The organism is Nonomuraea typhae (assembly GCF_009760925.1).
Classification (GTDB): Bacteria; Actinomycetota; Actinomycetes; order Streptosporangiales; family Streptosporangiaceae; genus Nonomuraea; species Nonomuraea typhae.
The window spans coordinates 1-104,217 of record NZ_VRLV01000010.1; the positions used below are offsets into that span (position 1 = coordinate 1).

Annotated in this window: 154 protein-coding genes, 1 tRNA gene and 1 pseudogene; 99 read left to right on the plus strand and 57 right to left on the minus strand. The window is 69.1% G+C overall.

From position 1 onward, the window contains the following. Nucleotides 1–986 precede the first annotated feature (986 nt). Nucleotides 987–2,168, plus strand: a pseudogene (locus FVE25_RS32775) (site-specific integrase). Nucleotides 2,169–2,579: 411 nt separating this feature from the next. Here FVE25_RS32775 and FVE25_RS32780 read toward each other — a convergent pair. Continuing rightward, nucleotides 2,580–2,822 (minus strand): hypothetical protein, encoded by a 243-nt coding sequence (locus FVE25_RS32780; protein WP_157251012.1) that lies wholly within the window; start codon nt 2,820–2,822, stop codon nt 2,580–2,582. A 166-nt stretch (nt 2,823–2,988) separates the two neighbouring features. Between FVE25_RS32780 and FVE25_RS32785 the strand changes: the two genes are divergently transcribed. The 6 genes from FVE25_RS32785 (at nt 2,989) to FVE25_RS32810 (ending at nt 7,457) form a co-directional block, all read left to right on the plus strand. Further along, nucleotides 2,989–3,564, plus strand: a complete 576-nt coding sequence (locus FVE25_RS32785; protein WP_157251013.1) for a DUF6907 domain-containing protein — start codon at nt 2,989–2,991, stop codon at nt 3,562–3,564. Between the two features lie 152 nt (nt 3,565–3,716). Then, nucleotides 3,717–3,893, plus strand: coding sequence for a hypothetical protein (locus FVE25_RS32790; protein ID WP_157251014.1), 177 nt, complete (start codon nt 3,717–3,719; stop codon nt 3,891–3,893). 69 nt (nt 3,894–3,962) lie between these two features. Continuing rightward, nucleotides 3,963–4,877, plus strand: a complete 915-nt coding sequence (locus FVE25_RS32795; protein ID WP_157251015.1) for a hypothetical protein — start codon at nt 3,963–3,965, stop codon at nt 4,875–4,877. Further along, nucleotides 4,874–5,071, plus strand: a complete 198-nt coding sequence (locus FVE25_RS32800; RefSeq protein WP_157251016.1) for a hypothetical protein — start codon at nt 4,874–4,876, stop codon at nt 5,069–5,071. Before FVE25_RS32795 ends, FVE25_RS32800 begins: the two co-directional genes overlap by 4 nt. Further along, complete coding sequence (locus FVE25_RS32805; protein ID WP_157251017.1) at nt 5,068–5,451, plus strand: hypothetical protein; 384 nt, start codon at nt 5,068–5,070, stop codon at nt 5,449–5,451. Before FVE25_RS32800 ends, FVE25_RS32805 begins: the two co-directional genes overlap by 4 nt. Continuing rightward, the gene (locus FVE25_RS32810; protein ID WP_157251018.1) at nt 5,451–7,457 is read left to right on the plus strand and encodes a hypothetical protein; all 2,007 of its coding nucleotides are present in this window, start codon (nt 5,451–5,453) and stop codon (nt 7,455–7,457) included. The genes FVE25_RS32805 and FVE25_RS32810 overlap by 1 nt, the downstream gene beginning before the upstream one ends. Before the next feature lie 182 nt (nt 7,458–7,639). Here the strand turns inward: FVE25_RS32810 and FVE25_RS32815 are convergent, their stop codons facing one another. After that, on the minus strand, nt 7,640–8,899 hold the full coding sequence (locus FVE25_RS32815) for an NsdA family TPR-like regulatory protein (protein ID WP_157251019.1): 1,260 nt from the start codon (nt 8,897–8,899) through the stop codon (nt 7,640–7,642). 90 nt (nt 8,900–8,989) lie between these two features. Between FVE25_RS32815 and FVE25_RS32820 the strand changes: the two genes are divergently transcribed. The 4 genes from FVE25_RS32820 (at nt 8,990) to FVE25_RS32835 (ending at nt 11,192) form a co-directional block, all read left to right on the plus strand. Next, nucleotides 8,990–9,400 carry a hypothetical protein gene (locus FVE25_RS32820; RefSeq protein WP_157251020.1) on the plus strand — a complete coding sequence of 137 codons (411 nt, stop codon included), beginning with the start codon at nt 8,990–8,992 and terminating at the stop codon, nt 9,398–9,400. A gap of 159 nt (nt 9,401–9,559) precedes the next feature. Then, the gene (locus tag FVE25_RS32825; protein WP_157251021.1) at nt 9,560–9,760 is read left to right on the plus strand and encodes a hypothetical protein; all 201 of its coding nucleotides are present in this window, start codon (nt 9,560–9,562) and stop codon (nt 9,758–9,760) included. Between the two features lie 53 nt (nt 9,761–9,813). Then, nucleotides 9,814–10,299, plus strand: coding sequence for a glycine-rich domain-containing protein (locus tag FVE25_RS32830; RefSeq protein WP_157251022.1), 486 nt, complete (start codon nt 9,814–9,816; stop codon nt 10,297–10,299). Then, on the plus strand, nt 10,296–11,192 hold the full coding sequence (locus FVE25_RS32835) for an aminoglycoside phosphotransferase family protein (protein WP_157251023.1): 897 nt from the start codon (nt 10,296–10,298) through the stop codon (nt 11,190–11,192). The genes FVE25_RS32830 and FVE25_RS32835 overlap by 4 nt, the downstream gene beginning before the upstream one ends. A 173-nt stretch (nt 11,193–11,365) precedes the next feature. On the opposite strand, the gene FVE25_RS32840 is transcribed toward FVE25_RS32835, so the two are convergent. The 35 genes from FVE25_RS32840 to FVE25_RS57115 form a co-directional block, all read right to left on the minus strand. Then, nucleotides 11,366–11,608: a holin gene (locus FVE25_RS32840; RefSeq protein WP_157251024.1), complete on the minus strand. Its 243-nt coding sequence runs from the start codon at nt 11,606–11,608 to the stop codon at nt 11,366–11,368. Between the two features lie 44 nt (nt 11,609–11,652). After that, entirely contained in the window at nt 11,653–12,402 is a 750-nt protein-coding gene (locus tag FVE25_RS32845; protein ID WP_157251025.1) for a peptidoglycan recognition protein family protein, read from the minus strand. Beyond that, nucleotides 12,393–12,881: a hypothetical protein gene (locus FVE25_RS32850; RefSeq protein WP_157251026.1), complete on the minus strand. Its 489-nt coding sequence runs from the start codon at nt 12,879–12,881 to the stop codon at nt 12,393–12,395. The genes FVE25_RS32845 and FVE25_RS32850 overlap by 10 nt, the downstream gene beginning before the upstream one ends. Before the next feature lie 6 nt (nt 12,882–12,887). Beyond that, nucleotides 12,888–13,193, minus strand: a complete 306-nt coding sequence (locus tag FVE25_RS32855; RefSeq protein WP_157251027.1) for a hypothetical protein — start codon at nt 13,191–13,193, stop codon at nt 12,888–12,890. After that, on the minus strand, nt 13,190–13,561 hold the full coding sequence (locus tag FVE25_RS32860) for a hypothetical protein (protein ID WP_157251028.1): 372 nt from the start codon (nt 13,559–13,561) through the stop codon (nt 13,190–13,192). The genes FVE25_RS32855 and FVE25_RS32860 overlap by 4 nt, the downstream gene beginning before the upstream one ends. Next, nucleotides 13,558–14,076: a hypothetical protein gene (locus FVE25_RS32865; RefSeq protein ID WP_157251029.1), complete on the minus strand. Its 519-nt coding sequence runs from the start codon at nt 14,074–14,076 to the stop codon at nt 13,558–13,560. The genes FVE25_RS32860 and FVE25_RS32865 overlap by 4 nt, the downstream gene beginning before the upstream one ends. Further along, nucleotides 14,076–14,588 (minus strand): hypothetical protein, encoded by a 513-nt coding sequence (locus FVE25_RS32870; protein WP_157251030.1) that lies wholly within the window; start codon nt 14,586–14,588, stop codon nt 14,076–14,078. Before FVE25_RS32870 ends, FVE25_RS32865 begins: the two co-directional genes overlap by 1 nt. A 1-nt stretch (nt 14,589) precedes the next feature. Then, complete coding sequence (locus FVE25_RS32875; RefSeq protein WP_157251031.1) at nt 14,590–15,102, minus strand: hypothetical protein; 513 nt, start codon at nt 15,100–15,102, stop codon at nt 14,590–14,592. Continuing rightward, nucleotides 15,102–16,970: a hypothetical protein gene (locus FVE25_RS32880; protein ID WP_157251032.1), complete on the minus strand. Its 1,869-nt coding sequence runs from the start codon at nt 16,968–16,970 to the stop codon at nt 15,102–15,104. The genes FVE25_RS32875 and FVE25_RS32880 overlap by 1 nt, the downstream gene beginning before the upstream one ends. A 1-nt stretch (nt 16,971) precedes the next feature. After that, nucleotides 16,972–20,280: an NlpC/P60 family protein gene (locus FVE25_RS57110; RefSeq protein ID WP_157251033.1), complete on the minus strand. Its 3,309-nt coding sequence runs from the start codon at nt 20,278–20,280 to the stop codon at nt 16,972–16,974. Nucleotides 20,281–20,298: 18 nt separating this feature from the next. After that, nucleotides 20,299–20,511 (minus strand): hypothetical protein, encoded by a 213-nt coding sequence (locus FVE25_RS32890; RefSeq protein WP_157251034.1) that lies wholly within the window; start codon nt 20,509–20,511, stop codon nt 20,299–20,301. Between the two features lie 107 nt (nt 20,512–20,618). After that, on the minus strand, nt 20,619–20,912 hold the full coding sequence (locus FVE25_RS32895; protein ID WP_157251035.1) for a hypothetical protein: 294 nt from the start codon (nt 20,910–20,912) through the stop codon (nt 20,619–20,621). A gap of 71 nt (nt 20,913–20,983) precedes the next feature. Then, complete coding sequence (locus FVE25_RS32900) at nt 20,984–21,448, minus strand: hypothetical protein (protein ID WP_157251036.1); 465 nt, start codon at nt 21,446–21,448, stop codon at nt 20,984–20,986. After that, entirely contained in the window at nt 21,448–21,879 is a 432-nt protein-coding gene (locus tag FVE25_RS32905) for a hypothetical protein (protein ID WP_157251037.1), read from the minus strand. The genes FVE25_RS32900 and FVE25_RS32905 overlap by 1 nt, the downstream gene beginning before the upstream one ends. A gap of 64 nt (nt 21,880–21,943) precedes the next feature. Continuing rightward, entirely contained in the window at nt 21,944–22,660 is a 717-nt protein-coding gene (locus FVE25_RS32910) for a hypothetical protein (protein WP_157251038.1), read from the minus strand. After that, a complete protein-coding gene (locus FVE25_RS32915) occupies nt 22,617–22,811 on the minus strand; it encodes a hypothetical protein (protein ID WP_157251039.1) in 195 nt (64 codons plus the stop codon). Before FVE25_RS32915 ends, FVE25_RS32910 begins: the two co-directional genes overlap by 44 nt. Before the next feature lie 8 nt (nt 22,812–22,819). Next, complete coding sequence (locus FVE25_RS32920) at nt 22,820–23,239, minus strand: hypothetical protein (protein WP_157251040.1); 420 nt, start codon at nt 23,237–23,239, stop codon at nt 22,820–22,822. An 8-nt stretch (nt 23,240–23,247) separates the two neighbouring features. Then, a complete protein-coding gene (locus tag FVE25_RS32925; protein WP_157251041.1) occupies nt 23,248–23,838 on the minus strand; it encodes a head-tail connector protein in 591 nt (196 codons plus the stop codon). 6 nt (nt 23,839–23,844) lie between these two features. Beyond that, nucleotides 23,845–24,033 carry a hypothetical protein gene (locus FVE25_RS32930; RefSeq protein ID WP_157251042.1) on the minus strand — a complete coding sequence of 63 codons (189 nt, stop codon included), beginning with the start codon at nt 24,031–24,033 and terminating at the stop codon, nt 23,845–23,847. 58 nt (nt 24,034–24,091) lie between these two features. Continuing rightward, nucleotides 24,092–25,492, minus strand: coding sequence for a hypothetical protein (locus FVE25_RS32935; protein WP_157251043.1), 1,401 nt, complete (start codon nt 25,490–25,492; stop codon nt 24,092–24,094). A gap of 183 nt (nt 25,493–25,675) precedes the next feature. Beyond that, nucleotides 25,676–26,335 (minus strand): HK97 family phage prohead protease, encoded by a 660-nt coding sequence (locus FVE25_RS32940; RefSeq protein ID WP_157251044.1) that lies wholly within the window; start codon nt 26,333–26,335, stop codon nt 25,676–25,678. Further along, nucleotides 26,332–27,564, minus strand: coding sequence for a phage portal protein (locus tag FVE25_RS32945; RefSeq protein ID WP_157251045.1), 1,233 nt, complete (start codon nt 27,562–27,564; stop codon nt 26,332–26,334). The genes FVE25_RS32940 and FVE25_RS32945 overlap by 4 nt, the downstream gene beginning before the upstream one ends. Nucleotides 27,565–27,574: 10 nt before the next feature. Further along, nucleotides 27,575–29,053 (minus strand): terminase, encoded by a 1,479-nt coding sequence (locus FVE25_RS32950; protein WP_181019784.1) that lies wholly within the window; start codon nt 29,051–29,053, stop codon nt 27,575–27,577. Continuing rightward, complete coding sequence (locus tag FVE25_RS32955; RefSeq protein ID WP_157251047.1) at nt 29,019–29,264, minus strand: hypothetical protein; 246 nt, start codon at nt 29,262–29,264, stop codon at nt 29,019–29,021. The genes FVE25_RS32950 and FVE25_RS32955 overlap by 35 nt, the downstream gene beginning before the upstream one ends. Before the next feature lie 906 nt (nt 29,265–30,170). After that, entirely contained in the window at nt 30,171–30,947 is a 777-nt protein-coding gene (locus tag FVE25_RS32960) for a hypothetical protein (protein WP_157251048.1), read from the minus strand. A gap of 62 nt (nt 30,948–31,009) precedes the next feature. Next, on the minus strand, nt 31,010–31,468 hold the full coding sequence (locus FVE25_RS32965) for a hypothetical protein (RefSeq protein ID WP_157251049.1): 459 nt from the start codon (nt 31,466–31,468) through the stop codon (nt 31,010–31,012). Nucleotides 31,469–31,475: 7 nt separating this feature from the next. Continuing rightward, nucleotides 31,476–31,892: a hypothetical protein gene (locus FVE25_RS32970; RefSeq protein ID WP_157251050.1), complete on the minus strand. Its 417-nt coding sequence runs from the start codon at nt 31,890–31,892 to the stop codon at nt 31,476–31,478. Further along, nucleotides 31,889–32,290, minus strand: coding sequence for a hypothetical protein (locus FVE25_RS32975; protein ID WP_157251051.1), 402 nt, complete (start codon nt 32,288–32,290; stop codon nt 31,889–31,891). The genes FVE25_RS32970 and FVE25_RS32975 overlap by 4 nt, the downstream gene beginning before the upstream one ends. Before the next feature lie 51 nt (nt 32,291–32,341). Beyond that, nucleotides 32,342–32,872, minus strand: coding sequence for a ParB N-terminal domain-containing protein (locus FVE25_RS32980; protein ID WP_157251052.1), 531 nt, complete (start codon nt 32,870–32,872; stop codon nt 32,342–32,344). Between the two features lie 64 nt (nt 32,873–32,936). Further along, nucleotides 32,937–33,140 (minus strand): hypothetical protein, encoded by a 204-nt coding sequence (locus FVE25_RS32985; RefSeq protein ID WP_157251053.1) that lies wholly within the window; start codon nt 33,138–33,140, stop codon nt 32,937–32,939. A 140-nt stretch (nt 33,141–33,280) separates the two neighbouring features. Then, complete coding sequence (locus FVE25_RS32990; protein WP_157251054.1) at nt 33,281–33,538, minus strand: hypothetical protein; 258 nt, start codon at nt 33,536–33,538, stop codon at nt 33,281–33,283. Nucleotides 33,539–33,555: 17 nt separating this feature from the next. Beyond that, nucleotides 33,556–34,086 carry an HNH endonuclease signature motif containing protein gene (locus tag FVE25_RS32995; RefSeq protein ID WP_157251055.1) on the minus strand — a complete coding sequence of 177 codons (531 nt, stop codon included), beginning with the start codon at nt 34,084–34,086 and terminating at the stop codon, nt 33,556–33,558. A gap of 164 nt (nt 34,087–34,250) precedes the next feature. After that, nucleotides 34,251–35,618, minus strand: a complete 1,368-nt coding sequence (locus FVE25_RS33000) for a DNA primase family protein (protein ID WP_157251056.1) — start codon at nt 35,616–35,618, stop codon at nt 34,251–34,253. Beyond that, complete coding sequence (locus FVE25_RS33005) at nt 35,618–36,649, minus strand: bifunctional DNA primase/polymerase (RefSeq protein ID WP_157251057.1); 1,032 nt, start codon at nt 36,647–36,649, stop codon at nt 35,618–35,620. The genes FVE25_RS33000 and FVE25_RS33005 overlap by 1 nt, the downstream gene beginning before the upstream one ends. Nucleotides 36,650–36,706: 57 nt before the next feature. Further along, nucleotides 36,707–37,087 carry a helix-turn-helix transcriptional regulator gene (locus FVE25_RS57115; protein WP_425489517.1) on the minus strand — a complete coding sequence of 127 codons (381 nt, stop codon included), beginning with the start codon at nt 37,085–37,087 and terminating at the stop codon, nt 36,707–36,709. Between the two features lie 745 nt (nt 37,088–37,832). Here FVE25_RS57115 and FVE25_RS33015 point away from each other — a divergent pair. Both FVE25_RS33015 and FVE25_RS33020 read left to right on the plus strand, forming a co-directional pair. After that, complete coding sequence (locus FVE25_RS33015) at nt 37,833–38,402, plus strand: helix-turn-helix domain-containing protein (RefSeq protein ID WP_157251059.1); 570 nt, start codon at nt 37,833–37,835, stop codon at nt 38,400–38,402. A gap of 2 nt (nt 38,403–38,404) precedes the next feature. Next, entirely contained in the window at nt 38,405–39,709 is a 1,305-nt protein-coding gene (locus FVE25_RS33020; RefSeq protein ID WP_157251060.1) for a tyrosine-type recombinase/integrase, read from the plus strand. A gap of 100 nt (nt 39,710–39,809) precedes the next feature. Here the strand turns inward: FVE25_RS33020 and FVE25_RS33025 are convergent. Beyond that, nucleotides 39,810–39,883 (minus strand) — tRNA-Arg (locus FVE25_RS33025). 173 nt (nt 39,884–40,056) lie between these two features. Here FVE25_RS33025 and FVE25_RS33030 point away from each other — a divergent pair. From FVE25_RS33030 to FVE25_RS33040, 3 genes are all read left to right on the plus strand, one after another. Further along, nucleotides 40,057–40,551: a GIY-YIG nuclease family protein gene (locus FVE25_RS33030; protein WP_157251061.1), complete on the plus strand. Its 495-nt coding sequence runs from the start codon at nt 40,057–40,059 to the stop codon at nt 40,549–40,551. Beyond that, a complete protein-coding gene (locus FVE25_RS33035; RefSeq protein ID WP_246267862.1) occupies nt 40,551–41,552 on the plus strand; it encodes a tyrosine-type recombinase/integrase in 1,002 nt (333 codons plus the stop codon). The genes FVE25_RS33030 and FVE25_RS33035 overlap by 1 nt, the downstream gene beginning before the upstream one ends. Before the next feature lie 262 nt (nt 41,553–41,814). Beyond that, nucleotides 41,815–42,198, plus strand: coding sequence for a hypothetical protein (locus FVE25_RS33040; protein ID WP_157251063.1), 384 nt, complete (start codon nt 41,815–41,817; stop codon nt 42,196–42,198). A 22-nt stretch (nt 42,199–42,220) separates the two neighbouring features. On the opposite strand, the gene FVE25_RS33045 is transcribed toward FVE25_RS33040, so the two are convergent. After that, entirely contained in the window at nt 42,221–42,847 is a 627-nt protein-coding gene (locus tag FVE25_RS33045) for a helix-turn-helix domain-containing protein (RefSeq protein ID WP_157251064.1), read from the minus strand. Between the two features lie 169 nt (nt 42,848–43,016). On the opposite strand from FVE25_RS33045, the gene FVE25_RS33050 reads away from it, so the two are divergent. The 77 genes from FVE25_RS33050 (at nt 43,017) to FVE25_RS33430 (ending at nt 86,440) form a co-directional block, all read left to right on the plus strand. After that, on the plus strand, nt 43,017–43,271 hold the full coding sequence (locus FVE25_RS33050; protein WP_157251065.1) for a helix-turn-helix domain-containing protein: 255 nt from the start codon (nt 43,017–43,019) through the stop codon (nt 43,269–43,271). Next, entirely contained in the window at nt 43,268–43,558 is a 291-nt protein-coding gene (locus tag FVE25_RS33055; RefSeq protein ID WP_157251066.1) for a hypothetical protein, read from the plus strand. The genes FVE25_RS33050 and FVE25_RS33055 overlap by 4 nt, the downstream gene beginning before the upstream one ends. 72 nt (nt 43,559–43,630) lie before the next feature. Next, complete coding sequence (locus FVE25_RS33060) at nt 43,631–44,320, plus strand: hypothetical protein (protein WP_157251067.1); 690 nt, start codon at nt 43,631–43,633, stop codon at nt 44,318–44,320. After that, the gene (locus FVE25_RS33065) at nt 44,317–44,703 is read left to right on the plus strand and encodes a hypothetical protein (protein ID WP_157251068.1); all 387 of its coding nucleotides are present in this window, start codon (nt 44,317–44,319) and stop codon (nt 44,701–44,703) included. The genes FVE25_RS33060 and FVE25_RS33065 overlap by 4 nt, the downstream gene beginning before the upstream one ends. Continuing rightward, the gene (locus FVE25_RS33070) at nt 44,700–45,050 is read left to right on the plus strand and encodes a hypothetical protein (protein WP_157251069.1); all 351 of its coding nucleotides are present in this window, start codon (nt 44,700–44,702) and stop codon (nt 45,048–45,050) included. Before FVE25_RS33065 ends, FVE25_RS33070 begins: the two co-directional genes overlap by 4 nt. Beyond that, a complete protein-coding gene (locus FVE25_RS33075) occupies nt 45,043–45,423 on the plus strand; it encodes a hypothetical protein (protein WP_157251070.1) in 381 nt (126 codons plus the stop codon). The genes FVE25_RS33070 and FVE25_RS33075 overlap by 8 nt, the downstream gene beginning before the upstream one ends. Next, nucleotides 45,420–45,821 (plus strand): hypothetical protein, encoded by a 402-nt coding sequence (locus FVE25_RS33080; protein WP_157251071.1) that lies wholly within the window; start codon nt 45,420–45,422, stop codon nt 45,819–45,821. Before FVE25_RS33075 ends, FVE25_RS33080 begins: the two co-directional genes overlap by 4 nt. Further along, a complete protein-coding gene (locus tag FVE25_RS33085) occupies nt 45,821–46,837 on the plus strand; it encodes an AAA family ATPase (protein ID WP_157251072.1) in 1,017 nt (338 codons plus the stop codon). The genes FVE25_RS33080 and FVE25_RS33085 overlap by 1 nt, the downstream gene beginning before the upstream one ends. Beyond that, nucleotides 46,834–47,373 (plus strand): hypothetical protein, encoded by a 540-nt coding sequence (locus FVE25_RS33090; protein ID WP_157251073.1) that lies wholly within the window; start codon nt 46,834–46,836, stop codon nt 47,371–47,373. Before FVE25_RS33085 ends, FVE25_RS33090 begins: the two co-directional genes overlap by 4 nt. Further along, nucleotides 47,366–47,653: a hypothetical protein gene (locus tag FVE25_RS33095; protein ID WP_157251074.1), complete on the plus strand. Its 288-nt coding sequence runs from the start codon at nt 47,366–47,368 to the stop codon at nt 47,651–47,653. Before FVE25_RS33090 ends, FVE25_RS33095 begins: the two co-directional genes overlap by 8 nt. Further along, nucleotides 47,650–47,889, plus strand: a complete 240-nt coding sequence (locus FVE25_RS33100; protein ID WP_157251075.1) for a hypothetical protein — start codon at nt 47,650–47,652, stop codon at nt 47,887–47,889. Before FVE25_RS33095 ends, FVE25_RS33100 begins: the two co-directional genes overlap by 4 nt. Beyond that, nucleotides 47,882–48,022, plus strand: coding sequence for a MerR family DNA-binding transcriptional regulator (locus tag FVE25_RS33105; RefSeq protein WP_157251076.1), 141 nt, complete (start codon nt 47,882–47,884; stop codon nt 48,020–48,022). The genes FVE25_RS33100 and FVE25_RS33105 overlap by 8 nt, the downstream gene beginning before the upstream one ends. Before the next feature lie 15 nt (nt 48,023–48,037). Further along, a complete protein-coding gene (locus tag FVE25_RS33110) occupies nt 48,038–48,544 on the plus strand; it encodes a hypothetical protein (protein ID WP_157251077.1) in 507 nt (168 codons plus the stop codon). 2 nt (nt 48,545–48,546) lie between these two features. After that, a complete protein-coding gene (locus FVE25_RS33115; protein ID WP_157251078.1) occupies nt 48,547–48,882 on the plus strand; it encodes a hypothetical protein in 336 nt (111 codons plus the stop codon). Nucleotides 48,883–48,972: 90 nt separating this feature from the next. Next, entirely contained in the window at nt 48,973–49,263 is a 291-nt protein-coding gene (locus FVE25_RS33120; protein WP_157251079.1) for a hypothetical protein, read from the plus strand. Beyond that, nucleotides 49,260–49,628, plus strand: coding sequence for a hypothetical protein (locus FVE25_RS33125; RefSeq protein WP_157251080.1), 369 nt, complete (start codon nt 49,260–49,262; stop codon nt 49,626–49,628). Before FVE25_RS33120 ends, FVE25_RS33125 begins: the two co-directional genes overlap by 4 nt. Next, nucleotides 49,625–49,816, plus strand: coding sequence for a hypothetical protein (locus FVE25_RS33130; protein ID WP_157251081.1), 192 nt, complete (start codon nt 49,625–49,627; stop codon nt 49,814–49,816). The genes FVE25_RS33125 and FVE25_RS33130 overlap by 4 nt, the downstream gene beginning before the upstream one ends. Then, nucleotides 49,813–50,259, plus strand: a complete 447-nt coding sequence (locus FVE25_RS33135; RefSeq protein ID WP_157251082.1) for a hypothetical protein — start codon at nt 49,813–49,815, stop codon at nt 50,257–50,259. The genes FVE25_RS33130 and FVE25_RS33135 overlap by 4 nt, the downstream gene beginning before the upstream one ends. Next, the gene (locus FVE25_RS33140; RefSeq protein WP_157251083.1) at nt 50,252–50,695 is read left to right on the plus strand and encodes a helix-turn-helix domain-containing protein; all 444 of its coding nucleotides are present in this window, start codon (nt 50,252–50,254) and stop codon (nt 50,693–50,695) included. The genes FVE25_RS33135 and FVE25_RS33140 overlap by 8 nt, the downstream gene beginning before the upstream one ends. A gap of 157 nt (nt 50,696–50,852) precedes the next feature. Further along, nucleotides 50,853–51,260, plus strand: coding sequence for a hypothetical protein (locus FVE25_RS33145; protein WP_157251084.1), 408 nt, complete (start codon nt 50,853–50,855; stop codon nt 51,258–51,260). Then, nucleotides 51,260–51,754 (plus strand): hypothetical protein, encoded by a 495-nt coding sequence (locus FVE25_RS33150; protein WP_157251085.1) that lies wholly within the window; start codon nt 51,260–51,262, stop codon nt 51,752–51,754. The genes FVE25_RS33145 and FVE25_RS33150 overlap by 1 nt, the downstream gene beginning before the upstream one ends. A gap of 14 nt (nt 51,755–51,768) precedes the next feature. After that, a complete protein-coding gene (locus FVE25_RS33155) occupies nt 51,769–52,101 on the plus strand; it encodes a hypothetical protein (RefSeq protein WP_157251086.1) in 333 nt (110 codons plus the stop codon). Then, nucleotides 52,098–52,283, plus strand: a complete 186-nt coding sequence (locus tag FVE25_RS33160; protein WP_157251087.1) for a hypothetical protein — start codon at nt 52,098–52,100, stop codon at nt 52,281–52,283. Before FVE25_RS33155 ends, FVE25_RS33160 begins: the two co-directional genes overlap by 4 nt. Nucleotides 52,284–52,285: 2 nt before the next feature. Continuing rightward, nucleotides 52,286–52,708, plus strand: coding sequence for a hypothetical protein (locus FVE25_RS33165; protein ID WP_157251088.1), 423 nt, complete (start codon nt 52,286–52,288; stop codon nt 52,706–52,708). Then, nucleotides 52,708–53,154 carry a hypothetical protein gene (locus tag FVE25_RS33170; protein ID WP_157251089.1) on the plus strand — a complete coding sequence of 149 codons (447 nt, stop codon included), beginning with the start codon at nt 52,708–52,710 and terminating at the stop codon, nt 53,152–53,154. The genes FVE25_RS33165 and FVE25_RS33170 overlap by 1 nt, the downstream gene beginning before the upstream one ends. Beyond that, nucleotides 53,151–54,335 (plus strand): N-6 DNA methylase, encoded by a 1,185-nt coding sequence (locus tag FVE25_RS33175; protein WP_157251090.1) that lies wholly within the window; start codon nt 53,151–53,153, stop codon nt 54,333–54,335. The genes FVE25_RS33170 and FVE25_RS33175 overlap by 4 nt, the downstream gene beginning before the upstream one ends. Then, nucleotides 54,332–54,529: a hypothetical protein gene (locus tag FVE25_RS33180; protein WP_157251091.1), complete on the plus strand. Its 198-nt coding sequence runs from the start codon at nt 54,332–54,334 to the stop codon at nt 54,527–54,529. Before FVE25_RS33175 ends, FVE25_RS33180 begins: the two co-directional genes overlap by 4 nt. Nucleotides 54,530–54,569: 40 nt before the next feature. Further along, the gene (locus FVE25_RS33185) at nt 54,570–55,457 is read left to right on the plus strand and encodes a hypothetical protein (RefSeq protein WP_157251092.1); all 888 of its coding nucleotides are present in this window, start codon (nt 54,570–54,572) and stop codon (nt 55,455–55,457) included. After that, nucleotides 55,454–56,017, plus strand: coding sequence for a GIY-YIG nuclease family protein (locus FVE25_RS33190; protein ID WP_157251093.1), 564 nt, complete (start codon nt 55,454–55,456; stop codon nt 56,015–56,017). Before FVE25_RS33185 ends, FVE25_RS33190 begins: the two co-directional genes overlap by 4 nt. Beyond that, entirely contained in the window at nt 56,014–56,403 is a 390-nt protein-coding gene (locus FVE25_RS33195) for a hypothetical protein (protein ID WP_157251094.1), read from the plus strand. Before FVE25_RS33190 ends, FVE25_RS33195 begins: the two co-directional genes overlap by 4 nt. Then, a complete protein-coding gene (locus FVE25_RS33200) occupies nt 56,403–56,930 on the plus strand; it encodes an ASCH domain-containing protein (RefSeq protein WP_157251095.1) in 528 nt (175 codons plus the stop codon). The genes FVE25_RS33195 and FVE25_RS33200 overlap by 1 nt, the downstream gene beginning before the upstream one ends. Before the next feature lie 8 nt (nt 56,931–56,938). Further along, nucleotides 56,939–57,478 carry a hypothetical protein gene (locus FVE25_RS33205; protein ID WP_157251096.1) on the plus strand — a complete coding sequence of 180 codons (540 nt, stop codon included), beginning with the start codon at nt 56,939–56,941 and terminating at the stop codon, nt 57,476–57,478. Continuing rightward, entirely contained in the window at nt 57,475–57,744 is a 270-nt protein-coding gene (locus tag FVE25_RS33210) for a hypothetical protein (RefSeq protein WP_157251097.1), read from the plus strand. The genes FVE25_RS33205 and FVE25_RS33210 overlap by 4 nt, the downstream gene beginning before the upstream one ends. Then, on the plus strand, nt 57,741–57,992 hold the full coding sequence (locus tag FVE25_RS33215) for a hypothetical protein (RefSeq protein WP_157251098.1): 252 nt from the start codon (nt 57,741–57,743) through the stop codon (nt 57,990–57,992). Before FVE25_RS33210 ends, FVE25_RS33215 begins: the two co-directional genes overlap by 4 nt. A gap of 447 nt (nt 57,993–58,439) precedes the next feature. Further along, nucleotides 58,440–58,694: a hypothetical protein gene (locus FVE25_RS33220; protein ID WP_157251099.1), complete on the plus strand. Its 255-nt coding sequence runs from the start codon at nt 58,440–58,442 to the stop codon at nt 58,692–58,694. After that, nucleotides 58,691–58,873: a hypothetical protein gene (locus FVE25_RS33225; RefSeq protein WP_157251100.1), complete on the plus strand. Its 183-nt coding sequence runs from the start codon at nt 58,691–58,693 to the stop codon at nt 58,871–58,873. The genes FVE25_RS33220 and FVE25_RS33225 overlap by 4 nt, the downstream gene beginning before the upstream one ends. Before the next feature lie 111 nt (nt 58,874–58,984). Beyond that, nucleotides 58,985–59,464 carry a helix-turn-helix transcriptional regulator gene (locus FVE25_RS33230; RefSeq protein WP_157251101.1) on the plus strand — a complete coding sequence of 160 codons (480 nt, stop codon included), beginning with the start codon at nt 58,985–58,987 and terminating at the stop codon, nt 59,462–59,464. A 407-nt stretch (nt 59,465–59,871) separates the two neighbouring features. Beyond that, nucleotides 59,872–60,216 (plus strand): hypothetical protein, encoded by a 345-nt coding sequence (locus FVE25_RS33235; protein WP_157251102.1) that lies wholly within the window; start codon nt 59,872–59,874, stop codon nt 60,214–60,216. Further along, nucleotides 60,213–60,515, plus strand: a complete 303-nt coding sequence (locus tag FVE25_RS33240; RefSeq protein ID WP_157251103.1) for a hypothetical protein — start codon at nt 60,213–60,215, stop codon at nt 60,513–60,515. The genes FVE25_RS33235 and FVE25_RS33240 overlap by 4 nt, the downstream gene beginning before the upstream one ends. Before the next feature lie 50 nt (nt 60,516–60,565). Next, complete coding sequence (locus FVE25_RS33245) at nt 60,566–60,814, plus strand: hypothetical protein (protein WP_157251104.1); 249 nt, start codon at nt 60,566–60,568, stop codon at nt 60,812–60,814. A gap of 15 nt (nt 60,815–60,829) precedes the next feature. Continuing rightward, a complete protein-coding gene (locus tag FVE25_RS33250; protein WP_157251105.1) occupies nt 60,830–61,495 on the plus strand; it encodes a hypothetical protein in 666 nt (221 codons plus the stop codon). Further along, entirely contained in the window at nt 61,492–61,755 is a 264-nt protein-coding gene (locus tag FVE25_RS33255) for a helix-turn-helix domain-containing protein (RefSeq protein ID WP_157251106.1), read from the plus strand. Before FVE25_RS33250 ends, FVE25_RS33255 begins: the two co-directional genes overlap by 4 nt. A gap of 163 nt (nt 61,756–61,918) precedes the next feature. Further along, nucleotides 61,919–62,056, plus strand: a complete 138-nt coding sequence (locus FVE25_RS33260; RefSeq protein ID WP_157251107.1) for a hypothetical protein — start codon at nt 61,919–61,921, stop codon at nt 62,054–62,056. 614 nt (nt 62,057–62,670) lie between these two features. Beyond that, the gene (locus tag FVE25_RS33265; RefSeq protein ID WP_157251108.1) at nt 62,671–62,931 is read left to right on the plus strand and encodes a hypothetical protein; all 261 of its coding nucleotides are present in this window, start codon (nt 62,671–62,673) and stop codon (nt 62,929–62,931) included. After that, the gene (locus FVE25_RS33270; protein ID WP_219825742.1) at nt 62,855–64,285 is read left to right on the plus strand and encodes a hypothetical protein; all 1,431 of its coding nucleotides are present in this window, start codon (nt 62,855–62,857) and stop codon (nt 64,283–64,285) included. The genes FVE25_RS33265 and FVE25_RS33270 overlap by 77 nt, the downstream gene beginning before the upstream one ends. A gap of 3 nt (nt 64,286–64,288) precedes the next feature. After that, entirely contained in the window at nt 64,289–64,438 is a 150-nt protein-coding gene (locus FVE25_RS33275) for a hypothetical protein (RefSeq protein WP_157251109.1), read from the plus strand. A gap of 4 nt (nt 64,439–64,442) precedes the next feature. Continuing rightward, a complete protein-coding gene (locus FVE25_RS33280) occupies nt 64,443–65,747 on the plus strand; it encodes a phage portal protein (protein ID WP_157251110.1) in 1,305 nt (434 codons plus the stop codon). 8 nt (nt 65,748–65,755) lie between these two features. After that, nucleotides 65,756–66,553: an HK97 family phage prohead protease gene (locus FVE25_RS33285; protein WP_157251111.1), complete on the plus strand. Its 798-nt coding sequence runs from the start codon at nt 65,756–65,758 to the stop codon at nt 66,551–66,553. A 10-nt stretch (nt 66,554–66,563) separates the two neighbouring features. After that, a complete protein-coding gene (locus tag FVE25_RS33290) occupies nt 66,564–67,970 on the plus strand; it encodes a phage major capsid protein (RefSeq protein WP_157251112.1) in 1,407 nt (468 codons plus the stop codon). Between the two features lie 77 nt (nt 67,971–68,047). Further along, complete coding sequence (locus FVE25_RS33295; protein ID WP_157251113.1) at nt 68,048–68,305, plus strand: hypothetical protein; 258 nt, start codon at nt 68,048–68,050, stop codon at nt 68,303–68,305. Next, nucleotides 68,302–69,108: a hypothetical protein gene (locus FVE25_RS33300; RefSeq protein WP_157251114.1), complete on the plus strand. Its 807-nt coding sequence runs from the start codon at nt 68,302–68,304 to the stop codon at nt 69,106–69,108. The genes FVE25_RS33295 and FVE25_RS33300 overlap by 4 nt, the downstream gene beginning before the upstream one ends. After that, nucleotides 69,047–69,658: a head-tail connector protein gene (locus FVE25_RS33305; RefSeq protein ID WP_157251115.1), complete on the plus strand. Its 612-nt coding sequence runs from the start codon at nt 69,047–69,049 to the stop codon at nt 69,656–69,658. The genes FVE25_RS33300 and FVE25_RS33305 overlap by 62 nt, the downstream gene beginning before the upstream one ends. After that, nucleotides 69,658–70,077: a hypothetical protein gene (locus FVE25_RS33310; RefSeq protein ID WP_157251116.1), complete on the plus strand. Its 420-nt coding sequence runs from the start codon at nt 69,658–69,660 to the stop codon at nt 70,075–70,077. Before FVE25_RS33305 ends, FVE25_RS33310 begins: the two co-directional genes overlap by 1 nt. Before the next feature lie 11 nt (nt 70,078–70,088). Next, nucleotides 70,089–70,316 carry a hypothetical protein gene (locus tag FVE25_RS33315; RefSeq protein WP_157251117.1) on the plus strand — a complete coding sequence of 76 codons (228 nt, stop codon included), beginning with the start codon at nt 70,089–70,091 and terminating at the stop codon, nt 70,314–70,316. Then, nucleotides 70,316–70,552, plus strand: a complete 237-nt coding sequence (locus FVE25_RS33320) for a hypothetical protein (RefSeq protein ID WP_157251118.1) — start codon at nt 70,316–70,318, stop codon at nt 70,550–70,552. The genes FVE25_RS33315 and FVE25_RS33320 overlap by 1 nt, the downstream gene beginning before the upstream one ends. Nucleotides 70,553–70,555: 3 nt before the next feature. Beyond that, the gene (locus FVE25_RS33325) at nt 70,556–71,005 is read left to right on the plus strand and encodes a hypothetical protein (protein WP_157251119.1); all 450 of its coding nucleotides are present in this window, start codon (nt 70,556–70,558) and stop codon (nt 71,003–71,005) included. An 8-nt stretch (nt 71,006–71,013) separates the two neighbouring features. Continuing rightward, complete coding sequence (locus FVE25_RS33330; RefSeq protein WP_157251120.1) at nt 71,014–71,277, plus strand: hypothetical protein; 264 nt, start codon at nt 71,014–71,016, stop codon at nt 71,275–71,277. Beyond that, the gene (locus tag FVE25_RS33335; RefSeq protein WP_157251121.1) at nt 71,277–71,780 is read left to right on the plus strand and encodes a hypothetical protein; all 504 of its coding nucleotides are present in this window, start codon (nt 71,277–71,279) and stop codon (nt 71,778–71,780) included. Before FVE25_RS33330 ends, FVE25_RS33335 begins: the two co-directional genes overlap by 1 nt. 10 nt (nt 71,781–71,790) lie before the next feature. After that, on the plus strand, nt 71,791–74,232 hold the full coding sequence (locus FVE25_RS33340; protein WP_157251122.1) for a hypothetical protein: 2,442 nt from the start codon (nt 71,791–71,793) through the stop codon (nt 74,230–74,232). A gap of 15 nt (nt 74,233–74,247) precedes the next feature. Further along, nucleotides 74,248–74,592, plus strand: coding sequence for a hypothetical protein (locus FVE25_RS33345; protein WP_246267783.1), 345 nt, complete (start codon nt 74,248–74,250; stop codon nt 74,590–74,592). A 34-nt stretch (nt 74,593–74,626) separates the two neighbouring features. After that, complete coding sequence (locus FVE25_RS33350; RefSeq protein WP_157251123.1) at nt 74,627–74,809, plus strand: hypothetical protein; 183 nt, start codon at nt 74,627–74,629, stop codon at nt 74,807–74,809. Beyond that, nucleotides 74,806–75,534, plus strand: coding sequence for a hypothetical protein (locus tag FVE25_RS33355; protein ID WP_157251124.1), 729 nt, complete (start codon nt 74,806–74,808; stop codon nt 75,532–75,534). The genes FVE25_RS33350 and FVE25_RS33355 overlap by 4 nt, the downstream gene beginning before the upstream one ends. Nucleotides 75,535–75,594: 60 nt before the next feature. Continuing rightward, nucleotides 75,595–76,002 carry a radical SAM protein gene (locus tag FVE25_RS33360; RefSeq protein WP_157251125.1) on the plus strand — a complete coding sequence of 136 codons (408 nt, stop codon included), beginning with the start codon at nt 75,595–75,597 and terminating at the stop codon, nt 76,000–76,002. Beyond that, on the plus strand, nt 76,002–76,475 hold the full coding sequence (locus tag FVE25_RS33365) for a hypothetical protein (RefSeq protein ID WP_157251126.1): 474 nt from the start codon (nt 76,002–76,004) through the stop codon (nt 76,473–76,475). The genes FVE25_RS33360 and FVE25_RS33365 overlap by 1 nt, the downstream gene beginning before the upstream one ends. After that, nucleotides 76,472–76,834: a hypothetical protein gene (locus FVE25_RS33370; RefSeq protein ID WP_157251127.1), complete on the plus strand. Its 363-nt coding sequence runs from the start codon at nt 76,472–76,474 to the stop codon at nt 76,832–76,834. Before FVE25_RS33365 ends, FVE25_RS33370 begins: the two co-directional genes overlap by 4 nt. Nucleotides 76,835–76,842: 8 nt before the next feature. Next, nucleotides 76,843–76,980 carry a hypothetical protein gene (locus tag FVE25_RS33375; RefSeq protein ID WP_157251128.1) on the plus strand — a complete coding sequence of 46 codons (138 nt, stop codon included), beginning with the start codon at nt 76,843–76,845 and terminating at the stop codon, nt 76,978–76,980. A 1-nt stretch (nt 76,981) separates the two neighbouring features. Then, complete coding sequence (locus tag FVE25_RS33380; RefSeq protein ID WP_157251129.1) at nt 76,982–80,302, plus strand: phage tail tape measure protein; 3,321 nt, start codon at nt 76,982–76,984, stop codon at nt 80,300–80,302. A 1-nt stretch (nt 80,303) separates the two neighbouring features. After that, nucleotides 80,304–82,169, plus strand: coding sequence for a hypothetical protein (locus FVE25_RS33385; RefSeq protein WP_157251130.1), 1,866 nt, complete (start codon nt 80,304–80,306; stop codon nt 82,167–82,169). 1 nt (nt 82,170) lies between these two features. Then, on the plus strand, nt 82,171–82,683 hold the full coding sequence (locus FVE25_RS33390; protein WP_157251131.1) for a hypothetical protein: 513 nt from the start codon (nt 82,171–82,173) through the stop codon (nt 82,681–82,683). Nucleotides 82,684–82,690: 7 nt separating this feature from the next. Further along, complete coding sequence (locus FVE25_RS33395; RefSeq protein ID WP_157251132.1) at nt 82,691–83,203, plus strand: hypothetical protein; 513 nt, start codon at nt 82,691–82,693, stop codon at nt 83,201–83,203. Further along, entirely contained in the window at nt 83,203–83,721 is a 519-nt protein-coding gene (locus FVE25_RS33400) for a hypothetical protein (protein WP_157251133.1), read from the plus strand. The genes FVE25_RS33395 and FVE25_RS33400 overlap by 1 nt, the downstream gene beginning before the upstream one ends. Then, nucleotides 83,718–84,059: an SIR2 family protein gene (locus FVE25_RS33405; RefSeq protein WP_157251134.1), complete on the plus strand. Its 342-nt coding sequence runs from the start codon at nt 83,718–83,720 to the stop codon at nt 84,057–84,059. Before FVE25_RS33400 ends, FVE25_RS33405 begins: the two co-directional genes overlap by 4 nt. A 14-nt stretch (nt 84,060–84,073) precedes the next feature. Next, on the plus strand, nt 84,074–84,565 hold the full coding sequence (locus FVE25_RS33410; RefSeq protein ID WP_157251135.1) for a hypothetical protein: 492 nt from the start codon (nt 84,074–84,076) through the stop codon (nt 84,563–84,565). Next, nucleotides 84,562–84,990, plus strand: a complete 429-nt coding sequence (locus FVE25_RS33415; RefSeq protein ID WP_157251136.1) for a hypothetical protein — start codon at nt 84,562–84,564, stop codon at nt 84,988–84,990. Before FVE25_RS33410 ends, FVE25_RS33415 begins: the two co-directional genes overlap by 4 nt. After that, nucleotides 84,987–85,322 (plus strand): hypothetical protein, encoded by a 336-nt coding sequence (locus tag FVE25_RS33420; RefSeq protein WP_157251137.1) that lies wholly within the window; start codon nt 84,987–84,989, stop codon nt 85,320–85,322. Before FVE25_RS33415 ends, FVE25_RS33420 begins: the two co-directional genes overlap by 4 nt. Beyond that, nucleotides 85,319–86,068 carry a peptidoglycan recognition protein family protein gene (locus FVE25_RS33425; RefSeq protein ID WP_157251138.1) on the plus strand — a complete coding sequence of 250 codons (750 nt, stop codon included), beginning with the start codon at nt 85,319–85,321 and terminating at the stop codon, nt 86,066–86,068. The genes FVE25_RS33420 and FVE25_RS33425 overlap by 4 nt, the downstream gene beginning before the upstream one ends. A 120-nt stretch (nt 86,069–86,188) precedes the next feature. Next, nucleotides 86,189–86,440 carry a holin gene (locus tag FVE25_RS33430; RefSeq protein WP_157251139.1) on the plus strand — a complete coding sequence of 84 codons (252 nt, stop codon included), beginning with the start codon at nt 86,189–86,191 and terminating at the stop codon, nt 86,438–86,440. 104 nt (nt 86,441–86,544) lie between these two features. On the opposite strand, the gene FVE25_RS33435 is transcribed toward FVE25_RS33430, so the two are convergent. Together FVE25_RS33435 and FVE25_RS33440 are read right to left on the minus strand one after the other, a co-directional pair. Beyond that, nucleotides 86,545–86,988 (minus strand): cytidylate kinase family protein, encoded by a 444-nt coding sequence (locus FVE25_RS33435; protein ID WP_157251140.1) that lies wholly within the window; start codon nt 86,986–86,988, stop codon nt 86,545–86,547. After that, nucleotides 86,981–87,334, minus strand: a complete 354-nt coding sequence (locus tag FVE25_RS33440) for a hypothetical protein (RefSeq protein WP_157251141.1) — start codon at nt 87,332–87,334, stop codon at nt 86,981–86,983. The genes FVE25_RS33435 and FVE25_RS33440 overlap by 8 nt, the downstream gene beginning before the upstream one ends. 391 nt (nt 87,335–87,725) lie before the next feature. Here FVE25_RS33440 and FVE25_RS33445 point away from each other — a divergent pair, with 391 nt between their 5' ends. Next, entirely contained in the window at nt 87,726–88,004 is a 279-nt protein-coding gene (locus tag FVE25_RS33445) for a hypothetical protein (protein WP_157251142.1), read from the plus strand. Here the strand turns inward: FVE25_RS33445 and FVE25_RS33450 are convergent. The 15 genes from FVE25_RS33450 to FVE25_RS33520 form a co-directional block, all read right to left on the minus strand. Beyond that, entirely contained in the window at nt 88,001–88,483 is a 483-nt protein-coding gene (locus tag FVE25_RS33450; protein ID WP_157251143.1) for a hypothetical protein, read from the minus strand. The genes FVE25_RS33445 and FVE25_RS33450 overlap by 4 nt on opposite strands. Before the next feature lie 212 nt (nt 88,484–88,695). Continuing rightward, a complete protein-coding gene (locus FVE25_RS33455; protein WP_157251144.1) occupies nt 88,696–88,935 on the minus strand; it encodes a WhiB family transcriptional regulator in 240 nt (79 codons plus the stop codon). 204 nt (nt 88,936–89,139) lie between these two features. Next, nucleotides 89,140–91,194 carry a hypothetical protein gene (locus FVE25_RS33460; RefSeq protein WP_157251145.1) on the minus strand — a complete coding sequence of 685 codons (2,055 nt, stop codon included), beginning with the start codon at nt 91,192–91,194 and terminating at the stop codon, nt 89,140–89,142. A 7-nt stretch (nt 91,195–91,201) separates the two neighbouring features. Continuing rightward, nucleotides 91,202–91,645 (minus strand): hypothetical protein, encoded by a 444-nt coding sequence (locus FVE25_RS33465; protein ID WP_157251146.1) that lies wholly within the window; start codon nt 91,643–91,645, stop codon nt 91,202–91,204. Further along, on the minus strand, nt 91,642–91,860 hold the full coding sequence (locus tag FVE25_RS33470) for a hypothetical protein (protein WP_157251147.1): 219 nt from the start codon (nt 91,858–91,860) through the stop codon (nt 91,642–91,644). Before FVE25_RS33470 ends, FVE25_RS33465 begins: the two co-directional genes overlap by 4 nt. Continuing rightward, nucleotides 91,857–92,174: a hypothetical protein gene (locus FVE25_RS33475; protein ID WP_157251148.1), complete on the minus strand. Its 318-nt coding sequence runs from the start codon at nt 92,172–92,174 to the stop codon at nt 91,857–91,859. The genes FVE25_RS33470 and FVE25_RS33475 overlap by 4 nt, the downstream gene beginning before the upstream one ends. Next, on the minus strand, nt 92,171–93,295 hold the full coding sequence (locus tag FVE25_RS33480; protein WP_157251149.1) for a hypothetical protein: 1,125 nt from the start codon (nt 93,293–93,295) through the stop codon (nt 92,171–92,173). Before FVE25_RS33480 ends, FVE25_RS33475 begins: the two co-directional genes overlap by 4 nt. Before the next feature lie 73 nt (nt 93,296–93,368). After that, nucleotides 93,369–93,593 (minus strand): hypothetical protein, encoded by a 225-nt coding sequence (locus tag FVE25_RS33485; RefSeq protein ID WP_157251150.1) that lies wholly within the window; start codon nt 93,591–93,593, stop codon nt 93,369–93,371. 10 nt (nt 93,594–93,603) lie between these two features. Further along, complete coding sequence (locus FVE25_RS33490; RefSeq protein ID WP_157251151.1) at nt 93,604–94,098, minus strand: hypothetical protein; 495 nt, start codon at nt 94,096–94,098, stop codon at nt 93,604–93,606. 121 nt (nt 94,099–94,219) lie between these two features. Further along, nucleotides 94,220–94,702, minus strand: a complete 483-nt coding sequence (locus FVE25_RS33495) for an ATP-binding protein (protein ID WP_157251152.1) — start codon at nt 94,700–94,702, stop codon at nt 94,220–94,222. After that, a complete protein-coding gene (locus FVE25_RS33500; RefSeq protein ID WP_157251153.1) occupies nt 94,699–94,968 on the minus strand; it encodes a hypothetical protein in 270 nt (89 codons plus the stop codon). Before FVE25_RS33500 ends, FVE25_RS33495 begins: the two co-directional genes overlap by 4 nt. Nucleotides 94,969–95,028: 60 nt before the next feature. Beyond that, a complete protein-coding gene (locus FVE25_RS33505; RefSeq protein WP_181019785.1) occupies nt 95,029–96,258 on the minus strand; it encodes a helix-turn-helix domain-containing protein in 1,230 nt (409 codons plus the stop codon). Nucleotides 96,259–96,450: 192 nt separating this feature from the next. Then, nucleotides 96,451–97,086, minus strand: a complete 636-nt coding sequence (locus FVE25_RS33510) for an HAD family hydrolase (RefSeq protein WP_157251155.1) — start codon at nt 97,084–97,086, stop codon at nt 96,451–96,453. 25 nt (nt 97,087–97,111) lie between these two features. Further along, nucleotides 97,112–97,462: a hypothetical protein gene (locus tag FVE25_RS33515; protein ID WP_157251156.1), complete on the minus strand. Its 351-nt coding sequence runs from the start codon at nt 97,460–97,462 to the stop codon at nt 97,112–97,114. Nucleotides 97,463–97,480: 18 nt separating this feature from the next. After that, nucleotides 97,481–98,032 carry a hypothetical protein gene (locus FVE25_RS33520; protein ID WP_157251157.1) on the minus strand — a complete coding sequence of 184 codons (552 nt, stop codon included), beginning with the start codon at nt 98,030–98,032 and terminating at the stop codon, nt 97,481–97,483. 162 nt (nt 98,033–98,194) lie between these two features. Here FVE25_RS33520 and FVE25_RS33525 point away from each other — a divergent pair, with 162 nt between their 5' ends. Next, nucleotides 98,195–98,605 carry a GntR family transcriptional regulator gene (locus FVE25_RS33525; RefSeq protein ID WP_157251158.1) on the plus strand — a complete coding sequence of 137 codons (411 nt, stop codon included), beginning with the start codon at nt 98,195–98,197 and terminating at the stop codon, nt 98,603–98,605. A gap of 551 nt (nt 98,606–99,156) precedes the next feature. On the opposite strand, the gene FVE25_RS33530 is transcribed toward FVE25_RS33525, so the two are convergent. Further along, nucleotides 99,157–99,891, minus strand: coding sequence for a ZIP family metal transporter (locus tag FVE25_RS33530; RefSeq protein WP_157251159.1), 735 nt, complete (start codon nt 99,889–99,891; stop codon nt 99,157–99,159). A gap of 266 nt (nt 99,892–100,157) precedes the next feature. On the opposite strand from FVE25_RS33530, the gene FVE25_RS33535 reads away from it, so the two are divergent. The 4 genes from FVE25_RS33535 (at nt 100,158) to FVE25_RS33550 (ending at nt 104,213) form a co-directional block, all read left to right on the plus strand. Continuing rightward, the gene (locus tag FVE25_RS33535; protein ID WP_246267785.1) at nt 100,158–100,766 is read left to right on the plus strand and encodes a phosphotransferase; all 609 of its coding nucleotides are present in this window, start codon (nt 100,158–100,160) and stop codon (nt 100,764–100,766) included. Continuing rightward, nucleotides 100,741–101,742, plus strand: a complete 1,002-nt coding sequence (locus FVE25_RS33540) for a cobalamin biosynthesis protein (RefSeq protein WP_246267787.1) — start codon at nt 100,741–100,743, stop codon at nt 101,740–101,742. Before FVE25_RS33535 ends, FVE25_RS33540 begins: the two co-directional genes overlap by 26 nt. A 129-nt stretch (nt 101,743–101,871) precedes the next feature. Next, nucleotides 101,872–103,350: a cobyric acid synthase gene (locus FVE25_RS33545; protein ID WP_157251161.1), complete on the plus strand. Its 1,479-nt coding sequence runs from the start codon at nt 101,872–101,874 to the stop codon at nt 103,348–103,350. Between the two features lie 35 nt (nt 103,351–103,385). Further along, entirely contained in the window at nt 103,386–104,213 is an 828-nt protein-coding gene (locus FVE25_RS33550; protein WP_157251162.1) for a TIGR04222 domain-containing membrane protein, read from the plus strand. Nucleotides 104,214–104,217: the final 4 nt, after the last annotated feature.

Below are 104,217 nucleotides of genomic sequence, written 5' to 3' on the forward strand. Positions count from 1 at the left end.
CATCAACCGACTCAAACGCCACCGAGCCCTGGCCACCCGCTACGACAAGCTCGCGGTCCGCTACCAAGCCAGCGTGCACGTAGTCGCCATCAACGACTGGCTCACCCGACTTTGAAACACGTCCTAGGAGCGACAGGCGTGTCGCGTGCCCACTCAGGGTTCCTAGATCACCTGGCAAATCGCAGGCGGTCGCTTTGCGTCGCTTCGCGCGGATGCCTGCACATAGGGCTTCGCGCGTGCTCGCGGACGTCGACGGATTGACCAAACCTTGCCATGCGGGATGGTCCGATTTCGTGGCTGGCGGCAGGTATTTGGACTGGTGACAGGATCTTCGCCGTTGATCGCCGGATACCGGCAACGGTGTGCCGGTCCGGGCTGGGGTGGTGGTCGTGAAATTGCGGAACGGCGACAGGCGATCGGATTGGGCTTGACCGATGCCGTGCAGGTGGGCGTCGATACACCCCCGCCCAACAGGACATGCATCAGCCCCGGCGTTGGTCAGAACCGTGCTCGCCGCACGCCCGGCTGCGCCCGTGGCTGTGCTGTGCGTGGTTCATGCCCTGGGGCGGGAGAAGACAGCACAGGATGAGGGGAGAAAGGCGATGGCTGACGGCACCACCTACAAGCGGTGCTCCTGCACCGGAACCGACGGCAAAGCACTGGGGCAGAAATGCACCAAGCTACGGCGCCCCGGCGGCGGCTGGAGCCACCGGCACGGCATCTGGAGCTACCAGATCGAACTGCCCGCCACCGCGGAGGGAAAACGCCGGGGCCCGCTGCGGCGCAGCGGCTTCGCCACCCAGGACGCCGCCAACGACCAGCTGGCACAGGTACGCGAACTCCTCGCGCTGGCCGAGCCCAGCGAGCTGACCGTCCGCAATCAGATCGCGGATCTGATCAAGAGGACGCTGGCCGAGACCGACGTTCTGCCCAGCGTGGAGGTGACCCGCCGCAAGATCCGCACCCGCCAAGACCTGACCCAGGAGATGACGGTCGCACAATGGCTGGAGGAGTTCCTCAAGCGCAAGCGGAAGATCGAAGAAACGACCCGGCGCTCCTACGAAGGTCACATCAGGCTGTATCTGACCCCCTATCTGGGCCATATCCGGCTGGATCGGCTCAAGGTCGGGGACGTGGCCGGGATGTTCGAGCAGATCGAGGAGTTCAACGACGTCATCGCCGAGCGGCGCGCCAGCGCGGAGCGTGAGGTGCGGGCCAGCGTCAAGTATCGGCGGCCGGTCAGCACGGCCACCATGCACAGCATCCGGGCGACGCTCCGGCATGCGCTGAACCTGGCCATCCGCCAGGATCGGCTGATCGACTTCAACCCCGCCGCCGTGCTGGAGATGCCGGCCAAGACCCGGCCCAAGGCGCTGGTGTGGACCCGGGAGCGGGTCGAGGAATGGCACCGCGCCTTCCGCGACTACCGCACAGCCGAGAGAGCGCGCCGTGGCGGACGGCGCATCGATCCGATCGACGCCTACATCCGGGTGCCGCGCCCATCAGCGGTCATGGTGTGGACGCCGGAGCAGACCCGGCTGTTTCTCGAAGAAGCCGGCCGGCACCGGCTGTTCGCCCTGTACAAGCTGATCACCCTTCGAGGGCTACGACGCGGCGAGGCATGCGGGCTGCGCTGGAAAGACCTCGACCTCGACGCCGGAACCGCGCACATCGCCTGGCAACTGGTGCAACTGGCCGGGCGCGTACACGAGGGCAGGCCCAAAACCGACGCCTCCATGCGCACCATCGCCCTGGACGCCGGAACCATCGCGACCTTGCGCGCCCACCAGCGCCGTCAACACGAGGAACGGCTCGCAGCAGGAGAAGCGTGGAAAGGCACCGGCTTCGTCTTCACCCAATCCGACGGCGATCGCCTCCACCCGCAGCACGTGTCCGACCAATTCCTGTGGCTGGCCTACCTGGCCGGACTGCCACCCATCTGACTCCATGACCTACGGCACGGCGCGGCGTCGTTGATGCTGGCGGCGGGCGTGGAGATCAAAGTGGTGCAGGAGACGCTCGGGCACACCTCCAGCGCCTTCACCGCCGACACCTACACCTCCGTCTTCCCCCAAGTGGCCAAGGCCGCGGCGGAGAAAACCGCCGCGCTGCTGCTCGGCGACGACGACCAGCAAGAACAGGGCACACTGCTGCAGCTCCACATCTGACCGACGCGAGCATGTCTGACCGGATGGAAGAACGGCCTCGTCTCGCCGCAAGCACGGCGGAACGGGGCCGTTCCTCTGCCCACTGCCCCGGCGTACAGCACGCCGGAGGGCATGTTGATCATGGTGTGTACGCGGTTGGTACGGGCGAGCACCGCGCGAGCACGGATGCCCTAGAACTGTGTTCCACAGAGGGCAAGCGATGCGCGTTTCCGCAGGTCAACGGCATGATCAAAGCGCGCCCTGCAGGATTCGAACCTGCGACCGTCGGATTAGAAGTTCTAGGCGTGGGGTTCCTGGAGGGCCCCCCAGAGCCGCTTCGCTGTTCACCGAACCTCCAGGACCCTCCAGGCACCTAGGGGACTACCCGGCCGTTGCTACACCCGTTGCTGCACAGGACGGCCACTCCCCCGGCTACTTCTTCTTCGGCACACCACCCCTCGGAGCAGGCTCGATGCCGTTGTCCCGAGCGAGCTTTCTTACGTGCGCAGCAGTGAAGGGTGAGTGCTCCACCACGTCGGTGGGGCGCTTGCCGGCCTTTAGGGCGGCGACGACGTCGTCCACGACTTCCTGTTGCGCCTCGTCGTGCGCGGCCTTGGTGTCGCGGTATCGGCGGGTGCTCTCGTCGAGCTTGTCGAGTGGGTCCATCTGGGCCATGCCAAACAGGCTAGCGCAAGTCTCTTGCGATTCCTACTGGCGTTCTCTACTCTGGAGTCAAGAGCAATCGCCACATAGAAGCGATTGCGGTAAGCGGTTAGACGGCCCCCGCCGTGCGACTCCACCGCAGGACGAGGGCCTGGACCGGGAAGAGAGCTCCCAGCTTATGAACGATCGTACGACCCTCAATGACGAGGCCGCCCGCACCACCGGCCGTGCCGATGCCGAGACGGCGCAGCCGCGCGCGAAGTACGACCGCACCCGTTACGCAGACGGGTACGGCCCGCAGGTCCCCGAGGCGTGGGAAGACAAGGCGTACCGCGAGGGCTTCGCTGCGGCGAACAAGGTCCGCTTCCAGTACGTGGGCATGGCGAAAGCGCGCGAGAACGAGCGCGACGACGAGGCCGCCTACTGGTTGGAGAGCCACCCGTGCCCGGAGTGGTGCTCCCGTGCCCTGCACCTGGGCAGTGACCACCCCACCGACCGCATGCATGACAGCGCCATCGGGTTCGTCTCGCTGAACACGATGGAGCCCGAGGTGTACCCCGACCCGGACCGGTTCGGCGCTCCGCAGGTGAACTTCCAGCTGACCCAGCACTACCGCGAGGTCGAGCCGCGCATCTACGTCAGCAACAGCGCCCAGGACTTGAACCTGTACGCCTCGCTCGACGAGGCGGAGCAGTTCGCGAACGCCCTGCTGACCCTCGTCGCCCGTGGGCGCGGAGAGGGCAGCCCCACATAGCCGAACGGCCCTCAGCCGGTGCGTCAACACCGGCTGAGGGCCTGGACCAATCCACCTGACGTAACCAGGGGAGAGATCGTGACCACGAAGGTACAGCAGTTCGCCACGCCGGATGAGCGGCGGCAGGTGTACGCCGGAACGGAGGCGTACGCGTGACCGCGCACAACTACCCCTTGCGCCTCGATGGCGATGACCCGCGTTTCAACTTCGGGCTTCTCTACGACATGTCCCTGTTGCTGGAGAGCGCCGGGTACCCGCGCCTGACGGGCGACGACGTCGTGTCCCTGAGACAGGCCCTCTACGGGTTCCTGTACGGCCCCCGCACCTGATGAGCCGGTCCCCGGCCTGGCGACCCTACCGCCGGCCGGGGACCTCAACCGATCCCAAGGAGATCGATCGTGAACGAATGCTCCCATGACCTCCTTGCCCTCAACGAGGGCAAGGAGGTCGAGCCCATCCCGACCGCGAGCCCGCCCGGCCGTATCTGGGCGATCGGGGTGCTGGTGCTGTCGGCGCTTGTGTCGATGAGCATGAACACCTGGCACGCATGGAATGCCACCAGCCTGCCCAAGCCCCTCGCCGTCCTGTACGGCGTCGCACCCGTGGCGCTGGCCGCGATGCAGTCTCATGCCGTCGCGCTTCGAGCGCTGCGCAAGGAAGAGGTCGGCGCGTTCCGGAAGGGCCTCACGTTCGCCCTGGTGCTCGGCGGTCTCGGGCTGTCGTTCCTGGGGATCTACGACCTGTTGCGGCATGCCGTACCTGACCCGATCCCGGCCGTACCTCTGCACGAGCCCGCGGTGTTCTTCTCGATCGTGCTCGACGTGATGGCGCTGGCCGCTCTGCACGAGCTGCTGCGTGAGTCTCCGGCGTTCGCGAGTGCCGCGCTGGCCACCGTCCCGGCTGTACCTGCACCCGTGGCAGTCTCGCCCACGGTTGAGGGTGAGAGGGCCACCGAGACACCCGCCATCACTTCGGCATCTCCCGAAGTGATGGCGCCGGAAGCACCGTCCGCGCCCGCTGTACCTGACCCGATCGAGGGTGTACCTGCGCAGGTCAGCCACCAAGTAGCTATCAGCAACTCGGTACCTGCTGTCGCGGCTGCCGACCCTCTGTTTAGCCACCAGGAACGGCCCGGTACAGAGTCCGTGTACGACGACCCGCTTCGCGGAGAGGCGCTCAAGCAGTACCTTCCCGATCTCCTGCAAGGTGGTCTTCCCACCGTCCGGACGATCAAGGATCAGATGTCGGTAGGTACAGATCGCGCCCGCGGCCTGCAGGCTTACCTCGGGCGGCTCGTGGAGGCATCCCAGTGAACCGTCTCAGACTGATCCTCTTCCGCGCGGCGCTGCTCGTCCTCCTCACGCTGGCCGTGTTCGGGCATGTGCTCGTGCTGGTGCTCGGGGCGCTCGACGCGCTCGTCACCGCGTTCGTGGGTGTGCCGCGCCTGTCGTACGCCTCGGGCCGCCTCGTGCGGGTCGTGGCCGCCACTTGGAAGGAGAGCCTGTGAGCGAGCGGCCGGGCCGGGCTCGTATCCCGGAGCTGTCATCGATTCCCTGGGAAGGGCCCAAGTCGATCACGCAGTACGCGCGCAACGGCCGGGACCTGTGCCGGGACCTCACGCAGGAGTTCGAGCTGGGCGCCGATGAGCTGTACGCGGTGCTGGTGCGCTCGTTCAAGGGGCACGCTTTGCTGGCCATCGTCGGCGCTCCGGACGTGCGGCTGCGCGCCAGGCGGGTGGTGAAGCGGCTGAAGCGCGCCGCCGAGCTGCAAAAGGGCGCCGGGGTGGAGCTGGTGAAGTTCCACGCCCAGTTCCGCAAGGAGTTCGTGGACATCCTGCCGCAGGCCAAGCCGGACAAGCGTAGGACCGCCTGGAAGTGGGAGGACTGATGGCCAGCAAGGAGCTGGTGCCGGTACAGGAGGAGTCCTCCCTGGCCAAGGTGACGGCCAGGGAGGTGTCCAAGCTCGTGTCCCTGACCACCCCATGGATGGTCGGGGCGTTCGCGTTCGGCCTCGCCACCGCACTCCACTTCATCCTCTACAGCCCGGACACGATCGCGGGCTGGTCGAGCCTCACCACGATCTGCGTGCTCGTGCTGACCGGCGTGACCTACGGGCAGTCGCACGCCCGCGGCCCATGGGGGAAGACGCACACCACGCTGTCCACGTTCCTGGCCGGGATGTGGACGGTGTCCATCGTCATCTCCGGCCCCGGCCATCCCATCCTGTGGAGGCTCGGCGTCCTGGGCGGCATCACCATGGCCCTGTCGTGGAACATCCGGACGGTCATCAGGATCAAGGGCTGGGATCAGCCGGGGGCGATCACCGACCCGCTGTCGTTTCTGTTCGGGCAGGGTGCCGAGAAGGCGGGCATGCGGAACGTCGAGGCCAAGACGGTCAAGGCGACCGCGCACAAGGTCGAGGGTGAGGTGCAGCTCGACGACGGCCGCCAGATCGCCGAGGACCTGCAGAAGAAGGTCGCCTACGTCGAGTCGGGGATCGGGCTGCCGCCCGGCTCCATCGTGGCCAGCATCGACCCCGACCGCGCCGACAAGGCAAAGGTGGTCATCTCCGATCCGCGCGTGATGAAGCACCCCATCGCGTGGGACGGGTCGTCCCGGCCGGGCCTGTCGATCGCGGACCCGCTACGGATCGGGCTGTGGCAGGACCTCGACGAGATCGAGTACGTCATCGTCGGCCACCACCTGCAGATCATGGGACAGTCCGGCGCGGGCAAGAGCATCGGCGGGGCGTGGAACATCCTGGCCGAGGTCGTCACCCGCTACGACGTCGCGGTGTTCGCCGGCGACATCACCAAGGGTAAGCAGACGCTCGGCCCGCTGGAGGAGGCGCTGCACCGGTTCGAGACGACCAAGGCCGGAGTCAAGCAGATGATCCGGGACCTGCAGTCGAAGGTGAAGGAGCGTACCGACTACCTGGCGTCGAAGAACCTCACCAAGTGGAAGAAGGGGTGCGGGCTCACCTACTGGCTGATCTGGTTCGAGGAGTTCCCCGACATCTTCGACTGCCTGTCAGACAAGGAGCAGGAACTCTTCCTCAGCATGCTGAAGGCGGTTCGGTCGGCGGGCGGCACGATCGTCATGAGTCTGCAGCGCTCCGACTACACGCAGATGCCCACGCTTGCCCGAGGTCAGCTCGCGAAGATGTGCTTCGGCGTCGAGAGCGCCCAGGACGCCGGGTTCGGCCTGTCGGAGCGGCAGCAGGACGCCGAGTGCCGTCCGGAGGTGTGGGCCAACGGCCAGCCCGGCATGGCCTACCTGGACGCCCCCACTCTGCCGGAGGGCCGGTTCGCGATGCCCGGCCGAACCTACGCGTGGGGCATCGACGCGCGAGGAGAGTTCGACGACGAGGCGGCGGTGGCGGCGATGCGGGCGCACGCCGCCGACTGGCCCGCCAGCGCCAAGCCGGTGGATGCCACCACAGCGGAGGTGTCTCGGCTGTCGTCTGGCGCAGCGCTGGCCGCCCCGGCGTCCGCGCTGGAGGCCGACAGCGACGACGAAGACGATGAAGAGGTGAAGAACGTGGCCAGCGAGTACCTGGAGACCGACGACCCTGACCCCGAGGTGACCGCAGACATCGACGACGAGATCCCCGACCTGGAGGAGGGAGACCCGCCACTGTCGTTCGCCCCGCCGGAGAAAACCATGACACCCGAGGAGCGCGGCGCGGTCCTCATCGCACGCCTGCAAGAGCTGTGGGACAACGGGGCTCGAACGGTCAGCACGGGCGACTTTAAAGCCCTGTGGGAGACCACGGATATCTCACGGGCATGGTTCCAAAAGCACCTCAAGAAGCTCGCTGAGGCGGGCGTCGTCGGGGCCTATGACGAGGACCGGCAGTGCTACGCGCTGGAGGAGCGGCCGAACCTTTCTTGATCCCGTGGCCCCTCGCCGGGCCGGGGCGGGGGGCTGGGGGAGGGTGTTACAGGTCGAGGAGGGGGCCACGGACGCGTGGCCCCTCGTGGCCCCCATGCGTGGCTCCCCACTGTGGCCCCCGCGTGGCCCCTTCCGTGCAAGATCAAAAAGTGGAGTGCGTGTAACCCACGCGCAGCCGCGCGTCATGCCCCCAATGGGAAGTCGTCCAGCAGTTCCCGGACCTCGGGCACGGTGGTGTACGGTTCGAGACGGTTGAGGACCACGAGCGCCCTCTCATGGGTTCGGTCGCTGGCCACATCCGCCGAGAGCTGCAGCATCCGCCGTGCCTGCGTCGCCGCTTCCTCCGGCTCGTTGGCGTCCGCGAGCGCCACGGCCAGCCACGACAGATAGAGCGCGAACTCGCGTGTGTGGGTGGTGTCGTAGCGGGAGAGCACGTCCGTCAGCAGCGGGACAGCCCGAAGCGGGCGACGCAACTCGGTGTACACGCGAGCCTCCATCACTTGGAGTTCGCCCGCGCTGACCCAGTACAGGTAATCCGGTCCGGGCTGGCCTCGATCTGATGCCAGGGCTTCGCCTGCTTCACCCAGGGCCCGCATCGCCGACTGTGCGTCGTTCTCGCTGGCGTGGGCCCAAGCCAGCCGATCCCATGCCAGGGCGCGGGCTCGCCCCGGGCCGTGTGTGCCCGCGGCCCTCACGGCGGCTTCGGCCAGCGAAACGGCGTGGGACGTGTCGCCGGTGTTGGCCAACTGGTAGGCGAGGGACCCGACGAGGTTGGACTTCAGGACGCTGTCCCCCGCCTCCTGTGCCGCGCTGATACCCAGCCCGTACGTCTGGGCTGCCTGCTCGTGCTGGCCAGCATCGGATGCCACCCAACCGGCGATCTGGGCGAACTCGCCGATGACGGCTAGAAGCTTCCTGCCGGTGTCCTCGGTGTGCGTGGACTCGCGGTAGATGCGCACGGCGGCGTCCAGCTCGCGGAAGGCCGGTCCGATCAGGTCCTCCCCGCCGAGGACATCATCGGCCAGGCGCAGGCCGTGCACCTGTGCGGCCAGGTCCTCGATGGTGCTTGCGCCGACGCGGCGGCCCGTTCTGGTGGCGAGCGGCGCGAGAGGGTTACTGGCGGGCAGGATCGTCTTGAGCACCTCGTCAGGGCTCTTGCGGGGAGGCTTGAGCGGGTCGGAGAACAAGCTCTTCTCTTCCAGGTTGAACGCGATGGCGTATAGCCGCCGATAGACGCTGCTCGGCTTCCAGCGCCCGGCTTCCCAGTCCCGGATCTGGCGGATGAGGGAGCTGCGGGTGGGGAGCTGCGCTTGGAGCTCTGGTGGTGCGGCGTCGTAGAGCTGTTTGGCCATCTCCTTCTGCGACCAGAAGCGCGCCTCCCGCTCGTTCTTCAAACGTGTGGCCCAGGCTGGAGGCGGCCTGCGTGTGCGCTCGTTGCCCATGACGGAACCTCACGGGGGCTGGGGGACTCTCCGCTTCTCTCCTCTATCCTCTCCTGTTCGCCCCCCGCTACGCAGCGTTGTGATGGGTTCGTGGATGAGACTCCTGCCGCCGGACAGCCCGCGATCGACGTCAACATCTCGACGTGTCGCGAAGCCTTGGGGTACACGCTCGCCGAGCAGTTCGACCGCTGGCGTCGGCTCACGTGCTCACAGCTTCATGATCGTGACGTCACCTTCCGTCTGGCTGAGGTGGCGTGGGTGTCGGCGATGCACCAGACCACCTACAGCTACTCGATGACGTCGGCGACTCGGGCCCTGCTGCAGAAGGCGCCGGTGTCCTCGGTCGTGGCCGCGCTCGGCGTGGTCGATGTTGAGGCGCTGGTGAGGATGTGGCAGCCGTGGGCGTCTGGGCAGGCGGTGCTGTTCGTTCAGGGCTACGGCGTGGTGTCTCCACAAGATTGCGCGCGGGTCGGCCGACTGCTGGCCAAGGAGCGGCTATGACCGCGCGCCTCGATCCCCCCGGCCTGTCGCTGCCGATGCTGTCGGCGGGGCGGGGCTTCAACACCCGGAACTGCCCGGCTCGTGGGGGCCGGGCTGAAGACGGGCACGGCGGTGACCCCGTACAGGCAGGCCCCGCCGCGCCCACGAAAGCGAACCGTCATGAGCGCATGGGAACCGCATCGCCCGCGAACGCCGAAGACGCGCGTGCTGGAGACCTCTCCCTGTGGCACCTACGAGTGGTGCGAAGAGGGCGGCCAGTACCTCATCCTGCGCCGATCCGGCACCCACTACGACGAGACCGGCCGCGGCCTGCACGCCGAGGCCAGGGAGGTGTGGAAGGCGCTCACCGGAAGGAAGTGATCTCCACCAGTTCGGCAAGGTCCGCACCAAGCAGTCCGATGGGAGTAACCATCATGACCACGTTGACGCCGGATCAGCCTCGACAGGCTGGCGTCGTCGAACCCCGCACGCTGATCAGCGACGAGTTGTTCGGGCGGCTGACCGCCCGCATCGAAGCCGACCACTACCTGCCTGCCGAACAGGCCGAGGCCATCATGGAACAGGCACTCGGCTTCCTGTACACCTGCGCCCGCAACCCCGGCGTGGCGCTGACGCCGTCCCCGCAGGTGGATCTCGGCTGGCACGCGTTCCTGACCTATACCCGCGAGTACGCCGCCTTCTGCGAGAAGGTGGCCGGGTGGTTCATCCACCACCAGCCCGACGAGCCCGGCACCGCCAGCCGCGACACTGGGACCGCCCGGCTCGGCCAGACCATGACCGCCATGCGCGCCGCCGGCGTCACCCTGCAGCCCGAGTTGTGGCTGCTGCCCGCCGAATGCAGCCAGTGCTACGCCGGATGCACTGACGATCCGAGCCCGATCGAAGGAGCCGACCGATGACCCGTCCGCAGTGGGAAGACCTCCCGGCCGCCGTCCGCGATGCCGTACAGGAACACAGTGGACCGGTCGTCAAGGCCGAGACCGCGGTCGGCGGCATCATGCCGGGGATGGCCACGATCCTGCACACCGAGCCCGGCGACAGGTTCTTCCTCAAGGCCATCGAGATCAGCGACCCGGGCGCCATCCTGCATCAGCGGGAACGCTGGGCGGGCCTGCACCTGCCCGAGCAGGTCCCGGCACCGTGGATGGTGTGGAATGCCAGCTTCGACGGCTGGCACGTCGCGCTGTGGGACTACGTCGCCGACGCCCATCACGCCGACCTCTCGCCGGGATCACCAGACCTGCCCAAGATCGTGGACACCGTCGGGAGACTCGGCGCATGGCTCACCCCACCTCCGGCCGGCGCGAGGCTCGTCCAGAGCAACATCGAACCCCTACAGGCCAAGGCCAAGGCTATGCTCGCCAAACCGTCCGGCGAACTGGCCGACCGGGACGACTACGAGCGAGCGCTGGACGGGTTCGACGTCGCCGCGCTGCGCGGTAACACGCTCCTGCACTACGACCTCAGCGCCGGCAACCTGCTCATCACCACCAAGCAGGTCTACGTGATCGACTGGGCGTTCGCGGCCCAGGGCGCGTCCTGGATCGACGCCGCGATGCTCGCCCCGCGCCTCATCCAGGCAGGGCACACGCCCGAGCAGGCCGACACGCTGTTGTCCGGCCTGGTCGCCTGGGGTGCGGCGCCTCACCGTGCGGTGACCGGCCTCGCAGCGTTGTGGACCCTGTTCCGCCTCTATAAGGCCCAGCATGGGCCGGTGGAGGTCAGAGACGATCGTGCCCGCGCCGCCGAGGCGGGCAAGGCGTGGATGGGGTACTGGCTCTCCAAGAGCTAACAGGGAACGCCCGGTAGCCGCCCCACGCCCTGCCGGGTCAGGCCCCGCCCGTCCGGGTGGGCGGGGCCTGCAGCTTCTAGACACGACGAAAGGCCCCCACCCTGACCCGATTTAGGTGCCCTATGTGGAGGGCACCTAAATCGGGAGGCGGGTGGGGGCCTTCTCGGTCGAGGTCAGCGGGTGTCGGTGGTGAAGCCTGCGGTGGCCGGGTCGCCGCCCGTGCCCGCCACGATGGATGTGAGCAGGGACACCACGGCGGCGAGACCGGCGACCGAAGCGACCGCGCTCCAGGGCACGGCGAGGATGCCGACCATGTCGGCTCCGATGGTGGCCAGGGCGCTGGATGCGGCGGCGCGGATCATGCGCTCGGCGGCGTCCATCCAGAACAGGCCCGTGAGGAGTCGGCGCTGGGACATGAGGATCTCCCCTCAGATCGGGTGCGGGATCTATAAGAGCTTGATCATTTTGCGGGTGGAGTGACGGTGACAGCCCAGGTCAGAGCGCCGACGATCCCGTCGTCGTCGAGGTTGGCGGCGCGCTGGATGTGGCGGCAGACGGTCCGGGAGTCCGGCCCATAGGCGCCGTCCGCGTCGAGGTGGTAGCCGAGGGCCTTTGCGGCGGTCTGCCAGCGGCGCACGTCGTCGCCGCGCATGACGGGCGGATACTTGAGCAGGCGACCAGGCCACGCGTCGGGGTCAGGTGGGGGGCCGCCGGGGCGCGGGCATCCGCGCCGCACCCAGCCATACAGCGCATCGCCAGGACAATCCGTCGAGTACCCGTCGCGGTGTCCCTTGATCTCCCGACCGGCGCCGCCACGCTGGCGCAGCAGTTCGATCGCGTCGAGGATGCCGATGAGCATCTCGTCCGAAGGCTCCGCCAGGCCGGTGGAGCCCAGCATGCCGAGAACGGCGTAGTGGTCCTCGTTGAGACCGGACCCGTTGGCCGCGACCAGGACGCCGGGGCCGCGGCCTTCGAGGATGTCGCCGTGCGGACAGACCCCGTACGAGTAGGCAAAGTCCACCCACCCGTTGCCGTCCATGTGCCAGCCCTGAATGTCTCGCATCAGGTCCAGGCACAGCTCATGGTCAGTCTGGAGGTTCGGGTTCACGCGCTGCCCGACGTAGTGGACCTTCACCCCTCGCGTCCTGGTGACCTTGGTGACGCTGCGGGGTCTGCGGGCGCCCCACTGTCTGCGGGTGATCACGGGCATGGGGGTTCACCATCCCTGTGGTAGGAGAGCTTGAACTCGGCGAGTGTGAGCTTCACCGGGCCGGGTGCGTTGTGTTTGACCATGAGCGCGATCGAGGTTTCGGGATGGACGAACATTCCCCACGTCTTCGCTATGTACTGGCCGCCTGGGGTGATGGCCCGGTCCTCGGTGCATGTCGAGTCGTAGCCGGTGCTCAACCCGAGCGGGTCTCGGACGAAGCGGTCGCGCAGTTCGGTGTAGTTGTCGGCTTCCCAGTACATGAGCGCGTGCAGGGTGGCCCACGCGTCATGTTTCGGCCAGATCAGGCCCGAGCGCGGGTCCGGGTAGGCAGATGTCACTCCGTCCGGCTGGGCCGGGTCGTGCATGCCGTGCGCGTCGTAGGACTCGGTCCCGAAGGGGAAGCGCACGATGTAGTAGTCGGCGCCGGTTACGGGGATGGTCTGGGTGTTGGCCAGCAGGCTGCACACGTAGTCAGGCATGGCGCGTCAGTCCTCCAGGTTCTCCAGGTGGGTGGTGAGCTTCTCCTCGACCCGCCTGACCGCGTCCTTCAGGCTGGAGCCGTCATTGGTCTGGACCTCGTGCTCGATGACCTCCAGGCGTTCCATCACACCCGGCTGGGGCGGATGGCCGGGCCGGGCTGGCTGGCCGCGCCAGTCATCCAAAAAGTCGTCAACACCCTGGAAGATCCGCCACAGGCGCCGCCCGATCCTGCCGAGGACGAACAGCAGGCCCAGCCCGGCCGCGATGATGCCCGCGACCACGAACACGTCGAGCAGGTAGTTGCCGGTCATCCAGCCTCCTCGGCGGCGCCGTGCACGCTCTTGAGGCCCTCCAGTTCCTTCTCCAGCTCGCGAACGCGCTGTCGGCGTAGCTCGCCCGGGTCGGCTGGTTTCGGGCGTGCGGGCAGCGTGAGACCGCGCCGGGCGAATAGATCTGTCTTCCTCGCCTCCATCAGCGCCTCGTCGTCGCCCTCGACTCGAAGCACCCGGTCCTCGGTCTTGAGTGGTGCCGAGCAGCCGGGGCAGAGGTCCGGGTCTTTTCCGGTCTCGGTGAAGTAGGCCGCTCCGAAGGTGTGCTTGCCCTGGCAGGCCGGGCAGAAGTAGATGGCGGACACCAGGTCGGCGGGCAGGTTGAGCTTCGCGGGCAGTGGTGTCGTCATGAGATCCTCGTCAAGATCAGCAGGGAGTTCGCTCGGACGAACGTCGCGTTGGCGCTGGAGGTCTGCTGCGCCCAGGTCAAGGTCAGGTTTCCCGCCGTTCCCGCAACGCGCAGGATGCCCTTGTGGAGGGCGACCAGGAGCGTCGAGTTGTTGGTGATGCCGCCGTGTGAGGGTGTGCCGGACACGGACTGCGCGGTACGGCTCACCTGGTCCACGGTCGCCGTGGCGGACTGGGTGATGGCGTCGGCGACCCAATCGAACGTGGCCCCCGCCGGGGCGTCCCAGTCGGTTTTGATGTCCGCGGCCGGGTCCGCCGAGTAGATCAAGAAGACTTCGACGAAGTAGTCCGTGTTCGCCGAGACCGCCATCACCAGCTCGTTGTCCGCCTGCAAGACCGTGCTGCTGGTCACGGACTCGTCGGCGGCCTTGATGATGACGGCCTGCTGGGCGAAGTACTGCGTCATCTCGGAGGCGTCGAGGACCTCGAACGGGGTGAACGTCTTGAACCCTGGCATCAGGCGATCACTCTCGTACAGCGCAGGAATGAGTTCACGAACACGCGGGTCGCGGTTCCGCTCGACGTGCCTTGCGCCCATTGGAGCTTGAACGTGCCGCCTGAGGCGGCGGTGCGGATGATGCCGGCGACGTGCACGATGCTGCTCGTGCCGGCGGCGATCGTGCCCATGACCGTGGTCGTGGCGCCCACCTTCCAGTTGCGGTCCACGTCCGTGACGGTGCCGGTGGCGCCGGAGACCGGGCCGTTGGCCAGCCACCGGACCGTGCCGCTGGGGACGACGAACTGGAGGCGGAAGTCTCCGGCCAGCGCGCCGTCCGTGATGAGGATGCCGTCGAGCCAGTAGGTGGTGTTGGCGTTCAACGTCATCGACAGATGGTCGTCGTCTTGCACGGTGGTGGACGAGGTCACGGACTCGGTGGCGGTCTTGCGCGCTACCTGCTGCTGGGTGAAGTAGGCGTTGACGTCCGCGGTCAGCGGGTACTCGTTGACGCTGAAGGTCTTGAACGCCATGTCACACCAGCTTCGTGACGATGAGACAGGACAGCGCCTTGACCTTCGTCGCGGTCGCCGAGCTGGACGATTGCGCCCACCGGAAGCCGAACACTCCGGCGGTTGCCCCGACCTTGAGCAAGCCCACGGCCGGGACGATGAGGAAGCTTCCGGCGCCGTTGGTCTGCATGTCCGGGACGCTGCCGATGGTCTGCCGGGTACGGGACACCGGGCCGAACCCGTCCGCGTCGTCGCCCAACGCGTCCGAGCACCAATCGAAGGTCGCCCCGCTTGGCCCGTACCAGCCGAGTTGGATGCCGCCGCCTGTGTCCGCCCCGTCGATCATGAGGTACGACTTGATCCAGTAGTTCGTGGTCGCGACCGCGTTGAACTTCAGGTGGTTGTCGTTCTGCATCGTCGTGGACGACGCCACGCTCTCATCGGAGGGTTTGTCCACGAGCAGGCATTGGACGATCTTCGTGTTGGCGTCGGTGGCGCCCCACTGCGCGCCGTCTACCCAGGTGCCGAACGCCATCAGAACCCCAACGGGTTGAGGTCGAGGCGGCCTCTGGTCGCGTGGCCGATGATGAAGAACGAGCCGCCGGCCGCGGTGGATTGCAGGGTCCAGCGGGTGACCCACGCCTGTCCGGGGACAGCTTGGTGTTCGATGCCGCGGATGAAGTAGTCCTGCTCGGTCATGCTGCCGCCCCCTGGTGGCCGCCGCCGGATGGTGATCCGGTCGCCGATGAGCCGGTTGAACGCCTGGGGGAAGAGGTCCGCTTCGCTTCTTCCGGGCTTGATCTCGATGGACTCGAATCGCTGCTCTGGCTGGGCCGACAGGCTCAGAACCCACTGCGCCATGTTGAGCGCGGAGGAGTCGTTGTTGAACAGCAGGTTGTCCCTGGTGTAGCTGCGGACGAGGTACTCAGCCTGGCTGGCCAGGTCCTCGGCCACCTGCTGCGTTCCGCCGGCCCGGGTGATGATGACCCGGTTGACGAGCTGGGTGTCGTCGTTGGCCAGCGCCAGATCGGTGTAGGGCAGTTCGGCGCCGCCGCCATCGCCGAACGTCGCCTGCGAGGTGGTCGAGCGAGAGTCATTGTTGATCGCCGCCCGGTTCCTGAAGAACACCTTCCCGTCAGCGGTGACGTACAGCTCGCCGACCTCGGTCTCGTTGGTGAGCAGCAGCTCGTCCATCAGGTTGCCGTCGAGTGTGGTCGCCTGCAGGGTGACGTCCCCGGTCGCGATGCTGCGCAGCGAGGCCGGCCAGCTGGCGTTATCGAGGATGCGGTTGATCCTCGCGCTGGTCAGCTCGGAGGGGGCCGCGACCGAGTCGGAGGCCCGCCGGTCGAAGCTACTGAAGATCTTGAAGGCGTCGGTGCACGGCACGACGCACGTGGACTTGTTCGGCCCCTCCCACGTGACCTTCCACAGATCGGCGTAGCCGCGGAACAGGTCGTAGGTGACGCTGTTCCAGATCGCCCTGATGCGAACCGGGCGCATCGCCTTGACCAGCGTGCCGCCCGACCCGCTCGACAAGCCCGCGAGCGACTTGTGCGCCATCGAGCCGGTGGTGAAGTTGCCCGACTGCGCGTCCTCGGCCTCGGTGTACGGGCCCTCGGTCGCCGACCAGTCCCAGCTCGCACCAGGCCCACCGCCCACGGCGGAGACGAACCGCAACTCGTAGTCGGCCGTGCCTGCCGGGGTGATGGACGGCGTGTCAAAGAACGCCGTGCCGTCGTTGTCCGTGCTCGCGAACGTGGGCGTGCCTGACGCGTCGCGCACGGCAGCGATGATGACGACCCCATCCGAGGCGCTGGCCTGCGTGAAGCCGTAAGTGGACGGCTCGCTCCCACCGGCCACCTTCCACCACACCTTGGAGTGCAGCGCGTTCTCGCCGGCGTCGCGCGAGGTGAGCAACTGCCACGTCGTACCACCGGTCGGCGTGGCCATGGCCGAGGCCGTACCCCAGTCGCCCGCCTGAAAGGCCACCAGGACGTCGCCGCTCACCACGCCGGACGGCTTGGCACACGTGTAAGAGGTGGACGTCGAGGTGGCCACGGTCGAATCCCGCAGGCTGGCCTCGATCGTCTCCGGATCAGTGCTGGCCACCGCCACCGTGAAGCCGTGCCCGAGCACCTGCACAATGGCGCAGGCGGCCTGCTGGATGCCCGAGGCCACGGAACCGGACGGCAGCGTGTACGGCCCGGTCAGGTGGGTGGGGTCGAACCTCCTGTCGCTGTTGTTCAACTGCAGTTCGCAGGTTCCCGCCTCATACCGGATCACCGGGGACTCGACCCGGCTGGAACCGCGCTTGATGGTCAGCTTCTGCAAGAAGGCGGAGATGTCGATCCAGGTGCCGTTGTTCTCGAAGTCGCAGGCCACGTTGATGATCGGGAATGCCATGTCACCCCCGGATCTTCAAGGCGATGCCGCCGCGGTCCTTGGCGTACCGCTGGAGCTTCTGGACGAAGTCGGCGACGTCCTGGACGCCGTGGAAGTGGGCGTTCTGGATGATCAGGTCGCCGCCGCGCATCTTGTCCACGTTGGCCAGCGGCTCGGGGGCGCCGGTGCCGTTGTAGACCATGGACCACTCGGGCGGGAGCATGCCGCCGTCGTCGAACTTCAAGCCGTACCGGCGGGAGAACAGATCGTTGCTGGCGCCGCGTGCTGCCGGGCCGACGACGACGCCGCGGCTTCCGCGGGACTCGACGTTGGTCCCGCCGAGCGTGCCGGCCATGTGGCCGACGCCGGCGTCGGTGACGCCGACCATGAAGCCGCTCTGCCGGTTCCGGATGAAGCCGTCCGGGCCGCCGCGGGTGCCGAACGAGTGGGTGGTGTGGCGTCTGCTGTAGGGGCTCCGGCCCTGGATCACGTTCGTGATCGCAGAGGTGAAGCCGGAGCAGTCGTAGCCGTAGGGGCCGACGCCGCCCCAGATGTACGGCTTGCCCGCCTGCGCACGAGCCCACGTCAGCGCGTTCTGTACGCCGGGACCGCCGAGCCAGACCTTGTTGTAGGCGCCTGAGACGGCCTTGCCCATCTGAGAGGCCCACGAGCCGTACAGGGCGTTCGCCTTGGCGGCCATGGCCTGCACCGACGACAGGCCGCTGATGGAGTGCTTGGCGATGATGCCGCCCGAGGCGTACCCGACGCCTTCGCCGCCCATCCGGGGAGCCCAGCGTGGACCGACACCCATCGCCTTGGCGACCGCGGACGCGCCGCCGTGGCGGGCGATGGCGTTCATGGTGTGGACGTAGCCGCTGCCAACGGCGCGGGTCCACTCCGGCCTCATGACGGCTTCACCGCCGGACAGCCCGATTTTGCCGCGCCCGTCTGGGGAGTAGAAGAAGTGGTTGTCCTTGCCGGGGCTGTAGCCGGGCAGGATGTCCGGCATGACGCCGCCGGTGGCGTTCAGCACGGTGCCGGTTGAGCCGCCGACGTTGACGCGGAAGCCGACGAGCTTGCCGCCGGCCTTGACCTCGATCATCACGCGCCGGTTCTTGATCTTGTCGGTGGCGCCGTTGATCTGCGATGGGAGTTTGAGGTACCGGGCGACGAGCTTGTCTATCTCGGCGCGCGACAGGCCGGACTGAACGAGCACGCCGCGCAGCCGGGAGATCTCGGTGGCGAAAACCTTGTTGGCTCTGTCGACGCTGTTGGTCTGGTCGTTGACCTTCTTGGAGTGCTCGACTGCGGCGTTGATCGAGCCGATCAGCACGCGGGTGGCTTCGCGACCGGCCTTGCTGTTGATGTCGATCTTGCCGGTACGTTCGTCGATCTTGACGTTGTTCTTCCGGAACGCCTCGGTGAGTTCGTCCAGCGAGTCGCGGAACGCGATACCGGCGAGGTCGGCGTCGCCCGTCTTGTTCTTGTACTTCGCCAGCTCTGCTGTCAGCCCGGCGACCTGGACCTTGGCGTCCTTCGCCGAGGAGCCCACCGAGGACATGCTGTCCGCGACGTTCTTCGACGCCGCCGACGTGCTCGGCGCACCCGCGACAATGCGCTGATAGCGCCCGGTCGCGTCCGAGATGGCTTGGTTTTGGCCGGTGATCGCGTTGCTGAGTAGGAGCGCATCGCCGGTCAGCTGCTTCTGCGCCGTCCGGAACTGGCCGACCCTGCCGCCTGCGGCGTTGACCGTGGTGGCGTGAGTCTGCAACTGGGCGGTCAGCTCGGCGAGCGTCTCCTTCTCGCCGAGCGCCGCGTCGGTCACCTTCTGCAGGTTGATGCCCAGCCGTTCGGCGGCCTTGTACACGCCCTGGGTTTCCAGCGCGGACTGGATGCTCTTGACCGAGGCGTCGTCCAACGCGCCGTTGTTGGCGATGAGCGCGTCGGTCAGGTTCTTGACGTGCTGCTCCGCCTCGTCGTTGCGGCTGGAGAAGATGAGCAGACCGGCCGCGGCGGCCGTGATGGCGAGCCCCCACGGGCCGCCGAGGAACCCGGCGAAGCCGCCGAGAGCGACCCTCGACTTCCCTGCGGCACCGCTCGCCGAGGAGAGGTTCTCCCGGAACTTCGACACCGGCCCGTCTGCCGCGCGGAACGCAGCCGCAGCCGTTCCGACCACGGCCAGGAGCGGACGCAGACGGGATGTCACCGTACCGATGACCACGCTGAACGCGAGGAACTGTACGACACCGTTGCGTAGCGGCTCGGGCAGGCCGTTGATCAGCTTGACGACGCTGGCGAGCGGACCCAGCAGGATGGGCAGCACATCGGCCACTGCGACCGCCGTGTCCTTGAGCAGGCCGAACACCTCGGCGGCCTGCTTCTGCCCTTCGACGCTTCGCGACCAGGCGGCGAAGCGGGCGGTCCCGGCCTCCAGGGTGTCGAGCAGCCCATCGCCGGTGCTCTTGGCCTGGCTGAACATGCCGACCAGGCCCTTGATCGCGTTGCCGCCGATCCGGCCGAGCTGGGCGAGGGTGTCGCCCGCCTTGACCGCGCCACGCTGCAGCATCGCGGCACCGCGCTCGGAGGAGACGAACGCGTCAGCGGCCTTGGCCCCGTTGACCGCCCACCCGGCCATCCGCTGCGCCAAGGTGAAGCTGGGACCGACGAGCCCGGACACCGTGCGCAGCAGCGGCTGAACGGCGCCGGTCACGGTGCCCATGATCCGGCTCGTTCCGGCGAACACCCGGTTGACCGTGCCTCGGGCGAGGTCCGTCTTGCCGAACGCGGTCACTTCCCTGGCGCCGGTGTTGAAGGCGCCGGCCACGGCGAGCATGCCGGTGCGGGTCTCCGGCAGGAGGTTCACGGCGACCGGCCGTAGCTCGTTCGCCAAGCCCGCGAAGATCTTGTCTTGGACGGCCTGCTGGATGGGGTCGAACGACCTCTTCAGCCCGGCGACCTCGCGGACGAACCGGCGGGCGTTGGGAGAGAGCTTCTCCAACGCTTCGTCGAGCTTGGCCGCGTCGTCTTCGGCGACCGCGCTCATGGCGTCGCCGACCCCGATCAAACCGACCTTCAGGGTGGCGCTGGCCGCCTTCGTGGCCAGCAGCACCGCGGGCATCGCACCCACTGCGGCCACCGCGGGCAGGACCGCTTGGGTGAGCGCCACCGCTCCGCCCGCCGCCGCGGCCAGGCCGACGCCGGTCCGCGCGGTGGACTGCACCTTCTGCATCCGCGCTTCGAGCACGTCGATGTCGTGCGCGACGGACTTGAACACCTTCGACGCGCGTTCACGCGCGAAGATGGTGAACCCAAGGGCGGTCTGGTTGGCCACAGCTCACCCCCAGATCAGTCAGCGGAACGGGCGCGGGAAAAGCTCGGGAGGAGCAGGAGGCGGCGCGCTGCCCCGGGTGGCGGACCGGAACAGGTAGTTCGCCTCAGCCAGCAGGTCACGCGTCTGCGCGAGCAGCTCCATCTGGGTGCTCCACGGGCCGAGGTCGGCGGTGACCGTGGCAGAGTCGCGCGGCAGACGGGACACCAGCACCAGCAGCCGGCGGACGCTCATCCGGCCGGCCCAGAACTCTTCGAGCTGGTCGGCGTCACGCGGGTAGCGCCACGCCAGGTCCGCCTCGATGTCCTCCTCGTGGGCGACCAGCAGACGGCACAGCGCGGTCAGATTTTTGGGTCAGCGTCGGAGAGCGCGTCAAACAGCTTGATCTGCAGGTCCGCCCACTCGCCGGCGGAGAACTCGATCTCGACGAACGCGGCCATCTCCTCCGCCGTGAACATCGAGTCGAGGGCGCCGACGAAGTCGTCTTGGGCGAAGCAGCGGGCGAGCTTGCCCCGCTTGATCCGCTGGGGGATGACGAAAGTGACCTTCTGCCCGACCTCGCCGGTCCACTCGAACACGCGCCCCTCGTCGGCCTCCCTGACCGGCTTCGGGCTGTTCTCGTTCCTGGTTGCCATGGCGTTCTCCTTCGTGCGGTTCTGCGGTTGGTGACGGGGCGGCTGGACCGCAGCAGCCAGCCGCCCCGCGTCTAATCGGTGATCTGTTCCGCCACGCGCTCCATCGCGGCCCGCATCTCCTCGCGGGCTTGGGGCGCGGTCTTGGCGATCGTCGAGCGGAACCACGGATGGCCGGGCTGCTGAACCCAGCGCTCCCGGTTGCCGTACACGGGGTGGCGCCAGCCTTTGGGTGTGTCGAACCCTCTGGGGAGCATCTCCATCCCGGCGGGCATCCGGGTGACGATCCGCACCCGGCGGGCGTCCGCTTGGATGCCGACGCCGCGGGCGATCCGCCGGCGCAGCCCTCGCGAGCGCGGCCCCTTCGCAGGGATGGTGCGGGCGGCGATCTTGGCGGCATCGCGGCCGGGTCTGGCCGCCTCACGCACGGCCTTGCGCAGCTCCTTCTGCAGGCCCTTCTCTCCGGCCAGGCGGAGACGGCGGTTGACCTCTTTCCACTCCCGCCCAAACTGGAAGGCGACCTCCCACTGGGAGGGCATCAGGCGTAGGTACCGCGCGTGACCACGCCGTCCACTTGGAACTCCGCGGAGAAGCTCACCTTGTCGGAGACGCTCGACTCGGCGGTGTAAGAGGTGATCCAGCACTCACCGCTGTACTTGATCTTGCCGGTGGTGGAGCCCTCCGGCCCGTACTCGAACGTGGCCGTGGCCGTCTGCCCCGACAGCAGGCCGCCCAGGACGACGTCCGGTCCGGTCGTCGCCGTGGAGTCGAAGTGACCGGAGACCGAGAACGTCGAGTTGACCAATCCGGGAATGTTCTTCACGCCCTGGTCGCCAAACGCCGTCACCTCCGACAGGTCCCGGCTGCCGGGCAGGCCGGACACGTTGTCGACGTACTGGGAGAGAGTCCGCAGCGTGCCACCGGTGTCATCCACCGCGAAGACACTGCCCTTGCCGTGCACGAAAGCCATCTCGCCCTCCGGGCATAAGAAGACCCGGCGACATGGCCGGGCAGATCGAAGAGGAAGAAGGAGGTCAGCGGCGAGCGAACGCCGCCGCGTACGTGAAGGACGGGGTGGTGCCGGAGATCGTGTGCTGCTCGCGCACGTACCGGTTGACCGTGCCGGTGACCGTCTTGCGCTCGGACGTCGCGGCTGTGGCGGCCGTGAACGTGATCAGGTCCACGAACGACACGTTGTCGGCGCTGTGCTGCACCTTCACCGTCAGCGACGGGGTGGTGCCCGTGACGGCGGTGACGTGCAGGGCCGCGACCCCGCCGTTGGTCGACGACGCGCCGTTGTCCACCGACGTGCTGTTGCCGGTCGTCGTCTCCGCAGTGTGGGCGTGGATGACCCGGCCGTGGTCGACGCCGTCGTCCGGGGTGGACTCGATGGTCAGGGAGACGGTCTCCGACACCGACGACTCGATGCTGTAGGACGACAGGTTCGAGGTGGTGATGAACGCCGGCTTGCCGATCGTGAAGCCGTCCGGGAGCACGCTGGCCAGCAGCCCGTTCTGGACGCCGTCGGTGGCTCGGATCATCTCGTCGATGTCGCCAGCCGCGCCGTCGAACAGGCCGTTGAGGCTGATGCTGCCGGAGCGCAGGCCGGGCAGGAACCGCGCCCCGATGTCCAGCAGGGTGGTGGTCTCGCCGAGGCCGCGTTCACCGCTCACCGTCCATCCGGTGATCCGCCCCGACAGGTGGGTGCTATTCACCATCACCCGGCTGTTCTTGCTGTGTGCGAACGCCATCGCCTCTCACCTCCTCCACCGCTCCCTGCTCGATCAGCCAGCCCACGCTTTCTCTGGGCAGATCGCTGACCACGTCGCCCGGCTCGGCTCGCTTCAGCCCGCCCTTGCCGGGATAGTCCAGGCCGCACAGGACCCGGTAGTTCTTGGCCATCCGCCCTCCTACGCGGTGATCTCGATGCCGAAGTCCACGCCGACGTAACGGGTTCCGCCGCTGCCGCCCCACTCGGTCGGGCCGTAGTTTCGGGCCTCGCGGACCCGGACGAAATCGGCTGTGCCACCGAGCGACGCGTCGGTCTCCAGGACTTGCTTGATGGAGCGTGAACCTGATCCCTCCAGGTAGGCGTCCAGCTCCACCTGTGAGGAGGTGTCGTCGCTCGCCTGCACGTACACCGACACCGTGAACAGGAACTCGTCGCTACCTCGCGCCATGGTCGAGTCGAAGCGGACACAGGGTTCGCCCTCGAAGCCGGGCATGATGACGGCGGCCGGCGGGTGGATGTTGTCCGGCACCTGCGTGTGCACGGTCAGGACAGGGATCGTCTTCAACCGCGTGGCCAGCGCCGCGCGAATGGCGCTCAAGCTGGCCATCAGGCGAACCCGGGAAGCATGAACGGCTCGATCAGGGCCCGCACGTCAGGGTCGAGGTGAGGCACGCGCATCAACCCCCAGTCGGCCGAACCTGCGACGCCTTCCGGCGTGTCCTTGCGCTTGTACAGGCGGCTCGCCTGTAGCAGAGTCGCCTGCTCGATCTCGTCGGGGACGGCCGGCCAGCCCCACCGGGCGGTGACCCGCACCCGGCTGGTTCGCGTGCCCCAGGTGCCGGTGGCCAGCAGCAGCCCGGTCACCGGGCGGCCGTCGAGCAGCGCGTTGTCCGGCGTCGTCTCGTAGCCCGTTACGGCCGACCAGGAGCCGCCGCTTCCGGTCTCGATCACCAGGCCGGACGCGCTCCCGATGTCGTCCACAAGCAGCAGCTCGCCGCGCTCGTCCCGGACGACCCGCCCGTACGGGTTGAACGTCCGCTGAACCACGCTGCCGTCCAGCCAGAAGCGGCGGCCCGTCTTCTTGTCGATCGCCCTCGATGCCGCCGCGATGGCGTTGAACAGAACGTTGTCGCGGGCGTTGTCGGTGATGGCGAGGTACTCCTTGAGGTCGGCCAGGGTCGCGTACTCGTTGGCCATGGCCGCCTACGTGGTGTCCTTGCGAGGCGCCCGACGACTCTTCGGTGCCTCGGTACGGGCCTGGTCTCCCGGAGTGGTCTCGTGGCCGCGCAGCCTGAGTTGCTCGTCCACTTGTGCCACCCGCTCGTCCATACCGCGCTGCACGTAGCCTTCCCGCTCCCGCAGCAGGGCGGCGATCATCGCATCATCTGTCATCGTCACTCCTGGAAAGGGCGCTGGGGCCCGCCGCACCGCAGGCCCCAGCAGTCGAGGACTAGGCGAACGTCGGGGTCACCAGGCCGGTCCCGGAGACCTTCCGGGAGTGCGCGTACCGGGTGAACGTGTACGCGATGTAGCCGTAGACCACGAGCAGCACGCCGAGGTTGGCGGCCTTGGGCTGCTCGGCCCGGATGAACATGGGCGCGCTGGAGTCCTCCCACAGGTGGCATTCCAGGCGGTCCACCAGGTAAATCTCGTCTTCATTTGTGCCCGCGCCGAGGTTGGTCGCGACGTTGTTATCGACGATCACGGGTGTCCCGTTGGGGAGTACACCGCGCACGCCCCGGCCGTAGGTCTCCCCGAAGTTCGCGCCGAGGGTCTGGACGACGATGCCCGGCTGAGTGATCATCGGCCACGTGCTGCCCATGGCTGCCTGCAGCCAGTACCAGCGGCGCGAGTGCATGATCGCGATGTTGTCGCCGGACGCCTGGTCGAGCATCGCGGCTTCCACCTCGGAAAGACCCTGGATGATCTTCGGGTATGCCTCAGCGGCGGTCGGGCTCGCGTCGGTGTAGGTCACCGCCGTGGCCGCAGCCGACAGGCCGGTGGTGGCCTGGTTCAGCAGAGTGGAGTCCAGCGTGGTCGCGTACCGGCGGAACAGGTCATCCAGGACAACCGCCTCAATACCCGTGCCACGCTCGATCGACTGCCGAGACAGGGTCTGCTGACCAGCGATGGTCTGCACGCTGATCGTCAGCAGCGTGTCGTCCATGTTCGTCTCGGACACGGCGTCGTTCTCGTTGGCCTGCAGCGCCGTGGACGATCCCGTGGTAATCCGGGAGATGTTCACCGTCATGCCGTCCGGCGGGAGCTGGTGGCCACGGCAGGCGTCGGCAAACGGCCGCATCGCCTGCGCCGCCGGCGCGTACATATCCGTGAGGTACTGCGGCACGACCAGGCCGGAGAAGGCACCGGTGCCGACCGCGCGCTGCTGCTGGCCTCGGTCGAGCTGGTCGCCGCGCTCCACCCGCTCCTCACGCATGTGCTGCGCCAGGCGGGCCTGCGCCTCGTAGTCGCCGAGGAATGCGGCAGCGACATCCCGCTCGAAGCCCTGGCCGCGCGGGTCCAAGTCGCGCCGATAGGTACGCTCCTCCATGCTGATGCGGGCGGACCGCTCGATCCCACCAGCGCGCACGCCCGTGGGCTGGATGCGCTGGGACAGGGCGGCGATCTCCTCCTCGCGGGCCTGCTCGGCGAGCAGCTCGTCCAGGACCGCCTGACGACGGGTCACCTCGGCGTCGGCTGCGTCCCGGGCGGTGACTCGCTCGGTCACGGCCTCCTCGGTCAGGTTCGGGTCCTCCCGCAGCGCGATCAGGGCGTCCTGCTCCTGGCGCCGGTTGTTGATCGCGGCGGTGAGCGCTTCTCGCGCCTGCGCGATCAGGTTGTCGAGCGTCATGGCTCGTCACTCCTTGCTTGTGATGGAATCCAGACGCCCCGGTCCAGGTCAGACGGCCATCCGAGGCGGTTGCGCCGGATGGGCTCGTGCGCGTGAGCGCAGGGCAATGCACCCGCCAGAGGGCGGGAAGCTCAAGGGGGTACTCACTAGTGAGGGGGGTACACGCTGTCGTGTATCCGGAGATCAGCGGGCGAGCGCGAGTTCCAGCAGCGCACGAGCCCGGCTGGACGTCGCGGGCTTCTCCCGCAGCGCCGCCTCCGTCGCCGGGTTGGCGCCGTAGCCGACGATCGCCACGTCGCCCCGGTGGATGTCGTAGCGGGTGATCCGGTACTCGGTGTAGTCCGGCGACCATTGGCCGGCGTCGATACGGAAGGCGAAGCTCATCTCGTCAATGAGTCCGGCGCGCAGCTTGGGGACGATGTACGCCACGTCGTAGTCGGCGGGGTCGAGGGACGGCGCTCGGACAGAAAGGCCGCTATCGTCCTCCACCAGCTCAAGCGTGCCCGTAGTGGTGCGGGCCAGGCGGCGGAGCTGGTCGTGGCCGAGGACGAGCGGCACGTCGAGGTCGGCGCGAGCGAGCGAGTCGGCGCCGGCCCCGGCGGACACGATCTCGGTGTACGGCCCCCACATGTCCCACATCTCATATCCGCGCTCGTAGATGGTGGCGCGGCCGAGGAACTCCAGTGAACCGCCGTCGCCCTGCTCGCGCAGGTCGATCGCGGCGGGCACCCGGGCGAGCGCGCGGGAGCCGGCATGCTCGCCGCTGCGCCGCTGTGACGGCCGGTCGCTGCGTTGCCGTACGTGCTGGGCGCGCTCGGCGGCGGCAGCAGCTCGATCATTCATGAGGTCGGTCCTCCTGCCGAGGCGGTGACGGGTTGCGTGCGCGGGCTGCCGAACAACGTCTCGAACTCCGCGAGCTGCTCAGGCGTAAACGGCGGCAGGTCCTCCAGCGCGCGGGCCTCGGAAGGCGCCAGCGTGCGCGAGGTGATCCTGGTCATGATGGTGCGGGCGCGGGCCTCGGGGTCCATGGCCAGCAGGGCGCTGCGGTTCAGCTTCACGTACCTGGGACGTGGCACCAGGCGGCGGGACAGAGCATCCTCTCGACGGGAAACAGCGGGCCCCAGATGGAAGATCAAGAATTGCAAGTTGCGCTGCGTGATCGAGGCGTAGGTGACCGAGCCTGTCGAGACGGCGGCGTCGATGAGGTCCGCCGGGCAGCCGAAGAAGCGGGAGATGTCCGTCAGCCCGAACTCGCGTGACTCGATGAAGGCCGACTGCTGCGCAACCGCCTGAATCGGCCTGTACTCCCAGTCGTTGCCGTGCACGAACAGGTCGCCGTCCGCGACGGACGCCCGGAAGTGCTCCTTGGCGACCTTGGCCTCGGCCTTGTTGATGGTCTTCGCCTTGTTCACCAGCTCGGCCAGCGGAATGGCTCCGCCGGCGAACCAGTCACGGGCGAACTGCTGGGCGTTCAGCGACTCCTCGATACCCCACGCCGCGTAGGCGACCGGAGACAGGCCCAACGGCATCCCGGCCACGGTGAACTGCCGCTCGTGCCATACCTCGTGCGGCTCGTACTCGGCGCCGGCGATGACGTACTTCGTGATCTCGGCGCCGGTCGCGCGCACGGTGACGTCCGACAGCGCGACGAGGTCGATGCGTGCGGGAAGGCCGCGTCCGTCCGGGCCGAGCACGCCCGATCGCTCGGTGATCAGCCCGAAGCAGTTGCCCGCCCGGTCCAGGTCGAACTGAGTGGAGTAGAGCCACTCCATCATTCCGACCTGTTGACCTCCCGGGTCCACCAGGACGGGAGGCTTGGCCACCTCGATCTGGACGCCGTTCACCCGCCGGTAGACGTCCACCGGCATGACGGACACGAGATCGGCCCGCACCCGCAGGCAAGCCCACACGGCGCTTTGCCGCAGCGCGCTTTCATTGGTGACCAGGACGCCGCCCGTGCCCGTACGCCGATCGCGCGCCATCGCGAGCAGTTCCTCAGGGGTGGTGATCTCGGCGTGGCGAGACTCCCCCGGGGAGGACAGCCAGCCCCGCACCGTCGACAAGATGCCCATGACCCTCCCCTCAGCCGAACGAGTCCGCGACGTCGTAGTCCTCTTCAAGCAGGTGCATGCGCATCTCGTACGCCCAGCGCGCGATCGTGACCGACACCACCGGGCTGATGTCCGTGGACGACACCCGCCGCCCCCACGCCCACGCCTCACCCAGAGGCCGCGTCTTCACCCCGCGCACAGCGGAGTCGAGGACCTCCTGGCCAATGTGCCGAAGCGTGCCCTGCCGTACCGCATCAGCGAACTGGCCACAGGCCGCCCCCACCTCCTGCACGCTCGGGATCGCCAGATCCCCGCGTCTCGGGTGCTCGGCATCCTCGGGCGAGGTGATGCCCGCCTTCTCCAAGGGGACCAGCAATGAGCCGGCCGGGCCCTTCACATCCAGGCCGATCGCGACCGGATCCCAGCGCTCCCTCAGCGCCACCAGCCGATCCACCACCCAGTCCGTTCCCGGCCGATGGTCGGCGACCTCCACATGACCGAGCCCATCACTGCGCAGCCCATACACGGAGATGCAGGACGAGTCCCGCGACGGGGTGACATCCACGGCGAACGCCACATCACCCTGCCGGCGCGACTCCGGGTCGGTCAGCTTCAGCCACGCCTCGACACTCAACTCGCTCGCGCCGTCGCTGGCCCGTGGCAGCCACGCGCCCAGCCGCTCGACGGAGAACTTGTCGCCGAGACCGGACGGCTTGGCCTCGTCCTCGACGAACTCCTCGGTGATCCGGATGCCCAAGCTTGGGTTGCACGCGTACCACAAGTCGCGGTCCCGGGCAGCTCGCCGCCGGTCGGCCTCGTTCGTGACATCCAGGTCGGCGCCCCAGTCGAAGTGCGCGATACGGTCAGCGCCCGCTTCGCCATCCGCGCGCAGGCCGTACGCCCACGCCGCCGGGTCATCAGGTGGGGTGCCGAAGAACCACTCCTGCGGGTTCGGCTGAGCCGACAGGGTCGGCAGCATGGCCGCCCGTTGTTGGGCGGTCAGCTCTTGCGCCTCGTCGAGCACGTTCTTGCCGCCCGAGAAGCCGCGACCCGACGTCCGGCTGCGGGCCACGAACCTCAACCGTGCGCCGCCGGCCGACTTCGTCAGCTCGATGCCCTGCTCTCCATTCGCCTGCCAGTAGCGGTTGACGCGCCGGTCCAGGTCCGGGGTCTGCTCGCACAGGCCCTTGATCCGCAGGTAAGCCTCTTGGGCAGTTTTGTACTCGTGCGCGCTGTGCAGGATCAGCTTCTCGCCGAGCAGGAACAGCCAGCCGAGTTCCAGCGCCTCGATGATGCCGCCCTTGCCGTTCTGCCTGGGCACCCAGCACGAACACTTCGTGGCCGCCCACCGCCCGTCAGGGCGTTCGCCCAGGCCATGCGTCAGCACGAACTGCTGCCAAGGATCGAGCACCAGCCCCGCGGACTCGGCCAGGTCGATGAACTCCGGAGCCGCACTCACGGCGTAGCCAGGCCACCTACCCACCCGCGGCGTTTGCGCGCCGATCCGCACGTCTGGAAGCAAGCTCGTCAAGGCGACTCACCTCCTTGCCGCCGGGCAGGCTCTCCAACTCCGCGATGGTCGAGCGCAGCTCTTTCGCGAGGGCGGCTGTGTCGCGGCCGGACGCATCGCGCAGCTCGGCGGCGAGCTTGTCCCGGATGGCTTCCAGCGAGGCCCGGCGGTCGCCGCTCAGCACGGCCGAGGCAAGATCAAGCTCACTCATGATCACCGCCTAGGGTTTCGCGGGGAGAGAAAAACGGACGCCTAGTCGCGGGGTCATCCAGACCCTTGGTCAAAAGTCCCTGACCTGCGGAAACGCGGAAGCTACCAGTCTTGCGAGGTTCGCAGGGGTGTGCTGGTCAGGAGCTTGTCGCCCTTCTCCTGGTTGCATTTGCGACCACACACGGGGCATGGGGCGTTGGCTCCGTGGCTTGGCCGCATGGCGTGGGGGTCTACGGGCTGGTGTGGGTCCAGGCTGATGGGGATGAGGTGGTCGGCTTCGCCTGCTCCGTGGTGTCCGCAGATCCAGCAGTCCGTGCCGTAGATGAGGAACATCTGCTTGCGTGCTCTGCGGTAGGGGCGTCCGCTGCGGTGCCTGACGTTGCGCTGTCTACTCGTGGTCACCGTTGTGGCCTGGGGGTTGAGGGCACCAGCGGTACGGGTCGGGTGGGTTGAGCAGGACACCGCACTCGGTGGCTGGTGAGGCGACGGGGCTGTGGTCACCGTGGTGGTTGGCAGGTTCACGGCACCACTGCTGTTCGTTGCGTGGGTCCACGGTTCCGCATTCGCCTGGTCTGGCGTCGCCGTGTCGGCGTTCTCCGGTGGCGAGGTAGGTGAGGACTTGGGAGGCGGTCATGCCGTGTGGTGTGCCGACTGCTGAGGCTATCTCGGTGAGAGCGTCCGTCATTGCGTCACCTGCTCTCTGGTGTTGGGGAGGTGAGGCCCGCACGCTCGGGGGTACGTGGGGCCTCACCTCGTGCCGTGCGGGGCACCCTCGGGCCTGCACGGCTGGCGCAGCCGGGTCCCCCTCCGGCGTGCGCGGCTTCTGGTCTGGGTACGGGAGAAGCCCCAGCTCACGGGGAGCTGGGGCTTCTGGACAACCGTGACCACGCTATCGATTCACAGCATGTCACCTGGTGGTTGCGTGCGCAACTTTATGGCGCATGAGGGTGGCGATGTCGGTCAGCCGGTAGAGGTTGCGGCCCTTGTCGTCTACGCCTGCGGGGGTGAGTTTGCCGCGTGCGGCCCACGTGCGGATGAGGTCGGGCTTGATCGGTCGGATGAGGATGGACAAGGTGAACGCTGCCTCGGGTGGGGCCATCATCGACACCTGGAGGGTGGCGAGCATGGCCTGCTTGCTGGCTTCTACGTCGTGGTGAAGGTGTTCTCCTTCGGCGTCTACGCAGGTCTGGCAGTAGGCGAACTCGGCTCCCTGCTTGGCGTACAGCGCGGTCCCGCAGACGGTGCACTGTCCGGCGTAGATCCTGGGGACGGGCCGGTCGATGACGTGGCGTACGGCGCGTACGGCGTCGCGGATCTCGGTGACGGCGTCGGGGCCGGCGGGGTGGTGGCGGAGCCACTCAAGGTGTTCGAGTAGCCATCGACTGAGGGGTGCGAGGCCGTCGAGCGGTTGGGGGAGGCCGCGCTGGTCGGCGATGAGCGTGCACCAGGAGGCGAGGAGCGCCTTGAGCGCGCGGCCTCGTGCCTCGGCGTCGAAGTTGGCGGGCATCTCGATTCGGGTGGGTCCGCCTCCGCCGAGGCTCGTTTGCTTCGAGAGGGCGATGTCGAGTTCGTGGTCGAGGCCGGGGACGTCTTCGAGATCTCGGCGTAGCGCGTGGGTGCAGCGCGTGCAGACGTTGGCCAGGTCGGCGACCTCGGCGCCGCAGAGCTGACAGGTTACGGTCATCGGTCCCCCTGAAGTCGAAGCCAGCCCTGCACGACTTGGGAGCCGTGCAGGGCTGCGGAAGGCTATCGGCCCATGACCTGGGCGACGGCGGTCAGCATGCCTTCGTCGAAGGGCATGGTCGGGTTCATGAGGAATGCACGGTCGGGGAACCACCATTCGGAGATGTCGCCGCCGTAGTCCTGGTGGAAGGCGCCGCTGAGGGTCTTGCCGTCCTTGACCGCGTAGCGGGGGCCGAACTTGCGCTCGTGTGCTCCGTCGCGGCTGTTCATCGTCATGAGGAAGCCGGGGAACTTGGCGGCGTCGAGATAGACGGCGGCGCCCACCTCATAGTTGGGTCCGCCTTTCAGGTTGCTACGGGCGATGTCGGCCAGCTCTTCGGCTTCGACAACGGGTGCGCCGACCACGAACCAGGTGAGGGCAGCGCCGTACCCGGCGTGGAACTCGCTGGTGTACGAGCGGTCGATGACGCTGAAGTCGACGAAGGGTCCGCGGTGGATGCGCCGAATGGGTGTGGGCTCCATGGCTGCCTCAAAGGTTGACGGCGATGTAGACGCCCTGCATGACGCCTTGCCAGAACGCGGATTCGGAGTGGAAATACCAAGTGCGTTCCCACGGGATGTCGCTTTTCCAGGCGTTGCCGAGTTCGGCTTTGCGCTGGGCGGTGTAGGTGGGCCCATGGAGGACTTCGACGCCTTGCCCGGCCTGTTCGAGGTAGGCGAGGAACGTCGGATAGAGGCTGGCGTCGAGCCAGTACGTGGACCAGTCGCCGTCTTCTCCGGCCCGGATCTCCATGTGGATGTCGGCGAGTCGCTGTGCCTCCTGCTGTGTGGGATGGGTCTTCACCCAGCCGAGGGCGGTTTGGAGGCCGACGTTGAACTCGGTGATGTAGTCGTGGGCTTCCTTGCCCACGTTGAGGATTGTGGTCCTGATGGGTGTGATGGTCATTGCGCGGCCTCCTTTACGGCGTGCTCCTTGATCCGGTTGAGCCCGGCGAACGTATGGATGACCTTGTGGGCTTCAGCTCGGAGGGCGCGGAACTGGGCGGCGAGACACACCATCGCGGTGTCGATATCACTCGCGCTGAGCTTGCTCGTAGGGATCATGACATGGGCGCCGTCGTCGCGGATGACGTCTACGCACCCGGCCATGGCGATCGTCTGGTCGCGGAGGTTGAGCGCTTCGTCCATGAGGGCGGTGTGTTCTTCGAGGATGTCGGCGGCGGTCATCTCGGGAGAGGTGTCCTCGAACCCGAAGGCGTAGTCGACGCGGCTTTCCGCTGACCAGGTGGTCATGAGGGTCTTGGCGTAGTGCTCGGCCAGAGCGGCGAGCTGGTTGTTGGTCATACGATGCTCCTGACTGGCCGGGCCCGATGTGAGCGGGCCCGGCCGTAGTTGTTAGCTGGTGGGAACGTGCTCCGGCGCGCAGTCGAGATCCGTGCAGGCGTAGGACGGGCGCAGCAGGTGGAAGTCTCCGTAGATGCCGTTCCGTAGGTCGTGAACCGTCCACTCGGTGGCCGCGGTGGCGGTGCCGCTGGTGTTGTCCACGGCGATCAGGCCGTGGTGTGTGTCGATGTGGACGGCAGTGAGCCCAGAGAGGTGGATGGTGAGGACACCTTCTGTCAGCGCCATCTCGTGGGCGTGCTCGTGCTGGCGGCGCCTGAGATTCGCCGAGGTGATGAAGTCCTTGAACATGTCGTCGGTGTAGCGGGCAGGCAGCCTCTCGAACACTGGGTCACAGGTCGCGGCTTCGCAGGCCAGGAAGCGGTTGCGGCCGTCGATGAGGACGGTCCCGTCGTAGTTGAGCGTGATGGGCTGGCGCAGACCTTGCCGCTTGATGTCGGCGACGAGCGCCTCGAAGTCTGCTCCTTCCATAAGAGGGAAGGCTGCGAGCGCCGGGTGGATGGTGAACGGGCCGAGCTGGTTCATGGTGATCTTCCTGTCTCGTGAGAGGGTGATCGGGGCCGTGCCCGCCGTAATCGGGCACGGCCTCCTACTTCGTGGCCTGCTCGGTGACGGCCCGGTAGATGGCCGTCGTCAGGGCGGGGTCGTGGCTGGGGCAGCGCGGACCGATGCCCTGGTGGAGGCGCACCTTGTGGGTGGTACCGCAGTACGACTGCGTGGAGGCCGACCAGTACGAGCAGTGCCGGACCGTGAGAACGACAGGGGTCTCCTCCTTGTAATCCCTCTCGTTCACCCGGAGCTTCTGCAGTTCGCGGAGGGTATGGCCCTCGCCGCCCATGTAGCTGCAGCGTGGGCAGCAGTGGGGGCGCGGTCGGCCGGGAAAGGGGTCCTCCGGCTTCACTCCGGGCGCCGGGATTTGGTTTGCGGACAAGGTCAGTCCTCCTTGGGGCCGGTGTAGGAGCTGTTCAGGTTGCGGAGGCGTTCGGTCATTTCGTTGACTCGAACGGTGTTGCGCTGCAGGTCGGCCAGCCGCTCCTCGTGGAGCTTCCGGTTGCGCTCCCACGCCTCGTTCCGGTCGGCGCGCGCCTGCTTAAGGGACTCCTTGAGTCCCCTCCGGTCGGAGATCAGGACTCCGATCAAGATGGCGGCGGCCATCACCACGTAGATGAGGATGATCACTGCGGTTTGCATGGCGGTCTTGCCTTTCGTTAAGCCGCGGTCGCGGCGTTAGTGAAGCGGGTACGGGGAGTGCCCGAGTAGCCGGGCAGATTGGCGATGCGCCACTCGTGGGCGACCTCAGCGGCCTTCTCCTTGTCGGCGAAGGTGCCGAGGTAGAGCGAGCGGCCGTTGAGCTTGGCCTGGGCCACCCACTTGTTGCCGGCGCGGACGACACCGCGCATACCGGTGGAGGAGAGGGCTCGGCGGTTCCCGGCGTTGGACTGGTGGGTGGCCCAGCGGAGGTTGCTGAGCCGGTTGTCGAGCGGGTCGCCGTTGACGTGGTCGACGAGGCGTCCGTCACCGCGGCGGGCGTTCATCAGCCAGCGGTGGAGGGGCGTGTCCTGCTGCTCCACTCTCAGTGCGGCGTAGCCGTGGCTCCCGAGGTGGAGCCGCCGCTTGCCGAGACGTTCGGCGCCCTCGGGGCACAGCCACACGATCACGGGGCCGTTCCGGGTGGAGGCGGGGACGGCGACGGCTGAGGGGTCTTCGAGGTGGAGCGGAGGTTGGAAGTTGGCTGACATCGGATTCCCTACTTTCCGTGTCGGATGGCCGGTGTATGGCTAGCCATGTGTCGGCGCAGGTCAGACCGGGTGTGTAGGGATGTGCATGGTTTTCCGTAACTCGCTACGCGCGCACACGCATGAGAGATTCCGGGAAACCCTTCACAGCCCTACACTCCTGCAGGTCAGCGGCCCTCTTCCTCGTCGTCGCCTTGACGCTCGACAGTGAGAACGAGCCCGCGGTAGATGAACCCGCCGCTGGTCCGGACCTTCTCGAAACCGCGCTTGGCCATGGACTCGGCGAACATGACCTCGCTGCTGGGGACTTCGCCGCTGGCGAGACACCAGCTCGACCAAGCGGCGTAGAGTTCACGGGCCTTCTCGCGGCCCGCGTTCGTGGAGTGCGTACGTTCGGATAGGAACCGCGCCATGACGTCGCTGGTGGCTTGGTACTTCTGGGTGCGGACTCGTACTGCTTCGGGTGGATCGAGGCCCTTGTCCTGGTAGTCCCGCCACCCTTGATAGGCCCACGCGAGTACAGCGGGAGCAGCGGCTTTGAGCCTGTCGGGCAGGTCGCTGTCTCGCTCGTCCTCGGGGATGACGACGTCGAAGGGGACCACCAGGATTCGCCGCCACACGGCCGGGTCGTCGCCGCTGACGATCGGGAGGAAGTTCGTCAGCATGATCAGGGTGTGGGACGGATCGAACGTGATCGGGTTCTTGTGCATGAGGTTGGCCTCGATGGGGTCGCCACCGACGAGCCGCTTCATGGTCGCTTCAGCGAACCGGCGTCCCTTCTCCGTCTCTGAGCAGAAGACGAGGCGGGCACCCCGAAGGCGCATCTTGAACGCGCCATGCCGTTCGTGCTTGGACTCCATCAAGATGGCCGGGTCCACTTCAATGGCGTAGTCGCCGAAGGCGGCCATCAGGGCATCCCTGAGGGTGCCCTTGCCGTTGGCACCTGTCCCCGTCCAGATGGGCATGACGTGCTCGGTGACCTTGCCCAGCATGGAGTAGCCGACAAGCCTCTGAACGAAGGCGCGAACGTCTTCGTCCGGCAGGATCTTCAGGAGAAAGGAGTCCCACTCGGCGTTCTCGTCTGAGTGGAGATTCCCGCCCGCGACCTTGGTGATCAGATCATTCCGGTCGTTTGGCCCACTGGACCCGGTTCGCAGGTCGAGCGTGCCGAAGGGTGTGTTGAACAGGAAGGCGTTGGCGTCGAGCTGGTCCGATGCGATCGCGAGGGGCTTGATGTTCGCAGCGATGCGGAGGACGCCCTCCAGCCCGGAAGCGGACTCGCATCTCCCTGCATCCTCTAGGAGCGCCTTCTTGGCGTCCTTGTTGAGCCGCGCGGCCTGGTTGCGGGCATCCTTCACGGTCTTGATGGCGCAGCGGTGCGCCCCGCCGTCCTTGTCCTCGGCCCACCGGGTGTTATCCCAGCGGTACCAGCCAAGCCCGTGGACGTAGCGGAGGGCGTCAGCGTGCTGGCTGGTGAACCGTTCTGCGATCCGGAGTTGCCCCCTGTGCTGTTCCTGGACCGTGTTGCTTCGCACTAGCGGACCCCCTGCAGGCGGCGCGGGTGGCGCATGCCGGCGGTCAGGCCGGACCTGATGGTTCTCGTGATCTGGGAAGGCCCGCAGTTGGGATCAACGTCGAGGCCGACGCCGTACGCGGCGTCAGTGAGGGCGCGCTCGGCGGCGGCCTGGTCGAGGGCGCCCGCGCCCACGAGGGTCCCGAGGATGAACGCGCTCTTGTTGAGCTGGTCGCATCTGCCCGGCCGACCCTTGCCGCCCTTGGGGGCATCCATGATCGCCTGGACCTCACCAGCTACGGCGGCCGAGACATACCGGTCGCGAAGCTGAGGAAGGTCAGGAGCCCGGCGGGCCTTCTCTGGAAGAGGCTTCTCGCGCAGGTAGTCCGCGAGCCGATGGTGAAGCGGCGTCAGGGGGAGGCGGATCGTGTCCCGGTCCCACCTGTACGCCTGGCCGGTCTTGCTGCTGACGGACGGCGCGGTGACGAAGTAGCCCCCGTCCGCCTTGACATCGAGTCCGCGGCCCAGCCGGTTGGAGCCACCCTTGATCCGTCCGCCGGGGTGGGCGTACAGGAGGTGCATGCCGCCAGACGGGGTGCGCTGCACGACGGTGTCCGGGAGGTAGCCCGCTTTCCGTCCGCGCTCGGCAGCGGCGTAACCGTCGACGCCGTGCCCGGCCATGCTGTCGATGTCGAGGACGACGAGCCCGGACGGTGCCCCTGTCCGGATGGCGACAAGCCCACGCGGGATCAGCCCGGCCATCTCCCGCAGCCTCTCGGGGTCGCTGGTGGCTGCGTAGAAGCCATGGCACGTGACGTGTGTGCACGCCTCGCGCTGGTCGTTGGTGAGGTGGTGCTTGTCGCAGTAGTCGCAGTTCTTGGTCGGAACCTTGCCGGAACTGAGGAGGAACGGCTTCCAGCCACACGCTGCGTAGGCGAGCAGCGCCTCATACGCCGAGGTTTCCGGCGTGATGCTGATCGTCGCGGGTGTCGCCGCGAGCTGGTAGTAGGAAATGGTCGTAGCGCCGTTGGCGGCGCCGGAAATTGGCGTCACCACGGTCCCCCGGGTTCTTAGTTCTGGTTGTACGTCGGGGGAAGAAGGGGACCGTGGCTAGCCAACAGCGAGGGCGTCGTCGTGCGACGCCTCAGCCTTCATCCACTCGATCCACGCAGCGAAGCACTCCACCGGAATACGGCGGGAGCGCGGCGTGGGCTTGACGCTCTTGAGACGCCCGGACTGAATTGCCCTGCGGATCGTGCCCTTGGACAGGGACGACTCCTGCTCAACACGGCGAGGAGTCATGAGCCGCGGGAGGTGCGCGTACGCGCTGAGGTCGATCTCGATCGGGTGGTTCGTGGACGACTTGCGCAGAGGGCGCTTCGGGGCAGCATCCGACAAGGGGGTTCCGACGTGCGTCTGTGCACACGTAGAATCAAGGCCGACTTGGCCCATGGTGGTTCTCCTTGTTCCTGGAAGTTCAAGCGGGGTCATGCTGGGTTAAGTTGTCGGCCCCCTCAGTGGGATCGTGCGGTAGCAGGAGTTGCACCTCCTGTTACCTGCACCCCGCTGGGGGGCTTTGTGCTTTGCGGACACCAAGAGTCTCCGGGATTCCCCCAGACCCCTCCTTGGTCCACTACATAAGCTAACGGGTCCGATGGTGGTTCACAACTCGCCTCGACCCTTGCAGCTTGCGCAAGGCGCAGGACGGGAGCCCAAGGACTTATGCGCATCCGCATAGCGCGACACAGAACGGCGTGTTCGAATCCTTCTGGGCACGTTGCTACTCGTTGCTACTCGTTGCCACTCGTTGCAGGAGACGAGGCTGATCGAGAGCGAAGCAATGTAACGCAGGACAACGCAAGCAGATGACTGAAGATGCATGAAGATCAGAGATAGTCAGAGATCGCCTGGTAGCAAGGCAGTCCTGGGCAGTTTTAGGCACCCGGACGGTGCGAAGGCTCCTCTGAACTGGTAGGGAACAGTAGGGAACAGAAGGAATCGTGTCGGCCTGGGGTTTCATGACAGCCCGCCATTCCTAAGCAGTGATCTCCGATGTGCACTTCTTCGCACACCCCAGGCAGTCCAGGAGATCCATGGGAGTCCCTAGAGTCTGTATAGGTCTGTAGAAGACTTGCGGCCATGCATGATGAAAGCTACCTTCTCATGCATGAGCTGTCCGCGATGTGCGCACCCTTGGCGCGTTCTGGACGCTCCTAACCCCACTCTGGAGATGCTCTTGACCGAGTTCGCCGACTGGCTCAGCACGACCGCGAGGGGCCTCGGCTACCGCACGGACGCCCAGCTCGCTGCCGCCCTTGAAGTGCAGCAATCCACTGTCACGCGGTGGCGCAAGGGCAACCAGCCGCAGATCAAGCACCTGATCGAGATGGCCCGCCTCTTCCAGATGCCGGTGGCTCCCCTGCTTGTCCTGGCAGGCCACGTGCCGGCGGACCTCTTGGGGGGTGTAGAGCCTGCTGGGCTGCCAATGACGGAAAGTGTGCGACGGATTCGTGATGCGCCGCTGACTGACCTGCAGAAGAAGGCGTTGACCGTCTACTGGGACAAACGTCTCGCTGACGAGCGCCAGAAGTTGTCATATCTCATCGACTGGATCGCGGCCGGTGACAGCACGTCTCGGCAAGAGGCAGGTGACTCGCTGTTGGACCTGATCACGCAGGGGGTCCGATCGCAGGCAGCCACTCACCTCATGGAACTGATCGAGACCCTTGTCGCAATCGAAGCGACGCCGCGAAAGCGACGCCGCCGCACAGTCCGCCAGGACTCCCCCGACGACATACCGGAGTAGCCATGGCCGAGAGGAAGCCACGGACCCGAGGAAACCGCGAAGGCCGCCCCTACCAGCGCGCCTCTGACGGTCTATGGGTAGCGACCGTCTACCTACCGAACGGCCGAAGGAAACCCATCTACGGCAAGACCCGCGCGGAAGCAGTCAGCAAGAAGAAGACGGCCGAGAAGGAGATCGCTGCGGGCCAGCCGGTCACTGCGGGGCGTACGGACACCCTCGCCCACTACCTGCTGAAGACCTGGGTGGGCGTGACCCTCCCACAGCGCGTCGCCGCCGGCCGACTGGCACCGAGCACACTCGACAGCTACCGCGAGAAGGTCGACCTGCACATCGTCCCGCACCTGGGCAAGGTCAAGCTGGTCGATCTTTCCACGAGACACATCCGGACCTGGTTACTGGAGTTGGCCGACAAGCCCAGCGGCAACCGGCGCCGCAAGCTCCGGCCGGGCGAGAAGAAGCTCCCCGAGCCCGAGAAGCTGTCGGCCCGGACTATCGCCTACTGTCACGCCGTGCTGCGCAAGGCGCTCGCCGACGCGGTGGATGACGAGATCATCGGGAAGAACGTGCTCACTCTGGTGGACGCGCCCTCGGTGGACAAGAAGGAGTTCAAGCCCCTCACCAAGGAGGAGGCTGCACGCTTCCTGGTCGAGGCCGCGCATGACCGGCTGTGGGTGTACTGGCTAGTGCTTCTGGCCTTGGGCCTGCGCCGCGGCGAGGGACTCGGAATGCGGTGGTCGCACATCGACCTCGACGCGGGCTCCGTACGCCTGGAGAAGTCAGTTCAGCGGCTGCGCGGCGAGAAGAACGAAGCAACGGGCAGACGGAGCGGCCAACTGGTCGAGAAGCGGCTGAAGACCGTCGCAAGCAAGGCGACCGTGGCCATCCCCTCGACTGCTCTCCAAGCGTTGAAGGACCTGCATGAGACGCAGGAGGCCGACCGCGAGGGAGCCGACGTATGGATTGATCCCGACCTCGTCTTCTGTACCAGCCTCGGCACCCCCCTGGAGCCTCGCAACGTCAACCGGGCCTGGTACGCGCTGTGCAAGCGCGCAGACCTGCGTCAGGGGGATGACGAGGACGGGCTGAGGGTGCATGACCTCCGGCACGCCTGTGCCAGCTTCTTGTTCGCGAAGGGCAACGACATCAAGACGATCCAGAGTGTGCTGCGTCATGCCCGCCAGTCGACCACCAGCGATCTTTACGTGCACATCTTCGACGAGGTGAAGCGGAAGGCCGCCAAGACCATGGACAGCGTGCTGGTGGATCTCACGCAACAGCGCGCGAAGCGCAGGAAGGCGGCCTCATGAATCGCCTCGTCCAAGATCAAACGCACGCGTTGCTACACACGTTGCTACATACGCGATCTTGGCATTCTGCGCGATCAAGGAAGTGCCTGGTCAGTACAAGCGCGCCCTGCAGGATTCGAACCTGCGACCGTCGGATTAGAAGTCCGATGCTCTATCCAGCTGAGCTAAGGGCGCCAGAAATGCAACGTTGACCAGCAATGTCGCCGGTCCCATGAGAGAGTAACGCATCCGCACACTGCGCCAACAGCATCGGATTCCGACTCCGAAAATGATCTTGGAGACGCCCTCTCATGGACCGACGCCGAAACTCTACCCCGCTTTATGCCCGTACCACCCTTAAGATCGCCGTGCTCGAGGCCGCGTCCCGTGGGGAGTTGGACAACCCCGAGGCCGTCATCGAATCCCTCATGCCGGCGGCCGACGCATTCGAGGCCGACGCACGAGAGCAGCTGCGCGCGCTTCACTCCCGGCTCGCCGAGCAGCAGGCGGCACACGAGGCGGAACGTGAACGCTGGGCCGACGAGAAGGCGCGCCTGATCAGGCAGTGCCAGCGTGCGGAGCGTGACCTGGTGGCAATCTCCGGCTGCCCGCAGAACGGCCCGCTGGAGGATCCGCATGGGTTCTACGTCTACTACCTCTGGGATCACCTTCAGCGAATCCTCTACATCGGCCGCTCGGCCAACATCTTCCGCCGCCTCGGCGAGCACGTTCTCAAGCGGGGCATCGGCATCTACCGAATTACGACGGTGCAGTGTCCCGATGCCGCCACCATGGAGCGCCTGGAGATGCAGGCGATCGCCGAGCATCAGCCGGAGTGGAACGTTCAGGGGGTGTCGGCGTGATGGCCCGGCGCCCGGCCAAGGCCGCCAGATCCCCCAGACTCGCCGCACTCCTCGACTCGTGGGTGCTGGCGCTGGAGTCGGCCAACCGCTCCCCCGGCACCATCACCAGCTACCGCCACACGGTCACCCTGCTCACGACCTACCTGAGCCGGCACGAGCTGCCCGACACGGTCGCGGGCGTCGGGGCCGCGGAGATCCGCGCCTTCCAGCTCGCCACCCTGACCGGCTGCCGGGCCGGCGACGAGGCCGGCGGCGAAGGCGCGCCCTGCCCGTGCGGCGTTCGGCGGAGCAGCGCCGGCAATGCCGACAAACACCATCGCAATCTGAAGGCGTTCTTCAACTGGCTGATCGCCGACGGCGAGCTGGCCGGCCCGCATCCCATGACGACCGTCGCCCGCCCCACCGTGCCCGACGAGGCCGAGCCGGTCCTCACCGACGACGAACTACGCGACGTCCTCAATGAGTGTTCCGGCACCTCGTTCGAGGAGCGCCGCGACACGGCCATTCTTAGGATCTTCATGGACACCGGCGCACGCCTGGACTCCCTCGGCGGCCTGCGCTACAGCTCCGACCCCGAGGAGTCCGACGTCAACCTCGGCAAGAAGCTCTTGCGCATCCGGAAGAAGGGCGGCGACGTGATCTATGTGCCGCTCGGTAAAAAGGCGGCTCGCGACCTTGACCGTTACCTGCGCATCCGTGCCCTTCACCCGGACGCCGACAGCGAGTGGCTGTGGCTCGGCAAGCGCGGACGCCTGCAGAACTCCGGCATCCAGCAGATGCTCAAGCGCCGCGGCACCCGGGCCGGGGTGAACAACCTCCACGCCCACCGCTTCCGGCACCGCTTCGCCGACGACTGGCTGTCCGCGGGCGGTAACGCGCAGGACTTGATGCGGATCGCGGGATGGTCCAGCATCCAGATGGTGGGCCGGTACGGCAGGGCGGCGGCGGACCGGCGGGCGTGGCAGGCGCATGCTCGCCTGTCACCTGGTGACCGGATTTAGCCCTTACCTGAAGGCAATACCGCCGTAGCCTTTCTCTTTAAGTTTTAACTACGCAATTCGGCGCGAATTCCACAATTCGGCGCGACCGTTGTCACGCTCGGCGATGCCATCGTCCGGGATCGTGAGGATTGACAGGTAACTGTAAGGAACGGTCCGTTCACAGAGGGCGCGGCGAGGCGTAGTCTCATCCAATCGCGTCTCGCTGTGGGAATCGAGATCGGTGATCGGGAATCTCGGGGGTCCCGGCCGGAAGGCAGGAGCAGTGACCCAGAAGCACCACCCTCGGCGCATCCTCAACTGCGCCGCAGCCGTCACGATTGGGGCCCTCATCGTCGAGCTGTACGTAGGCGTTCTCACACACCGGACCTTTCTGGTCCTCCTGGCGGGGGCAGCCACGATCGTCATCGTGATCGCCCTGCAGTGCCACGCCGATCGCGTCGAGGCCGTCACCCGGGAGCAGGCCACGACGATCAAGAAGTACTCGCTCACCCTCGATCGAGTGCTCGACGTGGGCCTGCATGGCGTCGCGTCGGCCCAGGCCGAGGCGCGCGGGTTCTACGACAGCCCGGGCGTGCACGTCTCCGACAGCCCGATTGATGTGCGGTCGGACACTGGACCGTTCCAGATGCACAACGGGCGCAACTGACGACACGGTGCCGGCCGGGTGTTCACTCGCCCGGCTGGCGCCTTTCCCGATCCCGGCGTCGCCGCTCGGCGCGGAGGCGTTCGGCCTCGAAGATCTCGGCCCGGCGCTCCAGATACTTCTTGATCAGACGCTGCTTGACCTCGTCGGGGATGTCCTCAGCCTCGATCGCCGCGATGTGCCTGTCCTTCGGCAACGCGTCGGGAATGACCAGATCGCCCTCGTCCGCCAGGCCGGCCTCAAGGAGCAGCTGAGCCAGCGAGCGACTTTCAACGCGCGCCAATTCTTTGAGGTCGGCGACCGCCTGGCGCGCCTCGTTCGGCACCAGAGGTAGGGCAACTTCGGCCGAGTCTTGGCGTAGAAGATCTCTCAGGAAATCGGCGGCGTCCGTTCTTCCGGCTTCGGCAAGTTCCTCGGGCGTGAGCTTCGCAGCTCTCGCCATGTGAGCCAGAGTCGAGGCTGGCGCGATCACCTCTCGTGGAGGCTGGTCCTTGCCCATCGACTGGTACCCGCGCTCGATGTGGCCCCAATAGTCGGCAGTGATGCCTGCTTGCTCGGCCGCGTCACCCATGGAGAGTTTGGGCCGCAGGCGCTGACGTGCTACTCGCAGCAGAGCGCCTTCCTTGGTGGACGGCGTGTGCTCGCGGGCCATGCCCGTCCCCTCATCAGACTTATACAGACCTATATCCGCAGCATAGTGCACTGATGCAGCTCGCCAGACAACCCCCTACACCGCCATTCATTCATCACTACAGATCACTACTGAAAAATGCAGGCGAGGTCTGTTGTAGAAGTCTGTATAAGTCTGTAGTGTTCTTCTCATGACGACGATTCCCCGTCCTCCCAAGCTGCGGAGCCCTGGTCGCCCCCGCTACGCCAACGGCCTGGCCGTCCGCGAGAAGCGCGTGAAGGCCAAGCTCACTCAGGTTCAGCTCGCCGAGCTCGCCAACATCACCCAGCCGCACGTGTCCGCTATCGAACTCGGGCGTTCCAGCCCTGGCGTCGAGGTCCTCCACCGACTGGCCGACATTTTCAAGTGCGAGGTCGGCGAGCTGATGATCAAGGCGGAAAGTTGACCGCCCAGTCGGAGCGCTCGAACCTCGCGAGCATCGCCGCCAACGAGCGCTGGGCCCGCGAGCGCGACCGGACCGCGGCCACGGCCGCCATGCGCGCCAAGAGCCCCGCTTCGATCGAGTACTGGCTCAAGAAGGTCAACCCCGACGGCCAGCTGCCGCACGCCGAAGCGATCAAGCTCGCCGAGAACGCGCAGAAGGCGCACTTCAAACGGCTCGCACTCGCCAGCCGCCGTGCAAAGGCCGCCAAGCGCAAGGCGGCCCAGGCCACCGCAGGCGACCCCTCCTAACGAAGTGCGGGCCCCAGCAACGCCAGCAGCCGGGACCCGCGACCGCAACCTCCCATCCCGAAAGGTGCGGCCATGCCGACCATCCTTCCATCCACACCCGAACAGAGGCTCGCGCAGCTGCGCAACCTCGGCCGCAAGCTCGACCTGTACCGCAGCGAGCTGCGCAAGCAGGGCGGCTACGTCCCGGCGCCCATCATCGCCGGCCACCGCATGGTGGCATCGGTGGTCCGCGAGCTGGCCGACGTCATCGGCGGCACCCCCGGCAACCAGCTGGCCAACGACCTCCGCAAGGCCCTGGCCAGCGACGAGGGAGTCAGGGACGAGCTGACCAGGCTGCACGACGCCAGCGACACCGACTACCGCCACCACGCCGCGCTGCTGCGCGACTCCGCCCTACAGCAGGCCGAACACGCGAGGGCCGCGCTCAACGACGCCGCCATCGCCATCCGCGCCGAGCGGGGCGACGCCCTCGCGGGCGCGATCGACCGCATCCTGGCCACCCTCGCCACCTACACGGACAAGCACGGCACCGACAAGGGCGGCCACCACCAGCGCAGCATGCTCGTCGCCGCCATGCTCACCGCCCGGCACGATGTGCCCCCGCAGGAAGCAGTCGAGCTGGCCCGTCACGGCTTGGGCGACGAGCGCGTGGACGCCAGCTACCAGGAGAGCCGCGACCTGCTGGAGCGGGCCGAACGCATCCGCCAGGACGCCGAGAACCTCTCGGCCGCAACGCAGGTCCCGGCGGGTGAGACCCGATGACGACCACCGACGCGGCCACGGACCAGCGACACCGGCAGCAGCTCGCCGTCGCAGCCCTCGCCCACCTGCTCACCCTGCCCGCACCCGACTGCTTGACGTGGGACATCCGAGGCGACGGGACGATCCACGGGCAGCTGCCCGCCGGGTCGCCGGACGCGACCCGAGTCCGGCTCGCCCAGTGGGCCGCCATTCTCGAAGAACCCCAGTGGAGCTACCGCGTCTACACGGTCGCCCCGGACCACGCGCACCTGTCGGTGGCCGGCACCTTCCTCGGCCGCCACGTCGAGATCTGGGACGGGATCGACGCAGTCCCCGAGGACCAGGTGGCCGAGCTCACCACGCCGCCGCAGCCCGCCGGGCAGGACGAGGCGGTGACGGCATGACGACCTCATCCACCCCCGCCCTCTACACCCGCACCGAGGTGGCCGCCGTCCTTCGCGCCACCGCCGACCGCTTCGACCAGCTCACCTACGACCGCGTCGGCCTCCTCGACATCAGCCACGAGAGCCGCATCATCACCACCCGGCGACACGGCAGGCCCGCCGAGTACTGGCTGCGCCTGGAGACCCTCAACCACCTGGAGGCGTGGCTGCGCGCGACCCGGCAGCCGCACAGGTGGCTGACCACCTACACCGTGCTCGTCGGCCGCCAGGAGGTCGCCGCCCACATGCGCGCCTGCGCCGACGCCATCGAGACCGCCCAGAGCGGCGAGGCGGTGCCCCATGGCTGACCTCCTGGCCCGCATCGCGCTCGCCACCGGCCTGCGCAAGCTCGCCGACGCCTACGTCACCCACGAGCTCCCCCTGCCGTGGGACGGTCTCGGCCGGCACGTGAAGATCTTTTTCCACGAGGGTGATCTGGCGAAGATGGCCGCTCTCACGGCCGTCCTGGATGACCCGATCGTGAAGATCGAGGAAAGCAACACGACCTGGCTGGAGGTCCGCGGCAGCCTCGCCGGTCTGCGCATCTGTCTGGCCGGGCCCGCTGACGAGCTTTGTGAGCGCAGGGTTTCCGGCGTCCACAAGGCGTCGGACGGCAGCCTCCACGAGATCACCGAGTGGGTCATCCCGGCCGCCCTAATTCGGGCGGGTGAGGCCCGATGATGCACGACCAGCCCCACCCCCTCGCCGGCCCCACCCCCGCCCAGGTGCTGCGCGACGCCGCCAATGCGGTCGAGCAGTACCCGCGTGTGGAGGCCCTCGACGCGATCACGATGGCCGCCGCCGTACTCACCAGCACCCACCACGCCGCCCGGCCGCTCGCCCAGGACGCCCGGGCCGCGCTCGCCCGCCAGCTGTGCTACGCCGCCGACCGCGACCACGCCGCCGACCTGGCCGCCTGGGACAAGACCACGCCGCGCGAGGAGATCGCGGCCGCCATGCGAGAGGCCGCCGACCAGGCCGAACGCAGCGTGCCGGTCCGCGGCGGACCCGCGCTCGACCCCACCACCGAAGACGACTACCGCGCCGAGCAGCGCGACTACGACGGCGGAGGCGCCTGATGGCCATCCGATCACGCAAGCCCACCGGCCGCGCCCCCTGGCCCCTCATCCTCATCGAAGGCCCCGAAAAGTGCGGCAAGAGCTGGGCCGCCGCCCAGCTCAGCGCCAGCGACAAGGTCGGCCAGACCTACTGGCTCGACCTCGACGAAGGCGCCGGCGACGAGTACGGCGCCATCCCCGGGGCGCGCTACGAGGTGCTGGAGCACGACGGCACCTGGGCGTCGATCATGTCCCAGGTCTCCGACGTCCGCGACGAAGCCGCCCGCGCCCAGACGGCCGGCGAGCCGCCCGTCGTCCTAGTCATCGACAGCATGACCGCCGAGTGGGAACTGCTGAAGAACTGGGCCGCCAACCGCGCCAAGAACTCCACCAGCAACCAGAAGCGGCTCCAGGCCGACCCGCACGCCGAGGTCCAGGTCACGTTCAACCTGTGGAACGACGCCACCGCCCGCCACCGGCGGCTGATGACGATGCTGATGACGTTCAGCGGCATCGTCGTCATGACCGCCCGCGGCAAAGAGGTGGCGGCCATGGACGCCGCCGGCCGCCCGGTCGAGGGGTCGAAGGAGTACAAGGTCGAGGGACACAAGACCCTGGCCTTCGACGCCTCTCTGTGGCTGCGGCTGTCCCGCGAGCACGCGCCCATGGTCATCGGCGCCCGCTCAGTGCACGCCGGTATCCGGCCCGGCATCGACAAGCCGCAGCCCATGAACGACTTCACCCTGGAGGCGCTGATCTTCGAGGCGCTGCGCTGCGGCGTGGGCAAGTCCCAGGCACGCCAGATCACGCCAACCCAGGCGGGCACCGAAGCCCCCGACATGGACGAATTGTCAGAGGTCGCCCGCGAGATCCTCAGCCTGGCCGAAGACGCCTCAACCGTCGATGAGCTGACCACCTGCTGGAAGGCGACCGGCGCCGCGCTGAAGGCCGGGCAGATCAACCAGGCCGAGGCCGACTTCATCGCCCGCCGGATCAAGGCGCTCGGCGCCGAGCTCGGGGCCGGTGAGGCCGCGTGAGCCCGAAGGAGCAGGCGCTGCGCCTGGCCGTCGTCCGCGTCCTGAAAGACCTGCTCGCGGCGGCCGACGCCGGCGACCGCGAGCAGGTAGCCGCCGAGTGGCTGCCCGGCGACCGGCTCGGCGGCGCCATCAACCGGCAGGCGGTCGGCCACGTCCAGCTGAAGAACGGCACCAAGACCGCTTCCGTCACCGATCCGAAAGCGTTCGAGAACTGGGTGACCCTCAACCGGCCGGAGGAGTGGGAGACGATCACCACCACCCGGGTACGGCCCGCCTACCTGTCAGCCGTACTGGACGCCGCCAAGAAGACCGGCGACGCCGTCACCTCCGACGGCGAGCCGATCCCCGGCATCACCGTGAAGACGGGTGACCCGACGGTCGCGGTCACCCTGGCCAACGACGCCCACCAGGTGGTGCGGCAGGCGTGGGAGTCGGGCGAGCTGTGGGAGCTGATCGGCTCCGTCCTGCCCGCCCTCGACCCCACGCCCGGCCCGGCCGAGCCCGTCGACGAGCCCGCGGCGGCCGGCGATGGGTGACCTGCGCTCCGCCGCGCTGGCGTACGTGCGCGCGGGCCAGGTCCGCGCGCACACCGTCGCCACCCCGCCCGGCGCCCCCGCCCCGGTCCTGGTCGTGGCGACGGTCCACGGCCACAACGGCCGCTACCAGATCGTCTACGACGCCACCCGCCCGCCCGAGGACCGCTGGTCATGCCCGTGCCGTCACAGCGACCTGTGCCCGCACATCGCCGCCGTCGGCCTGTGGGCCGGACACCCGGGCCTTGCCGCCCGCACCATTCCCGAGAGGACCCGCCTGTGACCAGCCGAGGCCGCCACAGCCCGGTTCCCGCCCCGCCGAGGCCGAGCCAGCACACCACCCAGATCCGCGTCATCGGCCCAGCCCACGCCGTCGAGGCCGTCAAAAGCCTGCTCGCCATGGCCGACGACTCGCTACCCGGCTTCAAGGTCCTCAAGGTCTCCCGCGACCAGAGCGCCGAACGCGCCGGCCACGTCCGCATCTACATCGACGTCCGGGTGGAGAAGGCCGATGGCTGACCAGCCCACCATGCCGCGGCTGCTCACCAGAGTCGAGGTCGCCGCCCGCTTCGGGGTGGACCCGCACACGGTGACCCGCTGGCCGCCGACCGTCCTGCCCTACACCCACACGCCCGGCGGCCACCGCCCCTAAACCAAGGAGAGCCTGATGCCCACCAGCCGTGAGACCCGGATCGCAGAGGGGACCGTCTCCGCGATCGACTTCTTCTCCCGCCTGATCGGCGCCATCGAGTCCGGCAACTGGCACTACGCCGACGACAAACTCAGCCAGCTCGGCCGCACGCTCGGCGAGCTCGACCAGCAGCTGACCCGGACCGACCAGCCCGCGTCCGGCCAGCCGGTGGCCGCCTACGTCGCCGAGCACTCCCAGCACTACCGCATCGGCCGCGCCCTGTACGGCACCCCCAAGGAGCGGGCCACCGAGCCGGAGATCCGGCCGGAGGTCGCCGCGCACGTACTCCACCACTTCGGCTGCGACAGCGGAGTGCCGACCTCCGGGTTCAAGACCGCGCTCATGGCGGCCATCGCCCAGGCCGACGCGCCCAACCGCGAGCACCTGGCCAAGGCGTTCCCCGACTATGTGGCCGCCTTCAACCTCGCCCAGACCACAAGCCACGGCACCGCCGCCCTGCAGAAGCTCGCTTCCCGGGACTGATCATGAGCGACGAGCCCAACGACCGCGTCCCCAGCCAGGACGCCATCGCCGAGGAAGGCGAGCACGAGCAACAGCCGGCCTGCGAGTGCGGCCCGGACGACTCCTGTACGGCGTGCGTGCCCTGCGACGTCTGCCGCGAAGACGAGGAGGAGTGCGGCTGCGACGGCGACGGCTGCTACTCGTGCGACGGCTCCGGCTACCGGATCCCCGAGCACTGCTGCGACTGCGGCGGCTCCCCCTACTGCGTGAAGTGCCACACGTGCGGCGTCGAGTGCATCGGCGAGTGCCGGTGCCCGGTGACCGTCCAGCTCTCGGACGGCGGCCGGCTCGTCCTGTAAAGCCCGGTGGGTTCCCGCCGCTCGGGGTTCGGCGGGAACCCACCACCCTCCCGAACAGCACAGCCAGCTCAGCCGGAAGGAACGACCCCCATGAACCACCCTACGTCCGCCAACGCCGTCGGATACCCGGTGTTCGACGTCGCCGGCCGCCTCAACCTCGAGGGCCACGCCGAGTTCCTCGGCGTCAAGCTCCACACCGACCGGCCGCCCACCAGCGCCCTACGCGTGATGGGCGTGGACATCGAATTCAGCGACCCGGCCGAGGCCGACCGCTTCGCCCACGTCGCGAAGGTCATGGCCGACCAGCTGCACCTGGCCTACGAGCGCGGCATCGCCCGCGAGCCCATCACCGCCGACACCGCCCCCCGGAGCGACACATGACCAGCCACCCGCCGTACCAGCCCGCCACGCCCGCCGAGCGGGTCGGCCCGCAGGCAAAGCGCACCCTGCTCACCGACGCCCGGCACCAGCTGGCCAGGCTCGACCAGCAGATCCGCGACCTCGACCAGAGCATCGCCGACCTGCAGGCCGACCGCGCCGAGGTGGCCGACGCCCGCAGCCTGGCAGCTGAGACGGTCGCGCACTACCAGAAGAAGATCTCCGACGCTCCCGAGTGGACCGGCCCGCAGACCGGAGCGATCAACCTCCCTCCGGCCACGGCCAACGCCGACGAGATCCTCGGACTGCCCCGCGCATCGAAGGCCCGCCAGCTCGTCAACCCGCAAACGCCTGAGGCGGGGTCGTGAACCGCCTCCGCGAGCTCTGGCGGCGGCTGACCCGCCAGCGCCGCCCCGGCCGCCACCGCACCCCTGAGCAGGCCACTCACGCCATCACCGCGCTGGCCGAATCGTGTGAGTTCTTCGGCCGCGCCTTCGCCCGCAACGAGCCCCGGCGCCCGCGGGTGATCCCTCTCGACCCCGGGGGCCGCACGTGATCACCGTGGACCTGCAAACGCTGGCCGGCATCGTCGTGATCATCGGCTCGATCATCACGCTGACCGCGGTCATCTGGCGGCTGCCCGAGAGCCTGACCGGCAACGCGGAAGCCCGCCGCCGCCACCCGTGCAACCGGCCACTCGCCGACCGGCTGGATGCCGACGACACGGTGTGTACGCCAGCGGGCCACCCGGAGCCGTGGTCGGACCGACCGGAGGCCATCGACGCGGCGCTGGCCGAGCTGCACAACCGGCTGTGGCCCGGCGAGGAGTACCGCGCGACGCTCACCTGCCGGACGCCGGAGCTGACCGGGTACCACAGCGTGGCCGAAGCGATCGAGGACATCGGCCCGACCGCGGCCACATACAGCTGCCGCTGCGGCCAGGTACACGCCCGCCGCCGCAAGATCCGCCTCACCTGGCTGGGAGGCCGCCGTGGATGACCGCCTCCTCGACCCGCACCGGCTCATCCTGCCCCTGTACCACGCCCGGGACAGCCGGGGCTGGACGCAGGAGAAGATCGAAGACACCGCGGGCATCAACAGGCGAACCGTCTCCGAGGCCGAATCTGGCACCGCCTGGCCGAAGCTCAACCCGCTGATCTGGTGGGCGGGAGCTCTGGATCATCACCTCACCGCCATCACCCGCCAAGGGCGCCACACAGTCACCGACATGCGCATGCTCGCCTACCTCCTCTACCTGGAGCGCGACAGCCGCGGCTGGTCCCGGACCACGACCGCCAAGACGGCGGGCGTCTCGCCGGAACGCCTGACCGTGTGGGAGGACGGCCAGCACGACCCGCAGCTGCGGAAGCTGCTGCGGTGGGCGGCCGCACTCGACACCCGCTTGGCTATCGAGCCCGCGCGCAGGCCCTCATGAGCAGCCCGCCGCGCCGCGCTCTCGGGACAGCGTGCGCTGCGGCGGGCCTGGCGCTGGCCGCCGCTGCGGGGCTCGCGGCCTGCGGCACGGCCAGCGCCCCCACACAGACCCCATCGCCTGCCCCGCAGGCACCCCCTACGCCCACCTGGAGCACACCATGAGCACACCCACCTACCGCCCCGGCGAACGCCTGCAGATCATCCTCGACGTGGAGGTGATCGCACCGCCGGACGAGTCCGGCACCTACCTCCTCAAGGCCGGCGCGCTCGAGCTGGACCTGCCGCTCGGCGACCCCGCTTTCAACGCCGAGATCCACCGCGCCATGCCAGCCGACGGCATCCCCAAACCGTGCGAGATCTGGGCCGACGCCCACGGCGCCGAACTCTGGGCCGTCTACGTCGCTGAGGACGAAGTCCACCTCATCGACTACCTCGGCTACAACCGGCATTGGCGACACGTCCACGCCGACCCCGAGACCGGCCCTATCCGCCTGGTGCGCCCGGCGCCCGGCAAGCCGGGACCCGCGTGCACGACACCCGCCCCGATGACAGCGGGACAGTCCTGATGGACCCCCTCTACTGGGTCGGGCTCGTGATCCTCGCTGTGTGGCTCGGCTGGCGCGCCTGCACCTGGCGGCACAGCCAGGCGAGCCCGGACGAGCCCGCCCACCACGAGTGCACCGCCCCGGCCGACACCGTCGAGGCGCTCGAGGCCGACCTCGAGCAGGCGCGCAAGCGGCTCGCCGCCGGCGCCCGCGAGCGAGAGGGACTGCGCGCAGAGCTGACCGCCGCACACCTGGCCTACCGGTCCGCCGAAGCCGAGCTCAAGCACGTACGCGCCCAGACCTCGACCGCGGTGGACGAGGGCTTGCTGAAGCGGATCGACGAGCTGGAGGCCCTCAACGCCCTGCTCACCGACAACCCGTCCAGGTCCGAGGTGCTGCGCCTGCGGGAGACCATCCGCCGCCTGGACGCCGAGGTGACCCGGCTCAGCCTGGCCAGCCAGGCCGCCGACGTCGGCGTCGCCGCGCCCTGCCAGTGCACCGCCGCCACCACATGACCACGGAGCCCAAGATGAGCACACCACTCGCCACCCGGCTGGCCCTGGCCTGCGGCCTTGCGCTGAGCGTCAGCATCATGACCATCGTCCGCCTGGCCGGCCGCCCCGACACGATCGACCCGCCCAGCGTCGCCCTAATCAGCATCAGCCTCGCCGCCGCGGGCGCGCTGTGGTCGGCCGTACGCCGCATCCGCCGCCGCGGTGGCCTCGCCTACATCAGCACCGCCAGCGGGCACGCGGCCCTGTACTGCAGCACCTGCAACCTGCACCTGGACGCGCTGAAGGAAGGCGCCCGCCTCGACGCCCTGGCCGGCAAGCGCGCCAACCACACCTGCGACCACTCATGAGCACGGCCACCGAACACCCCGTCAGGATCCTGGTCGCCGTCGAGCTCGCCGCCGGCGCCTGGGTCCAGGCCGTCTGCCGCACCAGCGGCTGCCCGTGGCGCGGCCCAGCCCGGCCGGAGCGCTGGCTGGTCGAGAGGGACCAGAACAGCCACCGCCAAGACCACCTCGAGCCCAGGCGGTAGACGTGACAGACGCCCTGTTCGACATCGATACCCCGCCGCGGCCGCCCGCGCCGGAGCGCGAGTCGGCCACGGTACGGCGCACCCGCCGCCAGGCCGAGCAGTTGGCCCGCGGGATCCACCCGCTGGCCGGTCGCGGCCTGCACGAGCAGGCCGCCCCCGCCGACGACCGCGACGAGGTCGGCCGCCGGTGCGGCAACTGCCGCTGGCGGCGGACGCTCAACTACCGGAGCGGCAGCTACCCGAAGTGCGTCCACCCCGGTACCCGAAGCGCCGAGGACTACGAGGTCCTCGGCCCGCCCCGGGCCGCACACAGCGAGGCCAGCGACTGCCGCGCCTGGTGGCCGGCATGCCGCGACCACGAGCCCGGCGACCCCCGCCTGCCCGACGCCATGCGCTGGGTGCCCGACCCGGCGGTGATGCGCTGATGCCCGCCTCTGCCTGGTCGCTGCACCACACCGACGAAGCCCGCGCCCACTCCATCACCCACGTGCCATACGCCGACCGGCAAGGACAGCAGGCCGAGCGGCGCGAGCGAGTCAAGGTCGCGCTCATGGTGCTGCTGCGCGTCGAGGGGGCAGCCCTGATCCTCGACATCCTCGGCATCCCGGCCGACGAGATCGCGCTCGCCCGCCGCGTCCACGCCCGGCTCCTCGAGGAGATGGGCCTGACGCCGCGGCCCGAGCCGTCGCCGACGGTCCCCCCGGCCGCAGCCGACGGTCCGGCAGCCAGGTGGTGTCCGCGCTGTCGTACCACCAAGACCGAGGCCGACTTTCACCGCAACGCCTCCAGACCCGACGGCCTGGCCGTCTGGTGCAAGCCCTGCATGGCCGAGGTCCGCACCCGCACCCCGGGAGCGGGGGCGGCCCGATGACGCCCGACGCCAAGACCCTCAGCCGCCTCGCCGACGCCTACGGCGATCCCGCCACGACCATGCGGGCGCTGATCGATGCCTGCGCCCATGCGTGTGGTCTGGCCCGCCCCTACGAGCTGCCGCCCGCGGACGTCGATCTGACGCCGCTGGGCGATCTCGCCGCGTGGGGTGCCTACGAGCTGGGCACCAGCTACGAGCAGATCATCGCCAAGGACGACCGCGACCAGCAGGGCGCCTTCTACACCCCGGCGCCGGTCGCGGACTTCCTGGCCCGGTTCGCCCTCGGCCTCGACGTACGCGGCGGCCTGTACGCCACCCCGGATGACGCGCTTGACGCGCTCGTGCTGGACCCGTCCTGCGGCGCCGGCGTCGTCCTGGAGCACGCCGCCTGGGTCACTGCCGTCCTGTACGCGGCACTGCTGTGGGAGCGGCCCGACCCGCCCCGCTACGCCATCAACACCGTGCTGCCCGACGTCTACACCGCCACCGTCTACGGCGTCGACATCGACCCGGTCGCCGTCGAGGTCGCTCGCGCGGCGTGCTGGCTGGATGTGGGCGGCCGGGCGGCGTTCGACTTCATGGCCGACAACATCACCGTCGGCGACCCGCTGGCCGGTCATCTGCCCGCCGCGCTCGACAAACGGCTGGCCGAACCGGTCCCGCTGCACATCGTCGGGAACCCGCCCTACCGCGAGCACGCCAAGGGCGCCGCCCCGTGGCTCGAAGCCCGCCGAGTAGCGGGCGCCGAAGAGCTCACGCCGCGGCCGTCGATGGACGAATTCCGGGCTAGCAGCCGCACCGACGGCAAGTTGGCCAACCTATGGACGTTCTTCTGGCGGTGGGCCCTCTGGCAGGCCCTGGAGGCCCGTCAGCAGCCCGGTGTCGTGGCGCTCGTCACCCCCAGTGCCTATCTGTGCTCCGACACCTTCGCCGGAATGCGCGAGCACCTACGCCGCACCGCCGACGAAGGCTGGATCATCGACCTCACGCCCGAGGGTCACCAGCCGCCAGTCCCCACCCGGATCTTCCCCGGTGTCAAGACCCCCGTCGCCGTCGGCATCTTCGCATGCCGCGGTCCGGCCGACACCGGCACCCCGGCGCCGATGAAGTACATGGCGATCGAGGGCGCCCGCGAGGAGAAGTTCGCCGCGCTCCGTCAGCTGGTGGGGGTGGCGGCGTGACGCCCGAGCAGCTGCACGCCGCCCTCGAGGAGCACCGCCTCGCGCACGACCTCACCCGCTGGGAACTCACCGTCGACCTCGACTGCGGGCTCTCCGATCTCCGGGACATGCGCATGGGCCGCGTCAGCGCCAACCTGCGCGACCGGGCCGAGGAGTGGCTGCGGCGAAAACAGAACCAGCCCAGGAAGGAGTGACCGAGACCACCCCTGACACCGAAGGACGGCAAGCAACACCATGACGTGGTTCAAGGTTGACGACTCGTTCCACTCCCACCCGAAGATCCTGGCGAGCCGACCGGCGGCGCTGGGCCTGTGGGTGGTCGCCGGCTCCTGGTCAAGCGCGAACCTCACCGAGGGGTTCGTGTCAGACCAGGTGCTCCCGCGGCTACTCCCGGGCGCGGCCAAGCTGGCGCGCGAGCTGGTGAACGTAGGGCTGTGGACGCGAACGAAGGGCGGCTACCACTTCCACGACTGGACCGATTGCCAGCCAACGAAGGAAGAAGCCACCGCAGCGCGACGAAAGAAGTCACTCGGCGCGAAGCTGGGCAACCACCGACGATGGCACGCAGACAGGGGCGTCCGTGACCCCGAATGCCCCTTCTGCCTGGACGAACGCGGAAAACCAGGATCAGATAACCGATCGGACTCCGATCACTCCAGCGATGCCGAAGCGAATCGCAATCCGATTCCCCCGTCCCGTCCCGTCCAGTCCCCGAAGGGGACTAGGACGGATACAGGTAGTCAGTCATCGTCCCGCCGTAACGCGCACGCGAGAGACGACGAGGACGACACCATCGATCGCGCCATCATCACCCTCCTGCACGAGCTGGCCGGCGCCACCGTCGACGGCTGCTGGGCCGCCCGCGTGCGCCGCCGCATCCTCGACGGCCACAACATTCGGCACAGCCGCCTGGCCTACGTCACCGCCTCCGTGCGCAACGCCCCCGCCAAGTGGCTACCGCCTGACCAGCAGCCACCCGAGGTGACACCGCTCCGCGTGGTGCCCGACCGGCCGGAGTGGTGCGGCACCTGCGACGAACGCACCCGGCTGCTCGACGTGCCCGGGGCGCCGATCGCGCGATGTCCCGTCTGCCATCCCCTAGCCCATCGGAGGAGCTCATGACCACCCTCGACCCGTACGAGGCGACCCTCCAGCACATCGAGCTGATCGCCCGCAAGCGCCAGAAGCTCCTCGCCGTGCAGCGCGACGCCGAACGGCAGGTTCTCCACCGAGCGGGCCGGGATTACGTTGCCGGCCTGCTGCCGCCAGAAGCGCTCGTCGCGCTCTACCAGCGCTATCGCGATCTCATCGCGATCAACGCCTGGCGGGCAACGACGGACCTGTGGTACGCCGCGATCCCCGTTCGGCCCGAGCAACTGCGCATGCGCACCAGCCCAAGGCCCAACATCGACGGGACCTGGCGAGGGGACTTCCCCTTCGCCGAAGACTGGCGGCCGCCCACCGGCCAGAGCGTCGTCTACGTGCTCTACGACGCCGCCTCGACGCCCTGCTACGTCGGTAGCACTGACCAGTTCAACGCCCGGCTGAACGCACACTCACGCGGCAAGAGCTTCACCCGATGGATCGCCTACCCGTGCGACGACCGCGAGGCCGCCTACCAGCTCGAAGACCGCCTGCTGAAGGAGCACAAGCCGTACCTGAACAGGAGGGCCGGCCGATGAGCCCCTGCCCGCACGGCCTGGCCAACCCGTTCATGTGCCCCGACTGCCGGGCCGCCGACCGCCGCCGCAGCGACAAGCCGCCGGCCGACATCCACCGCGCCAGCGCCGAGCTCGTCGCCCTCGCCCTCGCCGTACGGCCCGACTGGGACGAGGCCGACATCCGCGCCGCCCTGGCCGGAGCGCACGCGGTCGGCCAGACCTGGGAACAAGCCCTGGTCGGCCTGGCCCGGCTCATGGTCGACGGCCGCGCCGTACCACGCGAGCTCGTCCCCAACGCCCGCGACCCCCTCGCCCTGCGCCGCATCCCCGAGCCCGACGTCGCCCACCGCGGCGCCGAGCTCGCCCGCGAACTCCTCACCCAGCCCGACCAGCCTGGAGAAGTCTGATGAAGGCTCTGTCCATCAAGCAACCCTGGGCGTTTCTCATCGCCTCCGGGCACAAGGACATCGAGAACCGCAGCAAGGGCACCTCGCACCGTGGCGTCATCGCCATCCACGCCAGCCTCACCCTGAACCGGGGATTCCGCATCCCTGTCCGAGAAGGGGCGGTCGCCCTCGACGAGGTCGGCGGGCTGGGCAACCTCTGGGAGCCGCGCTACGCCGTCGACGGGCTCGCGCCGACACCGTCGCCGCTGCTCGCGTGCGGCGCCATCATCGCCGTCGCCGAGATCGGTCACGACCACAACAGCCACGACGGTCAGGACGGCTGCTGGGACAGGCCACGCTGCTACGACCGTGAGCATGGCGTGTGCTCGCCCTGGGCGGTCCCCGGGCAGCACCACTGGCCCATCACGAACGTCCGCCCCCTGCCGAAGCCAGTAGTCGCGCGCGGCTCGCTCGGGCTGTGGAAGGTACCGCCGGACATCGAGGCCGCCGTCCATCACCAACTCAAGACCAGCGAGCCCGAGCCGTGAGGGGCGCCATGCCGGCGGACCAGCCCGGCCTGTGGGACCTGCCCGAGGTACGGCCCGCGACGCCCACCCGGCCGCCGCGGCCGCGCATCCACGCCTCCGCGCCCCGCCGGGCCAAGACCCAGCGCGAGCGCGACTGCGACCCGCGCTGCCTCGTCTGCGGCCACCCCGAAGGCCGCGGCCTATGCACGCCACGCTGCGCCGTCGTCTGCGTCCACGCCGCCCAGCCCTACCGCGCCGAGGTGTGCATCGCCACCGTCCACGTCACCGCCCAGCTCGCCGTCGGCCTGCCCGGCGCCCGCCCCGGCCGCCACCTCGCCGTCGTGGACCCGTGCCCGCGCTGCGGCCAACGCCATGCCCATGCCGAGCGATACGGCCGCGCCTGGAGGCTCGCCCCCTGCGGCCAGCCGTACATCGTCCACCTACCGCGCCCCGCCGCCCCCGGCCCGGCCGCCATCGATGAGCCGCCCCCAGCCGGGCGACAGACCACCACCACCCGCGGCGCCGCCCTCGCACGCCAAGCCCTCACCCGAACCGAAGGAGTCGCATGATCCCGCTTCAGATCCGCCCGAACCTCGAAACGGCCCCATGGGACGACATCACCGACGACAACCTGGCCGACGGGGGCACGATCGAACGCGTCGGACTCCTGCCGAACGCCACCAGAAGGGGGCGACCGGCCTTCGTGCTCGTCGTCCGCCTGCCGGACGGCCGCGCCGTCCTCGCCCAAACCACCTGGGCCCTGATGGAAGGCGCCGTCCGCGCACTGGGCGCATCGCCGGTCGCCGATCTCGACCGGCGGGAGCACGGATCATGACCCAGCTCGGCCCAGGAGCGAGCAAGCTCCTGCGCATCATCAACGACCACGACGAGGGCGAAGGCGTCGAGTTCGTCCCCGCCCCCTACGGCCGGTGGCGACTTGCAGGAAGCACCTACGTCGTCAACACCCGGACCTTCCGAGTCCTCGCCGCCCGAGGGCTGATCGACGTCGGCAACGGCCACACCGACCCCGTCCGCGCCACCCAGGCCGGCCGCGACCATCTCGCCACGAGGGGGACCCTGTAATGGACGTGATCACGATCGTGCCCGGCCGGGATCCCGACGCACCCACCGACTGCCTCATCTCCTGGCAGGGGCACGACTGGACGGCGTCCGTCGAAGTCGTGCGCGCCACAGCCGTAGACCTCTTCACCGTCGCCACCTGGGCCGACGTGATGATGCACGCGACCCTCAAGCTCAAACTGGACCCGCACACGGCGAGCGAGTTCACCGGCACCCGCCCCGCTCCGCCCGCCGGGCCGTACAGCGGTGCGCCGACTGCAAGCGCCGCATCTGGTCGGCCAAGTCGCTCCGCCCGCGGCTCGGCGTCCTGCTGGGCGAGGGCTGCTACCGCAAACGGGTCCAAGCTGCCCGCCGCCGCGGCGTCCGGATCCGCGTACGAGACCCGGGCCACATCCCCACCCAGCTCGTCATCTTCGTCTTCCCCGACCCCGACCAGGAGACCTAGTGATCATGATCCCTGTACGCCTGCCCGCCACCTTCGAGCCCTACATCGTGCGCGACGACTGCACCCTAAGCGCCGACCACCCGCTATACGGCAGCCCCTGCCCCGTCTGCCCGACCCCGCTCGGCACCGACGGCAAGCCCGTCGCCCTGGTCGCCGTCGGCATCGACCCGGACGATCGCAAGCCCGTCGGCTGGATGACCGGTGCGGCCGTCGCCGTCCACACCGCCTGCGCGCGCCGGCCCCGGCCGGACAGCCAGTGAACCGCCGCCTCGGCATCGCCCTCGCCGTCGCCGTACCGATCGCCTACGGCTTCGGCCACATCGCCATGGCCACCGCGAACTACGTCGTGCTCGCAGCCGTACTCGGCTACCTGCTGACCATGGTCGCCATCCTGCTCGTCGTCCGGCGCCGCCAGATACGCCGCCGGAACCGGCCGTGATCTGGCCCTGGCACCGGCACCGCTGGGTCACGGTCGAAAACACCGGCCGCGTGATCACCCAGAAGTGCGCGACATGCCCGAAAACTCGCGTACGAGTCCTCTAGGAGACCCATGAGCACCGACGGCCCTCTCGCACGCCTGGGCACAGCCCTCAAGAAGCGGGCCCGAGCCGACTACCTGCGCAAACTCTGCTGCTTCGCCGCACTCGGCTACGCCCTCGCACAAGAGGCGTGGACGATCGCCGCCTTCCTGGTCGCCATCCTCATCGCCTCAATGGTCATCAGCGTCAAGGCCGCCCGCACCGGGCCACCACGCAGCCTCACCCGCGTCCTCACCGTCCTGCTCACCGGAGGCGCCAACATCAGCGGCGCCACCATCCAGCTCCTCGTCGGCGGCTCGGCCTGGAGAATCTGCGACCACCTCGACCAGCTCGAAGAAGACGGCTGGATCACCCGCACCATCGAGACATCCGCATCGGCCGACCGGCCGCCACACCACTACTACGCCCTCACCCGGTATGGCCGCGCCCAAGCCCTCGCCTTGCTCAACCTCGGCACCGAGGCCGCTCGGCCCGGAGGCGACCAGCCATGACCTACCGGGAGATCACCACCAAGCTGACAGCCGCGACATCCCAGGCCCTCGGCGAGCTCACCGGGCCCTGCAGCTGTACGCCCGCCTCGAAGCCGAGCAGCCGCCGGACGGCAGATCCTCGCCCACGACCCGGAAGGAGAGACGCATGTCCTCACCTGGCACTGACGACCTCCGCCACCGCAGACACGGACCCGAGATCGTGGGCCTTCGCCGGAGCGTCCGGTTCGCTGTGTCGCTGACCCTCTTCGGACTGGGTGCCGACCTCGGCTGGATAGCCATGGAGGCTGCTACGAGGTTCGCCCTCGACCAGGACTTTGGCTGGGCAGCGGCCTTCGGAGCCGAGGGCATGGCGTTGATGGGCATCGCTCTCCGTGCGTCCCAACGGCAAGTCGAAAGGACGGCCCAGAATGGATGACAACCTCTACCAGCAGGCGGCCGACCTGCTCGGGCAAAATGCGAAACCCGGCCAGATCCATCTCGCGGCAACGCTCCTGAGGAGAACGCAGGAGGCCGACCGCTGCTTTCTGGAGGATCACAAGGGACGCCTAGAGCACGCCGAAGGCCAGGTGAAAGACCTTCGAGCCGCCCTGGAGCGCATCCGTGAGGTCCACCGCTGCGTCACCCACAGGAAGCCTCGCGGCGAGGAAGTTTCGACGTGCGCCCACTGCAGCGAGGACTCCTACCCGTACTACGAGGTGCTCTGGCCCTGCCCAACCATCGCGGCCCTCAACGGCCCCCAGGAAGAGACATGAGCACGCGCGCCAGGTGCGATCACTCCTCCGCCGTACCCGTCGAGTCCGCGCTCACCGGCGAGACCCTCGCAGCGCTCTGCCCCACCTGCGACACGCAGCTGCCGGCCGAATTTCTCGGCTGCGAGCACGCGAACGCCATCGACATCTACACCCTCGCCGGGCCGCCCGGCGAGCAGATCTGCAACGACTGCGGCACCTACGGCTGGTACGGCACAGCCACCACGCCGACCGTCCTCCCGTACCAGGCCGGCCCAGACGGTCCCGGCATTCCCCCTCGAATCGCTGTGGGAGCACCATGACGAGTAAACCGCCGGTCCCCGGCGTCGCTGACCCATTCCCCCTCATCCCCGTGGATGAGAACGCCGACAGCCCCTTCAGCCTCATCCTGCGGATTGGCTGCCGCGCCGCCGACGGCTGGGCCGTGCGCTCCTGGGCACAGCTCACCATCGGCATGTCGCCCAGGGACATCGCACGAAGCCAGATCCGCGAAGCCCTCCTTCACCTCCTCGAACTGGGCCTGATCGACATCGACGAAGACCGGCTCGACGCCGTCGAGAACCACCCACTGCCCGCCTGGAGGGAGGCCGCCGGTGGCTGAGATCGAGGCACGACCATGACGCGCCGCGCCGTCGCACCGGCGCTATGCCTGGCCACACACCGGCATGACCCGGAGCGGCCACGCCAGGCCGCACCCGGGCTCAACCTGTGCCCCGGCTGCCACGTCGGCCTGGCCCGCCACCTGGCCGACCTGCCCGGGCTGCACGACGACGTCCTCGACCAGCTCCCCGCGAACGGGACCGTGGCCGGGCCCGCCGTGTCCGGCAGCCCCGGCCAGCCCCTGCCATACAATCCCGCCGCCGGCGACCTGCTCTCCCAACTCCGCCACGACCTGACCTGGCTGACCCGGCTCGTCGCCGAACAGCGCGGCCTCACCACACCCCCACCACGACCGCCAGACCAATGCGCCTGGCTCTCCCGCCACACCGACTGGATCGCCGCCCATCCCGACGCCGGAGCCATCAAAGGCACCCTGACCGAACTCGTCGGCCGCGCCTGGGCCGTCATCGACCCCGCCCGGCGCCCCCTCCTCATCGGGCCCTGCCTCGAAACCATCGACGACCAGCCCTGCGACGGAACCCTGCGCGCCACCGTCCGCCGCGACGGCGACCCCACACCCTCCGAGATCTACTGCGACACCTGCCCCCTGAGCCTGGACACCACCCAGTGGCACCGATTCGGCAAGCGCTACCTGGCCGAGCGCGCGAGGATAGCCGGATGAACGCCGACGACGCGCTGAACGGGGCCGCGGCCCAAGCCGCTGCGCAGTACGGCATGAGCGCCGAGCAGGCCCTCGCCTACCTCACCACCACCGACGCCCAGCGCATATACGACATACCAGCCCGCACCATCCGCCGCTGGATCCACGAAGGCCGCCTCACCCACCAGCGCGACGGACGCACCATCCTCGTCTCCTGCGACGAACTCGACCAGCTCGCCGACATTCGCGCAGGCCGGCGCTTGCCACGAACACCCAAATGACCCCATCATCTGAATAACCTCAGATCACTTGTCGGCCCGGCCAAGCCCGGGCCATCGTCATGCCAGGCACCTGGTGGGGGCCAGGCGTCGGGCCCGGCCGGCACGAAGGTGCGGGCGGAGCGGCCGAGCCCGACACCCCCGCCCCTGCCGCAGAAGGGCCGTCATGCCCCAGCTGATCCTCTACCTCGTGATGCTCATCTGCTTCGCCCTGGCCGCCTTCAACATCGGCGGACGCATCAACCTCATCGCGGTCGGCCTCACAGCCTGGGCACTCGCCCTCGTCTGGGACGCCATCCCCTAACTCCAGCGCAAGCCGGGGCTCATCAACAGGGGGCCACCCCACCAGCCCCAGGCCACAGCACACGGCCGCCCTCCCCACCCCACCGCCACGCTGCCCGAGACACCAGCACCACGCATCAACCCAACGCGCTGGACCCCAGCGCGCACCTGGCCCACACCACCTCCGGACACCACCCGCCCCCACCCCCGCGCAAGGGATCGAGCATGGCAGCCAAGGCAGGACGCAGCGGCTCACGCTACCGAGAGCTGCGCGCATGGCTGAAGGCCCAGCCCCACGGCTGGATCTGCTGCCGATGCCAGCACCCCATCGACCCTGAGCTCCCGCCCCGACACCCGATGTCTTGGACACTCGACCACCTCGTCGCCCTCGTACATGGTGGTCCACTCCTCGACCGAACCAACGCTCGCGGCGCGCACTACTCCTGCAACAGCCGCCACGGGCGCTCCATCCAAGACGCCACCACCTCACGCCGGTGGTAAAGCTGCAGGTCACAGGCCCGGACGGGTAGGGGGGCACCATGCCCGCGAAGACGATCAATACCCCTGGGAGACCCCGCCCTCTCCCATTTCTCTCCCCAAGCGGTTGCTTGGGCGGCCAAGTGGTTGCTTGGTCTCATGGCTGAGCTGGTCGAAGAGGTCGGGTCAGGCGACCGGCGCAGGGCGTTGAAGGCGTTGAGGGACAAGCTGGCGGCCGAGCTTTCGGGCTCGGAGGGGCGGACGTCGGCCGCGCTGGCGAAGGAGCTCGTGGCCGTGCTGAGGGAGCTGGATTCGCTGCCGTTGCCGAAGGAGGCGAGCTCTGTTGACGATCTCGCCGCCAAGCGTGCTGCTCGGCGCGCAGGCGCCTCGGGTCTCGACGGTTCCACCTCGGTTCAGTAGCGCCGGCCAGGAGGCGGTCGAGCTCGCGGCGAGCGCGGGCCTGCATCTGGATCCGTGGCAGGCGCGCGCCCTGGATCTGGCGCTGGGTGAGCGTGCTGACGGCACGTGGGCGGCGTTCGAGGTGGGGCTGATCGTCGGCCGGCAGAACGGCAAGGGATCGGTGCTGGAGGCCAGGGAACTGGCCGGCCTGTTCCTCTTCGGCGAGCGGCTGCTGCTGCACTCGGCGCACGAGTTCAAGACCAGCGGCGAGGCGTTCCTGCGGGTGAAGGCGCTGATCGACAACACCGATGATCTGCGGCGCCGGGTGGCGCGGATGCGGACCTCGCACGGCGAGGAGGGCATTGAGCTGATCGGCGGCCAGCGGCTGCGGTTCGTGGCCAGGTCCACCGGGTCGGGCCGCGGTTTCTCGGGCGACACGGTGATCTTGGATGAGGCGTACGCGTTGACGGCGCCGATGATGGCCGCGCTGCTGCCGACGCTCAGCGCGAAGCCGAATCCGCAGGTCTGGTACGCGTCGTCGGCGCCGCTGCGCACCAGCGAGGTGCTGAAGAAGATCGTGGCGCGGGGCCGTGAGGGGTCGCCGCGGATGGCGTACCTGGAGTGGTCGGCGCCGCAGTCGGCCGCGTTGGACGATCGTGAGGCGTGGGCGCAGGCCAACCCGGCGCTGGGGATCCGGATCAGCTCGGAGTTCGTCGAGGCCGAGCGGGTGGCGCTGGAAGAGGAGGAGTTCGCCCGGGAGCGGCTGGGCATCGGGGCGGACGACCAGTCCGGCATGGTGATCGACTTGGGCGCGTGGGCGGCGCTGGCCGACCCGGCGTCGCAGATGGCGGATCCGGTGGCGTTCTGCATGGACATGACGCCGGAGCGGTCGGTCGGGTCGATCGCGGCGGCCGGGCGGCGCGCGGACGGGCGGCTGCACGTCGAGGTGGTCGAGCACCGTCCGGGCACGGCGTGGATGGTGGCCCGGCTGCAGGAGCTGCGGGAGCGGTGGAAGCCGTGCGCAGTCGTGATCGACCCCGCCGGGCCGGCAGGGTCGCTGATCGCCGAGGTGGAGGCGTCCGGTGTCGAGGTGGTCAAGCCGTCGGCGCGCGAGCACGCGCAGGCGTGCGGCCAGCTGTACGACGCGGTGATGCCGTCGCAGGGCGAGCCGACGCTGCGGCATCTGGGCCAGCTGCCGCTGAACACGGCGCTGGCGGGCGCCCGCAAACGGGATCTGGGCGATGCGTGGGCGTGGGCCCGCAAGGGCGTCTCGGTGGACATCAGCCCGCTGGTGGCGGTGACGCTCGCGGCGTGGGGGCACGCCACCCGTGCGCATCTGGAGGGGAGATCGACGCCATGGGTCGCGTTCGGCTGAGCGATGCGCAGAACTGAGGCGGCGGCGCTGCTGACGGCGGCGCTGGCGATGGTCGTGGGTGGGCTGGTGTGGCTGCTCGGCGCCATCGGCCTGATCATCCCTGGGGTGCTGCTGGCCGCGTTCGTCCTGCTCGTCGTCGAAATCAAGGAGTGAACGCGTGAAGCTCTGGCGGTCACTGCTCGGCCGAGACGATGAGAAGCGGTACAGCTTCTCCGACTGGGCCGCCGACAAGATGCTGTTCGGCGGCATGACCTACCCGCTGCTCGGCGGCGGATGGTCGAAGTCGGAGGAGATCGAGCAGACGTTCCCCGGCTACGTGCAGGGCGCCTACAAGGCCAACGGCGTGGTTTTCGCCACCGTCTTGGCCCGGCTGCTGCTGTTCACCGAGGCGCGTTTCCAGTGGCAGCGCATGTCCGGCGGCCGGCCAGGCGACCTGTTCGGCACCCCAGACCTGGCGATTCTGGAGACGCCCTGGCCGAACGGGACAACGGGCGAGCTGCTGGCCAGGATGGAACAGGACGCCAGCCTCGGCGGCAACTTCTACGCCGCCCGCGAGACTGGCCGGATACGCCGGCTGCGGCCGGACTGGGTGTCGATCATCCTCACCGCGCCGCCGGACGAGGCCGTCGAGTCGGACGTGGCCGGCTATCTGTATCGGCCGGGTGGAATCGGCTCCCGGGCGGAGGGCCAGATCTACCTGCCGGACGAGGTGTGTCATTGGTCGCCCGTGCCGGATCCGGAGGCGCAGTACCGGGGCATGTCGTGGGTGACGCCGGTGGTGCGCGAGGTGCAGGCGGACAAGGCCGCGACGCTGCACAAGTCGCGCTTCTTCGACAACGCCGCCACGCCCAACCTCGCGGTGTCGTTCAAAGAGAGCGTCACCAAGGAGCAGTTCAAGGAGTTCATGGAGGCGATGAACGCCGCCCACCAGGGCGTCGACAACGCCTACCGGACCCTGTATCTCGGGGGCGGCGCGGACGTGACCGTCGTCGGCGCCGATCTGCGCCAACTCGACTTCAAGCAGACCCAGGGTGCCGGGGAGACGAGGATCACCGCCGCCGGTGGTGTCCCCGCGGTGATCGTGGGCCTGTCCGAGGGGCTGCAGGCCGCCACCTACAGCAACTATGGGCAGGCTCGCCGCAAGTTCGGCGACCACTGGGCGCGCCCGCAGTGGCGTTCGGCCGCCGCTGCTTTGTCGGTTCTCCTTCCCGCGCAGGGCGGCGGCGTGCGGCTCTGGTACGACGACGCCAACATTGCCTTCCTGCGTGAGGACCGGAAAGACATCGCCGAGATCCAGGCGATGGAGGCCCAGACGATCCGCACCCTTGGCGACGCCGGATACGAGCCTGATTCGGTGAAAGCTGCCGTCAAGGCCAACGACTGGAGCCTGCTCGTGCACTCGGGCCTCTACTCGGTTCAGCTTCAACCCGCCGGGACGCAACCGGCCCTGCCTGCCGCATAGGAGCACTCATGGAAACCCTGCGCGAGCTCGATCTGGTTCGCGCCGTGCCGGCGTGCGTGGAGCTGCGCGCAGACGGCGACGGCGGCGAAGGGACCGACACGCTCGGCACCATGGTCGGCCACTTCTCCGTGTTCGACACCTGGTACCGGATCCGCTCGTTCTGGGAGGGCGACTTCATGGAGTCGATCGCCCCGGGCGCCTTCCGCAAGACGATGGCCGAGCGGCGCGATCAGATCGTGGTGGCCTTCGACCACGGCTATGACCCGGTCATCGGCGACAAGGTGCTCGGCCCGATCGACGACCTGCGCGAGGACGGGACGGGCGGCTACTACGAGGTCGGGCTGCTGGACACCAGCTACAACCGCGACCTGCTGCCCGCCCTCAAGCGCGGCCTGTACGGCTCCAGCTTCCGCTTCCAGGTGATCAAGGACGAGTGGGACGACGAGCCCGAGCGCTCCGACCACAACCCCGACGGCGTCCCCGAGCGCACCATCCGGGAGGTGCGCCTGTATGAGTTCGGGCCCGTCACCTATCCGGCCAACCCCGCCGCGACCGCCGGGATGCGCTCGATGAGCGGCATGACCGACCAGTACTACGAGCGCCTGCGCGCCAGAGGCGCCCAGCAGATCGACGACCTGCTGGCGCGAGCGCGCGCGCTTCGCACTCCCGACCTCGCAGCCGCCCCCGCGGGCACTGCGGAGCAGGGAGCCGCACCCGTTGCCGACGAGCCGGTGAACCACCACTCGCGCGGTCTGTCCGTGAGCTCCAGGAGCCGACTCCTGGAGCTTGAGTTCCTTGCTTCATAGGGAGCAGACCATGAATCCGAGTGAGAGGCTGGCAGCCGTCGAGGACGAGCTGCGGGCCATCCACGAGGCGGCCGGAGACGAGCCGCTCACCGACGAGCAGCAGGCCCAGTGGGATGAGCTGCGCAGCGAGCGCGGCCGGCTGCAGGAGACGATCCGCCGCCAGGAGGAGCGCCGGGAGGAGGTGCGCAGCCTGGCCGAGCGGCCCGGCCGTACCGAGGCCGGCGACGGCGCCCGCGGCGCCCCGCAGGTTATGACGAAGGTGGACCCGTTTGCCGTGCTGGAGGATCGCAGCCTGCACGGCGGCGACCTGCAGCGGGCGCTGACCGACGCCAATCTGAAGGCGCTGGAAGAGCGTGACCTGGGCGGTGCCGACAACGAGCGGCACGTCGAGACGCTGCTGCGGCGGCATGGCGGCGACACCCGGTGGGCATCCAACCTGCTCGCGCGCTCCCGGCCGGAGTACGAGGCCGGGTTCTCCAAGATGATGACGGGCAGGCAGGAGTACCTGACCTACGAGGAGCGCGCCGCGATGGCCGTCGGTACGGCTACCGCCGGCGGGCTGCTCGTGCCGACCCACCTGGACCCGACGCTGATCCTGACCAATGCCGGGACCTCGAACGTGATCCGTGGCATCGCGCGGGTGGTGACGCTGACGGTCGGCAATGTCTGGCACGGCGTCACCACGGCGGGCGTGACCGCGTCGTGGGACGGCGAACTCGTCGAAGTATCCGATGACACGCCGGCGCTCGCCGCCGCGACCGTCTCGACCGTGCAGGCGCAGTCGCTGGTGCAGGCGTCCATCGCCGCGTTCGAGGACATCGCCGGCCTCAGCTCGGACGTGCTGATGCTGTTCGCCGACGCCCGCGACCGGCTGGAGGGCGCCGCGCACGCGACCGGCTCCGGTTCCGGTCAGCCGAAGGGCATCTTCACCGCGGTCAACGCCTCCGCCTCGCTGCAGGTCACCTCGACCACGGCGGCGACGATCGGCCTGGTCGACCTGCACTCGCTGTATCGGACGCTGCCGGTGCGTTGGCGCGGCCGCGGCACGTGGCTGACCAACCCGCTCTACAGCCTGGCAATCAAGGCGCTGGGCACCGCGGTGTCGGCGAGCTTCTCGACCGACATCACGCAGGCGATGGCAGGAAGCCTGCTGGGCCGGCCGCTGGTGGAGTCGGACGACGCGCCGACTACGCAGACCACGACCGCGCTCGACAACGAGATCATCTTCGGAGACTTCTCCGGATACACGATCGTGGACATGCCGGGTGGGTTCTCGGTGGAGTTCATCCCGCACATGTTCAACACCGCCAACAACCTGCCGGACGGCCGCAGGGCCTGGTTCGCATACTGGCGCAACGGCGCCGACGCGACCAATCTGGCCAGCTTCCGGATGCTGGTGGACAAGACCAGCGCCTGACGTGTGGAGGCCCTGGCGCGCTGCGGGGCCGGGGCCTCCATCACCTTCCCGCCGGCCCCTACTAAGGAGATGTCGCCATGCCGATGCGCGTGCGCGAACGCTACAAGGCCGAACCGTGCGCCCTGCTCGACCCGAAGAGCGGCGCCCACATCGTGCCCGACCCGACCCGCCAGTACGCCGACGACGATCCGGTGGTGCTCAACGCGCCCTGGTACTTCATCGCCGAGGGCGAGCAGGACGAGCCTGCGCCGGACTCTGTGCGGATCGCCGAGGTCGAGCAGGCGACGACCGCGCCCGGCGAGCGGCGGACGACGCGGCGGCCGAAGGCGAAGTGAAGCGCGGCAGCGTGGTCGTCGGGTTCCTCGACGACGGCCAATGGGCGGCATCGTTCGGGCTGTCGTATCGGGACCTGTGCCTATATGACGTGATGTCGCAGCAGCGGATCGTGCGCGAGGGCGGCCGGGAGTTGCGGCAGATGTGCGGGACGGGCGGCATCGCCGAGGGCCGCAACGAGGTAGCCAGGAGCTTTCTCGACCAGACCGACGGCGAGTGGCTGTTCTTCGTCGACACCGACATGGGCTTCGCCCAGGACACCGTGGACCGCCTGGTGGCCGCCGCCGATCGCTACCGGCGGCCGGTCATGGGCGGGCTGTGCTTCGCCCAGCGCCGCACCGGGACCGGCGAGCTGTACGCGCCGGAGTTCGCGATCGTGCCCACCTGCTACGCCTACGCGGAGCTGGAGGACGAGCTCGGGTTCGTGCCGATGCCGGACTACGGCCGCGACCAGGTCGTCGAAGTGGCCGCCACCGGCGCTGCCTGCCTGCTGATCCACCGGCGGGCGCTGGAGAAGATCCGCGAACGCTACGGCGAGGCGTGGTTCGACCCGATCACCCACCCGACCGGGCTGCGAGGCGGGCGCCGCGTCTTCTCCGAAGACCTGTCGTTCTGCGTCCGCTGCCAGGCCGCCGACATCCCGGTGCACGTGGACACGCGGGTGAAGACGAGCCACGAAAAGGGCGGCATCTATCTGACCGAACAGGCGTTCGACCGCCAGCAGAAGGGCAAGGAGGTGGGCGATGGCGCTGGGCGACCCCTACGCGACGCTGGCACAGCTGAAGTCGTACCTGCAGGTGTCTGACGCCGTCGACGACGGCGAGCTGACCGGTGCGCTGACCTCCAGCTCGCGCGAGATCGAGAAGCACTGCAACCGGCAGTTCAACAAGGCGACCTCGGCGACGGCCCGCATCTACTACCCCGACAGCGCCTGCCTGGCCTACGTCGACGACTTCTGGACGACGTCCGGCCTGGTCGTGAAGACCGACGACGGTGACGACGGCACGTTCGAGACGACCTGGGCCACCACCGACTTCCAGCTCGAGCCTCTGAACGCAGTCGTGGACGGCGAGAGCGGCTGGGCGTACTGGAGGATCCGGGCCATCTACAGCCGGTGCTTCCCCATCACCAGCCGGCGGGCGCCGCTGCAGGTGACCGCGCAGTGGGGCTGGGCCGCCGTGCCGGCGCCGGTGCAGCAGGCGTGCCTGATCCTCTCAGCCGAGGTGTTCAAGCTCAGGTCGGCGCCGTTCGGGGTGGCCGGGTTCGGCGAGTATGGCGCGATCCGCGTGCGGGAGAACCCGAAGGTGTGCGCGCTGCTGAAGCCGTATGAGCGCAACCGGATCCTGGTCGGCTGATGGCGCCGACTATCGCGCAGGTGATGCAGGGCATCGAGGCCCGGCTGGCCACCATCGCCGGGCTGCGGGTCGACGACGTCGTGCCCGACCAGATCAACCCGCCGGCCGCGCTGGTCGGGGTGCCGCCGATCCCGACCTACCACCAGACGATGGGCCGCGGCCGGTTCATGCTCGAGCCGACCGTGACCGTGCTGGTGTCGGCCGCGGTCGACCGCGCCGGCCAGCTGGCGCTGGCCGGCTACGCCAACCCGACCGGGCCGCTGTCGGTGCTGGCCGCCATCGAGGGCGACCGCACGCTCGGCGCGGTGGTCGAGGACTGCATCGTCATCGACTTCCGGCCGCTCGGCCTCGAAGAGGTGGGCCAGATCGGCTACTACGGCGGCGTCTTCACTCTGCGCGTCATCGCGCTCGGAACCTGAGGTGGGTGGCTGTGGCTGAGGAGCTCTCGTTCGCCGAGAAGATCCGTACCGTCGGGCTCCTGTCACGCGGGCGGTCGGGGCCTCGAGTGCGTGAGGGGCGCCGCGCGGACGGGGTGCGCGTCAAGGCGACGATCGACGAGCTCGGCAACACCACCACCGAGCACGCCACCCGCGACGACCGGGTCGATGTCGCACTACGCCCACAAACGATCACCGTGTTGCGGAATGGAGAGTCGTGATGTCCTCAGCAGAACGCGCGGCCGGCCTGCGCGCTCAAGCGGACGCACTCGAGCGCCTGGCGGAGCTCGAGGCGGACCTGGCCACGGCCAAGAGCGCCCATGCCGCAGACCCGACGCCGGAGAGCAAAGCGGCCAAGCAGGAGACGGCGCTGGCTCTGCGTCAGGCCCGCGCGCTCGTCCGTGAGGACGGAGTGGCGGTCGGCGGCGACGCTTTCATCAGCACCGAGGGAGACTGAGTCGTGGCCATCACCGCATCGGGCCTGTACGTGGCCACGTTCGTCGACGTGCTCGACACCACCCAGCTTGCGCTGGACCTCGACCTTGAGACGCACAAGGTCGCCATGTTCACCAATAGCATCACGCCGAACTTCACCTCGGACACGGCCTACGGCGCCTCGCCGTACGACGCCAACGAGGTGTCCGGCACCGGCTACAGCGCGGGTGGCGTGGCGCTGACGTCGACGACGTTCACCGGCGCATCGGGTACGTCGACGTTCGACGCCGCGGACACCTCGTGGTCGTCCTCGACGATCACCAACGCGCGCGGCGCGCTCATCTACGCCGACGCGCTGGCCGGCAACAACGCAATCTGCCTGGTGAACTTCGGCGCCGACTACTCCACGCAGGCCGGCCTGTTCCTGATCACCTGGAGTGCCTCCGGCATCTTCGCCATCGACCTCACCCCGTAGGAGATGTGATGGCCGTCCTGAGCGCCCTCGCCCGGGCCCGCACCGCAGCTCAGTGGATGCGGGAGAACAAAGAGGTCTGCACCTTCAGCAAGACCGATCTGCGTGCGGCGATCGACGCTGCCGACGACTGGCTCGAGGCCAAGCTGCCCGAGTACAACCTGGCCCTCCCGGCCGCATTCCGGAGCGCGGCGAGCCCCGATCAGAAGGCGTGGGTGCTCGCGTTTGTGCTGTGGCGGCGGATCGGCCGGCTGCGCGCGGATGAGGATGGCTGATGGCGACGGTCTACTGCCCCCTCATGCCGGAGGGCGCGTCCTTCCTCACCTCCTCCTTTCCCGCCTTCCGGACCATCCCGGGCACGAACTTCCCCGTCACCGTGCTGGCTTACGACGCCGCGGCCCAGGAGAACGCCTACTGGAAGTTCATCCCGTTCAACTACGGATCCGGCAACCTCACGCTGGAAGCCTTCTGGTACGCCGACACCGCGTCGTCCGGCGTCGTGCGGTGGGACGCGGCCATCGCCGCCATCACCGCGAACACCGACAGCCAGGACGTCGAAACCGATGGGCTGGCGACCGCCCAGGCCGTCGACGACACCCACCTGGGCACCACCGGCCAGCGGCTGCACTCGGTGACCCTGACGATCTCCAACCTCGACTCGATCGCCGCCCTGGACGCCTGTTTCATCCGGGTCTCCCGCCTCGGCAACCACGCCAACGACACCATGGCGGGCGACGCCTTCCTCGAGCGCGCCTACCTGAGCTGGTCCGACACCTGACGAGGCGAGCGTGGCGCACCGGTTCAACGCCGACAACCAGGACTACTTCCGGACCGCGGCCTGGGGGCAGACCGCGCAATGGTCGATCTGCATCTGGGCCAAGATCTCCACCGACCGCAACACGTACAGCACAATCTGGTGCGTCGACAACGGCACCGGCGACCTCTACGTGCTGCAAAGCAACAGCGACGGCACCACAATGGAGCTGCTGGATGACGCCCTGACCCCCAAGGGCAGCCTGGCCATGACGGTGGGCACCTGGTACTACTGGGGCGTCTCGATCAACGGGGCCGCCGGGACGATCGTCACCCGCCCCGCCACCAGCAACACCTTCACGCTCACCACCTGGGCCTCCGGGCTGTCACCGCACACCACCATTCAGACCATCGGCATCGGCGAGTCAGCCTGGAACGGCGAGTGGTTCAACGGCTGCGTCGCCGCCTGCAAGATCTATCGCAACGCCAGCCTCACCCAGGCCGAGCTCGAAGAAGAGTCGTGGACGATCCTGCCGCGACGGACCACGGACCTGTACGCCTGGTATCCGTGGACGGTCCCGAGCCAGGTCGACTATTCGGGTAACGGCAACACCCTGAGCGGTGGAGGCGCGAGCCCCACCACCGAGGATGGCCCGCCCATCTCCTGGGCCGGCGCGGCACCGCTCATCTTCCGGCCGCTGAGCGCCAACGCCACCGCCACGCCGCCGGTCATCGCAGGCACCGCATCGTGTCCGGCGCCGTCCCTGTCGGCCGACGCCGGCGTCACGCCCGGTGTCGTCGCCGCCAGCGCGGCAGTGCCGGCCGCGACCGTCTCGGCGGGCGCGACCGCGGCTCCGGGCGTCATCTCGGCCGGCGCGTCCATCGCCGCCCCCGCGCTGTCGGCAGGCTCGACGGTCGCCGTCGACGCCGTGGCGGCCGCCGCATCCACGCCGCCGGCCACGCTGTCGAGCGGCGCCGCCACCGCGCCCGACGTGACTACCGCCGCGGCGACGGTCGCCGCGGCGGCGCTGACCATCGGCCCAGAGGCTGCGGCAGTGGCCGTTGCCGCGTCGGTACCCGGCCCGGGCCTGTCGGCCGGGGCGTCTGCGGCGCCGCCCGCGGCCGAGGCGGTTGCATCGGCGCCGAGCGTCACCGTCTCGGCCGGGGCGACGCCTACGCCGCCGGCCGCCGCCGTAGGGGCTTCCCTTTCTGCAGCGGCGGTCTCGGCCGGTGCCGGCGCCGGTCCGCCGGTGGTCACCGCCTCCGCGGCGGTTCCGGCTCCGGGCCTGGCGGCCGGTGCGGGCGTCGAGGCGGTCACGGTTTCGGCGGCTGCCAGCTTGCCCGCGGTGGCCGTCACCCAGGGTGCCGAGGTGGCCGCCGCGCCGGTGACGGCCCTGGCGACGCCGGCGGGGCCGGTTGTTTCCGCGGGCGCGACCCATTCGGCGGCCGCGGTCACAGCGGCAGCCACACTGGCCGCGGCGTCGCCGTCCGCAGGCGCCACGGCCGGACCGGCGCTGGTCCAGGTCGCGGCCGCCGTATCGGGCGTGACGGTGTCGGCTGGAGCTTCCGCCGCACCCGGGGCGGTGCCGGCCGCCGTGGCGCTGCCCGCGCCGGGCGTGGCCACGGCCGCAAGCGCGGCGCCGCCCGTCGCGACCGCCGCCAGCTCGCTCGCCGCGGCGACGCTGTCGGCGGGCTCCGGCGTGAGCTCCTCCGTCGTAGCCGGCAGCGCCGAGGTGTCCGCGCCGGCCGTATCGGCGGGAGCGGGAGCCGCACCGGCGCACGTCGCGGCCACGGCGGCGCTGCCCGAGGCGGTGGTGTCGATCGGCGGCGACGCCGGCGTCAACGCCGCGGCGGTGGCCGCCACGGCCGCCGTCGGCGTCCCGGCGCTGTCAGCCGGGGCGACACCGGCGGCCGCCGCGATCACAGGCGCGGCCTCCATGCCGGCAGCGGTGCTTTCGGCGGGTGCCGCGCTCGCGCCGCCGCTCCTCGCGGCTACGGCCGTGCTGGCGGCCGCGAGCCTGTCGGCCGGAGCCGCAGCCGGCCCGGGGCCGGTCGTGGTCGCCGTCGCCATCCCGGCGCCGCTCGCGGCGGCCGGTGCGGGCGTGGGGCCCGCGCTGGTGACCTGCCTGGTGGCGATCACCGCGCCGGACGCTGCGGCGTCGAGCAGCGTGAGCGCGACCGTGGTCACGGCCGCGGTATCGCTGCCGGGAGCAGCCGTTTCGGCCGGCGCGGCGCCTGCCCCGGCCGTGATCGCGGTGAGCGTGCAGGTCGGCGCCGAGGCAGAGACCGGCACAGCGCTGGCCGACCTCGACGCCGAAGCCCTCGTGGCCGGACTGATCCAGGCGGTCGTGCAAGTCGTCGCCCGGCGCGACGCCGAGGCGCTCGTCGTCGCCCGGCGGGAGGCCGCCGTGCAGGTGGCCGGCGGCCGCGACGCCGATGTGACCGTGGCAGCCCGGCTGGATGCCGCCATCACCTGAGCGAGGGAGCCCTTTGTGACGACGCGCCGCGATCTCACGCTCATCCAGGTCAACGACGAAACCGTCGACCTGGCCATCACCCAGCACGACTCGGGAGCGGCGCAGGATCTGACCGGCGCCACGGTCGAGTGCTACCTGAAGCCGACCGCGCAGACCGCCGACGACGGCGCCGGCGTGACGAAGCTGTCGACCGCAACCGGCGAGATCACCATCACCTCGGCCGTCGGCGGCACCTGCCAGATCGCCGTGCCCGCCGCTGCGCTGACCACCGCCGGCACGCGCTGGTGGCGCGCCGACGTGATCCTGTCGGGCAAGCGCCGGACCTGCGTGTACGGGCCGCTGCACGTCGTGGACGCCTGATCTGAGCCCTGCCATCTGAGTTGAAGGAGACGACGTGCCCAGATATCGCGTGATCGGGCCCTGCGAGGTCGCGGGCGTGCAGCCCGGCGGCGTCATCACCGAGTTCCCCGCCGGCGTCAACGTCGAGGCGCTCATCCAGGGCGGCCACATCGAGCCCACCGAGGACAAGCCCGCCGAAGCCAAGCAGGCAGCCAAGCCTAGGGGCGGCACCCAGTGAGCTCGTTCGCCTTCACCGACGCCACCACCTACGTCGCGGGCTACGACTTCACGACCGACCTGAACCAGATCACCCTCAAGGTCGACGTCGAGGAGAAGGACTGCACGACCTTCGGCGGCGGCGGCTTCCGGTCTCGGCTGGCCGGCCTGCGCAACATCGAGGCTGAGCTGCAGGGCTACTGGCAGTCGGCCACCTCCGGCGCGGTGGACCCCGAGAGCTTCCCCGACCTCGGCGTCGTGGACCGGCCGGTCACGATGACGCCGACCGGCGCCGCGGGATCGGCCGCCTACATCTTCCAGGCGGGAAAGTTCTCCTACCAGATGTTCGGCCAGGTCGGCGAAGTCACCCCGTTCACGCTGTCGTGCCTGGGCACCAACGGGGTCGGCGTGGCCCGCGGTCAAGTGGCCGCGGCCAAGGGCGCCGTGTCCGCGACCGGCGCGCTCGGCTCCGTGCTCAACCTGGGCGCCCCCACCTCGACCCAGTACGTGTACGCGGTCCTGCACGTCTTCTCGGCCGGGACCACGATCACCGTCCAGGTCCAGTCCGACGACAGCGCGGGCATGGGCTCGCCGACCACGCGCGGCACCATCGGCCCGATCACCACGACCGGCGGCACCTGGATGACCCGTGTCGCCGGGCCGTTCGTCGGTGAGACGCACTGGCGGATGAACGTCTCGGCGATCACCGGGACGTTCAGCGTGGCCGGCGCCATCGCCGTCCAATAGCCCACCCGACCCCTTTTAGCCATCGCGAGCGCGGTGGCTTTCGTCGTTCAAGGAGAAGCGATGGCCTCGTTCGCGTTCATTGATTGCCGCGTCGAAATCAACTCCGTCGTGCTCAGCGCGTTCGCCCGCTCGGCGACCCTGAAGGTCGAGGCGGCCGAGCTCGACGACACCGCCTTCGGCGACACCTTCCATTCCCGGATCGGCGGCCTGAAGGACTGGTCGGTCGACATCGAGTTCAACTCCGACTTCGCCGCCTCGGCCGTCGACGCCACCCTGTGGCCGCTGCTCGGCACCACCACCACGGTCAAGATCCGCGCCACGTCGGCGGCGATCTCGTCGACCAACCCCGAATACTCCGGGACCGTGCTGGTCAAAGAGGTCAACCCGATGGGCAACAGCGTGGGTGACCTGGCGACGGTGAGCGTGTCCTGGCCGGGCGCCGGCACGTTGTCGAGGGCGACCGCGTAGTGGAGTTTCGGGGGCACGAGGCGCTGGAGCGGCTGGCGCTGGATATGCGCAAGTACGGCTCCAAGGAGATCGAGCGCCGGGCCCGCGCCGAACTGCGCAAGGTCGCTGTGCCGCTGCGCGAGGCCGAGAAGGCCGCGGTCCGCGCGCTGCCATCGAGGTCGAGCGGTAGGCTGCGCGCCGAGATCGCCAAAGCAACCGTGATCCAGGTCTCGATGAACACCCGCTGGAACGGCGTGACCGTGTGGGTCAACCCCAAGCGCATGCCCGCCTCCCGGCGGAACCTGGGCGCCTACATGGAGGGCGTGAGCCCGTTCCAGCGCTGGCGGCACCCCGTGTATGGGCGCCGGTCGGCCGCCTGGGCGGTGCAGCGTGCCAAGCCGTGGTTCTACCGGACAGCGCGCGGCTCGGAGCGGCGGGCAGAGCAGGCGATCGATCGGGTCGTTGACCAGATCGCGAAGGAGCTGGGCTCGTGACGATCATCAGGTTGGAAGACCCCGACGGCAAGGTCCACGAGTGGGAGTGGGACGGCATGCCCACGCTGGCCGAGGCCCGCGTGATCAAAGCCCACACCCGGATGTCGACGTACCAGTTCCTCGACGCGCTGGTCGAGGGCGACGCCGACGCGCTCACGGCGCTGCTGCTGATCCTCTACCGCCGTAGCGGCGAGCAGATCCCCTTCGACGAGATCGACTGCGACCTGAGAAAGCTGCACTTCATCGAGCCCGACGAGGGCGACGACCAGCCCGACGCGCAGGGCCTGGGCGAGGCTGCCGCGGAGGGAAAAGGCCCGACGTCCTCGACCGCCTCTGGGGCGACGAACGGGGAGGCGTAGAGGCCCAGGTGCTGGCCTACTCGCTGGGCTTGGCGCAGCGCTTCGGCATCACCTACCTGGACGCTTGGGATCTTCCGGTGGACGTCTTCTGCGAGTTCACCGCCGTGATCGACCGCATGAACAAAGCCGAGGAGCAGAGGGGGTAGCGTGGGCCGCGTTGTCGCCGTCGACCTGGTCGGCCGGGACGTCACCCTCTCCAAGACCATCAAGTCGGCGCGCGAGCGCGTCACCGACCTGCACAAGACCATCGAGCACGCCAACCGCAAGCAGCGCGAGAGCCTGGATGCGCTCGGCCAGGGCGCGGTCGTCTCCGGCGCGGCCCTGGTGGCCGGGTTCGGGGTCGCGGTCAAGGCGACGATGGAGTTCGACAAGGCCATGAGCCACGTCGGGGCCGTCTCCAACGCCTCGGCCAAAGACCTGGACGGGCTGCGCAAAGCCGCGCTGCAGGCGGGCAAGGACACGAAATACTCGGCCACCGAGGCCGCCCAGGCCGAGGCCGAACTGGCCAAGGTCGGCATCTCCGCGGCCGACATCATGGGCGGCGCGCTCAAGGGCGCCCTGTCGCTTGCCGCGGCGGGCCAGCTGGAGCTGGAAGAGGCCGCCACGCTGTCCGGCCAGGCGATGAAGATCTTCAACCTGCAGGGCAAGGACGTCGAGCGGGTCGCCGACGCGCTGGCGGCGGGCGCGAACAAGTCCGCCGCCGACGTGCATCAGCTGGGCGAGTCGCTGAAGGCCGGCGGACAGATGGCGGCGCAGGCCGGGCTGGATCTGGAGGACACCGTCGGTGTGCTGGCCGCGTTCTCCGACAACGCCCTGATCGGCTCCGACGCCGGCACCTCTCTCAAGACGATGCTCATGCATCTGGCCAACCCCACGAACAAGAGCGCGGACCTGATGGAGGAGCTTGGCCTGTTCGCCTACAACGCGCAGGGCAGTTTCGTCGGGCTGGAACATCTGGCCGGGCAGCTCAAGGACAGGCTCGGCGGGCTGACCCAGCAGCAGCGCGACGCCGCGATGGCGCAGATCTTCGGCTCCGACGCCATGCGCGGCGCGGCGATCCTGTACAAGATCGGCGCGGAGGGTGTGCGCAAGTACACCGACGCGGTCTCCGAGCAGGGGGCGGCCTCGAAGGTGGCCGCCAAGAACATGGACAACCTCGCCGGCGACCTGGAGAAGCTGAAGGGCAGCGTCGAGACGGCGCTGATCGAGGGCGGCTCGGCCTCCACCGGGGTGCTGCGCCGCCTGGTGCAGGCCGCTGACAGCGTCGTGAACGCGTTCTCGGCGATGCCGTCCGGGGCGCAGGGCGCGGTCGTTTCGATCGCCGGGGTGGCGGGCGCCGCCAGCCTGGCCGCGGGCGGGCTGATCTTCCTCATCCCGAAGATCGCCGAAACGAAGGCGGCGATGCTGGCGCTCGGCATCACCGCCGACGGGCTGAAGGCCAAGCTCGCCACCCTGGGCAAGGCGCTGGCGCTGATCGCCGCGACAGTGATCGCGGTCGACCAGGTCAACAAGCTGACCTCGACCCTGGCCGGCGCTCACGTGGAGGCCGACCAGCTCACCGAGGACCTGAAGAAGCTGGCCGCCACCGGCAAGCTGTCGGGCAAGATGTCCGAGCAGTGGACCGGCGCGTTCGACGATGCCGCCGACGCCCCGAAACGCTTCGGCGACGCGATCCGGGAGATCGCCGACCCCACCCTGTGGGAGCGGCTGATGAGCCACCCCATCGACGCGATGGCCGACGCCCTGCCGATCCTTGACGGCAACTTCCAGCAGCTGCAGCGCAAAGTCGAATCGGTGGACAAGGCGCTGGCGGCGATGGCGACCTCAGGCAACGTCGAGCAGGCCAAGCAGGCGTTCGGGAAGATCGCCGAGCAGGCCAAGGCGGCCGGCGTCCCCGTCAACCGGCTGGCCGAGGTGTTCCCCCTCTACACCGCGGCCGCCAACAGCTCGGTGGCCAAGACCAACGCCGCGGCGGTGACACAGCAGAAGCTCGCCGCCGACTCCCAGAAGGCCGCCGAGTCCATCGACCGCCAGCGGGCCGCGCTGGACCGCTTGAACAACGCGCTGCTGGAATCACGCGACGGCGAGCTGGAGTTCGAGGAAGCCCTCGACAACGTGACGTCGGCGTTCAAAGAGAACGGGGCCGCGGTCAACAAGAGGACCGGCGCGTTCAACATCGACACCGCCGCAGGCCGGGCCAACGAGCGCGCAGTGATCGCGGCGGCGCGGGCGGCCCGCGATCACGCACTGAAGGTCTTCGACCAGACCAAAAGCGCCAAGGACGCCAACGAGGCGTTCAAGAAGCACATCGAGAAGCTGGTCGGCGTCAAGGGAGCCTCCAAGGAAGCACGCCAGGCGATCAAGGACCTGATCGCCAAGTACATCGAGATGCCCAAGGCGATCAACGACGCAACCGACAAGATCAAGACGCCCAAGAAGGTGCAGATCAAAGTCTCGGCCGACGGGACAACCTTTACAGCAGGCAAGGTCCGGGCCACGATCTTCGCCAAAGGCGGCGAGGTGCCGATGCAGCCGGGCGGCTCGCGCCACAAGGACAGCGTGCACGCCATGCTTCGGGTCGGCGAGCACGTGTGGACGCCAGAGGAGGTTGACAAGGTCGGCGGTCAGCAAGCCATGCTGCGCCTGCGGCAGATGGTCCGCTCCGGCCGGACGCAGCTGCCCGCCTTCGCCCAGGGCGGCCCTGTCGGCTACAAGACACTCCCCACCCCGTACCGGACTGGCCCCTCGCTCACCCAGCTGCGCGGCTACCTCGCCAGGCGAGAGAACGCCTACCAGCGGATGACCAACGCCATCGGCACATTCCTGGCCAAGGAGATCACTGCCCGCATGGGCGGCGTCGGCCTGAAGGCCGTGCAGGCCGCCCGAACCCAGATCGGCGTCCCCTACAGCTGGGGCGGCGGCGGCCCAGGCGGTCCCGGCTACGGGTTCGCGCAGGGCGCCGGGATCCGCGGCTTCGACTGCTCCAGCCTGATGCAGTACGGCTGGTACAAGGCCAGCGGCAAGGTCATCCCGCGCACCACCTACGGGCAGTGGCCGTGGACCAGCCACATCTCCAAGCCCGCCCCGGGCGACCTGGGGTTCACCAGCTGGGGCCGCAACGGCCCGGGCCACGTCGTCATGTACTCCGGCCCCGGCCGGGTCATCCAGGCGCCCTTCACCGGCGCCCGCGTCAACGAGGGCCCCGGCAGCGGCTACCGGTGGGGCCGGCCGCCGATCGGCCGCTGGCGCGGCGGCCGGGTGCAGCCGGGCCAGGCATACATGGTCGGCGAGCGCGGCCCGGAGATGCTGCACGTCGGCTCCCCGGGCCGCATCCAACCCAGCGCGGGCGGCCTGACCATCACCGGCGATGTGCATTTCCACGGCGTCAGCGACATCCGCGCGATGGTCCAGGAGCTGCAGACCTACGCCAAGAACACCGGTGGCATCACGTTGAAGCTGCGCACCTGACATGGCGTTCCCGATCCTGAACGTCGCGATCGACTTCGAGAACAACGGCACCTTCACCGACGTCAGCGCCTACTTGATGCACTTCAAGATCAATCGCGGGTCCAGCCGGGTGGACGGGCCGCTGATCCGGTACGAGGCCGGCACGTGCGAGCTGAAGCTCAACAACTCCGACAGGCGCTTCGACCCCAGCAACGGCTCGGGCCCGTACACGCTTCCGTCCGGCAGCGCGGCCTCGGGCATCCAGCAGGCCGCGTGCTCGATCACGCAGGTGGTCGGGCATGGCTTCTCCGTGGCCGTGGCCTCGACGGACCCCGAGACGATCGAGGCGAGCCTGCGCGACTCCACCGTCGCCACCTCCACCTCGACGAGCTACACCTGCGCCAAGCCGACCGGCACCGCCTCCGGCGACATCCTGGTCGCCTACCAGTCCGCGGACTGGGGGAACGCCTCGTCCATGTCCACGCCGACCGGCGGCGCCACCTGGCAGCCGCTCACAAGCCGGGACGCGGGCGCCAACAACTTGCACTCCAAGGTCTGGTGGAAGGTCGCGGGCGCCTCAGAGCCGTCCACCTACACCTTCGCGCAGGCGTCCGGGTCGGACGGGGTGACCATCGTCGCGGCCATCCGGGACGCCTCCGGCACACCGACCTTCGACTCGACCGACAACCCTGGCACCGCCTACTTCGACACGCCCTCGCTGGTCCCGTCCGGCACGGCCGACTATGAGATGCGGTTCGTGTCTGCTGTCGGCGGCGGCTCTGGGGCGTCGTGGGACTGGACGGCCACGGACTCCTACACCGAGGCGGAGGACGCCCAGAGCACGTCGTTCACGACCGCTTCCATGGCTCACAAGTCGTTGTCGGGTCTGTCCAGTGGTTCCGGCGGCACGCTGGTCAAGCCCATGCGCCCGGTCAGGGTCAGAGCGATCTGGAACTCGGTGACATACGACCTGTTCAGAGGGTATGTGGACGCCTGGAAGGTCATCTGGGACGGTCCGAACTACAGCGAGGTGACCGTGCCGTGCACCGACGCTTTCAAGATCTTCTCCAACTTCGACCGGCGCTCCACCGACGCCGTCTCGGCCCCCTCCGAGCTGTCCAGCGCTCGCGTCAGCCGCATCCTGGACAACGCCGGCTGGTCGGCCAGCCTGCGCAGCATCGCGACCGGCGACGTCACCCTGCAGGCGACCACGCTCGACGGCAACCTGATGGACGAGCTGCTGATCACCAACGAGACCGAGGTCGGCGAACTGTACGTCACCGCGGACGGGAAAGTGTTCTTCAGGAACCGGGCGGCGATCAACAACGACTCTCGCTCCACCACCTCGCAGGCGACCTTCGGTGATGCCGGCGGCTCCGAACTGCCGTACACGGACCTGACGCTGGCCAGCGATGACACCCAGCTGGTCAACAGGGTCATCATCACCCGGGTGGGCGGCTCCGAGCAGGTGGCCGAGGACACCGCCTCACAGGAGGAGTTCCTCGTCCGCACCTGGGAGCGGTCGGACCTGCTGTTCAACAGCGACAGCTCCGCGCTGAACATGGCGCAGTGGGTGCTGTCGCTGAGCGCGCAGCCCGAGCAGCGCTTCGAGACCATCACGATCATGCCGCAGTCCGACGAATCCAACCTGTTCCCCCAGTCCCTGAACAGGCTGATCGGCGACCGGATCACGATCCGGCGACGGCCACCCGGCGGCGGCGACATGATCGAACAGGACTATTTCATCCGCGGCATCGAGCACGACGCGAGCCCCGCCGGCCCCTGGTACACGACCTGGACCCTGCAGAGCTCGGCTGCCGGCGGCAGCTTCTTCCTCATCGGCGACTCGACCAGAGGCCGCCTCGATCTGAATCCGCTGGGATTCTGACATGGCGTTCGGTACCTGGACGGACGGCAACCAGCTGGGCGCGACCGACGTCAACACGAAGATCGTTCAATGCCTGTTCGTGGACAAGACGGCGCACGAGACCGTCACGAGCAGCGAGACCATCCAGAACGACAACCACTTGAAGTTCACGGCGGCGGCCAGCACGAACTACTGGATCAAGGCGCTGATCATCGTGGACGGGGCAGATACCGGCGGCGGGATCGAGTTCGGCTGGTACGGGCCGTCCGGCGCGACCTTCGATTGGTGCTCCGACGCGCTCGGCGACGACGCGGACGGGTTCGGCCCGGTCTCCCGCACCCGCCAGCAGATCGGCAACCTGCCCGCCATGGCGACCAACGGCGTCGCCACCAACCTGATCATCCCGGCGGTAGGCGTGCTGAAGGTCAGCACCACCGCCGGGGTTTTCGGCTTCCGCTGGGCGCAGGACACCAGCAACGCGACCGCGACCAGAGTCAATACCGGTTCCGGCATGATCGTCACCAAGCTGGTGTGAGGCAGCCATGGCCTTCAAGACCTTCGGCGTCAACGAATACCTGACCAGCGCGGACGTCAACGCCTACCTCACCCAGCAGCAGGTCGCCCGCAAAACCTCGACGGAAAGCGTCACCTCGTCCACGACGCTCCAGGACGACAACGATCTGTTCATGACGCTGTCGGCCAGCACGAACTACTGGCTCGACGGGATCCTGATCACGGACGGCGCCGTCGGCGGCGACTTCAAGCTCCAGTTCGTGCTGCCCTCAGGCTGGATCCGGTGGATCGCCAACGGCCCGGTAAGCGGTGCGACCGCCACCGTGACCGACACCGACAGGAACTGGAAGGTCACCGCGACCAGCACCGTGATGGGAACCATCGCCTCAGGCACCTCCAGCATCGTGCACGTGGCCGGCATCCTCCGCATCGGCACCTCCGGCGGGACGTTCAAGCTGCAGTGGGCCCAAGGCACCAGCTCCGGCACCGCGACCAGAGTGTTCGCCAACTCCTTCCTACGCTGCACAAGGATGCTCGCCTGATGACCGGCTTCAAGACCTTCTCCACGAACGAGGTGATGGACGCCTCGGAGATGACCACGTACCTCGTGCAGCAGGCCGTCATCATCAAGTCGGTGGACGAGTCCGTCACCTCGTCCACGACACTGCAGGCCGACAACGAACTCGTCGTCGCCGTCTCGGCGAACACCGACTACCTCGTCGAGTGCTTCCTCATCTACGGCGCCGATCCGGCCGGGGACATCAAGACCGACTGGGACGGGCCAGCCAGCGCCACAATGGACTGGGTCGCCGACGCGATCACACAGTCCGCGACGGCAACGGTCGACCAGGTGAGCCGCACCGCGCAGTCGATCAGTGGCACCCCGTCGCACGGCGGCATCACGAACAACTCGACGAACCTGGTCGCCCTGCACAAGGGCATCGTCCGCGTCGCCGGCACCGCGGGGAACCTGACCCTCACCTGGGCGCAGCAGGCGTCCTCCGCCAACGCGACCTTCGTCCGCGCCAACAGCACCTTGATCGTCACGAGGATTTCATGAGCAAAGCCCAGCCTCCCGGCCTGCCCGTCGACCTAGTGTCCGCCGTCTACTTCTGCCCCGGCTGCGGCGGCAAGCACACCTTCGGCGCGGCCTTCTTTGCCGAGACCGGCCAGAATCCCGACGTCTGCCCCGGCTGCGGTGCGGCCCTCACCCCGGACGATCGCATGTTCCACGTCGAGGCCGACACCGAGGCCGAGCTCGCACAGAAGAAAGCGGCTCTCTTCGCCCGGCGCGACCAGGCGCTGCCCGCCACGCCGAAGCCGGCCGACCCGGAAGAGCTGAAGCGGCAACGCATCCACAACCTCGAGGCCGAGCTCGCCCGGCTGAAGGACGACTGACCCACGGAGGGCCGATGCCGAACCACGTGTGTTCCCTCATCGCCAGGTCACCGCAGCTCATCCCAGCCGGGCCGAACTACACGCTGCTCCGGTTCCCGTACGGCAGCACGACCGGCGAGTCCTACGACGCCGACGGCATGCACAACCCGGCCCAGCCCGACGGCGTCACCAGCGCCTACCCGGACCTGCGCAGCGGCCTGATCTGGCCGGCGCATGACGCCTGGGCGCAGCTGTACGCGATGGTGCAGTGGGAAGACGGCACCTACGACGAGGTACGGGATCGGTTCACGCGCGACCCGCTGGCCCTGTTCGGGCCGCCGGACTCCACGTGTACCGAGGACTACGCGGCCACGCCGGGCGGCCAGTACCGGTCCAAGAGCTGGGGCATGTTCGTGCACCCGGGTGTCCCCCTCGGCCTGATGGTCCGCCACAACGCCTCCACCGCGGTGGCGGTCACGCTGGCCGAGTTCAAGCTCGCCTACCACCTGGATCCGGACCCCGCGTGAAGAACCCGCTGACCCATCTGGTCTACCGGCTGCCCCTCTGGGTGCAGACCCAGCCGCTGGACACGATGTTCGCGCTGCTCGGCATCGTCCCGGGGATTGCCTCGCTGACCGGAATCGCCTCCTCGCGCGCCCTGGCGCTGATGCCGTGGTGGGCGGGCCGGCTGTGGGGGCTGGTTCTCCTGGTCGGCTCGGTGTGCTGGCTGGTCGGCGCCGCCGGTGTCCGCGAGCGCGACGGGCTGCTGGTCACCACCCGGCGGCCGCTCATGGTGCTCGGTCTGCGGCTGCTGTCTCTGGCATGTCTGATCTACGGGGTATCCATCATCGCCTTCGGCGGTCTGTCCGGGCTGCTGGCCTCCTACCCGCTGGTCGTCGGTGCGGTCGGCCTGCACATCCGCAAGGTCGGACTCACCCGGAGCAGGCTGTGAGCGGCGACGTGCTCGGCGTGCTCGGCACGGTCCTGGCGGCGCTGCTCGGCGGCGGCCTGATCACCGGCCTGCTGACCTACCTGCGCGACCGGCGCCGCGACAAGGGCGAGCAGTCCATCGGCGTGGTCACCAGCCTGGAGCGGCTCAACGACAGGCTCACGCAGCAGGTGGCCGACCTGCAGACCGCGCTCGATGAGGAGCGGCGCCTGCGCCGGACCCTGGAAGACAAGATCGACGAGGAGCGGCGGGCGCGGCGCGCGCTGGAGGCACGGCTGGAGGACCGCATGGCGCTGCTGGAACGACGCACCGAGGAAGGAGAGGCAGAGTCATGACCGTAATCACTCGTAGGCAGTGGCGCGCCCGAGCCCCCAGGAAAGTCTCCAGGATCAGCAAGACGCGCGGGGTGAAGGTCCACTACGTCGGCGGGCGCGTCGACCCTCGCCTCACCGGCGACCATGATCGGTGCCTGGACCTCATGCGGCAGATTCAGGGCTGGCACATGGACGGCAACGGCTGGAGCGACTTCGCCTACAGCTACGCGGTCTGCCCGCACGGCGACATCCTCACCGGCCGGGGCCCCGGCGTGCTGGTGGCCGCCAACGGCCCCGGCAACAATCAGGCGCACTACGCCGTCCTCGGCATGGTCGGCGCCACCGGCCTGGTCGAGCCGACCGACGCCATGCTGGTCGGCATCCTCGACGCCATCGAGATCCTTCGAGAGCGCGGCGGCGCTGGCCGCGAGATCAAGGGCCACCGCGACGGATACGCCACCGATTGCCCTGGTACCGCGTTGTACGGCTGGGTACGGCGCGGTGCCCCGCGGCCCGGCGGCGCGCCGGCGGACCCCAACGCCTGGCCCGGCCGCCTGCTGGAGTACCCGCCGATCACGCGCGGAGAGGATGTCCGCCGCTGGCAGGAGGCCGCCGTACGGCTGGGCTACGGCCTGGCGGTGGACGGCGCGTACGGCCCGGACTCCCGGACGGTCTGCCGCAACATCCAGCGCGCCGCCGGCCTGGAGGATGACGGCATTGTCGGGCAGCTCACCTGGGCCGCCACGGTCAACCCGCCTGCCAAATGATCAAGCCCTTATAGTTTTCCGCCCCGACGTCAGGGGCACCCCCAGCCCCTCTATGCCCCTCGACCTGGGCTCCTACGTGGCTGGTTCCACTTTCCCCACCCCGACTGAGGGGAGATCATCATGTCTCAGCGACGACTTTTGACCGGCACCTACTGGCTCGACACCGGCGAACGCATGCTCCGCGCGGCGACCGCGGCCGCGCTCGGCTTGATCGGCACCGGGACGGTGGGCATCGTGGACATCGCCTGGCCGGCGGTCGGCAGCATCGCTGCGGGCGCCGCCGTGGTGTCCCTGCTGATGTCCATCGTGGCGGGCGCCGGGGGCGACCCGGCAACCGCGGGGTTCACCACCCGGACTGGGCCACGCATGTAGGCGGATCACGCCATACTGGCTGTGGGCGGATTCCGGTCGGTCACACGAAGCCCGCCCCCGGGTCTCCGGGGGCGGGCTTCGTCGCGTTCTCAGCTATCTGGCCTTCACATGGCCATCTGAAGGTTCTTCAGCGGTAGGACGGTCTGCGGGCCGCTCTCGACCTTGGTCACGACTGCGTGCATCACGCCGACGTACAGGTCGCGGGTCAGGTCCTTGCGGGGCACGATGACGGTCATCTCCAGCCGGTCGCCGACGGCGAGGGCGGCTGTGATGTCGCAGCGGGTCAGTGCGTGGTCGAGGGCCTTGCGGAAGTCGGCGCCCTCGGCCTCGGCCAGTCGCTCGACTAGTTCGTCGTCGACGGGGGCGTAGATCCAGATGTTGACGTCCCAGGCGTGCCCTTCGAGGCAGTCGAAGACGTATGCCTGGTCGTGCTGGCGGAGTAGGCCGGTGATGGGCCGGTCGTGGCGGTCGTAGACCTCGATCAGTTCTGCGTTGTCGGCCGGCTCCCAGGGAAGAGCGCCGAAGCGGAGGTCTATCTGTTTAGACACGGTCGGCCTCCATCCAAATAGGCGAGCTAAAGCATTCATCGAACTGGGCACTTTCATACTCGGTCCATTCTGTGCCTGCGTCCAGGCTGACCGATACGTGGCGGGGGTTACTTTTACCGCCGTCGTGGGTGACGGTGAATCCGGCTTGCCGTAGTTGACCTGCGGTTGTGTGTCGTACGCCGTCGCCGATGGCGGGGCTGCGGCGCCTGACGATGAGGTCGATCATCTGCTTGACGTCCAGATGTCCGAGTGTCAGGGACATGGCGGCTTCGTTGGGGCGCAGGTGGTTGCGGAAGGGCACGATGCAGATGCCGGGCGCCAGTTTGCTGCCGAGCTGGGTGAGCACGGCGTCGTCGGGAAGGGGTGGCCGCGGCGGCCGGTTCGCCTTCGGTGAGGGATGCGGCATAGGCGGTCATCTTCGCTGGCACGCATGATCGCTCGCAGCGGAATGAAAGGCTCTCACGTTCTGATGCGCACCTGGCGAGCTGCAGGCGGTGTCTTTGCCGATACGATCAGCTCGATTCGCTGCGCTGGGGGCGCACGATGGCGGGGCCCGGCGGCTGCGGGCCGGGCATGCGCAAGGCCCGTCCACCACAGTGGGCGGGCCTTCGTCGCGTTGTGGGCTCTCCCGCGGTGTGGTCTGCGGGAGAGCCCCTGGAGGAGAGGCTGCCGCACAGCCTCTGTGTCTGGTGAGACGCCGCGGGCGTCCCGGTTGTTCGCGGCGTACCATCGGCGGTGTGGATGAGCAGGTGTGGACCGTGGCCTGGTGGGGCTCCGGCTGGGGGGTGTGGCGCGGCGAGGAGCCCGACCTCACCGCCCCTCCCGTGTACGCCACCGGCAACCTCACCCACGCAGCTCCGGAAGCCGCCTCAAGTTGGGCGCTTGGTGTGGTGCCGAGTCATCCCAGGCTGAGTGTTCAATGCCGGTTCCGCGGCGATCCGGATGGCGAGGCCAAGTTCATCGCTCGTATGCGGGAGCGGCAGTCGCGCCCCTGGTGGCGGCGATTGTTCGCCTAGTTGCTGAGGTCGCGGGCGTTCTCGCAGTCCACGCTCGCCTCCTGGGTGTCGCTGGCGCGGAACTCCTTGCCGGTGTCGAAGGTGCCCGCCTGCGAGACGTGCGCCTTGTAGCGGCCCGACCAGCAGGGCGAGTGCGCGTAGGAGTAGGCGTGGTCACGGCCGGGTAGCTCGGCGAACTCCCGGCTGCCGACGTCGAGCCACGTTCCCCCGAAACGGCTCTCCTTGTAGGACAGGGCGATCCGGGTGATTTGGGTGGCGACGACGGTGGGGCTGTTGCACTGCTGGTGCACCTGGACGCGTACGCGCGGGGCCTCGCCGGCGAACCTGACGGCCTCGATGTGCACGGCCTGGAAGCAGCCGACGCCCGGCGCCCCTGCGGGCGGGGGCGGGGCGTCGGTGGTGCCGCTGCAACTGGTCGGTGCTGCGGTCAGGGTGAGGGTTGTGCCGATCGCTGAGACGACTCTGATGAGCGGTGTCATGGCTTGTCCTGTCTGGCTGACAGATGAGATAGCGAGCGGGTGGTGGACGGGTCCACCTGTGTGACGCTGGGGGCGGCCCGGCGGGTTCGCGCGGGCCGCCCTGGGCCGCTACCCGGTGGTGGAGCCTGCTCCACCCCAGTTGCTGTCGTGGTCGCGCATGTGATCACCTCCTCCCGCCCCGGGGGATCTTGTGTCCCGGGGAGACTCTAGGGTCAGGCGGCCAGGCCGACCTTGAGGCGGCGGCGCTGTGGTGGGCTGAGCCCGGCCCGGATGCCGTACGGCTCGTCTCGCTCGAGCGCGTCTTGCAGACACGGCTCGCGCACGGGGCAGCTCTGGCAGATCTGCCGGGCGGCGATGGCGTGCTCGCCCGCCTCCGGGAACCACGCTTCTGGGTCCGCTTGGGCGCATAGGGCGGAGTCCTGCCAGGAGCCTGTGGCGTCGGTGTCAGACATGATCACTCCTCGATGGGGGTCCGGGGTTGTGGCGGTGGCCCCTGCCACGGGGTGCCACGCCGGGGTGCCACGGGCCTGCCACGGGCCTGCCACGGCGGGTGCCACAGGGGGTGCCACAGGGGGTGCCACGAGGCCGTGGCACCTCCCCTGACCTGTAGGCCCCCGCGTCCGGCCCGTTACGGGTGCCACGCGCCCGCCGGCGTGTCACGCGTCCACCAGCCCGCGGTCGCGCTCGCTCACGAGCCGGTCGGGGAGCAGGATCCAGACGCCGCCCTCGCGGCGCAGGAGTCCGTCCTCGTAGAGCCTGCCGGCCACCTTCTGCGCCCAGGGCCGGGAGTAGCCGAGGGCTTCCCAGATGGGGCGCATGTCGGCGGTGGCGATCTCGGTGCGGCCTTCCTCGGCCCACTCGCACAGCGTCTCCAGCATTCGGCGGCGTGCCTGCTCGGGGGACGCCTTCGGCTTGGCCGGGGGCGGGGCGGGGAAGGTGATGCTGGGGTCGGCGCTCGAGACGATCGGCTGGCGGGGGTCGATGTCGTCGTCGCCTGGCTCGGGGTGGATGCCGGCCTCGCGCAGCGCCTTGTCGGCCTGGCTGTTGTCGGCCGCGGTGCCCTTGTCGCGCTCGTCTCGGGGGTCGTCGTGGCTGTGGCCGTTGCTATCGCTCGCGGGTGCGGCGGCGCGGGCTCGTGCGGCGGCGACGATGCGGGCGGTGAACTCGTCGTCCGGTGTGGTCTTGGTGTGGGTGTGCTCGGCGACGTGGGCCCGCATGGTGGCGTAGCGCTCGGCGTCGGTCTCGCCCCAGTTCCAGGTGTGCAACGGTACGGTGGCGAGCTCGGCCGCCAGGCCGTTGACGTCGATCAGCGCACGGCCGGGGAAGTCCGCCTTCCAGTCTTCCGGGGAGCTGCCCGGTGCCAGCTCGGCGCTATTCTGCCGGTCGGTCAGGGACCGGCCTGCCGCCGCGGCGGTCATCATCCCGAACGTCATCCGGCCGAACTGCCCCTTCACCACGCCGATGTCGTCGACTTCGCTGTGGTGCAGGTCCTGCAGGGATACGAACACCCGGCCGCCGGCGGACCGGATCTCCTTCAGTGTGGACTTGAACGCATCCCAGTCCTCATCGCTCATCTCGAGGACGAGCTTGGGGAACTCCTCCAGCCAGACGATCCAGTACTTCAGGCCGCAGCCTTGGCGCCAGGAGGCGTAGCCGCGCTCGGCCAGCCACTTCGTGCGCCGGGGGATTTCGGCGTTGATGCCGTTCAGCAGGGCGATTCCGCCCTGGGCGGTGTATTCGACGACGTGCAGGGCCGGGGCCAGGACGCCGAGCGTCTGGGAGTCCTTGGCCGGGTCGCTGGCGAACACGGCTGCGTCGGTGCGGGTGATGGCCTCGCCGAGCCAGCCCCAGGCGCCGCCGAACCCTTTGCCGGCGCCGGTGGTGCCGGTGAGGGCGACGTTGCCGTCGATGATGACGACCTCGCACACGTCCAGGGTCTGGAATAGGCCGAGATGGGCCGGGTCGGCGATGCTTGCGCCCGGGCGGGAGGGGCCGGGCCAGCGCGGCGGGGTGTCCAGCGCGGTCGGGTCGGACAGGTCGATGTGGAGCTCGCGGCGGGAGGTGCGCGAGGGTGCGCCGTTGAGGGCGCCCGGGGGGAGGTTCGCCCCGGACTCGACCGTGGCCAGGCCGCCGTTCTGGAGGAACTGTTCGGCGTCTTCGCCGGGGTCGAGCCGGAGCACTCCGGAGATCTTGTGCAGGCCCGCCTTGGTGGTGCGGACCGTCATCGGATCGGCTTGGGTCTCGCGGGCAGCGAGCGCGAACACCGCCTGCAGCGGGTCGTCGGCGGCCGCGATGGCCTTGGGCCCGCCCGCCTGGGGGTCGCGCGCGGACTCCTCGACCAGGATGCGCAGCACCCAGGAGATGGCCAGCGTCAGCCACAGCAGGGCGCTCCACTGCCAGATCGCGGCGAACGGCAGCAGTTCGTGCGCGAGGCAGGCCCCGGACACGGCGGCGGCGGTGCCGGCGAGATGCAGGCGGATCTTGCGCGGGCGTGTCCGGGCGTGGACCCATAGCCACGCGGTCAGCAGCGTGCCCAGGACGACGAGTACGACCCGACCGGCGGGGGTGTCGGGGGTGAAGGCCGTGGTGATGCCGATCAGCCCGGCATAGCCGATGAAGGAGACGAGCCCCACCATGATCGGTAGCGTGCGGGAGACGTAGCGGTGGGTGACCTGGGCCCGCACGGACTCCGCCGGCTGTTCCTTGCTCATTTTCGTCCTAGTCGTCGAGGGTGAACGCCGGGCGCCGTACGGTGCGCTTGGTCTTCTTGCCCTGCTTGGCGGCCTGGCGCTCCTCGTCGTCCTCCAGCGCGGCCAGCACCTGCTCGAAGTCGCGGTTGAGCTTGACGGCGTTCTTGGCGAACGCCTCGGCCAGCCGCTGCAGCGTCTCGCCTCGCTGTCGGAGCCTGCGCGTGCGGTAGCGGGCGGCCATCCGGCCCATCTTGTAGGTGTCGCGGATCATCGCGACGAGGTTGTCGTCGAGGTCTTCGACCGATCCTTCGACTCCCACTTCCAGCCGCATTCCGACGGCGCGCAGCTGGTCGGCGAAGTCGGCGACCGCGCTGGGTGAGGTCATCGGGATGGCGAACAGGGTCCGCAGGTCGGCCTTGGATTTGCCGGTTTGGGCGCGGCCCTTCCACACCATGCGCTTGCGAAGGGTCATGCCGTACTCCAGGACGAGGGATGAAGCTGCCGGGCCAGCCGGCGGAGCAGAACACGGGCGGGCGGCCCGCCGGCCAGCGCGGCGGCCAGGTCAACGCTCCAGACGATCGCGCCCGCGATGAGCGCGCCCAGGGCTTGGAGGGCGATGATCCATAGGTGGACGGGCGCGCCCAGGGCGAGGCGCAGGAGGTAGAGCGCCCACCAGACGGCGATCACTGGCGCCTCCGCGCCTGCTTGGAGATGCCGAGCCGGTCGCCCAGGCGCTGGCACCAGCCGGGCAGCGCGGCGCCGAGGATCAGCCCGGCCACCAGCCCGCCGGCCGCTCCGGACCAGCCGGGCTCGAGGCCGGCGTGGCGCAGCCCGATCCACACCGCGGCGGCGAGTACCGCGGTGGCGATCAGGAGCGGGCCGGGCGCGGGCCCGGCCGGGCGCCGGGCCGCGGGGGCGGCGGGTTGCGGTTTGCGGCCCGGGCTTGGCCGGGCGGCGACTGGCTGGAACGAGGACGGCCGGTCCTCCCCGGCCGCGCTCATGAGCCGCCCCCGGCCGGTGCCGGGCTGCCCCCGGAAGGTGATCCGTTCACGCGTGCTGGGTCGCTCTGGTTGCTGCCGTCGGCGGGGTCGAGCGCCTTCAGCGACTCGGCGATCTTGGCCGCTTGCTCCCGTGCGAGGTTGACGTCGGCGATGACGTAGCCTGCCTGCCGATCACTGATTCCGAACGTCCCGGCGATCTTGGTTCGGGACGGTGTCGCGCCCGCGTCCAAGATCAGGTTCACGGCGCAGGCGGCGAACCATTTGCGGATCTCGCGCTCGGTCTCCTCGTCGAGGGGCGGTTGCTCGTCCATCTCGGATCGCCCAGTTTCGGGCGGCCCGTCCTCGGCGTCCAAATCGTTGTCGATCTTCTTTCTCGTTGTTGAGGACGGCTCCGCGGTACGGTCCGGGTCCTGTTGTGCCTGGTCATACAGGGCGCTCGGGAACAGGTGCCGGAGCACGTACACGAACAGGTGGGTGGCGCAGAAGATCGTGCCGATGACGAGGGCCGCGACGAGCGCGACCACCTGCCAAGGCAGCGCCGGATCACCCCCTGCCCCCTGATCCGGCGCGGTCAGCCCGCGGCCGTGCAGGTACTGCAGCAGGCCGCTCGCCGCGGTGAAGAAGCCGACGACGCCGAGTGCGTACCAGCGGGCCCAGGGGTCGTGGCGCAGGACGACGGCGGCGATGATGGCCACCACCACGAGGCCGTCCACGCCGATCCACCAGAGGCTCGCCGCGGTGGGGTCGATGTGTACGGCGAGCGCGGTGTCGCGGAGCGGGCCGAGGCTGACCGACAGGCCGACGGCGACGATCGCGAGGACGAGGAGGGCGAGGCCGACCACTCCGGCGATCGCCCATTTCGAGCGGCCCGTCGGCGCAGGGGGCCGCGGGCGCCGGCGGGTCGCGCGCTGCTCCTGGAGGCGCTGCCACCATTCGTTTACCCGCCGGCGAGGAGCGGCTGGAGGGGTGGTGGCCGCGTCCTCGCCGGGGGCCGGATCATCCATCTCGGGGTGATCCGGCTCGATCTCCCCGGTGAGCCCTTCGGCGGAGGGCTCACCGGGGACGATCATCGAACTCGTGTTCTCTGGCGCACTCGGGGTGCGCTCCTGTACCTCTGACATGCTCGATCTCCTGTTGCTGCAGGTGGTCGGGTCCCTCCGGTCGGCGAGGTCGTGTTCGACCGGCCGGAGGGGTTCAGAACCAGGGGGCGGTGGCCGTGGCCGTGGTGGGAGGCCGGGGCAGCGTGGTGAGGGTGGCTTGCCACCTGGCGGTGACGTAGCGGATTGCCTCGAGCTCGCTGACGATGATGTGTGGCCGGTCGCCGGTCACCCACTGGCCGGGGCTGACGCGCCAGGCGTAGGCCAGGACGACGCCGTCGTCGCCCTGGGCGACGGCGTCGGAGGCGGTGATCCTCAGCACGGCTTGCCGCCTACCACGGATACCAGGGGATGGTGACGGCCCCGCCAACCCGGAAGACGGGGCCGTCACCGCCGGGCGCCGCGCCGGGCCCGGCGTCCTGGGCCCGCTCGAGCGGGCAGGGGTGGGGCAGGATGCGGTGCGGGCAGCAGATGGCCGCGATGTGGAGGAGTTCGTAGCCGATCACGAACTCTTCCCAATGCTGGTCGAAGCCTCCTCGCAGCGAGTCCGCTGTGTTCCGGATGCGCTGTTCCTGGTCGATCCGGTCGGGGTAGCGGATGCGCGGCCTCAGCGCCTCTCGCACCGTGACCATCCAGGCGACGGCCCCGGCGGCCTCCTCGTGGTTGTCGGCGATCCGGTCGGGGTCCTTGAGGAGCCAGTCGCCGCGGTGGATGGGCGGCACGGGCGAGGCTGCGAAGCCCGGTGCGTCCGGGCGCCGGGGTGTGTCGGCGCTGCGGAGCAGGTCTGTGGGGCCGGTCCAGGTGTAGCCGTGGAAGTGGGTGTGCATCGGGATCCTCGTGTGGTGGTTGGTGGGTGGCCCCGGCTTGTGCCTCCACAGCCATGCGCGCGGGGCCACCCGGCCCGGCCGTCCCCGCCGGTAATAGGGGCGGACGGTCAGCTCGATGGCGTTAGGTGTAGATGGGGGCGGGCGGGTTGTGTCCGCCGCTGGCCTGCCCGGGCACGCCGGCGACCAGCCAGCGGGGCAGTTTCGTTGCGGGCCTGGGGAGTTCGGCCCACACCTCTTTGCCTGGGTGCCGAGTGGTGACCCACCACCTGCCGTCGGTGACGGCTTTCACGATGGCCAGTCCGCGGCCGCGCTCGTCGTGGCTGCCGGGCTGGCCGGGCACGAGCTGGCGGGGTGAGGCGTCGGCCACGCAGATGCGGACCCGGTCGTACAGCACGTGGACGGCGAGCTCGATGGGCGGGGTGCCGTGCCGGATGGCGTTGGTGACGAGTTCGGAGACCGCGAGCACGGTGTCGTCGAGGAGGGTGGGCTCGAGCTGATAGCCGGCCAGCGCCTTGTGGACGAGCTCGCGCGCCCGGCCGACCTCCTTGGGATCTAGGGTCAGAGGCCAGCCGAAGACATTGCGGCCCTTGGCCAGCGCGGTCATGACCCCAATACCCCGCGCAGGACGTGCTGGATCGCTGCCACGACCTCATCAACGCCGACGCCGTCGATCACACGGCCGTGCGGCCAGCGGTACAGGCCGTCGCGGCTGATCACGTCAATTTGTAGCCCGCCGTCGTCGGGGTTACGGACGCGCAGCGCAGCGCGTTGAGCGGTGCCTACGATGTCGGCTGGCCAGCCGTCCTCCGCCAGCGCTGCGCGCAGCTGCTCAAGGTGCTCGCGAGGCTCCACGGCCGTGTCGGTCTCCATGACACCGGACGGTAGAACCAGGCCGCGTGATCTAAATCACACGAGTGATATGGCTTGAAATTAGTGCGGGATACCGAGCCGGGAGGCGATGCCTCGCAGCTCGCGGCTACTGGCCGCCACCCGGTCCTGTTCGAGTGCCACTGCGACGACCTCCTTGACGCGGCTGTTGTTCCGGAAGCGCTGCGGACCCGCCTTCTCGGCCTTCAGCAGCCACTGCTCAGCGTGGCGGCGAGTCCTCCGTTCGCGCGCCAGCCCGCGCCCCACCTCTGTTAGGAAGTTTGCCTTCCGAGCCGGATAGGACTCCAGCTTGCTCTCGTCTACGTCTTCCGCCAGTTCCAGCATCTTGCCGCCGGACTCGCCCAGTTCGACGCCGATCTTGATACGCCAGACTGCGACGTTGGTGGCGCTGAAGGACTGCCAGTTCCGATCGATGTCGTCGGGGACTAGCTCGGCGATCTCCGCGGCCTCGTCGAGCAGAGCTCGCGCCGTGTCCGAGTCGCGGCTGGCGGCCGCGGCCATGGACGCGTTCAGGGCAAGCATGCCAAGCACCTGATAGTCCTCGGAGCTGCCCGCCGCAGCCTGGAAGCGGCTGAACTCTTGCTGCGCCCGTCGAGCTGCCCGCGACCAGTCGCCGCCATCCGAGCGCGCGAAAGCGTACATGGCTTTCCCTCTCGCGAGGGGATCGCCCAGGCGGGCCGCGGCCTCGGCCGCCTTGGCGGCGCCGATATGGCCGAGGTCGGGGTAGCCGAGAATGCGAGCGAGGCCGGCCGCGCCCATGGCGGCGTCCACCATCGTGTTAAGGGCTGCTCGATGGGTTGCTTCGTCGGCGGGATCCGCGATGTGCCAGTGCAGTTCGTCGATGACGTCGGGCAACAACTGACCCATGGTGATGTAGTCGTTGGCCCGCCACGCACGCTCGATGGGGCCGAACGTGCGTCCGTCTCGTCTCATCAGCGCTCTGAGGTCGCCAATGGGACGAGCTCGGTCCACTGCGGATTCGCCAAGCTCGGCGCTAGTGAGGGCGAACCTGAGGGCTGCGACGGTGGCATGGGGCCGAGCCTGCAGCGGGTCTTGGGTGAGGTGTGGCCCTCCGGTCAGATCCGACTCCGAGATCTGCAGAGCCGAGGCCAGATCGGCGATGATCCAGCGATTGTCGATGGCTCTCTGTCCCCGCTCGGCCATGGATAGATAGCTCTGGCTGATTCCGGCCAGACCGGCCAGTTCGGCCTGCTTCATTCCGCGCCAGCGGCGGAGGGTCCGGAGGCGGAGTCCGATGGTAATCTCGTCCATAAGCCCTGCACCTTCCTGTTCGGGTCGCACCATTCAGGCTATGGCGCAGGGCTCACTTATGCCACTGGTCCTGGTCACGCCAGCTATTTGATCTGCCATTCCAGTACGTTTCCGCTGCTGGGCTGATTGTGAATAGCTTTCATCTTCTTATTCGTGGGGACCTCAAATGGGTAGAGCTGTTCCTGCAACCGGCTACGTTGCGATGCTCGTGAGCTCAGCCAGCGAGGTGATCCTCCAGTCTGCCGCTGCCGCGGCTGGGGCGTCTGCCCACAGGTAGCCCCATGGGCCCCGGCGAATGTGTGCTGTGCGCAGGCCAGCGGCCTTGGCCGGTCCTATGTCGTTGGCCGGGTGATCGCCGACGTACACCACCTGGGACGCGGGCGCCCCTGCTAGGTCCAGGACGCGGGCGAAGAACCCAGGAGCTGGCTTCGCCGTACCCCATTCGCCGGACGTTGCGATGGCGTCGGCGGGGAGGTCGAGGCCGCGCAGGAGTTCGGCCATGCGCGCGGTCTGGTTGCCCGTGATCAGCACCCGGTGCCCGACCTCACGTAGGGCCGCCAACGCTGGCCGTACGTCTGGGTAGAGGTCGGACTCGTCCAGGACTTCGCCTTCGCCCGCGGCCTCGCGTGCGGCGTACTCGGCAGCGACGTCCACACCAGGTCGCAGGAGCCGCACCGCGTCGGCGTTGTCTCGGCCCTGGGCGACGACGGCTCCCACGAGAGCTGAGAGCGTGTGGCGAGGGACATCAAGCCAGTCAGCCCAACCTGCCCAGTGGCGGTCGTCGTGGACGAGGGTCTCGCCGATGTCGAAGGCGAAGGTGAGGGTCACGCACTGAGCGTAGGCGACCCGTGAGTCAGGTGCCGGCCGGCGGGTAGCGGCTGCCGCGCTTCACGTCGAACGGCCGGAGGTCGGTCGGCGCGTCGATCACGGCGGCGGGGCGGCGCTGGGGCGTCTCGGCGGGCGGCGGTTCTCCCGCTGGCGGATCTGGTGCCGGCGGGGCCGCGGGCGGCGGGGTGGCCAGGTACTCGACGACTTGGGCCAGCTGGGCCTCGGTCCAGCCGACCTTGCGGCCGTTGCGGGTGTGCGGGACTTTCCGCTCCCGGGCGAGGCGGGCCAGCGTGCTGGCCTTGATCACCTTGTTGCCGAGCCGCGCGGCACCTTCTTCGCAGGTGTAGACCCAGAAGCTGGGTTCGTTATCCGTCATTGGGTCTCGCCCCTGAAGCTACTTGATCCGCCACTCAAGGACGGTGCCGGCGCCTGGCTGGTACAGCACGAGCTCCGGCTTCTTCCCCTTGGGCGCCTCGAAGGGGATCCACCCGCGGACGCATCGGCCGGTTCGCACGATGTGGTCCTGGGGGTAGAGCGGCTCGGCCCAGGCGCCGAGGTTGTACGAGCTCGGTGTCTTGATCACCGTGCCGTCCTCGTAGGAGAGGGCCCAGGGGTCCCAGGACACAGAGAGCTGCAGTGAGCTGTTGTTGCGGGTGAGGCACAGCTTGACCTCGATGCCGCCGTACTCGTAGCCCTTGCGGTCGATGAGATCCGCGATAGTGGGGGTGAACGGCTGGCGGTAGCGCAGCAGGGTGACCTTGACCGCAGAGTCTTCGGCGACGGACTCCTGGGTGGAGCCGGCGGGTGCCTGGGCCGGAGGGGACGGCGTCGGGGATGCGACGATCACCGAGGGCGTTTCGGCGGTCACTGTGGGGGTGGCTGCTGGCGCCGCGGCGCAGGCTGCCGTGAGCCCGATGACGAGAACGAACGGGCCGAATGGGTTCAACAGCCGCATTATGACTCCCTGTCTCGATTCGATGCCAGAGAGTGAGACGCGTAGTCGTCGCGAGAGGTTGGCGCGAGGTGCCGGTATGCACTCCGGTATGCACCTGTCCGGCCAGGCAGGTGCATCGGTAGGGCCGGACTGGGGCAGACGTACGGTCAGTCCGTGCCCGAGATTGAGCACCGTAGCGCGACGCCGGTCTACCGCCAGGTGGCCGACGCGATCCGTGCGGACATCGAGGAGGGGCGGCTCCGGCCGCTCTATCCCTTGCCGAGCGAGAAGCACCTGCAGCAGGAGTTCGGGATCTCCCGCGACAGCGCGCGGCGCGCGATCGCGCACCTGACGTCGCTCGGCCTGGTCCACACCGTCCCCAACAAGGGCACCTTTGTGAAGGCGCGCGAAGCGGTGGTCGTTCAGTGCGAGCCGGGGCTGCGGATCCTCGCCCGGGAGGCGAGCGACATGGAGCGCAAGACGATGGAGCTCCCGGCCGGGGAGTGGGTGCTCGTGATCGAGCGGCACGGCGCGGACGTTCAGGTGCTCCCGGCCGGCTCAGCGGAGGTGAGGGTCGAGCGGTAGGGGGCCCTCGGCGGCGCCGCCGACCTCTACCAAAATGTGAGAGGTCGGCGCATTCGGACCCTGAGCGGGGTTCTGTGGGGACGGTGACCTGCCCGCTCTGGGACGGGTGACCCCGGGCAAATCGAGTGTCCGGGGCCACCCGCCACCCCACAACCGCACCACCGTCGCATCGCGCTGTGGGAGTCGGATAGCGGCGGCGGTGCGGCGCTCTCCCTCGCCAACTGAGCAGCGCGGTGACCGCATCGTATGTGATCGACCGCGGTGTGTCACTGTGATCTCGTTAAACGGTCCTTATGGACGCACACCGCGGAACCTGCCCCCGACCGGTAGAGTTGCCTTACCAGCGAGCGTGAATCGGCCGCTGAGCTGGGAACTTTTTCAGCATCGGATTTTCCGCACACCGCTGACGGACGACCTGGGAAAAGGCACGTCAGCACACCGCTTGCGACTTAGAGGATTAGAAGTCCGATGCTCTATCCAGCTGAGCTAAGGGCGCTCCCGCCTTATTGTGCATGATCCGGCGAGTTGTCACGCACTCGATTTTGCCCGTGTCACTCCGTTAGGCCGATCACCAGCCACATGAACAGTGTCCCCGCCAGCGTGGCGGTGAGGGTGAGGCCGGTGGCGCGGCGGGGGGTGTGGGCTTCGGGGAGGATGTCGGAGGTGGCCAGGTAGAGGAGGAATCCGGCGAACATTCCCAGGTAGGCGCCCAGGATGGTGTGGGGGATGGGGATGACGGTGGTCAGGGTGGCGCCGGCGATGGGGGCCAGGGCGTCCAGGGTCAGGAGGGTGACGGCTCGGCGGCGGGCGTTGCCGTACAGGGTGGTGAGTGTGTAGGTGTTGAAGCCGTCGGTGAAGTCGTGGGCTATGACGCCTATGGCGACGGCCACGGCCAGGGTGGCGTCGGTTTGGAAGGCGGCGCCTATCGCGGCGCCGTCCAGGAAGCTGTGGATGACCAAGGCGCCGGCTGCCGTTAGGCCGAGGCCGGCGTGGGAGTGGCGGTGGGCGGCGTAGTCGCCTTCGTGGGTGTCGTGCATGGCCACCGCGCGTTCCACCATGTGGACGGCCAGGAAGCCGGCCGCGAAGGTCAGCATGGGCAGGGGGACGCCGTGGATCTTTCCTGTGTCCAGGGTCAGGGCTTCTGGGAGGAGGTCGAAGGCCACGACGCCGAGCATGACGCCGGCGGCGGCGCCCAGGACGAGGTTCCGGCGTTCGCGGACGCGGTGTGCGACCAGGCCGCCCAGAAGCGTCATGAGGAACGCCGCCATGGACAGCAGGATCGGCATACCGGCCACGCTAGAGGCAGGGGGCGGCGGGGTGGTGGTACGACACAAAAAGCCAGGCGGGATCGGTGCAAAGAGGTCTAAGATGCCTTGGCATGGTCGCGTCGCTCCTACATGAGGTTCCCCTGCAGGGCGGGGATGTGACTGGTGGCGTGGTCCGGGTGGGCAATACTGTTCGCCGGCCGAAGAGCCCCTCCACCCCCGCCGTGCATGCCCTGCTCAGACATCTCCAGGCTGCCGGGTTCGAGGGGGCGCCTCGGGTTGTGGGCGTGGATGAGCTCGAGCGGGAGATCATCACGTTTGTCCCCGGGAGTTGCGGGCTCGATCTGCACAGTGCCGGCCTCGACGGGCTTGCTAGTTTGGCGCGGCTTTTGCGGAAATTTCATGATGCGACTGCTGGGTTTCGGCTGGGCTCCGACGCGTGGGCCAAGGGGTCCAATGACGATCGGGAGCCTGAGGTGATCGGGCACTGCGACCTGCGACCCGAGAACGCGATTTTCCGGCGTGGCACGGCTGTCGCGCTGATTGACTTTGATCAGGCCCGGCCCACTACGCGGCTTTTCGATGTGGTCACCACCTTGCGGCACTGGGCGCCGATCGCGGATCCGGTCGATCGGCATCCGCTGTTGCGCGAGGCCGATGTCGGGGCGCGGTTGCGGGTCTTCTGTGATGCGTACGGCCTGCGCTCCCGGGACCGGCGGCGGCTGCTGGAGCTGGGCCGGCTGCGGTTTCATCGTAGTTATGAGGTGATGCGCGCGCGGGCCGAGGAAGGTGGCGCCTGGGCCGCCATGTGGGCGGATGGCGCGGGCGAGCGCATCCGCCGGGCGGCGGCATGGCTGGATGTGCATGAAGATGAGCTTCATGCACATCTCGTCTAGATCTGCCGGCATCGCGCTCGGGGTCGCGCTGGACGCCGTGTTCGCCGATCCGCGCCGAGGGCATCCGGTCGCGCTTTTCGGGCGGGCCGCATCCGCTGTGGAGAAGCGGGTGTACGGCGATGCCCGGCCGAACGGCGTTGCCCAGGTCGCCCTGTGCGTGGGGGCGGCGGCCGGGATCGGGGTCCTGGCCGAGCGGGTACGGCATCCGCTGGTCCGGACGGCGCTCACGGCGGCGGCCACCTGGGCGGTGCTGGGCGGGACCACGCTGGCTCGCGAAGGCGCCTACATGGCCGACGCCCTGGAGGCCAAGGACCTCGAGCGGGCCCGGACGCGGCTGCCGCACCTGTGCGGGCGGGATCCGTCCCAGCTCGACGCGGCGGGACTGGCCAGGGCGACCGTGGAGTCGCTGGCCGAGAACACCTCGGACGCCGTGGTGGCGCCGTTGTTCTGGGGGGCGGTGGCGGGGGTGCCCGGGTTGCTGGCGTATCGGGCGATCAACACGCTGGATGCGATGATCGGGCATCGTTCGGCGAGGTATGAGCGGTTCGGGTGGGCGGCGGCGCGGCTGGACGACGTGGCGAATCTGGTGCCCGCGCGGCTGACCGGGCTGATCACCGTGGCCGTGGGGCCGGACAAGGCCGGGGCCTTCGCCGTACTCAAGAAGGACGGGCACCGGCATCCCAGCCCCAACGCGGGGCGGTGCGAGGCGGCCTTCGCAGGGGCGCTCGGGGTGCGGCTCGGCGGGACCAACGTGTACGGCGGGCGGGTCGAGCACCGGCCGGTCATGGGCGGCGGCCGCGCGCCAGAAGTGGGTGACATCCGGCGCGCGGTACGGCTGACCAGGGCCGTCAGCCTGGCGTCGGCCGGGTTGGCGGTGCTGGCGGCCCTCCGGCCTCTAGCCGCGATCCGGCCCCTGGCCGCGATCCGGCCCGGGTCTCGTCCAGGACCGGCCGGGGTGCCGATGAGACCGCTGTAGGAACCGGCGGTGGCCGGGCTTGGAGGCGCGGACCAGCGGACCAGCGGACCAGCGGACCAGCGGACCAGCGGACCAGCGGACCATGAGCGTGGGCAGCCGGAAGATGGGCGGATGTGAAAAAATGCCGCGGTGAAAGGAGCACTGCTGGTCGCCGGGACGACCTCGGACGCCGGGAAGAGCGTGGTGACCGCGGGCATCTGCCGGTGGCTGGCCCGTCAGGGAGTGCGGGTGGCGCCGTTCAAGGCGCAGAACATGTCACTCAACTCGTTCGTCACCGCCGGAGGCGCGGAGATCGGGCGGGCGCAGGAGGTCCAGGCGCGGGCGGCCGGCGTGGAGCCTACGGCGGACATGAATCCCATCCTGCTCAAGCCGGGCAGCGACCGGCGGAGCCAGGTGGTCCTCATGGGCCGTCCTCTGACGGACGTGGACGCGCTGGAGTACGGCGCGCTGAAGGACATGCTCCGGGAGAAGGCGCTGGAGTCGCTGAACCGGCTGCGCGCCGAGTACGACGTGGTGATCTGCGAGGGCGCGGGCAGCCCTGCCGAGATCAACCTGCGGGCCGGCGACATCGCCAACATGGGCCTGGCCAGGGCGGCCGGGTTGCCGGTCGTGGTGGTGGGCGACATCGACCGGGGCGGCGTGTTCGCCGCCTTCTACGGCACGGTCGCGCTCCTCGACGCGGCGGATCAAGCCCATATTTCCGGCTTTGTGGTCAACAAGTTCCGCGGCGCCGTCGAACTCCTCCAACCCGGCCTCGACACCCTGAAGGACCTCACCGGCCGCCCCGTCTACGGGGTCCTCCCCTGGCTCGACGGTCTCTGGATGGACGTCGAGGACTCCCTCGCCCTGGACAACCGCCGCGTGACCGCCCGCCGCCCGCACGGCGCCCAGACACTGCGCGTGGCGGTGGTACGGCTCCCGCGCATCTCCAACTTCACCGACGTGGACGCCCTGGCCGCCGAGCCCGGAGTCGTCGTCCGGTTCGTCACCGACCCGGCGGAACTGGACGACGCCGACCTCGTCGTGCTGCCGGGTTCCCGGGCCACGGTCAGCGATCTGGCCTGGCTCCGGGAGACCGGCCTGGCGCATGCCGTACAAAACCGCAAAGGCCCGATCCTGGGTATCTGCGGTGGCTTCCAGATGCTGGCCGGGGAGATCCACGACCCCGTGGAGTCCGGCGCGGGCCACGTCAAGGGCCTGGGCCTCCTCCCCGTGGACGTCGCCTTCAAGCCGGACAAGACGCTGGCCCGCCCCACCGGCGTGGCGTACGGCCACAAGGTCACCGCCTACGAGATCCACCACGGCGTGGCCACGGTCCACGGCGGCGAGCCTTTCCTGGACGGCTGCCGCGTGGCCGGCGTCTGGGGCACCACCTGGCACGGCGCCCTGGAGAACGACGGTTTCCGCCGCGCGTTCCTGTCCGACGTCGCCGGACGCGCCGGGCGCGCCTTCACCCCGGCGCCCGACACCAGCTTCGGGGCGATCCGCGAGCAGCAACTGGACGCCCTGGGCGATCTGGTCGAACAGCACCTGGACGGGGCCGCGCTGAAGCGCCTCATCGAGCACGGCCCGGCCGGCGTTCCGACGCTCACCGCGCACATTTCCTGAGTGACCCGCGGCCCGCGACGGGTGACAATGACGGCATGGTCGTGGTCTTCACGGCGCTGGCCGGTCTCGGCCTCGTCGCCACGCTCTTCATCGCCGGCGTGGGGCTGGCGGACCGGCTGCGCAGGAACGCCGCCGAACCGGTCGAGGACATGTACGAGCTGGCCGTGCTCATCGGCGGCCGGTGGCGGCTGGCCGACACCGTGCTGCTCAGCCTGGTCTGCCGCGATGCCATCCGCGTGTCCAGGGACGGGCAGTGCACCCCGGTGGCCGGCGGCGGCAGCCCCCATCCCGTCGACCGGGTGATCCTCGGCGAGCTCGCGGTACGGCCCGGCGGGGTTTCCCGGAGCACGCTGATGAGACTGCCCGCCTGGGAGCCGGTCGCGGAAGACCTGCGGCGCGCGCTGGTGAAGCGCGGCCTGTTGCGGCCGGAGTGGGTGAAGACGGGCGTCATGCTGGCGTCCCTGGCCATGGGCGGGCTGATCCTGGGCGGCCTCCTGGCCGGGTGGTCGCTGGTGCTCACCGTGGGCATGATCTTCACCGGGGGGTTCGACGCCGCGCTGGAGCTGATCAGGATGACGGGCGTCATGCTGGTGGTCGTGCCGGTGGGGTTCCTGCTTCACCACGTGACGAAGTGGAGCGACGCGGAGAGCGAGCGGACGCGCTACGGGCAGGCGGCACTGGCCGCCGTCAGGAAGCGGCATCCGTTCCGCAACACGACCCCTACCGCCCTGGCCTTGTACGGGGACCCGTTTCCTCCGCCGGCCCGGCCGCCGGCGCCGGTGACCGTACCGGCACCGAGCAGGGAGAACGGCACAGACGACGCCTGCGGCGGCGGAGGGTGCGGCTGCGGGTGCGGGGAGTAGCGGG

Coding starts and splice junctions, on each gene's coding strand:
- FVE25_RS32960 (WP_157251048.1), bottom strand. CDS start 30,947: ATGACCGTAACCTGTCAGCTCTGCGGCGCCGAGGTCGCCGACCTGGCC.
- FVE25_RS32875 (WP_157251031.1), bottom strand. CDS start 15,102: ATGGCGTTCGGCACCTGGGTAGACGGCGCGCAGTGGGGCGCCACCGAC.
- FVE25_RS32825 (WP_157251021.1), top strand. CDS start 9,560: ATGAGCGCATGGGAACCGCATCGCCCGCGAACGCCGAAGACGCGCGTG.
- FVE25_RS33195 (WP_157251094.1), top strand. CDS start 56,014: ATGAGCCCCTGCCCGCACGGCCTGGCCAACCCGTTCATGTGCCCCGAC.
- FVE25_RS32850 (WP_157251026.1), bottom strand. CDS start 12,881: ATGCCTGACTACGTGTGCAGCCTGCTGGCCAACACCCAGACCATCCCC.
- FVE25_RS33155 (WP_157251086.1), top strand. CDS start 51,769: ATGAGCACACCACTCGCCACCCGGCTGGCCCTGGCCTGCGGCCTTGCG.
- FVE25_RS33020 (WP_157251060.1), top strand. CDS start 38,405: ATGGCCGAGAGGAAGCCACGGACCCGAGGAAACCGCGAAGGCCGCCCC.
- FVE25_RS33060 (WP_157251067.1), top strand. CDS start 43,631: ATGCCGACCATCCTTCCATCCACACCCGAACAGAGGCTCGCGCAGCTG.
- FVE25_RS32785 (WP_157251013.1), top strand. CDS start 2,989: ATGAACGATCGTACGACCCTCAATGACGAGGCCGCCCGCACCACCGGC.
- FVE25_RS33105 (WP_157251076.1), top strand. CDS start 47,882: ATGGCTGACCAGCCCACCATGCCGCGGCTGCTCACCAGAGTCGAGGTC.
- FVE25_RS33085 (WP_157251072.1), top strand. CDS start 45,821: ATGGCCATCCGATCACGCAAGCCCACCGGCCGCGCCCCCTGGCCCCTC.
- FVE25_RS32840 (WP_157251024.1), bottom strand. CDS start 11,608: ATGTCCCAGCGCCGACTCCTCACGGGCCTGTTCTGGATGGACGCCGCC.
- FVE25_RS33205 (WP_157251096.1), top strand. CDS start 56,939: ATGCCGGCGGACCAGCCCGGCCTGTGGGACCTGCCCGAGGTACGGCCC.
- FVE25_RS33045 (WP_157251064.1), bottom strand. CDS start 42,847: ATGGCCCGCGAGCACACGCCGTCCACCAAGGAAGGCGCTCTGCTGCGA.
- FVE25_RS33095 (WP_157251074.1), top strand. CDS start 47,366: ATGGGTGACCTGCGCTCCGCCGCGCTGGCGTACGTGCGCGCGGGCCAG.
- FVE25_RS33550 (WP_157251162.1), top strand. CDS start 103,386: ATGGTCGTGGTCTTCACGGCGCTGGCCGGTCTCGGCCTCGTCGCCACG.
- FVE25_RS33250 (WP_157251105.1), top strand. CDS start 60,830: ATGACGCGCCGCGCCGTCGCACCGGCGCTATGCCTGGCCACACACCGG.
- FVE25_RS33065 (WP_157251068.1), top strand. CDS start 44,317: ATGACGACCACCGACGCGGCCACGGACCAGCGACACCGGCAGCAGCTC.
- FVE25_RS32815 (WP_157251019.1), bottom strand. CDS start 8,899: ATGGGCAACGAGCGCACACGCAGGCCGCCTCCAGCCTGGGCCACACGT.
- FVE25_RS33405 (WP_157251134.1), top strand. CDS start 83,718: ATGAGCAAAGCCCAGCCTCCCGGCCTGCCCGTCGACCTAGTGTCCGCC.
- FVE25_RS32945 (WP_157251045.1), bottom strand. CDS start 27,564: ATGGGCATCTTGTCGACGGTGCGGGGCTGGCTGTCCTCCCCGGGGGAG.
- FVE25_RS32965 (WP_157251049.1), bottom strand. CDS start 31,468: ATGGAGCCCACACCCATTCGGCGCATCCACCGCGGACCCTTCGTCGAC.
- FVE25_RS32980 (WP_157251052.1), bottom strand. CDS start 32,872: ATGAACCAGCTCGGCCCGTTCACCATCCACCCGGCGCTCGCAGCCTTC.
- FVE25_RS33115 (WP_157251078.1), top strand. CDS start 48,547: ATGAGCGACGAGCCCAACGACCGCGTCCCCAGCCAGGACGCCATCGCC.
- FVE25_RS33500 (WP_157251153.1), bottom strand. CDS start 94,968: ATGGAGACCGACACGGCCGTGGAGCCTCGCGAGCACCTTGAGCAGCTG.
- FVE25_RS33400 (WP_157251133.1), top strand. CDS start 83,203: ATGACCGGCTTCAAGACCTTCTCCACGAACGAGGTGATGGACGCCTCG.
- FVE25_RS33190 (WP_157251093.1), top strand. CDS start 55,454: ATGACCACCCTCGACCCGTACGAGGCGACCCTCCAGCACATCGAGCTG.
- FVE25_RS33050 (WP_157251065.1), top strand. CDS start 43,017: ATGACGACGATTCCCCGTCCTCCCAAGCTGCGGAGCCCTGGTCGCCCC.
- FVE25_RS33285 (WP_157251111.1), top strand. CDS start 65,756: ATGGAAACCCTGCGCGAGCTCGATCTGGTTCGCGCCGTGCCGGCGTGC.
- FVE25_RS33540 (WP_246267787.1), top strand. CDS start 100,741: ATGAGCTTCATGCACATCTCGTCTAGATCTGCCGGCATCGCGCTCGGG.
- FVE25_RS33515 (WP_157251156.1), bottom strand. CDS start 97,462: ATGACGGATAACGAACCCAGCTTCTGGGTCTACACCTGCGAAGAAGGT.
- FVE25_RS33295 (WP_157251113.1), top strand. CDS start 68,048: ATGCCGATGCGCGTGCGCGAACGCTACAAGGCCGAACCGTGCGCCCTG.
- FVE25_RS33455 (WP_157251144.1), bottom strand. CDS start 88,935: ATGTCTGACACCGACGCCACAGGCTCCTGGCAGGACTCCGCCCTATGC.
- FVE25_RS33330 (WP_157251120.1), top strand. CDS start 71,014: ATGGCCGTCCTGAGCGCCCTCGCCCGGGCCCGCACCGCAGCTCAGTGG.
- FVE25_RS32930 (WP_157251042.1), bottom strand. CDS start 24,033: ATGACAGATGATGCGATGATCGCCGCCCTGCTGCGGGAGCGGGAAGGC.
- FVE25_RS33145 (WP_157251084.1), top strand. CDS start 50,853: ATGAGCACACCCACCTACCGCCCCGGCGAACGCCTGCAGATCATCCTC.
- FVE25_RS33390 (WP_157251131.1), top strand. CDS start 82,171: ATGGCGTTCGGTACCTGGACGGACGGCAACCAGCTGGGCGCGACCGAC.
- FVE25_RS33110 (WP_157251077.1), top strand. CDS start 48,038: ATGCCCACCAGCCGTGAGACCCGGATCGCAGAGGGGACCGTCTCCGCG.
- FVE25_RS33275 (WP_157251109.1), top strand. CDS start 64,289: ATGCGCAGAACTGAGGCGGCGGCGCTGCTGACGGCGGCGCTGGCGATG.
- FVE25_RS32970 (WP_157251050.1), bottom strand. CDS start 31,892: ATGACCATCACACCCATCAGGACCACAATCCTCAACGTGGGCAAGGAA.
- FVE25_RS32780 (WP_157251012.1), bottom strand. CDS start 2,822: ATGGCCCAGATGGACCCACTCGACAAGCTCGACGAGAGCACCCGCCGA.
- FVE25_RS32995 (WP_157251055.1), bottom strand. CDS start 34,086: ATGTCAGCCAACTTCCAACCTCCGCTCCACCTCGAAGACCCCTCAGCC.
- FVE25_RS33120 (WP_157251079.1), top strand. CDS start 48,973: ATGAACCACCCTACGTCCGCCAACGCCGTCGGATACCCGGTGTTCGAC.
- FVE25_RS33490 (WP_157251151.1), bottom strand. CDS start 94,098: ATGCACACCCACTTCCACGGCTACACCTGGACCGGCCCCACAGACCTG.
- FVE25_RS32890 (WP_157251034.1), bottom strand. CDS start 20,511: ATGAGCGTCCGCCGGCTGCTGGTGCTGGTGTCCCGTCTGCCGCGCGAC.
- FVE25_RS33035 (WP_246267862.1), top strand. CDS start 40,551: ATGGCCCGGCGCCCGGCCAAGGCCGCCAGATCCCCCAGACTCGCCGCA.
- FVE25_RS33230 (WP_157251101.1), top strand. CDS start 58,985: ATGAGCACCGACGGCCCTCTCGCACGCCTGGGCACAGCCCTCAAGAAG.
- FVE25_RS32990 (WP_157251054.1), bottom strand. CDS start 33,538: ATGCAAACCGCAGTGATCATCCTCATCTACGTGGTGATGGCCGCCGCC.
- FVE25_RS33260 (WP_157251107.1), top strand. CDS start 61,919: ATGCCCCAGCTGATCCTCTACCTCGTGATGCTCATCTGCTTCGCCCTG.
- FVE25_RS33385 (WP_157251130.1), top strand. CDS start 80,304: ATGGCGTTCCCGATCCTGAACGTCGCGATCGACTTCGAGAACAACGGC.
- FVE25_RS32865 (WP_157251029.1), bottom strand. CDS start 14,076: ATGCCAGGGTTCAAGACGTTCACCCCGTTCGAGGTCCTCGACGCCTCC.
- FVE25_RS33235 (WP_157251102.1), top strand. CDS start 59,872: ATGGATGACAACCTCTACCAGCAGGCGGCCGACCTGCTCGGGCAAAAT.
- FVE25_RS33175 (WP_157251090.1), top strand. CDS start 53,151: ATGACGCCCGACGCCAAGACCCTCAGCCGCCTCGCCGACGCCTACGGC.
- FVE25_RS33150 (WP_157251085.1), top strand. CDS start 51,260: ATGGACCCCCTCTACTGGGTCGGGCTCGTGATCCTCGCTGTGTGGCTC.
- FVE25_RS32900 (WP_157251036.1), bottom strand. CDS start 21,448: ATGCCCTCCCAGTGGGAGGTCGCCTTCCAGTTTGGGCGGGAGTGGAAA.
- FVE25_RS33075 (WP_157251070.1), top strand. CDS start 45,043: ATGGCTGACCTCCTGGCCCGCATCGCGCTCGCCACCGGCCTGCGCAAG.
- FVE25_RS33430 (WP_157251139.1), top strand. CDS start 86,189: ATGTCTCAGCGACGACTTTTGACCGGCACCTACTGGCTCGACACCGGC.
- FVE25_RS32810 (WP_157251018.1), top strand. CDS start 5,451: ATGGCCAGCAAGGAGCTGGTGCCGGTACAGGAGGAGTCCTCCCTGGCC.
- FVE25_RS32855 (WP_157251027.1), bottom strand. CDS start 13,193: ATGACCGGCAACTACCTGCTCGACGTGTTCGTGGTCGCGGGCATCATC.
- FVE25_RS33255 (WP_157251106.1), top strand. CDS start 61,492: ATGAACGCCGACGACGCGCTGAACGGGGCCGCGGCCCAAGCCGCTGCG.
- FVE25_RS33320 (WP_157251118.1), top strand. CDS start 70,316: ATGTCCTCAGCAGAACGCGCGGCCGGCCTGCGCGCTCAAGCGGACGCA.
- FVE25_RS33240 (WP_157251103.1), top strand. CDS start 60,213: ATGAGCACGCGCGCCAGGTGCGATCACTCCTCCGCCGTACCCGTCGAG.
- FVE25_RS32860 (WP_157251028.1), bottom strand. CDS start 13,561: ATGACGACACCACTGCCCGCGAAGCTCAACCTGCCCGCCGACCTGGTG.
- FVE25_RS33215 (WP_157251098.1), top strand. CDS start 57,741: ATGACCCAGCTCGGCCCAGGAGCGAGCAAGCTCCTGCGCATCATCAAC.
- FVE25_RS33310 (WP_157251116.1), top strand. CDS start 69,658: ATGGCGCCGACTATCGCGCAGGTGATGCAGGGCATCGAGGCCCGGCTG.
- FVE25_RS33480 (WP_157251149.1), bottom strand. CDS start 93,295: ATGTCAGAGGTACAGGAGCGCACCCCGAGTGCGCCAGAGAACACGAGT.
- FVE25_RS33360 (WP_157251125.1), top strand. CDS start 75,595: ATGGCCTCGTTCGCGTTCATTGATTGCCGCGTCGAAATCAACTCCGTC.
- FVE25_RS33425 (WP_157251138.1), top strand. CDS start 85,319: ATGACCGTAATCACTCGTAGGCAGTGGCGCGCCCGAGCCCCCAGGAAA.
- FVE25_RS33530 (WP_157251159.1), bottom strand. CDS start 99,891: ATGCCGATCCTGCTGTCCATGGCGGCGTTCCTCATGACGCTTCTGGGC.
- FVE25_RS33410 (WP_157251135.1), top strand. CDS start 84,074: ATGCCGAACCACGTGTGTTCCCTCATCGCCAGGTCACCGCAGCTCATC.
- FVE25_RS33505 (WP_181019785.1), bottom strand. CDS start 96,258: ATGGACGAGATTACCATCGGACTCCGCCTCCGGACCCTCCGCCGCTGG.
- FVE25_RS33475 (WP_157251148.1), bottom strand. CDS start 92,174: ATGAGCGCGGCCGGGGAGGACCGGCCGTCCTCGTTCCAGCCAGTCGCC.
- FVE25_RS32845 (WP_157251025.1), bottom strand. CDS start 12,402: ATGCCCGTGATCACCCGCAGACAGTGGGGCGCCCGCAGACCCCGCAGC.
- FVE25_RS33265 (WP_157251108.1), top strand. CDS start 62,671: ATGGCTGAGCTGGTCGAAGAGGTCGGGTCAGGCGACCGGCGCAGGGCG.
- FVE25_RS33290 (WP_157251112.1), top strand. CDS start 66,564: ATGAATCCGAGTGAGAGGCTGGCAGCCGTCGAGGACGAGCTGCGGGCC.
- FVE25_RS33185 (WP_157251092.1), top strand. CDS start 54,570: ATGACGTGGTTCAAGGTTGACGACTCGTTCCACTCCCACCCGAAGATC.
- FVE25_RS33460 (WP_157251145.1), bottom strand. CDS start 91,194: ATGAGCAAGGAACAGCCGGCGGAGTCCGTGCGGGCCCAGGTCACCCAC.
- FVE25_RS32935 (WP_157251043.1), bottom strand. CDS start 25,492: ATGACGCTCGACAACCTGATCGCGCAGGCGCGAGAAGCGCTCACCGCC.
- FVE25_RS33220 (WP_157251099.1), top strand. CDS start 58,440: ATGATCCCTGTACGCCTGCCCGCCACCTTCGAGCCCTACATCGTGCGC.
- FVE25_RS32880 (WP_157251032.1), bottom strand. CDS start 16,970: ATGGCATTCCCGATCATCAACGTGGCCTGCGACTTCGAGAACAACGGC.
- FVE25_RS33160 (WP_157251087.1), top strand. CDS start 52,098: ATGAGCACGGCCACCGAACACCCCGTCAGGATCCTGGTCGCCGTCGAG.
- FVE25_RS33170 (WP_157251089.1), top strand. CDS start 52,708: ATGCCCGCCTCTGCCTGGTCGCTGCACCACACCGACGAAGCCCGCGCC.
- FVE25_RS57115 (WP_425489517.1), bottom strand. CDS start 37,087: ATGACCCCGCTTGAACTTCCAGGAACAAGGAGAACCACCATGGGCCAA.
- FVE25_RS32925 (WP_157251041.1), bottom strand. CDS start 23,838: ATGGCCAACGAGTACGCGACCCTGGCCGACCTCAAGGAGTACCTCGCC.
- FVE25_RS33395 (WP_157251132.1), top strand. CDS start 82,691: ATGGCCTTCAAGACCTTCGGCGTCAACGAATACCTGACCAGCGCGGAC.
- FVE25_RS33335 (WP_157251121.1), top strand. CDS start 71,277: ATGGCGACGGTCTACTGCCCCCTCATGCCGGAGGGCGCGTCCTTCCTC.
- FVE25_RS33200 (WP_157251095.1), top strand. CDS start 56,403: ATGAAGGCTCTGTCCATCAAGCAACCCTGGGCGTTTCTCATCGCCTCC.
- FVE25_RS32955 (WP_157251047.1), bottom strand. CDS start 29,264: ATGAGTGAGCTTGATCTTGCCTCGGCCGTGCTGAGCGGCGACCGCCGG.
- FVE25_RS33305 (WP_157251115.1), top strand. CDS start 69,047: ATGGCGCTGGGCGACCCCTACGCGACGCTGGCACAGCTGAAGTCGTAC.
- FVE25_RS32940 (WP_157251044.1), bottom strand. CDS start 26,335: ATGAATGATCGAGCTGCTGCCGCCGCCGAGCGCGCCCAGCACGTACGG.
- FVE25_RS32975 (WP_157251051.1), bottom strand. CDS start 32,290: ATGACCAACAACCAGCTCGCCGCTCTGGCCGAGCACTACGCCAAGACC.
- FVE25_RS33070 (WP_157251069.1), top strand. CDS start 44,700: ATGACGACCTCATCCACCCCCGCCCTCTACACCCGCACCGAGGTGGCC.
- FVE25_RS32830 (WP_157251022.1), top strand. CDS start 9,814: ATGACCACGTTGACGCCGGATCAGCCTCGACAGGCTGGCGTCGTCGAA.
- FVE25_RS33495 (WP_157251152.1), bottom strand. CDS start 94,702: ATGACCGCGCTGGCCAAGGGCCGCAATGTCTTCGGCTGGCCTCTGACC.
- FVE25_RS32895 (WP_157251035.1), bottom strand. CDS start 20,912: ATGGCAACCAGGAACGAGAACAGCCCGAAGCCGGTCAGGGAGGCCGAC.
- FVE25_RS33125 (WP_157251080.1), top strand. CDS start 49,260: ATGACCAGCCACCCGCCGTACCAGCCCGCCACGCCCGCCGAGCGGGTC.
- FVE25_RS32915 (WP_157251039.1), bottom strand. CDS start 22,811: ATGGCCAAGAACTACCGGGTCCTGTGCGGCCTGGACTATCCCGGCAAG.
- FVE25_RS32910 (WP_157251038.1), bottom strand. CDS start 22,660: ATGGCGTTCGCACACAGCAAGAACAGCCGGGTGATGGTGAATAGCACC.
- FVE25_RS32835 (WP_157251023.1), top strand. CDS start 10,296: ATGACCCGTCCGCAGTGGGAAGACCTCCCGGCCGCCGTCCGCGATGCC.
- FVE25_RS32905 (WP_157251037.1), bottom strand. CDS start 21,879: ATGGCTTTCGTGCACGGCAAGGGCAGTGTCTTCGCGGTGGATGACACC.
- FVE25_RS33450 (WP_157251143.1), bottom strand. CDS start 88,483: ATGACACCGCTCATCAGAGTCGTCTCAGCGATCGGCACAACCCTCACC.
- FVE25_RS33080 (WP_157251071.1), top strand. CDS start 45,420: ATGATGCACGACCAGCCCCACCCCCTCGCCGGCCCCACCCCCGCCCAG.
- FVE25_RS33465 (WP_157251146.1), bottom strand. CDS start 91,645: ATGACCCTTCGCAAGCGCATGGTGTGGAAGGGCCGCGCCCAAACCGGC.
- FVE25_RS33210 (WP_157251097.1), top strand. CDS start 57,475: ATGATCCCGCTTCAGATCCGCCCGAACCTCGAAACGGCCCCATGGGAC.
- FVE25_RS32870 (WP_157251030.1), bottom strand. CDS start 14,588: ATGGCGTTCAAGACCTTCAGCGTCAACGAGTACCCGCTGACCGCGGAC.